This is a genomic window from Dyadobacter chenhuakuii (genome assembly GCF_023821985.2).
Lineage (GTDB): Bacteria > Bacteroidota > Bacteroidia > Cytophagales > Spirosomataceae > Dyadobacter > Dyadobacter chenhuakuii.
The window spans coordinates 2,595,213-2,710,555 of the sequence record NZ_CP098805.1 but is presented as its reverse complement, the minus strand read 5'-3'; the positions used below and the strand labels follow the sequence as shown (position 1 = coordinate 2,710,555).

The 115,343-nt window shown below is 46.0% G+C and carries 85 protein-coding genes, 1 tRNA gene and 1 pseudogene (2 of these 87 cut by a window edge); 40 read left to right on the top strand and 47 right to left on the bottom strand.

The genetic code is table 11. The features are described from left to right. Together NFI80_RS11195 and NFI80_RS11190 are read right to left on the bottom strand one after the other, a co-directional pair. Positions 1-556 carry the 5' portion of a phage tail-like protein gene (locus tag NFI80_RS11195; RefSeq protein ID WP_235163011.1) on the bottom strand. It extends 500 nt beyond the left edge of the window, so only the first 556 of its 1,056 coding nucleotides appear in the window; the start codon lies at positions 554-556; its stop codon lies beyond the left edge, outside the window. 28 nt (positions 557-584) lie between these two features. After that, the gene (locus tag NFI80_RS11190; RefSeq protein WP_235163012.1) at positions 585-1,679 is read right to left on the bottom strand and encodes a phage tail-like protein; all 1,095 of its coding nucleotides are present in this window, start codon (positions 1,677-1,679) and stop codon (positions 585-587) included. A 311-nt stretch (positions 1,680-1,990) separates the two neighbouring features. Here NFI80_RS11190 and NFI80_RS11185 point away from each other — a divergent pair, with 311 nt between their 5' ends. From NFI80_RS11185 to NFI80_RS11175, 3 genes are all read left to right on the top strand, one after another. Continuing rightward, positions 1,991-4,726 (top strand): DUF6797 domain-containing protein, encoded by a 2,736-nt coding sequence (locus tag NFI80_RS11185; protein WP_252172115.1) that lies wholly within the window; start codon positions 1,991-1,993, stop codon positions 4,724-4,726. Positions 4,727-4,894: 168 nt separating this feature from the next. Continuing rightward, positions 4,895-5,809 carry an NmrA family NAD(P)-binding protein gene (locus NFI80_RS11180; protein ID WP_235163014.1) on the top strand — a complete coding sequence of 305 codons (915 nt, stop codon included), beginning with the start codon at positions 4,895-4,897 and terminating at the stop codon, positions 5,807-5,809. A 94-nt stretch (positions 5,810-5,903) separates the two neighbouring features. Then, positions 5,904-8,084, top strand: coding sequence for a xanthine dehydrogenase family protein molybdopterin-binding subunit (locus NFI80_RS11175; RefSeq protein WP_235163015.1), 2,181 nt, complete (start codon positions 5,904-5,906; stop codon positions 8,082-8,084). 42 nt (positions 8,085-8,126) lie between these two features. Here the strand turns inward: NFI80_RS11175 and NFI80_RS11170 are convergent, their stop codons facing one another. Further along, positions 8,127-11,180: a sensor histidine kinase gene (locus NFI80_RS11170; protein ID WP_235163016.1), complete on the bottom strand. Its 3,054-nt coding sequence runs from the start codon at positions 11,178-11,180 to the stop codon at positions 8,127-8,129. Positions 11,181-11,229: 49 nt separating this feature from the next. Further along, on the bottom strand, positions 11,230-11,859 hold the full coding sequence (locus NFI80_RS11165; RefSeq protein WP_233795891.1) for a response regulator transcription factor: 630 nt from the start codon (positions 11,857-11,859) through the stop codon (positions 11,230-11,232). A gap of 173 nt (positions 11,860-12,032) precedes the next feature. Here NFI80_RS11165 and NFI80_RS11160 point away from each other — a divergent pair, with 173 nt between their 5' ends. From NFI80_RS11160 to bla, 3 genes are all read left to right on the top strand, one after another. Next, a complete protein-coding gene (locus tag NFI80_RS11160; protein ID WP_235163017.1) occupies positions 12,033-12,449 on the top strand; it encodes a response regulator in 417 nt (138 codons plus the stop codon). A gap of 2 nt (positions 12,450-12,451) precedes the next feature. Then, on the top strand, positions 12,452-12,832 hold the full coding sequence (locus NFI80_RS11155) for a hypothetical protein (protein WP_254414174.1): 381 nt from the start codon (positions 12,452-12,454) through the stop codon (positions 12,830-12,832). Between the two features lie 95 nt (positions 12,833-12,927). After that, complete coding sequence (bla, locus tag NFI80_RS11150) at positions 12,928-13,662, top strand: subclass B1 metallo-beta-lactamase (RefSeq protein WP_233795894.1); 735 nt, start codon at positions 12,928-12,930, stop codon at positions 13,660-13,662. Here bla and NFI80_RS11145 read toward each other — a convergent pair whose 3' ends face one another. Then, entirely contained in the window at positions 13,663-16,083 is a 2,421-nt protein-coding gene (locus NFI80_RS11145; RefSeq protein WP_235163019.1) for an ABC transporter permease, read from the bottom strand. It abuts the gene before it with no gap. Between the two features lie 242 nt (positions 16,084-16,325). On the opposite strand from NFI80_RS11145, the gene NFI80_RS11140 reads away from it, so the two are divergent. The 7 genes from NFI80_RS11140 to NFI80_RS11110 all read left to right on the top strand — a co-directional run bounded on the left by NFI80_RS11140 (position 16,326) and on the right by NFI80_RS11110 (position 31,149). Then, positions 16,326-17,279 carry a hypothetical protein gene (locus tag NFI80_RS11140; protein ID WP_235163020.1) on the top strand — a complete coding sequence of 318 codons (954 nt, stop codon included), beginning with the start codon at positions 16,326-16,328 and terminating at the stop codon, positions 17,277-17,279. Between the two features lie 103 nt (positions 17,280-17,382). After that, complete coding sequence (locus NFI80_RS11135; protein WP_235163021.1) at positions 17,383-21,519, top strand: hybrid sensor histidine kinase/response regulator transcription factor; 4,137 nt, start codon at positions 17,383-17,385, stop codon at positions 21,517-21,519. 302 nt (positions 21,520-21,821) lie between these two features. Further along, entirely contained in the window at positions 21,822-25,040 is a 3,219-nt protein-coding gene (locus NFI80_RS11130) for a SusC/RagA family TonB-linked outer membrane protein (protein ID WP_235163022.1), read from the top strand. Positions 25,041-25,076: 36 nt separating this feature from the next. Next, a complete protein-coding gene (locus tag NFI80_RS11125; protein ID WP_235158475.1) occupies positions 25,077-26,702 on the top strand; it encodes a RagB/SusD family nutrient uptake outer membrane protein in 1,626 nt (541 codons plus the stop codon). Between the two features lie 19 nt (positions 26,703-26,721). Further along, on the top strand, positions 26,722-27,888 hold the full coding sequence (locus tag NFI80_RS11120; protein ID WP_235158476.1) for a glycan-binding surface protein: 1,167 nt from the start codon (positions 26,722-26,724) through the stop codon (positions 27,886-27,888). A 215-nt stretch (positions 27,889-28,103) separates the two neighbouring features. Then, positions 28,104-30,464, top strand: a complete 2,361-nt coding sequence (locus NFI80_RS11115; RefSeq protein WP_235163023.1) for a glycoside hydrolase family 31 protein — start codon at positions 28,104-28,106, stop codon at positions 30,462-30,464. Between the two features lie 52 nt (positions 30,465-30,516). After that, positions 30,517-31,149 (top strand): metallophosphoesterase, encoded by a 633-nt coding sequence (locus NFI80_RS11110; RefSeq protein WP_235163024.1) that lies wholly within the window; start codon positions 30,517-30,519, stop codon positions 31,147-31,149. Positions 31,150-31,160: 11 nt separating this feature from the next. Here the strand turns inward: NFI80_RS11110 and NFI80_RS11105 are convergent, their stop codons facing one another. The 3 genes from NFI80_RS11105 to NFI80_RS11095 form a co-directional block, all read right to left on the bottom strand. After that, positions 31,161-32,045 (bottom strand): c-type cytochrome, encoded by an 885-nt coding sequence (locus NFI80_RS11105; RefSeq protein WP_235163025.1) that lies wholly within the window; start codon positions 32,043-32,045, stop codon positions 31,161-31,163. Between the two features lie 527 nt (positions 32,046-32,572). Beyond that, positions 32,573-32,986 (bottom strand): hypothetical protein, encoded by a 414-nt coding sequence (locus NFI80_RS11100; RefSeq protein WP_235163026.1) that lies wholly within the window; start codon positions 32,984-32,986, stop codon positions 32,573-32,575. Positions 32,987-33,736: 750 nt separating this feature from the next. Next, a complete protein-coding gene (locus NFI80_RS11095; RefSeq protein ID WP_235163027.1) occupies positions 33,737-34,723 on the bottom strand; it encodes a ScyD/ScyE family protein in 987 nt (328 codons plus the stop codon). A gap of 332 nt (positions 34,724-35,055) precedes the next feature. Here NFI80_RS11095 and NFI80_RS11090 point away from each other — a divergent pair, with 332 nt between their 5' ends. Together NFI80_RS11090 and NFI80_RS11085 are read left to right on the top strand one after the other, a co-directional pair. Further along, positions 35,056-38,172, top strand: coding sequence for a sensor histidine kinase (locus NFI80_RS11090; protein WP_235163028.1), 3,117 nt, complete (start codon positions 35,056-35,058; stop codon positions 38,170-38,172). Positions 38,173-38,277: 105 nt separating this feature from the next. After that, positions 38,278-38,910: a response regulator gene (locus NFI80_RS11085; RefSeq protein WP_233795914.1), complete on the top strand. Its 633-nt coding sequence runs from the start codon at positions 38,278-38,280 to the stop codon at positions 38,908-38,910. Positions 38,911-38,922: 12 nt separating this feature from the next. Here the strand turns inward: NFI80_RS11085 and NFI80_RS11080 are convergent, their stop codons facing one another. Continuing rightward, positions 38,923-39,675 (bottom strand): GIN domain-containing protein, encoded by a 753-nt coding sequence (locus NFI80_RS11080; protein WP_235163029.1) that lies wholly within the window; start codon positions 39,673-39,675, stop codon positions 38,923-38,925. A gap of 127 nt (positions 39,676-39,802) precedes the next feature. Here NFI80_RS11080 and NFI80_RS11075 point away from each other — a divergent pair, with 127 nt between their 5' ends. Then, positions 39,803-39,919, top strand: coding sequence for a hypothetical protein (locus tag NFI80_RS11075; protein WP_255703437.1), 117 nt, complete (start codon positions 39,803-39,805; stop codon positions 39,917-39,919). A gap of 52 nt (positions 39,920-39,971) precedes the next feature. Continuing rightward, a complete protein-coding gene (locus NFI80_RS11070; RefSeq protein ID WP_235163030.1) occupies positions 39,972-40,355 on the top strand; it encodes a DoxX family protein in 384 nt (127 codons plus the stop codon). A 56-nt stretch (positions 40,356-40,411) separates the two neighbouring features. Here the strand turns inward: NFI80_RS11070 and NFI80_RS11065 are convergent, their stop codons facing one another. The 6 genes from NFI80_RS11065 to NFI80_RS11040 all read right to left on the bottom strand — a co-directional run bounded on the left by NFI80_RS11065 (position 40,412) and on the right by NFI80_RS11040 (position 51,998). Then, positions 40,412-41,914 (bottom strand): glycoside hydrolase family 32 protein, encoded by a 1,503-nt coding sequence (locus NFI80_RS11065; RefSeq protein ID WP_235163031.1) that lies wholly within the window; start codon positions 41,912-41,914, stop codon positions 40,412-40,414. A 41-nt stretch (positions 41,915-41,955) separates the two neighbouring features. Continuing rightward, the gene (locus tag NFI80_RS11060) at positions 41,956-43,674 is read right to left on the bottom strand and encodes a RagB/SusD family nutrient uptake outer membrane protein (RefSeq protein ID WP_235163032.1); all 1,719 of its coding nucleotides are present in this window, start codon (positions 43,672-43,674) and stop codon (positions 41,956-41,958) included. 12 nt (positions 43,675-43,686) lie between these two features. Then, entirely contained in the window at positions 43,687-46,764 is a 3,078-nt protein-coding gene (locus tag NFI80_RS11055; RefSeq protein ID WP_235163033.1) for a SusC/RagA family TonB-linked outer membrane protein, read from the bottom strand. Further along, positions 46,757-47,656, bottom strand: a complete 900-nt coding sequence (locus NFI80_RS11050; RefSeq protein WP_235163034.1) for a carbohydrate kinase family protein — start codon at positions 47,654-47,656, stop codon at positions 46,757-46,759. The genes NFI80_RS11055 and NFI80_RS11050 overlap by 8 nt, the downstream gene beginning before the upstream one ends. Positions 47,657-47,669: 13 nt before the next feature. After that, the gene (locus NFI80_RS11045) at positions 47,670-48,992 is read right to left on the bottom strand and encodes a sugar porter family MFS transporter (RefSeq protein WP_235163035.1); all 1,323 of its coding nucleotides are present in this window, start codon (positions 48,990-48,992) and stop codon (positions 47,670-47,672) included. 267 nt (positions 48,993-49,259) lie between these two features. Beyond that, positions 49,260-51,998, bottom strand: coding sequence for a substrate-binding domain-containing protein (locus tag NFI80_RS11040; protein WP_235163036.1), 2,739 nt, complete (start codon positions 51,996-51,998; stop codon positions 49,260-49,262). Positions 51,999-52,191: 193 nt separating this feature from the next. On the opposite strand from NFI80_RS11040, the gene NFI80_RS11035 reads away from it, so the two are divergent. Together NFI80_RS11035 and NFI80_RS11030 are read left to right on the top strand one after the other, a co-directional pair. Next, positions 52,192-53,121, top strand: coding sequence for an alpha/beta hydrolase family protein (locus NFI80_RS11035; RefSeq protein ID WP_235163037.1), 930 nt, complete (start codon positions 52,192-52,194; stop codon positions 53,119-53,121). Between the two features lie 25 nt (positions 53,122-53,146). Then, on the top strand, positions 53,147-54,049 hold the full coding sequence (locus tag NFI80_RS11030; protein WP_235163038.1) for a helix-turn-helix domain-containing protein: 903 nt from the start codon (positions 53,147-53,149) through the stop codon (positions 54,047-54,049). 50 nt (positions 54,050-54,099) lie between these two features. On the opposite strand, the gene NFI80_RS11025 is transcribed toward NFI80_RS11030, so the two are convergent. Further along, complete coding sequence (locus tag NFI80_RS11025; protein ID WP_235163039.1) at positions 54,100-55,497, bottom strand: hypothetical protein; 1,398 nt, start codon at positions 55,495-55,497, stop codon at positions 54,100-54,102. Beyond that, positions 55,487-56,095 (bottom strand): RNA polymerase sigma factor, encoded by a 609-nt coding sequence (locus NFI80_RS11020; protein ID WP_374759638.1) that lies wholly within the window; start codon positions 56,093-56,095, stop codon positions 55,487-55,489. The genes NFI80_RS11025 and NFI80_RS11020 overlap by 11 nt, the downstream gene beginning before the upstream one ends. A gap of 291 nt (positions 56,096-56,386) precedes the next feature. Between NFI80_RS11020 and NFI80_RS11015 the strand changes: the two genes are divergently transcribed. Together NFI80_RS11015 and NFI80_RS11010 are read left to right on the top strand one after the other, a co-directional pair. After that, entirely contained in the window at positions 56,387-58,795 is a 2,409-nt protein-coding gene (locus NFI80_RS11015) for a TonB-dependent receptor (RefSeq protein ID WP_235163040.1), read from the top strand. Positions 58,796-58,981: 186 nt separating this feature from the next. Next, positions 58,982-59,635, top strand: coding sequence for a DUF4249 family protein (locus NFI80_RS11010; RefSeq protein WP_235163868.1), 654 nt, complete (start codon positions 58,982-58,984; stop codon positions 59,633-59,635). Positions 59,636-59,734: 99 nt separating this feature from the next. On the opposite strand, the gene NFI80_RS11005 is transcribed toward NFI80_RS11010, so the two are convergent. Both NFI80_RS11005 and NFI80_RS25745 read right to left on the bottom strand, forming a co-directional pair. Next, entirely contained in the window at positions 59,735-60,115 is a 381-nt protein-coding gene (locus NFI80_RS11005; RefSeq protein ID WP_235163041.1) for a VOC family protein, read from the bottom strand. A gap of 210 nt (positions 60,116-60,325) precedes the next feature. Continuing rightward, a pseudogene (locus NFI80_RS25745) lies at positions 60,326-60,852 on the bottom strand (outer membrane beta-barrel protein). A gap of 99 nt (positions 60,853-60,951) precedes the next feature. Here NFI80_RS25745 and NFI80_RS10995 point away from each other — a divergent pair. After that, positions 60,952-62,253: an MFS transporter gene (locus NFI80_RS10995; protein WP_235163042.1), complete on the top strand. Its 1,302-nt coding sequence runs from the start codon at positions 60,952-60,954 to the stop codon at positions 62,251-62,253. A gap of 4 nt (positions 62,254-62,257) precedes the next feature. Here the strand turns inward: NFI80_RS10995 and NFI80_RS10990 are convergent, their stop codons facing one another. Next, positions 62,258-63,802: a sulfatase family protein gene (locus tag NFI80_RS10990; protein ID WP_235158497.1), complete on the bottom strand. Its 1,545-nt coding sequence runs from the start codon at positions 63,800-63,802 to the stop codon at positions 62,258-62,260. A gap of 364 nt (positions 63,803-64,166) precedes the next feature. Here NFI80_RS10990 and NFI80_RS10985 point away from each other — a divergent pair, with 364 nt between their 5' ends. Next, positions 64,167-65,030 carry an SDR family oxidoreductase gene (locus NFI80_RS10985; protein ID WP_235158498.1) on the top strand — a complete coding sequence of 288 codons (864 nt, stop codon included), beginning with the start codon at positions 64,167-64,169 and terminating at the stop codon, positions 65,028-65,030. Between the two features lie 14 nt (positions 65,031-65,044). Further along, a complete protein-coding gene (locus NFI80_RS10980; RefSeq protein ID WP_235163043.1) occupies positions 65,045-65,968 on the top strand; it encodes a helix-turn-helix domain-containing protein in 924 nt (307 codons plus the stop codon). A 337-nt stretch (positions 65,969-66,305) separates the two neighbouring features. On the opposite strand, the gene NFI80_RS10975 is transcribed toward NFI80_RS10980, so the two are convergent. The 4 genes from NFI80_RS10975 to NFI80_RS10960 all read right to left on the bottom strand — a co-directional run bounded on the left by NFI80_RS10975 (position 66,306) and on the right by NFI80_RS10960 (position 69,410). Then, complete coding sequence (locus NFI80_RS10975) at positions 66,306-66,701, bottom strand: response regulator (RefSeq protein WP_235163044.1); 396 nt, start codon at positions 66,699-66,701, stop codon at positions 66,306-66,308. A gap of 4 nt (positions 66,702-66,705) precedes the next feature. Beyond that, positions 66,706-68,412 carry a PAS domain S-box protein gene (locus NFI80_RS10970; RefSeq protein ID WP_235161463.1) on the bottom strand — a complete coding sequence of 569 codons (1,707 nt, stop codon included), beginning with the start codon at positions 68,410-68,412 and terminating at the stop codon, positions 66,706-66,708. Between the two features lie 92 nt (positions 68,413-68,504). Further along, positions 68,505-69,017, bottom strand: coding sequence for a VOC family protein (locus NFI80_RS10965; RefSeq protein WP_235163045.1), 513 nt, complete (start codon positions 69,015-69,017; stop codon positions 68,505-68,507). Positions 69,018-69,116: 99 nt separating this feature from the next. After that, positions 69,117-69,410, bottom strand: a complete 294-nt coding sequence (locus tag NFI80_RS10960; protein WP_235163046.1) for a putative quinol monooxygenase — start codon at positions 69,408-69,410, stop codon at positions 69,117-69,119. Between the two features lie 279 nt (positions 69,411-69,689). Between NFI80_RS10960 and uvrA the strand changes: the two genes are divergently transcribed. Further along, positions 69,690-72,236, top strand: coding sequence for an excinuclease ABC subunit UvrA (gene uvrA / locus NFI80_RS10955; protein ID WP_235163047.1), 2,547 nt, complete (start codon positions 69,690-69,692; stop codon positions 72,234-72,236). Positions 72,237-72,537: 301 nt separating this feature from the next. Here the strand turns inward: uvrA and NFI80_RS10950 are convergent. Together NFI80_RS10950 and NFI80_RS10945 are read right to left on the bottom strand one after the other, a co-directional pair. Next, a tRNA-Leu gene (locus tag NFI80_RS10950) sits at positions 72,538-72,621 on the bottom strand. A 116-nt stretch (positions 72,622-72,737) separates the two neighbouring features. Further along, positions 72,738-73,982, bottom strand: coding sequence for an ABC transporter permease (locus NFI80_RS10945; protein ID WP_235163048.1), 1,245 nt, complete (start codon positions 73,980-73,982; stop codon positions 72,738-72,740). A gap of 82 nt (positions 73,983-74,064) precedes the next feature. Between NFI80_RS10945 and NFI80_RS10940 the strand changes: the two genes are divergently transcribed. The 8 genes from NFI80_RS10940 (at position 74,065) to NFI80_RS10905 (ending at position 84,134) form a co-directional block, all read left to right on the top strand. Beyond that, the gene (locus tag NFI80_RS10940; protein ID WP_235163049.1) at positions 74,065-75,351 is read left to right on the top strand and encodes an asparagine synthetase B; all 1,287 of its coding nucleotides are present in this window, start codon (positions 74,065-74,067) and stop codon (positions 75,349-75,351) included. Positions 75,352-75,527: 176 nt separating this feature from the next. After that, positions 75,528-76,772: an efflux RND transporter periplasmic adaptor subunit gene (locus NFI80_RS10935; RefSeq protein ID WP_235163050.1), complete on the top strand. Its 1,245-nt coding sequence runs from the start codon at positions 75,528-75,530 to the stop codon at positions 76,770-76,772. 5 nt (positions 76,773-76,777) lie between these two features. Next, entirely contained in the window at positions 76,778-78,223 is a 1,446-nt protein-coding gene (locus tag NFI80_RS10930) for a TolC family protein (RefSeq protein WP_235163051.1), read from the top strand. 3 nt (positions 78,224-78,226) lie between these two features. Continuing rightward, positions 78,227-78,889, top strand: a complete 663-nt coding sequence (locus NFI80_RS10925; protein WP_026630449.1) for an ABC transporter ATP-binding protein — start codon at positions 78,227-78,229, stop codon at positions 78,887-78,889. A gap of 86 nt (positions 78,890-78,975) precedes the next feature. Further along, on the top strand, positions 78,976-80,220 hold the full coding sequence (locus tag NFI80_RS10920; RefSeq protein ID WP_235163052.1) for an ABC transporter permease: 1,245 nt from the start codon (positions 78,976-78,978) through the stop codon (positions 80,218-80,220). Between the two features lie 17 nt (positions 80,221-80,237). Next, complete coding sequence (locus NFI80_RS10915; RefSeq protein ID WP_235163053.1) at positions 80,238-81,404, top strand: ABC transporter permease; 1,167 nt, start codon at positions 80,238-80,240, stop codon at positions 81,402-81,404. A gap of 64 nt (positions 81,405-81,468) precedes the next feature. Beyond that, on the top strand, positions 81,469-82,842 hold the full coding sequence (locus NFI80_RS10910; RefSeq protein WP_235163054.1) for a sigma-54-dependent transcriptional regulator: 1,374 nt from the start codon (positions 81,469-81,471) through the stop codon (positions 82,840-82,842). Then, positions 82,839-84,134, top strand: a complete 1,296-nt coding sequence (locus NFI80_RS10905; RefSeq protein WP_235163055.1) for a sensor histidine kinase — start codon at positions 82,839-82,841, stop codon at positions 84,132-84,134. Before NFI80_RS10910 ends, NFI80_RS10905 begins: the two co-directional genes overlap by 4 nt. 22 nt (positions 84,135-84,156) lie before the next feature. Here the strand turns inward: NFI80_RS10905 and NFI80_RS10900 are convergent, their stop codons facing one another. The 5 genes from NFI80_RS10900 to NFI80_RS10880 all read right to left on the bottom strand — a co-directional run bounded on the left by NFI80_RS10900 (position 84,157) and on the right by NFI80_RS10880 (position 89,830). After that, positions 84,157-85,194: a phosphotriesterase family protein gene (locus tag NFI80_RS10900; protein WP_235163056.1), complete on the bottom strand. Its 1,038-nt coding sequence runs from the start codon at positions 85,192-85,194 to the stop codon at positions 84,157-84,159. Between the two features lie 387 nt (positions 85,195-85,581). Further along, a complete protein-coding gene (locus NFI80_RS10895) occupies positions 85,582-86,784 on the bottom strand; it encodes a site-2 protease family protein (protein WP_235163057.1) in 1,203 nt (400 codons plus the stop codon). Then, positions 86,774-87,409, bottom strand: coding sequence for an HAD family hydrolase (locus NFI80_RS10890; RefSeq protein ID WP_235163058.1), 636 nt, complete (start codon positions 87,407-87,409; stop codon positions 86,774-86,776). The genes NFI80_RS10895 and NFI80_RS10890 overlap by 11 nt, the downstream gene beginning before the upstream one ends. A gap of 8 nt (positions 87,410-87,417) precedes the next feature. Then, entirely contained in the window at positions 87,418-88,371 is a 954-nt protein-coding gene (locus NFI80_RS10885; RefSeq protein WP_233795971.1) for an acetyl-CoA carboxylase carboxyltransferase subunit alpha, read from the bottom strand. Between the two features lie 34 nt (positions 88,372-88,405). Then, complete coding sequence (locus NFI80_RS10880) at positions 88,406-89,830, bottom strand: MBL fold metallo-hydrolase RNA specificity domain-containing protein (protein ID WP_235161452.1); 1,425 nt, start codon at positions 89,828-89,830, stop codon at positions 88,406-88,408. A 120-nt stretch (positions 89,831-89,950) separates the two neighbouring features. Here NFI80_RS10880 and dacB point away from each other — a divergent pair, with 120 nt between their 5' ends. Then, complete coding sequence (gene dacB / locus NFI80_RS10875; RefSeq protein ID WP_235163059.1) at positions 89,951-91,423, top strand: D-alanyl-D-alanine carboxypeptidase/D-alanyl-D-alanine endopeptidase; 1,473 nt, start codon at positions 89,951-89,953, stop codon at positions 91,421-91,423. A gap of 1 nt (position 91,424) precedes the next feature. On the opposite strand, the gene hslV is transcribed toward dacB, so the two are convergent. From hslV to NFI80_RS10810, 13 genes are all read right to left on the bottom strand, one after another. Next, positions 91,425-91,964, bottom strand: coding sequence for an ATP-dependent protease subunit HslV (gene hslV / locus NFI80_RS10870; RefSeq protein WP_026630438.1), 540 nt, complete (start codon positions 91,962-91,964; stop codon positions 91,425-91,427). A gap of 101 nt (positions 91,965-92,065) precedes the next feature. Continuing rightward, positions 92,066-92,539, bottom strand: coding sequence for a hypothetical protein (locus tag NFI80_RS10865; RefSeq protein WP_235161450.1), 474 nt, complete (start codon positions 92,537-92,539; stop codon positions 92,066-92,068). A 33-nt stretch (positions 92,540-92,572) separates the two neighbouring features. Further along, a complete protein-coding gene (locus NFI80_RS10860; RefSeq protein WP_235163060.1) occupies positions 92,573-94,282 on the bottom strand; it encodes a pyruvate dehydrogenase complex dihydrolipoamide acetyltransferase in 1,710 nt (569 codons plus the stop codon). Positions 94,283-94,419: 137 nt separating this feature from the next. Further along, the gene (gene lepA / locus NFI80_RS10855; RefSeq protein WP_233795976.1) at positions 94,420-96,207 is read right to left on the bottom strand and encodes a translation elongation factor 4; all 1,788 of its coding nucleotides are present in this window, start codon (positions 96,205-96,207) and stop codon (positions 94,420-94,422) included. Between the two features lie 194 nt (positions 96,208-96,401). After that, positions 96,402-97,418 (bottom strand): zinc-binding alcohol dehydrogenase family protein, encoded by a 1,017-nt coding sequence (locus NFI80_RS10850; protein WP_235163061.1) that lies wholly within the window; start codon positions 97,416-97,418, stop codon positions 96,402-96,404. 38 nt (positions 97,419-97,456) lie between these two features. Further along, a complete protein-coding gene (locus tag NFI80_RS10845; RefSeq protein ID WP_235163062.1) occupies positions 97,457-98,245 on the bottom strand; it encodes an L-fucose dehydrogenase in 789 nt (262 codons plus the stop codon). A 33-nt stretch (positions 98,246-98,278) separates the two neighbouring features. Continuing rightward, positions 98,279-99,532 carry an L-fucose:H+ symporter permease gene (gene fucP / locus NFI80_RS10840; RefSeq protein WP_235163063.1) on the bottom strand — a complete coding sequence of 418 codons (1,254 nt, stop codon included), beginning with the start codon at positions 99,530-99,532 and terminating at the stop codon, positions 98,279-98,281. Between the two features lie 100 nt (positions 99,533-99,632). Beyond that, the gene (locus tag NFI80_RS10835) at positions 99,633-100,382 is read right to left on the bottom strand and encodes a LytR/AlgR family response regulator transcription factor (protein ID WP_235163064.1); all 750 of its coding nucleotides are present in this window, start codon (positions 100,380-100,382) and stop codon (positions 99,633-99,635) included. A gap of 123 nt (positions 100,383-100,505) precedes the next feature. Continuing rightward, the gene (locus NFI80_RS10830) at positions 100,506-101,528 is read right to left on the bottom strand and encodes a cytochrome d ubiquinol oxidase subunit II (protein WP_233795981.1); all 1,023 of its coding nucleotides are present in this window, start codon (positions 101,526-101,528) and stop codon (positions 100,506-100,508) included. Between the two features lie 104 nt (positions 101,529-101,632). After that, positions 101,633-102,946, bottom strand: coding sequence for a cytochrome ubiquinol oxidase subunit I (locus NFI80_RS10825; RefSeq protein WP_235163065.1), 1,314 nt, complete (start codon positions 102,944-102,946; stop codon positions 101,633-101,635). A 130-nt stretch (positions 102,947-103,076) separates the two neighbouring features. After that, positions 103,077-104,060, bottom strand: a complete 984-nt coding sequence (locus tag NFI80_RS10820; protein ID WP_235163066.1) for a 3-hydroxyacyl-CoA dehydrogenase family protein — start codon at positions 104,058-104,060, stop codon at positions 103,077-103,079. A 130-nt stretch (positions 104,061-104,190) separates the two neighbouring features. Beyond that, positions 104,191-104,388 (bottom strand): CsbD family protein, encoded by a 198-nt coding sequence (locus NFI80_RS10815; RefSeq protein WP_026630426.1) that lies wholly within the window; start codon positions 104,386-104,388, stop codon positions 104,191-104,193. 141 nt (positions 104,389-104,529) lie between these two features. Next, complete coding sequence (locus NFI80_RS10810; RefSeq protein ID WP_235163067.1) at positions 104,530-105,804, bottom strand: beta-1,2-mannosidase; 1,275 nt, start codon at positions 105,802-105,804, stop codon at positions 104,530-104,532. Positions 105,805-105,976: 172 nt separating this feature from the next. On the opposite strand from NFI80_RS10810, the gene NFI80_RS10805 reads away from it, so the two are divergent. Together NFI80_RS10805 and NFI80_RS10800 are read left to right on the top strand one after the other, a co-directional pair. Beyond that, positions 105,977-107,686, top strand: a complete 1,710-nt coding sequence (locus tag NFI80_RS10805) for a DNA polymerase/3'-5' exonuclease PolX (protein ID WP_235163068.1) — start codon at positions 105,977-105,979, stop codon at positions 107,684-107,686. A 132-nt stretch (positions 107,687-107,818) separates the two neighbouring features. After that, a complete protein-coding gene (locus NFI80_RS10800) occupies positions 107,819-109,000 on the top strand; it encodes an ATP-binding protein (RefSeq protein WP_235163069.1) in 1,182 nt (393 codons plus the stop codon). A 158-nt stretch (positions 109,001-109,158) separates the two neighbouring features. Here NFI80_RS10800 and NFI80_RS10795 read toward each other — a convergent pair whose 3' ends face one another. Both NFI80_RS10795 and NFI80_RS10790 read right to left on the bottom strand, forming a co-directional pair. Beyond that, complete coding sequence (locus tag NFI80_RS10795; RefSeq protein ID WP_235161439.1) at positions 109,159-110,091, bottom strand: hydrogen peroxide-inducible genes activator; 933 nt, start codon at positions 110,089-110,091, stop codon at positions 109,159-109,161. A gap of 123 nt (positions 110,092-110,214) precedes the next feature. After that, complete coding sequence (locus tag NFI80_RS10790) at positions 110,215-111,045, bottom strand: KilA-N domain-containing protein (RefSeq protein WP_235163070.1); 831 nt, start codon at positions 111,043-111,045, stop codon at positions 110,215-110,217. A gap of 172 nt (positions 111,046-111,217) precedes the next feature. On the opposite strand from NFI80_RS10790, the gene NFI80_RS10785 reads away from it, so the two are divergent. The 4 genes from NFI80_RS10785 to NFI80_RS10770 all read left to right on the top strand — a co-directional run bounded on the left by NFI80_RS10785 (position 111,218) and on the right by NFI80_RS10770 (position 115,066). Beyond that, a complete protein-coding gene (locus tag NFI80_RS10785; protein ID WP_235161437.1) occupies positions 111,218-111,538 on the top strand; it encodes a hypothetical protein in 321 nt (106 codons plus the stop codon). 117 nt (positions 111,539-111,655) lie between these two features. Continuing rightward, a complete protein-coding gene (locus NFI80_RS10780; protein WP_026630419.1) occupies positions 111,656-112,225 on the top strand; it encodes an RNA polymerase sigma-70 factor in 570 nt (189 codons plus the stop codon). A 12-nt stretch (positions 112,226-112,237) separates the two neighbouring features. Continuing rightward, entirely contained in the window at positions 112,238-113,230 is a 993-nt protein-coding gene (locus NFI80_RS10775) for a FecR family protein (protein WP_235163071.1), read from the top strand. 15 nt (positions 113,231-113,245) lie between these two features. Beyond that, complete coding sequence (locus NFI80_RS10770) at positions 113,246-115,066, top strand: STN and carboxypeptidase regulatory-like domain-containing protein (RefSeq protein ID WP_235163072.1); 1,821 nt, start codon at positions 113,246-113,248, stop codon at positions 115,064-115,066. 3 nt (positions 115,067-115,069) lie between these two features. On the opposite strand, the gene NFI80_RS10765 is transcribed toward NFI80_RS10770, so the two are convergent. Continuing rightward, positions 115,070-115,343 carry the 3' portion of an ATPase gene (locus tag NFI80_RS10765; RefSeq protein ID WP_235163073.1) on the bottom strand. The gene runs 359 nt beyond the window's last position, so only the last 274 of its 633 coding nucleotides appear in the window; its start codon lies beyond the right edge, outside the window; the stop codon is at positions 115,070-115,072.

Sequence of the window (115,343 nt, the reverse complement as noted above, 5' to 3'; positions counted from 1 at the left end):
CCTGGCCCGGTGATTGCCCATTTCCAGCTATTTTTACCTTTCCATTAACATTCAATGCCAACCCATTTGCGCTGGAAGCGTGAACGCCAATTCCGTTATCGCTCACCCCTGCAACACCAGTTCCGGTCGCGGATGATCCTCGAACCCCAATTTTTTCAGACAAGCCTGAAATGGCTATCGAGCCTGCCTCATTACTTGAATTTTCGACAAAAAATAAAGCTCCGCCGCTGGTTCCGGTCTGGCTATACGGCAGATTAAGTCTTGTTCCTACCATTCGCCACAGTGGATTGTCACTGTCACCCATATTGTAATAAAAACCTTCTGGCCCTATTGGAGTGTTTACATTAAAAAGGAGGAGAGCGTTTGCAGGATTTGGAATTGTAAATTTATCGGTAATAGATTGCAAGGAGACTTTTGGTAATAATATGCCCTTGTTTGTGCTATTAATGTCAAGTACAGAGCTGGCATTCGGACTGTTCGTATTGATCCCGACGCTTTGCGAATTAGCGCTTTGCCAGAGCAAGCTCATAAAAAGAAGTGTAGCTAAGAGTTTCATAGTGCTATTTTGTAAGGTAAATGTTTTGTTAAAGTTCAATGGCAAGGTGCCCGGTAAAATTCGCATCCCGATCAGACATAGCTAAGGAGACTTGCGGTCCATAGGCTCTCGCAATTACATTGACGATGTCTCCTGTTTGTAGCTCACAATCCAAGGCAATATGTGATGTGTGTGAAGCGTCGGGTGAAAGCACCCGATTTTCTGATAAGTCAGTAGTGACACCATTTCTAATCCGGACGATCTTGACGGTAGGAGTGAAGGTGTCGTCTGTCTCAGCTCTTTCCCATCTGATCATTGCGTCAAAATGATAAATTCCGTGTTTGGGAGCAATGAACGAACTATGGGGAGCCATATTCACCTCATTGTAGTTCGTGCCTATATCATATTTTTGATTTTCAAAAGCAATTTTAACGAAAGTGCTTTCTGACATATTCTGATTGCCACCACCCAAAACGCCACTGGCATGAAAACCATTAAAGATATTATCAAACTCGTTTATTGGCATTTGCCAAGAGGCGTTTCCTGAGGCGTCTGAAGTTAACACTTTTCCCAGACCAGGCTGGAAATTTCCGCCTGTGATCTTCATTTTTCCATTAACTTCCAAAGCGGTAGCATTAATAGATGATGCAAATACTCCGGTTCCTGAACCATCACTATTTGCATGAACAGCACTCCCATTTGAAGAGATACCTGCAATAGCCTGACCTGTACCTGAGTATGCGCCGACAGCTGCGGCCGTTGCAATCTGAGATGTATTTTCGACGTGAAAAAGTGACCCTGCATTTGCTTGAACTTGACTAAATGGCAACTTTAAATTTTCTTCTAAATTTTTCCAGGTAGGAATCGCAGACGTTCCTACATTGAAATAAAAGCCCTCCTTATCTGAAAGACCCGGATTTGTATTGAATAGGAGCAGTCCTCGCTCCGGATTCGTGATAGTTGCGGCATCGGTGTTTGACTGCAAAAAAACACGAGGCAGCAACACCCCCTTGTTCGTAGCCTGAACATCCAGCGCCGCGCTGGGATCGGGGTAATAAGTGTTGATTCCGACATTCTCGATGGTTTGTGCGAAGAGCTTTTGCTGGAACCAGAGTAGGGAAAATAGTAAAACAATTTTCTTCATAACATAGTAAGGTTTACAAAGTTGAAATGACGCGTTTCCTTAATGCGTTTGATAAAAATTGCGGAGATTCTGAATTCTTGGGTAATCCATTGTGCCAGTAGACGGTTTCAGTTATTTTAAGGTAAAATCATTCAGGCTAAGACCTCCATTTACGCGTCCTCTTCAAGTGGGTGTACAGGTGCGCTTTCACTTTTTCAGATAGTTTTACAAGTAACTTTTCAACTGCAACAGACTTTTGACTCTGTTCTTTTACCATATTCATTACCATGCTTATTTTGAGATATTGCCGTAAACACCTCGGGACAGTCTGGATGTGTATTTTGACGTTGGGTTCTGTTTTTCTGACGGGTTATACGGATAATAAAACGGTTGTTGCCAATTACAAGGATTCCCTGGAACTCGGTTCCTTCATAGAGGAGGGCTTTCCATATATATCCACATCCGTTGATGCGCGTAAGCTTGGACCGGCTTACCCGCAGGACAATATGGCGGCGCGGACATTGGCTTTGCAGCTCGGTAACGACACTTACGTTTGCTTCGACACCGACCTTTTGCGCTGGTCGGTGGCGTGGACAGGGAAGTATTTGCCGATGGTTTTGATGGCGCAAGTCTCGTATAAGGACTTTTTTAACAAGAATAATAAAATCGCTTCACTCACCGGAGAAGCGAAAATAGCCACGGGGCTCTATCCAGGCTGGACGCTGGAAAAGCCGTTTTCGGGAGATTTATCCAACATTAATGAAACAAAGCAGCCAACCTGGGCGCCGATGCCTGCGGAGCAAGGTCGGTGGAAGGGCGTTTATGTCTATGGTAATCAGGCTGTTTTGACCTATACGGTGGGGAGTGCCGACGTTGCCGAATTGCCGGGAAGCACGAAGTTTGATGATCAAACGGCTTTTACGAGAGCATTTCAATTTGAAAACACTACAAAGGAAATTTTCCTGACGGCGGCAGAAGTCCGGCAGGCAACCGGTTCGGAGGTGAAGGGCAAAATTGCATATCTATACCACGGGACGAACAAGGATACAGTTACGGCGGTCGGCATTCTGGGCAAAGGAGGTTCATTGCAGCCTGAAATTACGGGTAATCAGTTCTTGACGGTAAGGGTTCCTGTATCTCAAAAGGCTATCAACGAGACGGTTGTAATCTGGAAAGGTCCTGCCAGGCTTAAAAAATCATTTGAAAATTATTGCAAAAAGGGCAAGGTGACTATTCCCGACTACAAAAAAGGCGGGCCGGCTCTATGGAAAGAAACGGTTGTTACCAAAGGGAAAATCTCGCCGGACACAGCCGCTTTTGTGACGGATCAGTTAACGCTTCCTTTGCCGAATCCGTGGAAGCGCAATGTGCGTGTGGCAGATGTTGGGTTTTTCAAAGATGGGCGTGCCAGCGTAGTGACTTTTGAGGGAGATGTGTGGATGATCGAAGGAATTGATAAAGACCTTCAAAATCTGAAATGGACGCGGTTTGCGTCTGGTTTTCATGAGCCTATGAGCATTGAAATCGTAAATGATCAGGTTTGTGTATTTGGGCGGGAAGGCATTGTGAAATTGCACGATCTTAATAAAGATGGCGTGGCTGATTTCTACGAAAATTTCTCCAATGTGATGGAGCAATCGGCCGAATCGAGAGAATGGGCTGCGGATATGGTGGCGGCGCCGGACGGTAGTTTTTACATTGCGAAAGGCGGAAGCCTGGACAACGGGCCGGGAATGACTGCCAAAACCGGCAAAGGTTTCAGATCCGGATCGACGCAGAATGGGGCGATCCTTAAAATAAGCCGGAATGGTCTGAAATCGGAGGTGATAGCAACGGGGCTAAGGGGTCCTTACCTTGGAATTCATCCTGAAAAGGGCATTCTTACTGCTTCGGATCAGCAGGGAAATTTTGTTCCGTCAACACCTATCTATTTGATTAAAAAAGGGGATTACTATGGCGTTCAACCCACTGCCCACCGCTCAGATAATCCTGAAGTGGCGCCTCCGCTGACCTGGATTCCGCATAGAGTGGACCGTTCCAGCATTAGCCAGGCGTGGATTACCGGCAATAAGATGGGCCCGCTGAATGGCAGCCTGATCCATTTCTCATTTGGCCGGCCGGGTCTGTTCAGAGTTTTGATTGATAGTTCTTCGAATGTAACGCAGGGAGGGGTTTCGGTCATTCATGCTGATTATCCTGCGCCGACCTCCAAAGGCATTGTTAACCCGGTCGACGGGCAGCTATATGTTGCCGGTTTCAACTTGTGGGGCTCTACTTCGACGGGCATCAGTGCATTGCTGCGCCTGCGCAATACAGGTAAGCCGAGCTATTTGCCCAACCAGTTTAAGGCTGGCAAACAAGGGGTTATCCTTGGTTTTGATGCAGAGCTTGATCCTAAAATGGCAGCGGATGCAGCCAATTTTGCAGTGAAAAGATGGAATTATCAGCGCACGGAAGAATATGGTTCCGGTCACTTCAAAATGGATGGCACTTCCGGCGAGGAAACCTTGACTGCTGCCGCTTCCTATTTGTCAGCAGACCGTAAAAAGATTCTGATCCTGGTTCCCGGAATGGCCGAAGTGATGCAAATGGAAGTTTCGTATAAGCTGGCTGCGGCTGACGGCAAGAAGATGAACGACAGCTTCTGGTTTACGGTGAACAAGGCGGAAAATATGGATTTGACATCGTATGGGTTTGGCAATGTTGATCTTGCGCTGCTGGACGTCAAAAAGCCTGTAACCACAGAAACGTCTGATAAAAAGGTCGTGGTTTCAGCGGAACACGGCCGGGAAATATTCCAAAAAATGGCCTGCGCCGGCTGCCATTCGGAAGGCTTGAAAACAGACGGCATGTATGGCCCGCCGTTTCAGAATCTGTACGGTTCCAAACGCGTTTTTGAGGATGGAACAAGCGCAGTTGCAGACGAAAAATACATTAAGGAATCTATTTTGAAACCGGGCGTCAAAATCGTGAAGGGTTATAATGAAGAGATGCCCTCGTTCGTCGGCATCCTGACCGAGCCGGACATTGAGTCTGTTACATTGTTTATTAAGTCTTTGAAAAAGTGACAGATCAAGTCTTGAAAGATGAAAACATGGAGCTCCTTTTTCGTCGGTGCTTTGATTAGAAAGACGGTTCCTGAATGAAAGTCCGTTCAGCCATACATTGCAATGCTGTAAAGTAAATGTGTCCGGGTACAATTGTTGTATTTTCTGTTGCAACATTAAACGGATATCATGACGGACATTACAAAATTACCCGAACCGGCGACTATAATTCTGGCGGGGGCCACGGGCGAGCTGGGTTTTCTGATTGCGGGCTTTATATTGAAGCGCGGTGGGGTCGTGAAGGCACTCGTCAGGCAAGGCAGCAGTAACCCCCGCGTTTCAGAACTCCGGCGTATAGGGGCCGAAATCATTGAGGTGGATTTTGCTGATGTCGACGAGCTGACACGCGCTTGCGCCGGCGGGACTTGCGTCGTTTCCGCGCTATCAGGGCTCCGGGATGTGATTGTTGACATGCAGATGCGTTTGTTAAATGCTGCTGTTGCTGCCGGTATTCCGCGATTTATTCCTTCCGATTTCAGCATTGATTTCACCAAGCTGCCTGATGGCAGCAACCGCAACCTTGATCTCCGGCGCGAATTTGGCAGGATGCTTAATGATGCGCCTATTGCCGCCACATCTATCCTTAACGGAATGTTTACCGACCTGTTAACCGGTCAGGCGCCCGTGGTTTTGTTCAAAATCAAACGCGTGCTTTATTGGGGAAACGCGGATCAGCCCATGGACTTTACAACCATGCGGGATACTGCTGATTATACCGCAGCTGCGGCACTGGATCCTACTACGCCGCGTTATCTGCGGATTGCGGGAGAGGTGGCGACGATCCGGGACATTCAGCGGGCAGCCTCGGAAGCGACGGGTGAAAAGTTTGGTACATTGCGTCCAGGTGGCTTGGGTTTTCTTGGCACGATGATCAAAATCACCCGCACCTTATCTCCGCAAAACGACGAAGTCTTTCCGCCCTGGCAGGGCATGCAATATCTTCATAACATGTTGAGCGGCAAGCCGAAAATGAGTCCGCTTGATAACGATCGCTACCCGGATATCCGCTGGACGCGCATACGCGAAGTGCTGGCAGCGCGCTGATACAACGGGTAGACTTGCGGGCAGATAGCGCTTTTTGAACTATGTATAAGAAAATAAATATCGTTATGCAGGTCCAAAATGACAATCAAGAGCAATGAAGCCATTTTTTGAATCTTCGGAGCCGGACCTGTCACTCGATCGTGTGGATGGGCGGGTAAAAGTTACGGGGGCCGCGACTTATTCAGCAGATTACCAATTCCCTAATATGGCCTACGCTGTGCTGATTACCAGTACAATAGCAAAAGGAATCATTGTAAGCATTGATTCCAAAAAAGCTGCGGCTGTACGCGGTGTCCTCGCTGTGATCAGCCATTTGAATTCCCCCGGCGTTCCGGGATATGGGGATGTTAAACAACCGGCCGAAAGAGCGGCTGTCGGAACAGCATTTCGCGTTTTCTATGATAACCTCGTCTATTTCAGCGGCCAGCCGGTTGCTATGGTGGTCGCGCAGACATTGGAGCAGGCAAATCAAGCTGCATCACTCGTCAAAGTAAAATACCAAAAGGAGGCTCATCAAACTGACTTTGAGGAAAATATAAAAAATGCTGCCCTAGCAGAAGGCGTACAGAGAAATAAAAATTCACCTTTTCAGGATTATGTAAGGGGAAATCCGGATGCCATTCGTGAAGCGAAAGTAAAGATTGAGGCCACCTACACGATCCCTACGCAGCATCACCAGCCCATCGAGCCGCACGCGATCATTGCGGTTTGGGAAGGCGCGGATAAATTGACCATTTATGATAAAAATCAGGGAGTTAAGTCTGCCCAAGGGAATCTGGCGCAAGCGTTCAAACTGCCCCGGGAGAATGTAAAAGTGAACGCGCAGTTCATTGGCGGTGCATTTGGATCGGGCATCCGTGTATGGCCGCACACGGTGGCAGCGGTGTTGGCAGCCAAAAAAATGGATCGGCCGGTGAAGCTCGTTCTGGCCCGTGAGCAAATGTTCACATCCGTCGGTTATCGTCCCTATACGGTTCAAAAAGTGGCTATGGGGGCAGATGAGCAGGGTACGCTTTCCGCCATTGTGCATGAAGGGGTAGGGCAGACTTCCACTTACGAAGAACATTTGGAGCGGACCATCCTCGCGTCCCGCGCCATGTACGCCTGCCCGAATGTGTCTACGCAATACAGGCTTTTGAAACTGGACGTTAACACGCCGACCTGGATGCGCGGGCCCGGCGACGCAACGGGAATGTTTGCACTGGAATCGGCATTGGACGAGCTGGCCTATGCATTGAAAGTCGATCCGCTGGAAATGCGGTTGCGCAATTATGCCGAAAGTGACCCGGAAAGGAATCTGCCGTGGTCGGCCAAAGGACTTCGGGAATGTTACAAACTGGGAGCTGAAAAATTCGGTTGGAAGGATCGGACAACGGCACCTCGCTCCATGCAAAAAGACCATCTGCTTGTTGGTTATGGAATGGCTTCGAGCCTTTACGGTTTTCACCGGCACCCGAGCAAAGCCAGAGCGATTATGCTCGCCAACGGGTCCGTTATTGTGCAAAGCGCAACGATGGATATTGGGCCCGGAACAGGAACGGCCATGACCAGCATTGCATCGAAAGTCCTGGGAATAAGCCCGGAAAAAATCCGGTTTGACCTGGGCGATTCCAGCCTGCCGGACGCGCCGGGGCAGAATGGCTCATCCACCATTCCAAGCGTTGGCTCGGCAGTTCACGTCGCTTGCGAAGCCCTGAAAAAGAGATTGTCCGAACTGGCTGAGGCGATGCCCGACTCCGGTTCCAAGTCCGTTTCGCATTCCGACATTTTGAAATATCACAATTTACCACAAGTCGAAGTCACGGAAGAATCTAAATCCGGGCCGGAGCGTGACCAGTATTCCATGTATTCTTTTGGGTGTCATTTTGTGGAAGTGCAGGTGAATCCGGTTACGGCGGAAGTGCGGGTAACGCGTGTCGTCACCTGCGCGGACGTTGGTAAAATAATCAATTACAAAACTGCCCGGAGCCAATCCATTGGCGGCATAGTAGGCGGCATAGGCATGGCGCTGATGGAAGAAGCCGTTATGGACCACCGTTATGGCCGTTACGTGACGAATGATCTGTCAAGCTATCATCTCCCGGTCCACATGGACACCCCGGAAATTGAGGTGATTTACATAGACAAACCTGATATGGTCGTCAATCCCATCGGCTCCAAGGGCCTCGGAGAAATCGCCATCGTAGGCGTAGCCGCCGCCATCGCCAACGCAGTCTTCCACGCCACCGCAAAGCGCATAAGAGAGCTGCCGATCACGGTTGATAAGTTGGTTTGAGGGTGGGGTTTATAAGCTACGCCATGCTGGTAAGTCCCTTATCTACTCAAAAACCAATCTCACAATCGTGTGATTTTTGGTGTTGATGGTGGCGGTGATGTTGATGGCGAGCAGGACGCTTAGGTCTTTTACTATTACCAGCCCGATGCCTCTTTGTTCGGGGTATAGGGAGATTTTCAGCCATTCTTCGTAGGAGCGATAGGATTTATTGAGCCATTTCATAAGGTCTTCCGGCATGCCGGTTCCGCTGTCTTCGATGATGATCTGCTTCTTGCCATCCTCAATGCCGGACGATATTGTTATTTCGGATGCGCTGATTTTTAATGCATTATCCAATAAATTATGCACAATAATCGATAGCAGACTGGGATCGCTCCACACATGAAAACCGGGCTCAACATTATTTTTTAATACAACTCCCCTGGAAACGGCAATGCCGGAGAAAAGCGAATAAATGCCATCGATCATGGCCCGCGCCTCTACCTGGCTCATTTGTGTGCGCGAAGAGCCGTTTTTGTTTTGAATTTTGATGTAATCCAGCAAATTTTTGGTCAGCGTTCCAATGTGCACCGTAGTGTTAAGCGTTTCTTCGCTCATCCTGTTTATCAGCGGATTACCATTTTCCAGTTTTTGAAGATAATCGTTGATATACCGCAGCGAATAGCCGATGTAATGCAATGGCGTCTGAATGTCGTGATTTACGGCTGCAACAATCTGGCTGATAACCCGGTAATGCCGGACCAGATTGTCTTTTCGCTCTTTTTTTACCAGATAACCCGCCCGCCATTTTACAGCCATGAAATACAATCCCAGCAAGGCAAGTGCGATAAGTAGCCGGAACCACCACGTTTCGTACCACGCCGGCCGAATGTCCAGGACGATCGTTTTGTAGGTGTAATCGTTGGTCTTAAAGCCGTTTTTCTTTCTGATCGTCAGGTTGTATTTACCGTACGACATCTTCGGGATGGAGATCATGAAGTCGGTATTAACGCGCAACCATTTCTCCTCTCTTCCTCCGCCTGACAAGGAATAATGCATCTGAATGTTATTCACATGACCGGGATATGGTGTCGTCACCTGCAAGCGAAGCTGTTCCGAGTTATATGGAACAAGCAGCGTGTCTTTGATCGGGATGTCTTTCCCATCCATAGTGACAGAACTTACAAAAACGCCCCTATCCGGCAATTCGGGCTTGATTTTGTTCGGAGAAAACCACACAAGGCCATCCATTGAAGGAAGTGATAAAGTGCCGTCGGCCAGCTTTACAGAACACGGATAACAACCACCATTAAACTCATTTGTAGCAAAACCCTGGCTCCGGTCGTAATATAAATAGTAAACCATGTTATGACTATTCTGGACATAGTCCAGTAAATGCCGCTTCGCTACCTGAAATAAGCCCCTGTTTGTGGTGATCCAAAAAAAGCCATTCGCATCTTCGCTGATGCAATGTGCAAAGGCCAGAAACCGGTCCTTATCTAAGGGAAACGAGATCAAGCGGTCTTTTTTTAACAGAAAAAAACCGTTTCCATAAGTTGTGATCCATGTTCCCTCCGCGGTTGTGTAAAAGCTCCGGATACTCATATCCTTGAAATTAGTCAGCTTTTGGAACAGCTTGGTGCGGACATTATATCTGAAAAACCCCTTTGTAGTTCCCAGCAGAAGGACGTCAGCTGACTCCTGGCCTATGATGGAAACACCTCCGAAATCTGCTTTTAAAATTAATTTGGGTTGGTAGCCGTTGCCGGACTTTACCAGTTCATGCAGCGTGTTGTTTTCCCCGCCCAGCCATACCCTATGTTGCTTATCGATACGAAGCGACATGAATTTTTGCTGCAATTTTAACTGATATAGTACATTTTGTGCTGTTTTATCCAATTTAAAAAGGTCGTCACCGATCCCAAACCAGAAAGAACTGTCAGGATTCATAGCCAGAGAGAATTTGTAACCAAACTCTTTCATAAACGGTGAAACCAAGCCTTCAAAAAACGGAGCACCTGCTGCGTTCCGTCCTATGCGGTATCCCTGGCTGGTTATTACAGCATTGTTTCCAGCTGGTTTTTGTGCGTAGTATGCATTATCAGCGTCCTTACCGGTTATTTTAAGCGTTACAAAGTTTTTATTCTTAATTAAAAACAAACCTTTGGTCGTGCTTCCCAGCAGCAGAGCGCCGGTGTTTTTGCTATAATGCGCGGCTACGATATCCTGATCCTCAAAATCAAAACCCTGCAGAAGCAATTTTGTGGTCAATCGTCCCCCAGGCGTTAATTCGAGCGCGTAGAAGGTTTCATTCAGATATAGAAAGGCACTTTTTGCAACATTGTTCCAATACAATTTGAGATTGTCTTTGCCCTTGATAAACGAAGCATTACGAACGATGTCTCCATCGGGCGAAACGATTTCATTGCTTTTCCCAATCCTTATTCTGATAATCCTGCCCAATGCGTCGATGGCGAACGGTTGGGACCCGACTAGGAAAAAATCCCGGAACAAGCCGCGGGATGTCGAGATCAGCTTTTGATTTTTATAGCAGGAAATGGTGTTTTGCCTCCATATGTAGAATGTTGCGCTGTCCGCAGCCACGAAGTAATGCTCCTCCATCGGCCTGTTCGGGTATTGCGCGGGCGAGCTTCCCAGCATGCTGTTGTGCCTGATCTGCCTGCCTGTGAATGGGTCGGTCTGCGTGTATTTCTCATAAAAAGCGGTGTCAGATTTTACCAGCCCGTTGTTGCGGATGCCGATGTACTGGTTGTCCTCCGTGAGTCCGTAAAATTCGTAATCGGGGTCGGCCTGCGGGCTTGGCAAGGCGGGAACAAAGCCGCGTATCCGGTTGCTTGAAATGGCTACATTAGACTTATCGAAAGTGATAAACTTTTGCCCGTCAAAACGCACGACGCCCACCTCTGTCGCAAGCCAAAAAAAGCCGTTTCGGTCTTCCATAATGGCCTTTACGCTATTCTGCGGAAGCCCGTTTTCGTCAGTGAAATGTTGCAGGCGGTACGATGAAAGCTCGTCTTGCGGCTGCGCTTTAATGTAAAAGGCAACGAGCATCAGGCAAAGAAAGCACCGTAAAACGATGACCGGACAGATTCTCATTCGGGCGTCAATAACACGTTTCCAATTAAGAGAATGCCGGTACATGAAGTTACCCGTTCAATTCAAAATATCTCGTAAGTTCAATGACATTGGTTACGCCGAGTTTTTCAAAGATCTTCGCCTTGTAACTGCTCACGGATGAGGGTGACAAGTGAATGTGCTCGCTTATGGCCTTGGTAGACAGTCCTTTGGATAGTAATTTGGCAACTTCCAGCTCTTTGTCCGTCAGCTTATCTGTAATCAGATCCTGGCTGCCTTTATTAAAAAGCTGACCAAAAACCTGCTCCATAACCGAAGGGCTTGCGTAAATTTTTCCACTGATCACACTGTCAATCGCCTGCTTAAATTCCTCGTTAAGTGCCGTTTTCGAAATATAGCCATTGGCCCCGGCTTTCAAAAAAGGGAGCGCGTAAAGCTGTTCGTCATAGCTGGAACATACCAGGATCGGGATCTTGGGCTGTTTCATCCGCACAGAGGTGATCATTCCCACTTTGTCGCCGCCAGGCAGGTTAATATCCATGATCAGTAAGTTGTATGGCTGTTTTTCAAGCAAGGCCAGCGCTTTGTTGAAATCGCCGGTTGCCGTGACAACAGCGCCTGGCATGTGTTCCATCAACAAATGCTGGATCCCCATCAAAATCAATGGATGGTCCTCGGCCACAATAATTTGAATGCTCATGAGGAACGTTAGTAATAATGAAACCTGGCATATTGACACAACAAGTTAGAAAAAATAGTTATAGAATTAATTTGTCAGGGTATTTAATTTTTTTAGTCCTCAAATAACATTTTTCAATTATCAATTCAATTATCTCGCGTGTCGCTGACAGCTATACGTTGTAGTTTTGCGCCATGAAAATCGCCGTAATAGACCAGCATCCGGTCCTTCGCTCAGGGATGCGTATCTTTCTCAGGGATCACTTCCAGAACCTCACAATGATCCAAACCTCTTGTATGCAAACGTTCGGGAAATGTGACAATCAGCATACTTTTGATATCATCATAATTGGTATGACAGAGGAAGCGGATGGTATCGATAATGTAGCATTGAAGCGCATTATGAACGATTATCCGCAATCATCATTCGTCGTTTACGCTGGAAAATTACAGCACGATCTGGCAAATTCGCTTCTGGATGAGGGTGTGAGCGGATATTTACTAAAAACCAATCATCCCGACGAACTGGTAACGTGCATTAAGACAGTGATCAATGGTGACAAATATCTCTGTAAAGAAGTGCAAAGCACCGCGAACGTATACTCTGCATAGTTATGACAAAAAATTGGCAGTTTTTTAGCCTGATCATTACTTTATTTGTTTTGATTGGCTGCATGATCATAATAAATCAGAATAGACAATCCGAGGTGCTTGCAACACGGACGAAGCTGGCAAACCCTTCCAGCATTTATATTAAAAGGGAAATAAAAACCGATCTGTATACACCGACAGACAGTCCCGCGCCACTGACAGGGTGGGAAATGAGCGGAACGGGTGCGGGTGGCAATGAGGGAATGATGCAAACCAAAACCGTAACGACCCTACCACAGCGTCCAAATCAAAAGACATACGCTGACAGTTCACAGGTGGGCCAGAGAAGGCAATATCGCGACAGTTCAGCAGCTGCGGACCGCGATTCGATTACTTCCAGGTGATTTTTGACATTGATTCGGGTATTTGTTGGTTGAGATTTGTTTAAGCAGGCGAATTCGTTTTGTTTTACTAAAACAAAAATCAACAATACGCAACGATGAGACAACTCCTGTTCCTAAGCCTTGTATTTCTCCTGACATGCTGCAAATCCGCAAAAGTTTCTGACAAAAGTTTCAGCAAGGCAGACATTATTGTTGAGCGCGTTAAGCCGAATGTTTACCGGCACATTACTTACTTCCAAAGTGAGACATTTGGAAAAGTGCCTTGCAACGGGATGGTTGTATTTGATAAAGGTGAAGCTATTATTTTTGATACACCGGTCGATGATTCCACTTCTTCGCAACTCATCAGCTGGGTTCAGGATAGCCTCGATTGTAAGGTTGTGGCCATCATTGCGACGCATTTTCACGAAGATTGTGTAGGCGGGCTCAAAGAGTTTCAACGCCGTGGGATTCCTTCTTATGCCGAAAACCGCACCATTGCTTCCACCAAACTAAAAAATTTCCCGACGCCTGAAAAAGGTTTTGATAACAAGCTTGCATTGAAAGTAGGCAACAGGGATGTGATCACGGAATTTTTTGGTGAAGGACATACCAAAGATAACGTCGTCGGTTATTTTCCGAGCGAAAAAGTAATGTTTGGCGGATGCCTTATTAAGGAAGTCGGGGCGGGAAAAGGTAATTTGGAAGATGCCAACGAAGCCGCCTGGCCCGCAACGGTGACCAGGCTGAAACAGCGATATCCCGACGTCGAGGTCATAATCCCTGGCCACGGCAAATCAGGCGATACTGCGCTGCTGGATTATACGATCAAATTGTTTGAAAAAAAGTGATCAGTCCGATTTAAGCGATTTGACAGGATTTAGTGAGGCAGCTTTAACAGCCTGATAGCTTACTGTAAGCACGGTTAAAGCCAATGCCAGCAACCCCGAAATTGTGAATATCCACCAGGATAATGTGGTATGATACTGATATTTAGCAAGCCAGTTGGATAAAGAATAATAGGTTAGGGGAGTTGCTATGAGCAGTGCAATTACGATGAGGTAAACAAATTCTTTCGAAATCATCAGCCAGATGTTCGTGATGGTTGCGCCAAGCACTTTCCGGATGCCGATTTCCTTGGTTCGCCGCTCGGCGGTGAATGCTGCCAATGCGAAAAGTCCCAGGCAGGAAATAAGAATTGCGAGCACAGCGAAGAAGGTAACCAGCTTGGCAACACGCTGTTCCACTGCAAACTTCAAGCCATATTCCTGATCTGCAAACTTGAAATCGATCACTACATCCGGCAGATGCTTTTTGAAAATGGACTGGACCTTTTCCATGGCCGTCGCAGTTTCGGTTCCGGGTTTTAGTTTAAGGTAAAGAAAATTCGGTGCGTAGGTCATGAAATAGATAGTCTGCTTCACCTGCTGGAAAGGCGATTGCATGACCATATCGTCGATCACACCCACAATGTGATACACATCATCATTAAATGTCGCATCTTTCCAGCGGATCGTTTTCCCTATCGGATCTTTCAAACCCATGTATTCAACGGCAGATTTGTTTAAAATAACTGCCATCGAGTCGGACGGAAATGCTTTTGAAAAATCACGTCCTTCCTTCACGTGCCAGCCCACCGTGTTGCCGTAACTGTGTGAAGCTGCAATGACGGCGAAGTTTTCCTGCAAGTCAGGCGCTTTTCCAGCCCATGAAAAACCGCTCGCATTGGACATCACGTCCGTCGCCGGGCCGGATGACTGTGCAACATCGGCCACATAACCCGATTGCAGCAGATCGTTATTCAGCGCATCCAATGGACCGCCCCCGCGTGGCATTTGAACATTAATGAGTCCGTTTCGTTCGTAACCAACTGCCCGGTTTTGTCCGAACTGGATCTGCCGGAAAACGACAATGGTCCCGATAATCAAAGAAACAGAAACCGTGAATTGTAAAACCACCAGTATTTTTCTTGGTAAGGAAGTAATGCTGCCAAAGTGAACATTTCCTGATTTTAAGATTTTAGCAGGCTTGAAGGACGACAGATAGAAAGCAGGATAACTTCCCGAAATAACGGAAACGACACCACAAAACGCAAGGATCAGGATCCAGAAAGCCGGGCTGCTGATGAATTCAGTGCCTCGTACCAATTGCAGATTTTTATCGGCAACCGCGTTGAAATAAGGCAAAGCAACTTCAACCAGAACAAATGAAATAAGCAATGCAATAGTAACGGTAATAAGGGATTCAAACAAAAATTGGAAAACAAGCTGGTAACGCATCGATCCAACCGCCTTCCGGACGCCCACTTCACGGGCCCTTTTCTCAGACCGCGCCGTGCTCAGATTCATGAAATTGATGCAAGCCAGCAGTAAAATGGAGATGCCGGCAACGCTGAAAATATATACATATGTAATCTGACCGCCCGCATTCCGGCCATTTTCCCAATCGGCGAACAAATGCCAGCGGTCCATAGGATGCAATAGTAAGCTTGGTTTTAAACTCGCTTCCATCTTATTGTCCTTTACGCGGCTCATCATTAGCCCGCTGATCCGCTCGGACACCGACTCAATGTTTGTTTTGGGTGTAACTTTTATGAGTATTTCAAATGTCTTAATGCCCCAGTTATCCTTAGCCTCGCCTATCCATTGCCTTCTTTTGGCACTGACGAACAGTTTCCATGGTGCGATGAAATCGAGATTCTTGTATTCAGAATTCTCAGGGAAATCTTGATAAATGCCGGCAACTTCGGAACGTAGCTCGTGATCGATCAGGATGATTTTGCCCAATGCTTCACCTTTTCCAAAAAATGCGCTCGCAGCGGATTCGGAAATGAGCACCGCGGAAGGGTTTTGAAGAGCCTCCCGGCTGCCTTTCATCATTATGGGCGACAGAATGTGCGCGCCTTGCGGCTCCATAAAACGCCCTTTATGCCGAAACTTGTTCTCATCCGACAAGATATCATAATCGTCACTGCTCCATGATACTGCTACCTGTTCCAGGTCTTGTCCGTGACTGTTGCGCAGCTCGGCAGCGAGTGGGAACGGCATATTGGCAGAGGTGATCACCTTGCCATTTTGCGTCGAATTCCACATAACCCGCGCAATGCGGTCGCTGTTTTCAATCTTTTTATTGAAATTCCATTCGTCCCACACCCACATGGAGACAAGCAGTGCAACGGCCATCCCGATGGCCAGGCCGGCAATGTTGATGAAGGAATAAGCTTTATTTCTGGCAAGTCCCCGGAAAGCGATCTTCGCGTAGTTCTGTGTCATGGCAGCAGTCGTTCGATTTCCGGTAAAAGCGATTTAAATGACAATCCTCCTCCCCATCCCCCGCAATATTTGTTGGTCCCTATGCCGCGGAAATTTTGAAGCATTTTATACCGGGAAAAAAAATGAATAGGACGCTTTTGCACAAAGGATTGACGAGTAGTTTCCAACCATTTTCGATTTGTTTAGTTCTTAGTAACTGGAAGGATATTAAACCGAACTATCAACCTAACCGTCAACGTCCTATGCGCACCGTTTCCTTATTTATCTGCCTGTGTATTATCGCATTTTTTGCCGGGTGTAATCACCAAAAGTTCGACGTCGTCAACCCGATCAGCGGTAACATTAGTTTTGTTGAGAAGTTTGGATTTGAGCCTGACGAGGACACGGATAACGAGCTCCGGATCAAAACACACCTCCTGTATGTGGAGCGGCTTTTGCGTCAAGCGGATGTTTCGCACCTTACCAGCGAATTTAAATCCAGTAGAACCCATTTGCTCAACCTGCTCCGGAGCTATGCACAAGCTGGAAAGTATCCTAAAAACTACGATTACGAAGGGCAGCGCAAACCGTGTTTCATCGACAAAGACCAGAATATTTGCGCGGTAGGTTATCTCGTTGAACAAACTGCCGGGAGGCGTACAGCAGAGCTTATCAACGCAAATTATCAGTATGCCGACATTTTAGATATGAACAGCGAATCGGTTGACAACTGGATCGCGTCGAGTGGGTTAACGAAGGAAGAATGTGCGATGATTCAGCCAGCCTACGGCTCATATCCATATCCCGATCAGCCTTCAAACCGCATTAAGCCCATGTATGCCATCAGTTCAGCCGTTGTGATGGGCGCAAATGCGACTTTTAATGTTATTAATATTGCAGATATTACCAGGGGCGCCGATTCCAAAACGGCCCCGGTCCTTGGATTTTTGGCCGGAACAAGCCAGGTTGCTATGGGTGCTTTCGGCTTTGCGCGCGAAAGACGTTTGACCAAGGGTGACAATTCGCCTCAATTTACCAGTCAGGGCAGGCTTTCTTTGTTCAATATAGGCATCGGCACCAGCACCATTCTATTGAGCAGCTGGAATCTTTTGCGCCAGAAGAAAATGGAGCAGAAACGCACCTCCTGGAATATTTACAGCTTTCCAGATGGAAATAATCAGGCAGGTGTAGGACTAAGTTTCAGCAGGAAGCTCTGATAAGCAATGTTGCCGGGCAGCAACATTGCCTGCTCGCCCGGTTGTATCCACATTCACATATAACAATGTAAGAATTCAGACAAAAGATTCGTTTTTTTGTGTGATGCGAAGTTGCTTTTGGGGTTTTTGCTGGGTGGTAATGATCGTGCTGGGTTGCGTGGGGAAGAGCCTGGCTCAATCCAATGAATATCAGTTTGCACGCTATAACACCGAACGCGGACTATCTCACAATGAAGTCAACTGTTTTCTGAAAGACAGCCAGGGTTTTGTCTGGATCGGCACGGCTAATGGCCTTAACCGGTTCGATGGCTACTCGTTTCGCGTTTTCAAGCACATTCAAGGCGATTCCACCACCATTTCGGATCATCGGATCAATGCGATATTTGAAGATCCGCAGGGTTATATCTGGATCAGTACACCGGTTGGATTTGATATTTACGATCCCATCGCTGAACGCATTGACCACAATGCCGACTTGGCGGCAAAAAGGCTCGGACTGCCCGATGCCAATTTCAGCCGCATTATAAAAACACGCTCTGGCGACTACTGGATCAATCACAACCGGCTGGGGTTACTGAAATTTATAACCCGTTCCAAAAAGCTGGTCAAGGTTAAATTTAGCCCTTCCGAAGACTCATCCGAGCCCGCCAAGCGTCTGATCTCCGATTTCGGTGAGGATGCGCAGGGTAACTTGTGGGTGGTGTGTGACGATGGGTTTCTGGCCCGTTTGCATGCAAAAACCTACCAGGTGGATGTGCAAAGTGCGATGTTACAAAACCGAAACCTGGGTAATTTGTCCAACCACAAGGTTTTTGTGGATGACGATGGCGAGCCCTGGGTTTATGTGGTGAAAGCCGCATTGGGTGCGTTTTATTTTGATTTCAACAACAACACATTACGCATTGCCAACACCGCCGGAGCAGATTTCCGCCTTAGTAACAACACCGTAAGTTCCATGGTCACCGGCCCGGATGGGCGCATCTGGATGGGCACGGATCATGGGGGCATTAATGTCGTGGATAAAAAACGCGGGACCGTTTCCACCATGCTGTTCAATCCCGGCGACCCCAGAACGATCAGCCAAAACAGCATTCAGGCTTTGTACAAGGACCCGACGGGCATGATCTGGGCCGGGACATTCAAGAAAGGATTTTGCAGTTACCATAAGAATATTTTCAAATTCTCGCTGATACAGCATGCACCCGGCGATCCGCGCAGCCTTCCTTTTGACGATGTGAATATGTTTGTGGAGGATCAGAAAGGCAATCTCTGGCTGGGTATGAATGGCGGGGGTTTGATTTATTTTGACCGTAAAAACAACACATTCCGGCAATACAAGAACATTCCCGGTGACCCCGCAAGTTTGAGTAACAACGTGATTGTCAGTCTTTGTCTCGATAAAAGCAATGTGCTCTGGATAGGAACTTATTTTGGCGGGCTCAACAGTTTTGACGGCAAAACCTTCACGCGCTATCTGCACGATCCGGCTGATTCCACGAGCCTCATCGATGACCGCGTCTGGGAGATTTTTGAAGATTCGCAAAAGCGATTGTGGGTAGGCACCCTCGCCGATGGCCTCGATTTATTTGACCGGAACAAAAAGACATTCCGGCATTACCGGCGGCTAGCCCCCAACTCCGTCAGCTCTGATTACATTTCGGCCATGCTCGAAGACAGGCATGGCAACATCTGGATCGGAACTGCAAATGGGATTGACGTTTTAATGCGGCAAACGGGCCGGTTTGTGCATTATGCCTACAAAGCCGGCGATCCCAAAAGTTTGAGCAGCGATGCAGTTACTTCACTCGCACAGGACCATTTCGGCAACATCTGGATCGGGACTTCGGAAGGGTTGAACAGATACGACGCGCGCACCAATACATTCGTGGCCTATAATACGCGACACGGCTTGCCGGATAACTCCATTCTGACAGTGGCCGTCGACAAGATGCAAAATTTGTGGCTTGGTACACCAAAAGGATTGGTTCATGTGGATATTTCCAAGCGTTCGGGTGGGGTGCCCGTCACATTTCAGGTGCGGACCTTCAATGAGGTCGATGGTTTACAGGGTAGGGGGTTCAATGAAAATGCTGCGCTCCGGCTGCAATCGGGCGAAATGGTTTTTGGCGGGGCCAACGGTTTCTCGATTTTTGATCCAAAACAAATTACAAACGAGCGTACCGCTACACAGGTAATGCTTACCGATTTTCAGATTTTCAATCAAAGCGTTCAGCCTGGGGAGCTTTTCGATGGCGAGGCTGTGCTGGCCAAGTCGGTTTCACTGACAGATCGCATTGTGTTGAAATACAGCCAGAATGTATTTACGATCGAATTTGCTGCGCTGAATTTCCTGCATCCTGAGAAAAACCATTACCTGTATACATTGGAAGGCTTCAACGAACAGTGGTTTGAAGCCGACAATACGCGCAAGGTGACTTACACCAACCTTGATCCGGGGACTTATATTTTCAAGGTGAAAATGAAAGAGGGCGGCGCGTCCACGGAGCGCAGCCTGCGTGTGGTGATCCTGCCGCCATTCTGGCGGACGCCACTGGCTTATCTGCTTTACTTCCTGTTTGCAGCCGGTGCGTTGATGGTTGCGCGATGGATCCTGATTGAGCGCGAACGGATGAACTTCAAACTCGAACAGGAGCGACATTATGCCCAGCAGCTGCATGAGCTGGACATGATGAAGATCCGGTTTTTTACCAATGTAAGCCACGAGTTCCGCACGCCGCTTACGCTGATGTTGACTCCCCTCGAAAACTTATTGAAAAATATCCGTTCCGATCACACTGTACACCGGCAATTGTCGCTGGTGCACCGGAATGCGCAGCGGCTGTTTAACCTGGTAACCCAGATGCTCGATTTCAAAAAGCTGGAAGTGGAAGAAACGCAGTTCCGGCCGGAACGGGGAGATATTGTCCGGTTTTTGAGGCAGATCGCACAGACTTTTTCGGACTTGTCCGAGCACAAGCACATTCGTTACCGGTTTGAAAGTGAATTAACCTCCCGCTATGCTGATTTTGATCAGGATAAGTTGTCGAAGATCATGTATAACCTGCTTTCTAATGCATTCAAATTCACGCCGGAAAACGGGCGCGTAACTGTGACTTTGCACATTGTGAACCAGGATAGTAGCGAGGCGTTGGAAATAAGCGTGGCCGATTCCGGGATCGGGATTCCGCCCGACGCGCAAGCCAAGGTGTTCGAACGGTTTTACCAGCATCCGATGCCCGACAATATGATGAACCAGGGCAGCGGGATCGGGCTTGCGATTGTCTCGGAGTTTGTAAAAATGCATGGCGGCATAATCGATCTCGAAAGCGCAGTGGGCCAGGGAAGCACATTCACCGTGACATTGCCTTTGCAGGAAAATCCGTCCCGAGTGTATGCACTGCCCGCGACAGAGGCATTGGCGCCCAGTATGACCGACGTGGAAATAGATCTGCCCGTGGAAAAAGCGGCGAAAAACAAGCCGCTCGTGCTGCTCGTGGAGGACAATGACGAGTTCAGGGTGTATTTAAAAGAAGTATTTCAAAAAGAATACGACATCCTGGAAGCCGGTAACGGGAAAACCGGACTGGAAATCACATTGGAACAAATCCCTGACCTGATCGTAAGCGATGTAATGATGCCCGAAATGGACGGGATCGAGCTTTGCCGCATTATTAAAACGGACCGGCGTATTTCGCATATTCCGGTGGTGCTGCTCACAGCCCGTGCGGAAGAAGAACAGCAATTGCAAGGTTACCAGACCGGCGCCGATGCGTATGTGACCAAACCTTTCCGGCTGGATATTTTACAAGTCAGGATCGCCAACCTGATCCGTCAGCGTGAGCAGTTGCAGCAGCAGTTTCAGCAGCACGTGGAGATCCGTCCGAGCGAGGTTGCCATTCGTTCGCTGGACGAGGAATTTGTAAACAGCGCAGTGAAAGTGGTGGAAGCAAACATGTCCAATGCCGAGTTTACCGTCGAAGAACTGAGCGATGCCATGTCCATGAGCCGCATGTATTTGTACAAAAAAATCCTTTCACTGACCGGCAAAACGCCCATTGAATTCATTCGCATCATCCGTATACGCAGGGGCGCGAGCCTGCTGGAAAAAAGCCAGCTATCCATTTCTGAAATCGCATATCAGATCGGTTTTAACAACCCGAAATACTTCGCAAAACTCTTCAAAGAAGAGTATAATATGCTTCCCACAGCCTACCGGAAAGAGCACCTCGGCCAGGAATAGTACAAAAGATCATTTCGATACTAACATATAATCGGTATCCACTTGCTCATTACCTGCTCAATCGCATTTTTTAAATAACCACCCCATAATGCATTCAAAGGCGAAAAAATAGGGCAATTTTCCGTCTGAGTTTACAAATGAACCCCTATTTGTAAACATTTGGATCCCCTGCTGATTGTTTTTTAAAGGCACATTTGTCCAACTATTCATTCGATTTATACCAAATCCGGCACTTCACCCAGTAGTCCCGGAAAAATCTAAATCGGAGGTGAGCAAATAGTCACTTTATAAAACCAAACAACATGCAACAAAATTTGTACGAAACAAGGCGGGTAAGTCGCAGCTTGCAGTTCCTCGCCGGGTTGCTACGACCTCTTCTTTTAACATTGGGGATCATGGGCGCTGGGCTGGGTGCCTTTGCGCAGGGCGATGCGAAAAAAACGATTACCGGTACAGTGGTTTCGGTGGATGGCGACGATGGAATTCCAGGCGCAAGCGTGGTGGTGAAGGGAACCTCTAATGGTACAACTACAAATACGGAGGGTGAATTCTCAATTGAGGCGAGTGCGGGAAATACATTGGTGATCTCTTTTATCGGGTATGTGACGCAGGAAATTCCGGTAGGGAACAAGACAAAAATCGACATCAGATTACAGGAAAGCATTGCTGCCCTGGACGAAGTGGTGGTGGTTGGATACGGGGAAATGAAGAAAACGGACGTTTCGAGCTCACAAGTGACTGTTTCTGGCAAAGACCTGAGCAAAACGATCAATACTTCACTTGAACAGGGTTTACAGGGACGGGCGGCGAACGTAATGGTGCAGCAAAATTCGGGTCAGCCCGGAGCGGCGCCTTCGGTTTTAATACGCGGACTAAGCTCTTTGACGGGCACAACGCAGCCATTATATGTGATTGATGGTGTGCAGATCAAGCCTGATAACATGAAGGATGATCCGAATAACCGGCCAACCGGTTTTTCAAACATTCTTTCCAGCATTAACCCGGACGATATCGAAACGATCAACGTTTTGCAAGGTCCTTCTGCCACAGCGATTTATGGTGCAGTAGGGGCGAATGGTGTTGTCATGATCACTACCAAACGCGGTAAGGCGGGCGAAGCGAAAATTACTTTCAACTCGCTGCTGACATTGCAATCGGAGCCAAAGCACATTGATGTAATGAACCTGCGTGAATATGCACAGTTCCGGAATGAAGCGGCGGCTGTGGGTAGCACGGCTACCGAACCGCAATTTGCGGACCCTTCGGTATTAGGAGATGGTACAAACTGGCAGAGCGCACTTTTCCGTCCGACTACATTGCAGAAGTATTCTGTGGGCCTGAGCGGCGGTACGGAAAAATCGACTTATTACCTTTCCGGTGAGTATTTTAATCAGAAAGGGATTGTGGAAGGTTCGGGCTTCAAGCGTTATAATGGTCGTTTGAACCTTGAAAACCAAACGCGTAACTGGCTGAAAATCGGCGCGAATATGAGCGTAGGTATCACTGAGGAAAAAGTGAACACGAACAATGGCGGCATTATTCAGCTTGCACTGGACCAAAACCCAAGTGTGCCGGTAACCAATCCGGATGGAAGCTGGGGCGGGCCTGTTTCTACACAGTTCCAATTCACGAACCCGGTGATGATTTCCAAGATCTACAACGACTATAACCGCCGTACATCGATCCTGGGAAGCCTTTTTGCAGATGTGAAGCTGATGAAAAACCTGACGTGGCACACGGAAGTGAACGGAAGCTGTGAGTTTTTGAAATACTACTCATTCCACCCTTCTTATACAATCGGCGGTTACGTGGTTTCACAAGACGCAGCGACCTCGACGCGCTCGGTCAACACCAACAACTGGTGGAGCTTGCACAGCCGTATGACATATGATTTGAAACTGGGACGTCACGGTGTGAATATTATGGCTGGTCATGAAGCACAGGCATTTACCTATGAATCATTGAGCGGTACGCGTAAAAAGTTCATTACCAATACGATAGAGGAGCTTTCCGGTGGTGATGCATCTGTTATTTCCAATGTCAGCAACAACAGTGGTAAAGGTTCAGGATCCCGTGAATCGTATTTTGCTCGTGTGAATTATAGCTTCAATGAGCGTTACTTCTTGCAGGGAACTTACCGGATGGACGGTTCTTCGGCATTCCGTGAAGGACGTCGCTGGGGCAACTTCCCGGCCGTTTCGGTGGCATGGCGCGTTTCGGAAGAGCCTTTCCTGAAAAGTGTTAATGCAATCAATGACCTGAAACTGAGATTTGAGATCGGTCGCTCGGGTAACCAGGGAAGTGGCGGTAATGCTATTTATTCAACGCTTCAAACGGTTCCAACGGGCTGGGGAACAGGCTTCCTGGCTTCGAACTTTGCCAATGAATTCCTGACCTGGGAAAAAGACGACGTGATCAATGCCGGATTGGACCTGCATATGTTCAGCAACCGCGTGGAACTGATCGTGGATGCTTATATCAAAAACATTACGAGCCTGATCACGGTTAATTCATATCCGTTTACTTATGGTGGTGACATTGCTTACTCGCCAGGTTACCTGAGCTGGCCGGCCGTTAATGCTGGTTCCATGAAAAACCGAGGTGTCGGCTTTACATTGAACACCGTGAACATCGACAAAGCGGGTTTCTATTGGAGAACAGGCATTAACCTTTCGTTCGACCGCAATAAGGTAACGTCACTGCTGAACCCGATTACACCAACCTGGAACGCAACTTCGGTTGGTTTCAAAACAGAGGTGGGACAACCAGCCAGTATGCTAACCGGCTACATAGCCGAGGGACTTTATCAGGACGCTGCCGACATTAAAGGCCATGCGATCCAGACATCCAACGGCGAGCTGACGATGAATCCGCTCACAGGCAGCTGGGTAGGGGATAGCAAATTCAAGGATCTGAACGGCGACGGCATCATTGATGCAGAAGACCGCACCGTGATCGGTAACCCATGGCCGAAGTTCACATTGGGTTTCAATAACAATATGACCTACAAAAACTTCGAGCTGAACGCGTTCATGACGGGAAGTTTCAAGAATGATATTCTTAACTATCCGCGTTACCGTGCGGAAGTACCGGGTAATGGTGGTGTATTTGGAAACCAGTGGAAATCGGTGGCCAACTATGCACGCCCAAGCAGCTATGCAGTAGGTGATGCGGAAACGGTAACACTTACCAATCCTGGTCACGTAATCCCGCGTATCGCGCCGGGTGACCCGAATGGTAACAACCGGATGAGCACCAATTTCATTGAAGACGGAAGCTATGTACGTTTGAAAAATATCACATTGAGCTACAACTTCCCTAAGTCATTGCTGAAAGACACTTTCATCCGTGGATTGAAAGCTTCGGTAGGCGCGCAAAACCTGTTTACCATTACGAAATACAAAGGTTATGATCCGGAGATCGGAATGGTAAGCTATGGCGGAACGGTCATGGCCGGCATCGACACAGGACGCTATCCGTCTGTTCGTATGTATTCTTTCGGTCTGATGGCTGATTTTTAATCGATCTGATCCAATAATTTTTTAAAAGAAACTTATATGCAATTCAAAATAAAACTCCTGGCAGCCATCGGCACACTGATGCTTATGCAGGGATGCAGCGAAGAATTCCTGGACCGCCCGCCACTGGACGCGCTCACTTCGGGTAATTTTTACAAAACTGACGCCGAAATCCTGGCCGGAACGGCGCCACTTTACAACATTGTGTGGTTCGATTTCAATGATAAGGCCAACATGTCATTTCAGGAAGCCCGCGCTGGTAACCTTAACTCCAATGACAGGACGGCATATGTTAAGCACGCCATTCCATCGACGGATGTAAATACGCTTTTGCCGGGTTACAAATCGTTTTACAAAATCATTGCGCAAAGCAACAATGCTTACAAGGCGATCAAGGAAGCGACAGGAAGCACGGCTTCGGCCACTGTGAAAGCGCAGGGATTGGGCGAATGCCGTTTTATGCGTGCAACAGCCTATTATTACCTGGTAACCAACTGGGGCGCGGTGCCGATTGTGTATGATAACGTGGCGCAGCTTAACTTGCCACCTGTCCGCAACCGCATTGAAGATGTGTGGAAGCTGTTGATTCAGGATTACCGTTTCGCAGCAGAAAACCTTCCTGCAACTGCCGATCAGGGCCGTTTGACAAAATATTCAGCCGAAGGAATGCTGGCGAGAATGTACCTGATGCGCGCCGGATTGAACCAGAAAGGAACGCGTAACCAGTCGGATCTGGACAGTGCGAAATATTATGCGGAAGATGTGATCACGAAAAGCGGCCGGACGCTCGCGCCAACCTATGCGGAGCTGTTTGAAAGTGCTAATAACAACTCTTCCAAAAATAACCCGGAAAGCTTGTTTTCGCTGCAATGGATGCCGGTAAGCAGTCCCTGGGGAGTTAACAATTCGTTCCAGGCATACTTTGCCTACGACGCCAACATTACCACAACGGGCGATGGCTGGGGTGCAGCGCAAGGTTTGTCGGCGGATCTGGTGAAATATTTTGTTGAAAACCCTGCGGATTCACTTCGCAGAAAATCAATCGCGATGTTCGACAGCGATGTGTACCCGAACATTCAGAAAGCGACCGGTGGTTTGAAATACAACAGGCCTGCGCAATTATCGGCGATCAAAAAATACATTGTTGGCTCACCGGCAGATAATGGTGGTTTGGGCGGATTCATGGCTGCCAATATCAATTCCTATATGCTGCGTCTGGCAGAAGTTTACCTGATTTATGCAGATGCAGTTTTAGGCAATGCGGCTACAACCAATGATGCCAAAGCATTGCAATACTATAATGCGGTGCGCAAAAGAGCGGGTCTGGCGGCTAAAACTTCACTGACTTTCGAGGATATTTTCAAAGAAAGAAGAATTGAAACCGTGTTTGAAGGTAACTCCTGGAATGAGATTGTCCGCTGGTACTATTTCAATCCGGCCAAAGCAATCGCCTACACAGCTGCACAACGCAGGGAGAACTATACAATGACTTACGTGCCAGGTTCTACCAATCCGAAGAAATACACCGTGACTTATTCACCGGCTGAGTATTATCCGTTGTCGGAAAACACGCTTTACCTGCCCTTTCCGGAGGGAGAGCTCGTGAATGCACCTTCATTGAAAGGTGAACCGGTTCCTTTTGATTTCAGCACATTAGTTGACTAACCCTAATTTTTGTAAAGCGATGAACTTTAAAAATATATATAAAACAGCACTGGGGCTGTGCCTGGCAGCGGGAATGCTGCTTTCGTTCCAGAGCTGTAATGACGACGATGTGGACGGCGCGCCTGCAATCACCAACGTCCGCCTGCTCGACCCTACCAAAGCCGACAGTTCGCTGAATGCAGCAGAACCGGGTAGTCTGATCGTGATCCAGGGACAGAACCTGGGGAGTGTGATGAAGGTGTATTTCAATGATTTCGAAGCTACATTCAATGCTGCATTGGGCAGCAACTCAAATCTGGTTGTGACCATACCAGCCAATGCACCTACCAAGGCAGTGGACGCGAATGTGTCCAATAAAATTAAAGTGCAGACCCGCGGCGGGGAGGCTACTTACGACTTCGTATTATCCGCGCCGACGCCTGTGCTCACAGGTTTGTATTCCGAATTTGTAAAGCCCGGAGGCACGCTGGTTATCAACGGAGATTATTTTTATAACATTAAATCCGTAAAAGTAGGCGCGACCAACTTGCAGATCCTGAGCACTACGGTGAAGCAGATCACCGCCAAAATGCCCGCTACTGCCGTTTCGGACATTGTTACGGTGGAGGGCGAATTTGGCAGTGTCAAAACCGCTTTCAAAGTGAACAGTATGGAAGGGCATATGGTCAATTTTGACGTGCCTGCAACAACATGGGGGGCAGAAGTATGCTGGGGCGGAGCGCCGATTGTGCCGGCAACGGATGCGAATGCGATCTCAGGAAAATATTCACGGATCAAACAAACCAAGTTACCCGCAACCGGCTACGCCGACGCGTGGGTTTTCTCCACTTGCAGTTTCGATTTCAAGCTGGCAGCAGGTCCGGCCGCTGAAAGACAATTCAAATTCGAGCACAACATTGCAGAGCCTTGGAAAGCTGGTAAATACGAAATCACGATCACCGCAGGCGGCACTGAATTCGTATACGCATTCCAGCCCTGGAATTCCACAGAATTCACCGCAACCGGTTATCAAACCAATGGATGGAGAACGGCCGTCATAGAGCTTTCCGAATTCAAAAGCGCCTCCGGCGGCACCATCGCAGACGCATCCAAAGTAAGCGACCTGAAAGTATCATTCGGCTCAGCCGACGTAGCCATTGCTTCGTTTAATGGAAGTGTTGATAATTTCAGGATTGTGAAGAAGTAATAGTAGGGCCGGCGGCCCCTGTCACCCTCAGGGGCGCACCGCCTGACGGCCGAAGGGCTGTCACCCTGAGCGGAGTCGAAGGGCGCTACTGGCTAAGCTTGACGCCTTAAGCATCGTGCTCTCCCCTTCGGCTCCGCTCAGGGTGACAGGGGACCGGGCGGCCGGACGCCAAGGCCCATAACATCGCCCATCAACCAAAGGGCAACATAAATTGCATGATGTATCATTTTAAACATTTACCCAAACTAGCGTCGTTGCTTGTGCTGTTTTCGCTTGTTTTTGATTGCGATTCTGTTTCAGCCCAGCAAAGCAAGCTCGTGAATGATCCGGTTGATATCAGCGGTGATTTCCGGGATTTTTCCAACACATTGTTTTTTGCCGATAGTCTGGCCTCATTTGATCCTGCAACCGGTGTGGGAAAGATCAAATGGAAACGGCATGAGGCTTTCGCTGCGCATAATTTTGATAATTCCATGCTGAGCTATAAGCGCTCTTACAGCAATGAATTTCCTTCTATTGAATACGCACAGGATCCTGTTTTGCCTTTTTCTGTTGAGTTTACATCGCCGCGCACTGTCCGTATTCGTGCGAATACGGGTGCTCAGGGACCTTCATCCGAAATGTCGCTGATGCTTGTGAAAGAGCCGGTTAAGGATGGTTCCTGGAAATATAAAAAGATTAATGGTGGCCACGAATACACGAATGCACACGGATCTGTTACTATTTATGAAAATCCCTGGAAGATCCTGATTAAGGATTCAAATGGGAAAGTGCTTACGCAGACGCGGGGGCAGGCAGACGGGAAATCTTCTTATACGCCGACATTGCCGTTTTCATTTGTCCGCCGGGCTGCCGACTATTCGCGGAGCGTTGCGGCGGTTTTTTCTATTTCGCCTGACGAGAAGATTTTTGGTTGCGGTGAGTCTTTTACGCGGCTCGACAAAAACGGGCAAAAGGTTGTTTTATGGACGCACGACCCGAATGGCGTTCAAACGCAGACGATGTATAAGCCGATTCCATTTTACATGAGCTCTCGCGGCTATGGAATTTTTATGCACACAACCTCGCCCATAACCTGTGACTTTGGCGCTACTTACGGGGAATCCAATGCTATGCAGATCGGCGATGAGAACCTAGACCTGTTCGTGTTTTTGGGGCAGCCCAAAGACATTCTGGATGAATACACAAACCTGACCGGCAAGGCATCCATGCCTCCGTTGTGGTCATTTGGGCTGTGGATGAGCCGCATAACGTACTTCTCAGAGCAGGACGGGCGCAATGTTGCCGCCAAATTGCGCGAGAACCGCATCCCTTCCGACGTGATCCATTTCGATACAGGCTGGTTTGAGACGGACTGGCGTTGCGACTACAACTTCGCCCCAAGTCGCTTCAAAAATCCCGAGGGCATGATCGCGGACCTCAAAAAACAGGGTTTCCGTACATCGCTGTGGCAGCTGCCTTATTTTGTTCCGAAAAACACATTGTATCCCGAAATCGTGGACAAAGGCCTGGCTGTGAAGAACGCAAACGGGACCATTCCCTATGAAGATGCTGTGCTTGATTTTTCCAATCCCAACACCATTAAATGGTATGAAGATAAAATTTCAGGATTGCTGAAACTTGGCGTTGGCGCTATTAAGGTTGATTTTGGTGAAGCTGCACCATTATCGGGCGTGTATGCATCCGGTCGCACGGGCTTTTATGAGCATAACCTGTATCCATTGCGTTATAATAAGATCGTGTCGGAACTGACAAAAAAGATAACCGGCGACAACATTATCTGGGCCAGAAGCACCTGGGCTGGCAGCCAGCGTTACCCCATCCATTGGGGCGGGGATGCGGAAACCACGGACAAGGGAATGGAAGCACAGCTGCGCGGCGGATTGTCGCTGGGACTTTCGGGTTTTACGTTTTGGAGCCATGATATCGGCGGTTTTACCATGAAAACGCCCGAAGATCTTTACCGCCGCTGGTTAATGATGGGCTTGCTGAGCTCCCATACCCGCACGCATGGACAAGCGCCCAAAGAACCCTGGGAATATGGGAAAGATTTTCAGGATTATTTCAGAAAAGCGGTGGAGCTGAAATATAAGCTTATGCCATACATTTATACCCAATCCAAAATAGCTTCCGAGAAGGGCTTGCCGATGGTGCGCGCGTTGCTGGTCGAATTTCCGGACGATCCGGGTGCCTGGATGGTGGACAATGAATATATGCTGGGATCGGATATGCTGATTGCGCCGTTTTTTGAAAAAGCCAAAAGCCGGCAGGTGTATTTACCAAAAGGAAAATGGGTGGATTACCAAAGCCGCAAGGTGTACGAAGGCGGCTGGCACGATATTGAGGCTGGTGAATTGGAAGTGGTCATGCTGGTCCGCGAAGGTGCCGTGTTACCCCATGCAAAAGTGGCCCAGTCAACAGATCAGATCGATTGGAAAAATATAGAACTGGTGGGTTTTAATGTGGAAAGTCCGCGGACGACTATGAAGTTGTTCATGCCGGGTGAAAGTGTGGTGAAAGATGTTTTGGTTATTAAAAAAGGCGGAAAGCTTGTGTTGCAATATGCAAACAGATAACTTTTAGGCGAGCTTATTCGTTTGACAAGAATTCAAAGTAAGCAGTTCCAAAATGATACCATTCCGTAATTTGCCCTTCAAAATTGATGAGGTTTACCTGACCTCTGACACGCATTATGGGCATAAAAATATTTGTTCAGGAACAACAACGTGGCCCGAGGATCATGCCGGGGGATGTCGGAAATTCCCGCTCATTGATGAAATGAATGATGCCATCGTTGCCGGCATTAATGCAACTGTGGGTAAAAATGACCTGCTGATCCATTGCGGCGACTGGTCGTTTGGGGGTAAGGATAACATCCAGATATTCAGGAAGAAAATTGCCTGTAAAAATGTGATCTTACTGCAAGGAAATCACGATCACCATATCTCGCGGGCACATGTGGGGCCACAAAATTTATTCACTGAATTTACCCAGATAGGCTTCTATCAGGTGGAATCTCTCAAATTCGTGTGTGCCCATTATCCTATGGCGATCTGGCACCAGTCGCATCACAATGTTCCTCTTTTCTATGGACATGTTCACGGCTCGTACGAGAATGTGGGCAAATCACTGGATGTGGGAATAGATAATATTTTCAAAATAAAGCAACATTACGCGCCAATTGGGTTACGAGAGGCATACGACATTTGCCAGCGTAAGCCCGCATTTCTCGAATCGCATCACGACGAGTTCACCAATTGAATTGTTGCTTGTTATCTTTTCCTTTTTATGGGTGGGACAGTTTGTAAGTAGGCGAATATGGCAGAACTTTCATCTTCCGTCAATTCCGGGAATAGCGGCATAGGGTAACTGATAACCGAATTGTCTTTTGAAATGCCCTCGGTAATAGCACGTCTGAACTCGGCATCCGTCCAATTCAGGATGCCGGTTATGTGCGGCGTAAGATTCGGTGATTTGATCTTTTTTCCGCTTGCGTCCCGCAATTTATTCCCGCCACCCAAATAGCCCTTCGATCTGGACGGGTCGAGCGGGTCCAGCGAAGCAAAACTTTTGGAATGACAATGGTAACAGGCCAGATTATCAACCAGGTATTTCCCGAGCATAACCTTATCCTCTTTGGGCTTTTGAATGCTGTGGTTGCGATATTCCCCGGGTTTCATCATGCTCAAACCAAGCCTGCCCGCTGGCGTGTACTTTGTTTTACCCGCGCTCCTTACCGATGGCTTTACGGCAGCATCATCGGATTTCAAGTAAGCAATGATGTCGTCCAGGTCCTGGTCGGCCATATTGGGGCGGTGCATGTAAGGCATTAGTCGTCCCGTCCTGCTTACGCCCGTGCGGATCAGGTAAGCCAGTTCGCCGGGCGTGTATTTGCCTGCACCGCGCTCGGGATCCTGCGTGATGTTAGCGGAGTAGATCTTACCGATGAATTTTGGCGAGTCTTCCAGTCTTTTGCCACTGAAATCCTTTGTCTCAAAATTATAATGGCAAGATCCGCAGACCAGCATGGTAAGTCGTTTTCCTTCTGCAACGTCCTGAGACTCGACTTTGTATTCAATCTTTTCTGTCGGGTACTGAATTTTACACCCGGAGGCAATAAAGATCGCCCCCGGAAGCATCCAACTTTTCCAATTCATGGCTTTAAAATGTACTTTCTGAAATACAAAAAATAGCTGTCACAAGCAGCCAACGGCTCCATTTAATGACCGTCAATGCGCACTTCATCCGTCAGATCGCCCGGATGTCATGAGGCGGATGCTAGTTTAGCAATGTTGTATAAAAAAGGGAAGTACACTTTGCGGCAATTGGCCTTAATGGACAACGAAATGGCCATTTTATGGCATCAATTGGGTGAGTGTGGGTTTTAAAAAATAGCATTAAAATTCCTCCGGGAAGTTTCCGGATATCTTACGCTCTTCGCAATGAATGTTACCGGGAGGAACTGTTCGCGTAGTCGGACAAGTAAGCCATTACAGCTTGTTCCGCGCGGTGGTTTACATGAACCACCTGCTGCCAGGGCGAGGAATTCATTATTAGATGATAGAATCTCGGAAAAAGAAGTAACAAATTCTTGAAAATAGATAGGCTTCATGAAGAGAATTGGTTGGAAAATTATTGCGGAACACATTGCAATAATGGTATAGTTCCCAATTTCTTCAAAATCTCAATAGCGGCGACCGTGGACTTTATATTTCCGGTTCTCCGCGCCATGCTGCACTTCCAGGATCCCGCGATAGTCGGAAATGCCGATCTCGCTTTTTATTTCGTCCCGGATAATCAACCTGACGTTGTAGTTTTCACCCGAAAAATAATCCGTAAAACCCTTCCGGTCTTTGTCGGTCATGGTGTAGCTAACATTGATAGTCCGGCCATCGATCATCAAATTGCCTTTTTTTAAAGGTGTGGCTACGAAAATGTATTGATTTTCGGACAATGGTGTCGTTGCGAGACAAAAGTAATATCCGGGCTCCACTGCGCGCAACTCGTTGGAAACGGCCGGTAAGTGATTCGAAGAAGCTGCACCCAAATCCCATGCAGTCCAGTTAAAACAGGCGATAATGAAGGATAGAAAAAGCATATAGGTCAAGGATTAAGTTGGACAGAATGTATACTTCGATTGGGGCTGTGCCTTTCAAGAGAGGTATCCCAGGCTTTTAAATATCACGTGAACATTAGGCCAAAGCCGGATCAGCAGGCTGAAAGAGTGTCAGCAAAAATTTCAACCATAAAGAAAATAAAGCCGGGAAGATGTTTCGACCCGGCTAAAATTTAATACGTTGAGTATAGTCTAGGTTGATATTTTTATGTACAAGTGTGTTTTTAAGCCTTTAAGCCTAATGTCGGCGTAACAAGCCCGCATCCGGGACAGTACTTATCATTTGACTGTGAAGCTCAGACTTCAACTTACTGCTTTCCTCAGCCCTTGCGCGTGCCTCTTTGAGGTAGATGCAAAGTATAAGAAAAAGACTCGCTATTAGTAAAGTGCATTTATTGCTCATGAGTATGCGGATAGTGTTGCCCCCTAGCAGACCATGTATGCAGCAAAATTTTCATGCCAGAAAATGGAGAGATTAAATACAAAAAAGCGGAATAAATAACCAATCGGTTACTTCATTCCGCTTTTTTGTATTTAATCCTAAATTGATAGCACTGGAATAATTAGTGCAAGGAAGAACCGCACCATTATTTGCGAAACTTAGAATAATTATAAATAAATTATCTGGTTTCGTGTCGTATGAAACGGTTTTCTGAGACGTAACTTCCCCATTGAGATCATGGAAGCGCTACTATATCGGGCGACTATCCACACTTTTCCGGGAAAATGAACTCATTTATACGACAGCTTGCTGATCGTCCCGTCCTGATAGCTTAGCAAATAGTAGAGTTTGCCGAAGCCACGAATAATGTCAGTCGGCCGCGAAAGACTGTCGAGCAGGATCTTGCCGTCTTCATTGAGCACTTTGCCAGACTTCGCCGCAAATCCCATCGCTCCGAAAACGCCATGCTGGATGACGATGGGCTTCTGGTTGGCTGAAAGTGTAATGCCGGTCAGGGTTGTGAAGTTAGACTTGTAGACCTCAACCGCTCCTGAGGTCTTTACCTCAAAGATTTTGGCATCACCCGGTGTGAAAGGGAAGCCGGTTAATGTGCTTACCAGAAATTTGCTTCCGTCGTAAACGATGCCGGTTGGCACAGCCTCCACGCCCGCTGCAACATTGGGTATTTTAGCAAACAGGCTTAGCGCGCCGCTTGTCTTGTGTCTTTTAATAATAGCATTGCTTCCGGCGTCAACGATGTACATATGATCGTCCGGCCCGAATGTAAAATGGTATGTATTTGAATTAATGGGATTGGTCAAAGCCAGGCTTTCGACATAGCTTCCAATGTCTGCTGAGTCGATAAGGGCCAGTGCAACAGGGCTGTCGCCAGATTTGAAGGACGACACATCGGCTGTGTAAAGTATGCCGTTGGAGCCATGCAGAAAATATAATTTCCCTGCGCGGTAAGCCAGATGCGCTATTCCTTCTATGGATCCTTCCCGCATCAGGGACTGGAGACCGGTAACAAATGTCGTTTTCACGCCGGAAGGGGTAATCATGGATACGCTGCCGTCATCGCCTTTGCCGGATCCTGCTTCGGTTACCCACAGGTTGTTCTTGTCATCCGCTGCCATCCCGATCGGATATTTCAAGCCGCTTACAAATAGTTCGGAAGACAAAGTTTCCGGTTCAGGTTCAAAAATGTCGTGATCTGTGCAAGCCAGGACGAAGATAAAAGCCAGTAATGTTGAAAGTGAGTAAACTAATTTTTTCATTGTTTTGAAATTGAGGTTGTTAAGGATGATGATTGTGGAGCTTTTGGCTGTGCAGACCAGGGAAATCCTGTGAAGAACGCTGTTGCAGCATTTTCACAGAACCTGGCATTGGACATAGTGATTAAGAAAAAAACGTTGAGTAAAATCTTAGCGCAAAAGAAGATAGGAAAGCGCCATAACGCAATAGCAAATTATTGCTATACGGGCCGGTTTTACTTCCTTAATCATTGTTGTGACAGGCGGTTAGAAAAAAGGTTATTTGTTCTTTAATCGAAAAGTCAACTTTAAGAGTATACAAGTTACATCCGTCTTATATTCACTCCCACCTCTTCATGCTTCGCAGAGTTTTACAATTCAAGATGAATTTGTCTTGCATAAAAATCCACTTGTATGGTCTGCTGCCTTTCCTGGTTTTGCTTTTTACGGATATCTGTGTGGCGCAGGCTCCGCAAACCCGTGTAAACATTCAGTTGCTTGGTCCGGAGCAAGGCTTGCCAAGCCGCAATACGCGCGCGCTCGCCCAGGATGGCCGCGGCTTCATGTGGGTGGCAACCGGCCAGGAGCTATGGCGTTATGATGGTTACAGTTTCCAGAATTTTACGGACATGCTAACCCGATCCATCGGCGGCGGAACCCTGATCAACCAAATCAAGACCGGGCCGGGTGGCGACATATGGGTGACGCATAACATCGGCGTCAGCATTGTCGATGTACTTAACCTCACGTGCAAGACCATTAAACCTTCAACTGCTCTCAAAAGTGTTGATTCCAAACAGCATCTGGATGTTTTTTTTGACAGTGATCAAAATGGCTGGGTTTCGATACCGCGTGGAAAGCTCATTAAGATCAGTAAAGATCTTGTCCCTGAGGCACTATATATGCCACCGACCCATGCGGGGCAGGCTTCCGGTGTCGCGAGCCAGGTTACCAACCTGTTTCTGGACGGGAAAGGCAAGCAGTATGCGTTTAGTGACGGGACTTTTTTGGATGAAATTGATGATAAAGCCAAACTGGTTAAACGAACTGATCTGATAGGAAATGACATTAACCTCCGTCCATTTCGCATCTTCAGTGTGGTGCAGGTGAGTGCGGATACATTATTAATATATTTTGAGCAAAAAACAGGGAAGCACTTCCGGATGCGGCATTATGCTTTCAAAACCGGACATTTTGGCCCTATCACTGATACCGACGCCCCGATAGCGCCCGGGATCATTTATACCGATAAAGGAAATTATAAGTGGTATAAATCTTCAAAGGAAATTGGTTTATTAAATCAAAAAACCGGTCAATTCACCGATCTGACCACCCGCCTGCTGCAAAAATCAGGTGCAGACATTTACTTTTTTGCCGCCTGTTTGAGCACCGACGGCAGTTTTTGGGTGGCAGGCGTGAACGGTCTGATAAAAGTTACGCTAACCGAAGAGATTTTTAGAAGATACATGAGCGTGCCTTTGGAAAAGACCGGCGATATCGGCAGCAGCGTCAGAGGCATTACTGAGGATAATTCCGGAAAGATCTGGGCGTGTTCCTATGGCTATAACCGTGACGGTTTGCAATATCTGCTTCACCAGATCGATCCCGTGACACATAGGAGCAGGCATATGCAGCTGCACAGCCAGAACAGGACTATGAAGAATACGGTGATTCCATATAAAGTGCTTTTTACCAAAAACGAGGTTTACGCAGTAACAGATGGCATCGAGTTCCTTAAAATTGATCCTGAGACAGAGGCTTACGCGGAAGTGGATTTCCCGTTTGTGAGCGGACGCGGCTTTACTTCTTTCTATAAACTCAATGACTCAACTTTCTGGACAGGCACCTGGGGTGGAATGGGCATTATCGGCACGCGGGATATGCAACCTGTTCTTTTGAATGATAAAGCGGGACGCTATATCAAAAATGTGCGCGTCAACAACTTCATGCCCTGGCAGAAAAACCGTGTTTTGGTAAGTACAACCAATGGCCTGTATGTGCTGAATGCGGATGCCAGTATTTATGAACATTACGGACAAGCAGCCGGAGATAAGATCAAGCTTCCCGCTTTGCAGATTTTCCATACAACATGGTTTGAAAATGCACTTTGGGCGGCAACCGGGCAAGGTTTGATCCGCATTGACATGGATAGCAAACAGACGCGGCTTTTTACCACGCATGACGGCCTGCCTGACAATAACATTTATGCGGCCCTGCCCGATAAACGGGGGAATCTCTGGATGAGTACGAATAAAGGTTTGTCGCGCTTTAATACGAAAACGGGAAAATTCCATAACTACGGCATTTCAGACGGCTTACCTCATTTGGAATTCAATCATGGATCCTATCTGAAATCAAGAGACGGCACACTTTACTTCGGCGGCCTGAACGGCGTGGTGGCATTCAACCCGGAAGAGCTTGATTCAAGCCCGAAAAAAGAAAGTGCATTGCAGCTTATTTCCTATTCGAAATTCGATGCGAGCCGGAACAAAACCGACACTATCATTACCCACCAGACTGGTCAGCAGATCGTTTTCAATCCAGGTGACCGCCTGTTTGCCTTTGCATTCATGAGCCCGGATTACCAGAATACGTCATTGAACCGGTTTCGCTACAAGCTGGAAGGGTGGGGGGACGATAGGTGGCAAATGTTTGAATTTGGGAACAAACTACTCTTTAACAGTCTGCCACCGGGTGATTACATGCTTAAAGTACAGGTTTCCGTTGGCGGCGCCGATTGGAGCAGCCAGGAATGGCAGTCACCGATCCGGGTGCTTACGCCCTGGTATCAATCGGTTTGGTTTTTCATTCTCAGTCTGCTGGGTGTGGGGTTGCTGATTTACTTTTTTTATCAATACAGGCTCCGGCAGATCATGGATATCCAAAAAATCCGCAACGGGATCAGCGCTGATATGCATGATGAGATCGGGAGCACGCTTAGCAGCATTACTTTTTACAGCCAGGCATTGCTCATGCAAATCGAGAAAACGGAACATCAGCAGGTGGTCCGGAAGATAAAGGAAAATGCCCAACAGGTTCAGGAAGGGCTTAGCGATATTGTATGGAGTGTCAAAGCCGGGAATGACCAGATCGAGGACGTGTTTGCCCGGATGTTTGAGTTTGGCAGCACATTGGCCGAGTCCAAAGGATTTACTTTTCGTTTTGAAACAGATATCCAAATCCAAAACCTGAAACTGGATATGCAGACGAGGAAAAACCTGTATCTGATTTTCAAAGAAGCAATGAACAATGCTGCCAAATATTCCAATGCCAGCACCATAGATGTATTTACAATGCGGGAAAGCGGCCATACAAAGCTTACTATCCATGACAACGGCCGGGGCTTTGATCCGGATTTCATCAGGAAGGGCAATGGATTGGCCAATATGCACCACCGTGCGGCACAGATGAACGGCCTGCTTACGATACACTCCGTCATCGACGAGGGGACGACCATTACGCTGGTATTCTGATGCAATGAGGATGACTAGTATTTGCTATATTGTAGAAGAAATTCGAGTGCTAATTTTGCAGGATATTTTATTTCAACATCATATTAATTGCTATTGACTCACCGTATGGCGTCAAGGATCATTATTTTCGACGATAATCAGGAAAGATTGAACAGCGTGTCCATGCTCCTCAATCTCTCCGACGGTTTCGTGTGCACCGGAACTTTCCCAAATGCCAACAACCTTCTGGTCAACATTACCGAATCGAAACCGGACCTTGTGCTCATGGATATAGACATGCCCGGAATTAACGGCATAGATGCAACTATCCTGATCAGAAGGCATTTTGGCGCATTGCCCGTGCTCATCCAAACGAACTTTGAAGAAGATGAGCGGATTTTTGGCAGTCTGCAAGCCGGTGCCAATGGATATTTATTAAAAAAGACAAGTCCGGAGCGGTTTATCGAGAGTTTGCGGGAGGCGCTTGAAGGCGGCGCGCCTATGACCGGCAGCATTGCCACCAAAGTCCTGCGCTACTTTTCTGCTGAAACCATAGCTAAAAAAGACTACCACCTGACCGAGCGTGAGAAGCACATATTGGGTTTTCTGGTCAAAGGTTACAGCTATAAACTAATCGCCGCAGAATGTGGCATTGCCTACAACACAGTAAATAACCACATCCGCAATATCTACGACAAACTTTACGTAAACAGCGCCACAGAAGCAGTAAGCCTGGCGATCAGGGAAAGGCTGGTTTGAGGGACTCAGCTGTCAATTAAACTTAAACATATCAACATTCCGGCTGAATGATTTCATAGAAGTCATCTGGTCCATAGACGGATAAGTGATATCTGGCTTTGCATTACCCACATTATTGAGTGTGCTTTCAACAAATAATTTGGCTGTAAGTTGTTCTGAAACATTCAATTCGGACTTGCAGTGCGTTTCTTCAACAATGTCTAGGTTCTTTATTGCCAAATCCCTTGCATTCAAGTTGCTTTTTGTGAATAATTCGGCATGCATGTCATTCGCTGATCCGCTTAATGCAGCATTACATGACGTTTCCATCCTTAGGTTTAAGGAATTCAATTTAACCATTCCGGTAATGGATGATTTGGTTTGAAGTTTTACAACCAGATCATCATTTTCAAGTGGAGAAAGTAATTTGATGTTAGAAACGCTACCCAATATGCTGTTTATACCGTTACTGTAAGTCAGCATTATTTTAGGGCTTGTGACATTTCTTAATGGCTGATTTCTCTCGTAATGAATAACAAGCGTGTCGCCATCGACCTTACTTGCGATGTGCTCAATGATATTTGATTCTGCTGTCAAAGAAATAGAATTGGTTTGTCCTTTTTGTAAATCCACATCCAGTCCGATAATTCTTAAATGACTGAAATTTGGAATCTCCCGACTCGAATTTGTCATTTGCTTATTGCCTACAATTTCAGTCTTCATGCCCTGACCTACCACTGTGCTGCACATTAAAGCAAATACGGAAACATAGAATAGATTTATCATGGTTTATAAATTTTGTATACACCAATAATACAAAAATTTATAAGATTAGTCAAACGGAAGATACTTCTATCAGCCGTTCTCCATGATCCTGTAATTTCAGCGTTCTATTGCCTGAGTAGAATACAGCCTGACCGAATTTGGTAAGACACTAATCCCTGTCATCGCCGCATTAGGGCAATGGAGCGATGAACATGAAGGTCGTTTGCGGGATGTGATTCTGAGACAACTAGTGCATGCTGAATGATATGCGTGCAGGTATGGTTCTTGTCTTGATTTTCTAAAACCTACGTATCAAGATGAAACAACAAGATTTAAAAACCGCAGGCAGGATATTGCTGGGAGCAAGTCTGGTTTATGCAGGCATCAGTCATTTAACATTCGCCAGAAAAGAGTTCCGCGCACAGGTCCCTGACTTTATTCCACTTAAAAAGGACGACACTGTAGTCTATTCCGGGATCGCAGAAATCGCCCTCGGAGCTGCTTTGATCGCCACACCTCAGGAACACCGCCCCAAAATCGGAAAGTTCGCTGCTGCATTCTTCACCGCCGTTTTTCCCGGCAACATCACTCAATACACCCACCAGCGAGACGCATTCGGACTCGATACGGATAAGAAGCGTTTAGTAAGGTTGTTTTTTCAGCCGGTGTTAGTATGGTGGGCGCTGGCGAGCACGCGTTGAGGTTGGTTTCCTGTCCATGCGGCAAATGCAAAAATTTGCCGCATGGAAATAGATGATTATTCTACCGAAGGTTTCAAAACTGTATATTTCAGATTATCAACCGTAATCCCTGAAACGGATTTAATGTGCAGTTTGGACATCGGGGTTTCCGGAAAGAAAATATCGGTCATCACCGTTAGCCCATTGTCAGCGAAGAGCTCGACGGAGGCAACGTCGGCGATTAATGTCAGCGGAATATCACTTCCTGTTGCAAATCTGGGCGCAATGTGTTTTTCTCCAAAACCTTTTTCAAAGTCAATGGCACCGGATTTCGAACGGTCAATGTAATATTGATTTCTTGCTTTGTTATAACCGACGATCAGTTCATTACCAGCCTCATTCGCCAGCACTATTGAGAAATCCGCTGTGTTTTTGGTCGTAAAATCCAGGCGGAAAAGTCCGGTTTTGTTCTTTGCTTTTTCCGTCAGATCCAGCTGATCTTTCACCTTTACATTCTTCATTGAAAATGTGGTGGTGTTCAAAACATCCAGTTCTTTAACGGGAACCGAAGTCAGGTAAGTTTCTTTACCGACTGTTTTTAAACCCAACTCACGGGCAATCGTATTCGCACTTCTCCAAGGATCTGTCGGAACCTGATTAGCATATTGCCAGTTGCTCATCCAGCCCATCAGAATGTTGCGATTGCCTGTGTTGGCGAATGTTACAGCTGCGTAATTATCTGTTCCAAAATCCAGCCATTTGGTTTCCTTTGAATTGGAAGTGAATGTTTTACCGTCAAAGTCTCCGAGGAAATATTGGCCCGCAGAACCTTTGTTCGGTCCGCCTGGATTAATGTTCACGATCAGCACCCAAATGTCTTTTCCTTCGTGTTTGATCGGAAAAAGATCCGGACATTCCCACACGCCGCCGTGGCCGCCTTCGTTTGCTCCGAATTCACTTTCACGCGTCCAGGATTTAAGATCAGGGGAAGAATAAAACGTAATGCGATCTTTCGTTGCCAACGTCATCACCCATTTTTTCTGCGGCTCAAACCATCTTACTTTCGGGTCCCGGAAATCGGTTACGCCCGGATTCTGGATCACCGGATTGCCTTTGTATTTCGTCCAAGTTTTACCGTCGTCCAGACTGTATGCAATGCTTTGCGTTTCGTGTTTGCCGGTTTGCTTTTTTTCCTCGACAGGGTCATGATGTGTAAAAATGGCAACCAATGCTTCTTTACCGAATCCTGCCGTATTGTTCTTGTCCACAACCGCACTTCCTGAAAAGATATAACCCAGACTATCCGGATACAAAGCAATCGGCTGCTCTTTCCAGGCGATCATATCCTTGCTCGTAGCATGTCCCCAGTGCATCGGTCCCCAAACCTTGCCGTCCGGATAGTATTGATAAAACAAATGATAAATCCCGTTGTGATACACCATCCCATTCGGATCATTCATCCAGTTGGCTTTGGGCGTAAAGTGAAATTGCGGACGGTATTTCTCCTTAAAAGCCTGAGCGATAGCATTAGAGCCGGTTATGGCACAGATAAGGAGTAGTGCAATGATTATTTTTTTCATATCTTAATTTAATTGTGTTTGGGCCAGAACAGTTCTGACATTTACCATCCTGCATTCTGTTTGTACAAGCCGCTGCTGAAATTGATCTGATTCAATGGTATAGGCAGATATTCATCCCGGCCTGCTGTAAATTTCGCATCTCCCAAATGCGTTGCCCTTGTTTTCTCAATCTTGAAATAGGCATTAATGTTTTCAGCCGCAACGCCCCAGCGAACCAGGTCGAAGAAATGATAACCTTCACCAGCAAATTCAAGTCGTCTTTCCCAACGCATCGCCATTCTTGCATAGTTCTGTGTCCAATCCGAACTCTTAACATACGGTTTTACCCTGAAATTGGCCGTTGGTTTTCCATCTGCTGCTACGAGCAAACCTGTACTTGTGCCTGCGCGGGCGCGGATCCTGTTGATCAAAGGAAGTGCTTCGTCTTGTCTACCCAGTTCTATCAATGCTTCTGCTTTCCAAAGCAGTACATCGGCGAACCGGATAATCTGCCAGTTTTTGGCGCTGGACATAAATGGCGGCACTTTTTGGAAAGACGGATCGGTTGGCAAAACCACTTCCTTAATGCTTGCAAATGCGCCGTAAACCGCCGGAGCGCGGGCCCAGGATTTTTGGAATACATAGCTTTTTCCATATTTGAACGGCGCATTTGGCCTTGCCACAGTGTGGTCCAGCCGCGGATCGAATGAGCTGGTCTGGAAATCAAGGGATGCCGCTACGTCATTAGCAGCATAGGTTTGAAACAGCGGCAGACCGTCGGCACTTGTTTTGAATGAATTGATCAGGTCGTGGCTGGGAACGTGGAAACCGCAGCAGCCGTATTCCTGGTTCATGGTGTAATTCAGCGCATGTCCGTAATCCAGCCTGCCGAGTGGCGTTCCGTCGTTTTTTGAATATTGAATTGCAAATACGGATTCGGGGCCGTTCTCGGTTGCTGTTAGAAAATTGTCAGCATAATCGGCGCTCAGGTTATACTTTCCGGAGTTGATCACCTCATCACAAAGCGAATTTACTTCTGTCAGCAAGGCTTTATTTATCGATACAACGGCATTGGTTTCGTTTTGTTCGTAAGCCTTGTACAAGAGTGTTTTTGCCAGATAGGCTTTTGCCGAAATCTTGTTAGCCCGGCCTTTGTCACTTTGATTTTCAGGAAGCTTGTCAACTGCGCTCCGGAAATCGGCTTCTATTTTTGACCATAGTTCGTCATTGGAAAGCTTGTCATTTGAAATGGTCGGATAGTCTGTTTTGGCAATGGTTTCATCGATATACGGGACATATTTGAACAAGATTTTCAGCAGGAAATAGAAATGTCCTCTCAGGAAATTGAGTTCACCCATACGCGCTGCTTTTTCGGGATATTCTGCTTCGGAAAATGCACTCACTCTGCGCATTGCATCATTGGTCCGGCTGATGCCCACGTACAATCTGAACCAAACCTGGTCGATCAATGCATTGTCAACCCGGTTGAGTGAAAATGTTTCGAACAAATGAAATTCTGACAAATCGCCCGGGCCGTCGCCGCCTTTGTACATATCGCCGCCGCGAATGCTTCCGTAAGCCCACATGCTGGAAAAAGGGGAGGTGTAATGATCGTTTCCAAGTGCGGAGTAGGCTGCTACCACCATTTTGTCCACATTCTCAGGTGTATTCAAATCGTCGCCCGAAATGACACCTTGGGCAGGTTCTACCAGCGCATCGTCGCAGCCTGTGAAAAGCACCATGAGCAATGTCAGGGCGTATATAAATTTTTTAGTGATCATGATTTCAGAATTTTAGAAAGTGACATTCAGGCCAATGGTTCCTATGACGGGTATCGGGAAAGCGAAGTTTGGAATCTCCGGGTCGGGACCTGTGAAAGCTTTGCTTTTGATGGTAAACAGGTTGCTCCCTTGCAGATACAATCGTGCGCTCTGGATTTTCAGGGCATTCAGACTTTTGAAATTGTACCCGATCTGCGCGTTTCTCAATTTCAGGTAGGAACCGTTTTCAATGAAGTAAGTCGAGAAGCGGCCTTCGTTATTTCTGTCTACCAATGTTAAAGCAGGAATGTCAGAACCTGTGTTTTCGGGCGTCCATGCGTCCAGCGTTCTGTCACCCCAGTTCGTGCCGGTCCAAAGTGATGAGAAATCGGTGTAGGTTTTGAATTCGTTCTGAACCTTTACATTGATCCCTTGAAAGAAGAAGCTCAGATCGAAATTTTTCCAGCTTACGGAAGTGTTGAAGCCATACATATACTTAGGCGTGCTGTTTCCGATAAAATCCCTGTCCTGCGCGTCAATGGTGCCATCGCTGTTCAGATCGGCATATCTGATTCGTCCCACGCCTTTTCCCGGTTGGGTTGCAGCATTGTCCACTTCGCCCTGATTCTGGAATATTCCGTCGGCTACATATCCAAAGAATGAATTGGCCGGACGGCCCAGAATGGTCTTGTCCGTTCCATTTCCCGGATAGGATGCAATCACCTCTTTTGGTAAATACGTGATCTTGTTGCGGTACAGCGAGAAGTTACCGGTCAGGTTGATCCTTAGATCATTACCAATTTTAGTGTCATAGGAAAGCAATGCTTCGAAACCGCTGTTTTTCATCGAAGCGCCGTTGGTAAATCGGTTTCCACCATCACCAATCACGGCCAGATATGCCGGGCTGATCAGGATGTCGGATGTTTTTCTCTGGAAATAATCGACAGAACCTGTCAATGTGTTGTTCATGAACCCAAAATCCACACCAAAATTCGATTCTGCCAGCGATTCCCATCTCAGGGCATCATTGCCTTGCTGGATCAATGTAAATCCGGATGGGAGCTGGCCTGTGCCATTGCCGCCAATGTCATAAGCACTGCCATTATCAAAATCCCAGGTTGGATCGCTGCCGTAAATGGCTGAGTATAAAGACTGCGTAGCATTGTTCGGAATTTCCTGATTACCCGAGCGCCCCCAGCCATATCTTAGCTTTAAATCAGAAATGAAGGGCATATCTTTAATGAATGCTTCTTCGCTCAAACGGTAACCCAATGAAAATGCAGGAAATGTTCCGAAGCGGTTTTCTTTTCCAAAGCGCGACGAACCATCACGACGTACAGTTGCCGATGCCAGGAACTTATCAGCGTAAGTGTAATTAACCTTTGCGAAATAGGAGAAAAGTGAATTCGAGCTGCCGCTGCCGCCATTATTAATGTTGTTGCTTCCGGCATTCAGATAGGAATAATTGATATTCTCCAATGCCAGGCCTCTTCTGCTTGCTGAAAATTCCTGGGCGATATATCGGATGCTTTCCTGTCCAACAAGGACTCCAATTTGGTGCTTACCAGTCTGAATGTCATAATTCAATGTGTTTTGCCAGATCGAATTTCCCGAGTAATCCTGGAAGTTGGAAACCTGATTCGTTGGATCAGACAAGAAACCTGAGGTGTACGATTTGCGAAGCAGCCTTTTGTAACCACCGCTATAATCAATTCCATAGCTGGTTTTAAGATGCAGTTTTGGAATTATTTCCAGGTCGGCAAAGACATTTCCGAATAGCCGGTAGAAGTTGCCTTTATTCTGCCTGTTGTCCTCGATGAGCCTGACCGGATTTTGGCGGTCGGTCATTCCGGACGCAGGGCCGCCCCATCCGCCATCCACGGTGTAAACCGGCACAACAGGCTGTGAAACAAGTGATGCAAATAAGATATCGGCAGTAGGAGACTGCACATCCTGGATGTAAGTAGCAGACAGGTTTTCGCCGATTTTCAATTTGGACTTAAAGAGCGAGAAATCCGTGTTCAACCTTGCGTTATACTTTTTATTATGCGTAGATTTTACAACTCCTTTGTTATCGTAATAGCCCAGCGAAAACATCGTATTTCCTTTTTCAGAACCATTGGAAATAGACATATCATAGGATTGGATAATCGACTTTTGTGCAATCTCATCATACCAATAAGTGTTCGCAGGCTTCATCGTTTTTGCCGCATCAATGAATTCGGGATACTTCACCTGATTCAATGAAGGACTATTGAAGTCGTTATTCCAGTCGTATTGATAAATCTGGTTCGCATTCGGATCTGCTTTGTCATTCACTGCCGCCTGCCAGTAAGCCCGGCCTCTGCCGTCTGCATTCAATGTTTTTAGCTTTGAAGCATAATCCTGAATTGAAGTAGAAATGTTCACATTCAACCTTGACTGGCCATTTTTTGCTTTTTTGGTCGTAACAATCACCACGCCATTTGCAGCTCTTGAACCATAAATCGTCGCCGAAGAAGCGTCTTTCAAAACCTGGATAGATTCGACGTCGGCCGGATTGATTTCATTTAATCCTCTTTTGGTAGGAATGCCATCGATGATGTAAAGCGGATCATTATTGCCCAATGTGCTGCCGCCTCTGATCCTTACCGTAGCACCTCCGCCAGGCGCTCCATCCGTGGTGATCAACACGCCCGGCACTCTTCCCTGCAATGCTTTTGCCGGGTTACCCACCTGACTGTCCTTAATGTCTTTAATGCTCACCACACTTACCGCACCTGTGATATCCTTCTTTCGCTCAGACTGATAACCGGTAACAACGACTTCATTCAGGCTTTTTGAATCATATTCGAGCGTCACATCCATGACACTATTCGTGCCCGGAACCACCTCACTTGGGACCATGCCCACGTAAGAAAATACCAGCGTTGCGCCACTGTTAATGCTGATGCTGTACTTTCCGTCAGCGTCCGATAATGTGCCGTTGGTTGTACCCTTTTCCAGGATACTTACGCCCGGGAGCGTCACGCCGGCGCCGTCTTTCACAGTTCCGGTAATGTTGGATTGAGCAGCCGCAAGTTGCACCCAACAGAGTATGGCAAAAGCCAGAAGCGGTAGTCGTTTAAACATGATTGATTTGATTATTGATTAAAAAACCAGCAATTTCTTTTTCAGCAATAACAGGTGTAGCACCAGAATAGGAGGCAACCAATGCACCAACGGCACAGGCTTTTTCAAGGGCTGAGGGGATGGACGAGCCGGAAATATATTCTTTGAGAAACATCGCCAGAAAGGAATCGCCGCTGCCAATCGTGTCCTGCACTTCCACGACATATCCGCCCTGAGAATGAAATCCGTCCCCGGAAAGAACGACCGCGCCATCGGCACCGAGCGTAACACAAACCAGTTTCAGGTTGAAGCGTTCGTAAAGGAATTTCATCTGCGTTTCCACGTCTGGCTGTATGCCAAACCACGTGCAAACCGTGTTAAGCTCGTGCTCGTTAACTTTTACAATGTCGGCCTGTTCCAGCAGATATTCGGTGGTGGCTCTGTCCAGATGCGGCGGGCGAATGTTGACGTCAAACACTTTCAGATTTGCATCTTTCAATAATTCAAAAAGTGTGTTGCGCGACTGCTGGCTGCGAACGGAAAGCGTGCCGTAAACAAACACATCTGAATCTTTAACCAATTGCTTGTTTTCAGGCGTGGTCATAATGTAGTCCCAGGCAACGGGCTGCACGATTTTGTAGGTTACTTCGGTTTTGTCCGTCAGGTTAACTTTTACTATACCGGTGAGATGTGTAATTCCGGTTTGGATAAAATCTGTGTTAAAGTGCTGGTTGTTAAGATAATCCATGAGTTCAACGCCCAGATCATCGTCGCCGACGCGGCTGATGAAGGCTGGATTCAATCCGAAGTTTTTCAGGTGAATGGCCACATTCATGGGTGCTCCGCCGGGTTGCTTGCCAGATGGCAGCATATCCCATAGCATTTCTCCGAAAACGGTTATTGTTGGTGTCATATAAGTGGAGATATTAATGTAGAATCATTGTTTTGTCAGTCCTTTCCAGCGAGGTTCCTTTTGTTTCCGGCATGATCCGCCACACGAAAATGAGTTGCAAAATCATCATGATCGCGAAGAAGGAAAATGTGATTCCGCCGCCCAGATATTCGGAAATGATCGGGAAGGAAAAGGCGATGACGGCCGCCATAAACCAATGGGTGAAACTTCCCAGCGCCTGACCATTTGCACGCACTTCGTTTGGAAAAATTTCAGATATAAAAACCCAGATAACAGCGCCCTGTGAGAAGGCAAAAAAGGCAATGTAAACGAACAGGAACACCGGAACGCCCGTAAAATCCTTAATAAAAAATGCCCTGGCAACCAATCCAAGTGTGATAATGACACCCACGGAGCCAATCGCCATCAATGTGCGCCTGCCGAAACGATCTATAAAGTTGATGGCTAAAAGTGTGAAAGCGAAGTTGACGAAACCAATTCCCGCAGAAGACAAAAACGCGGCTTTTGCACCCAATCCCGTCATTTCAAAAATACGTGGACTGTAATAAATGATGGCGTTGATTCCTGAAACCTGGTTGAAAACCGCAAACAGAATGGCAAGCATTACGGGTGTTTTGTATTTGGCAGAAAACAGCCGGGCAGAAGGTTTGTCCTTTGTTTCCTCGTTTGCATTCATAATCGCAAACAATGTTTCTTCGCTCGTTTGAGGATCGATAATGTTCAGGATTTCTCTGGCTTGCTGCACGTCGCCTTTTTTCATGATGAGCCAACGCGGACTTTCAGGAACGTAAATAATGGCCAGAAGGAAAATCAATGAAGGCAAAGCCTGTACGCCCAGCATCCAGCGCCACGCATCGTCGCCCATATCCTGCATGAAGTAATTGGAGAAGTAGGCAATGAGAATTCCAAAAACGACATTGAACTGGAACAATCCAACCATTTTCCCGCGTGACTTGGCAGGAGATATTTCGGAAATGTACATCGGAGCAGCAACTGAGGAAGCACCAACGCCCAGTCCGCCAAGGAAGCGAAAGAATATGAAAACGTACCAATCTGTTGCAAGCGCTGAGCCGAGGGAGGAAACTAGGTATAAAACAGCGATCCAGAATAAGGTGGTTTTTCTTCCAAGCTTATCGGCCGGAATGCCTCCCAACATTGCGCCGAGCACTGTTCCTATCAATGCAATGGAAACGGTGAATCCATGCTCGACCGCAGACAAATCCCATAAATGCTGAATGGCTTTTTCGGCCCCCGAGATCACAGCCGTATCAAATCCGAAAAGAAACCCGCCAAGCGCAACGACGATCGACCAAACTAATACCTTACTGTTTTTCATTGGTAGTTCTGATTTTTTGTCAAAACTACCGCCACTTGCTGCCTGGAATAACTAAATAATATCTCAATAAAGTTAAACTTTGATACAGTGGTATTTTAGAAGGTTATTATAATGATAATCAGTGAATTAGCCTATTATTTAAAATTTGATACATAAGTCATCTTTCAATTTTGATACATCATGTTTAAAATTTGTATCATTTCTTATGAATTGACGGAAAGCAGAATTGAATAATTGCTTGAAAATCTTGAATAAAAATCCGGCTGTTTATGATTTCTTATATTCCATCGGGGTTTGATTATATTTCCCTTTGAAGGCCGTGGAGAAGTAGGTAGGAGAGGAAAATCCGACCTTATAGGCAATGTCAGCAATGGTCAGATCGTCGCGGCGCAGCAGGAATTTGGCTTTGTTGAGCCTTACCTGCTGAATGTATTCATTCACACTCATGCCCAGCAACGCCTTCACTTTTCGGTAAAGCTGCACCCGCGACATGCCGAGGTCTCTGCCAATGTCTTCCACGCTGAGCTCGGAATTATCGTAACGCTCCTCAATATATGCAGTGAATTGGGTGATAAATTTCTTGTCCAGCTTGTTAGGATTCATGCCCGACGAGGTTTCAATGGGCAACTCACTGGTGTAATGTTCCCGAAGCACCGACCGGTTTTTCAACAAAGTTTTAATGCTTTCCTGAACATATTGCAGGTTAAATGGTTTGGTAATGTAAGCATCGACGCCCGTTTGAATGCCTTCGATCTGCTGTTCGATGGTGGTTCTGGCGGTAAGCAAAATCACCGGAATGTGCGACGTCCTGAAATCGGATTTAAGGATCGAGCTCACGCCCAATCCATCCTTTTTGGGCAATGTCACATCACACACGATCAGATCGGGAATGTGCTCAAATGCCAGCCTTAAACCTTCTTCACCATCATTGGCAACCAGTATCTGATAATTGACATTCAGTTTTTGTTCCAAAAGCCGCACCAGATCATTGTTGTCTTCAATAAGCAAGACAGATTGTTCGTGAACTGAAACTTCCTTAGCAGAAGCATTATTTGAAGCAGGATCCTCTTCCTGAATTTCGAAGTTTTGGACCATGGAAAAATCTTCCGCGTGCCCGGTTTGTAACTCATCTTCCTGGAAATGCTTGTTACCCAGCGGCAGTTCAATGGTAAATGCGGTTTCCTTATTAGGCTGGCTGCGAACGGAAATTGTTCCTTTATGAAGCGAAATTAATTCCTTGGAAAGCGCCAGGCCGAGCCCGGTTCCCAATGCTTTATAACCACTTTCGGCTTGGTAAAAAACTTCAAAAACGTGCGCAACTTCCGATTCCGTCATGCCTATTCCGTTGTCTTCCACCGTAATCTGCGCCTGGTTATTGGAAATGGTTTTGATATACAAATAAACCCTTCCCTTATCCGGCGTGAACTTGAATGCATTGGAAAGCAAATTGAAAATCACCTTATCCAGCATTGTCGCGTCAAACCAGACCATCAATTCGGGATCGGAAGCGATTAATTGAAAATCAATCCTTCGCTTGGAAGCAATGCGTTCAAAGGCAACCATAATGTCTTTTACAAACGCCACCAGATTGTGCTCGCCAGCGCGCACCTGCATGCGGTGACTTCCGAGTTTACGGAAATCCATCAGCTGGCTTACGAGCCGGAGCAACCTCAATGTGTTTTTACGGATTAGTGAAAGTTCCTGTTTGATCAAGGGATCGCGGATCTTTTCGCTGGCTAAAACATCCTCAATAGGTGCTAAAATCAATGTAAGTGGCGTGCGGAATTCGTGTGAAATGTTGGTAAAGAATTTGAGTTTGGCCTCATTTTCAATTTCAGCGCTTTGGGCAAGTTGTTCAATTTGATTTTTCTGATCTGATATCTCATGATTCTGCACTTCCAGTCGCTTGTTGATCTTCCGGTTCTCGCGTAAAGAATAAAAAGAAATGGCCCCGAAAATGAGTGCTAATGCTAGGGTGATGGAAACGGTGTAAATGACAATGCTCTGGTTTTCAGAGATCGCGCGCTGTTCCTCAATTTTTTCCTGCCGACGTTCAATGTCTTGCTGCTGGGCCACCAATTTCTCGCTCTGCAATTTCATGATCCTGACATTGGTCGAATCGATCATGGTGATTTGCAGCCGGTTTTCCCTTTTGAAAGGCTTCTTTTGAAGAATTGAAATCGCGGTTCGGATGGCTTCTTCACCACCAGTCGGATATAGAATAGTAGCATTTAAAACATTCCTATCAACAAGATCAATGCCGCCATTTGGCCCGGTTAGGCCGTCTACACCAATGAGGCGGATCTTTTTTTCAAGACCTAAATTTTTACAAACCTTAAAAGCGGTGAGTGCGCGGCGATCATTCTGGCAGAATATAACATCAATGTCGGTATGGGTTTGCAGCAGTTTGGTCAGCGGAGCTTCAAAGGAATATTTGTCCCAATCCCCATCCAATTTTGCTGTCAATCTAATGCCCGGAAAGCGGGTGATCGTTTCCATAAAACCCTTATGGCGATCAATGTCCGCGGACGAGCCTGGCTTTTCACTGATCTCGATCACCTTTCCGGTTCCTTTCAGAAGTGTATTGGTATAAGCGCCGGCAATCTGCCCGACTTCCACATTATCAGCGCCTACGTAGGCTGTGTACTGATCAGAATTGGTGCGGCGGTCCAGAATGATGACCGGAATACCGCTCTGATAGGCTTTTTCTACAATGGGTGTAATCGGCTCTGCTTCATTGGGAGAGACAATCAGCAGGTCAATGTTTTGTTTGAGCAGTTCTTCAATTTGTGTGATTTGTGTTTTACTCTGTCCGCCCGCATCCTTCATCACAAAGTTGATCTCGGGATTGAAAGAAAGCTCGCGATACATGCTCTCCTGCATGGTTTTACGCCAGTTATCACTACCCGTGCATTGCGAAAAGCCAATCGTAAACTGCTTCGATTCCTTTTTGGAACAAGCAGTTACCATTAAACAAACCAGAACAATAAGGTTAAAGTATTTCAATGTTTTCTTGTATTCAAATCCGTTGGTTGAGGTCTATAAATGTATCACAAATGGAGTTTGAAACAAATTGAAAAGAATTGATGCGTACCTGAATTTGTCCGGGGTTTGGCTACGCAATGCCCCGATTTCACTACGCCGGGGAGTTGAAGGCTGATGAACTTTGCATATCTCAAAATTCAAAATCAATAACAACATGAAACAGTCACAAACACCCATCATGAGCTTCAGTCCGGTTGTATTACCAGTTTCCGGCCGTCACGTAGACCTCGAAATGAAAGTTTCTGCTCCTGCTAGCGGAAACAACCTGCCTGTCATTCTTCTTTCGCATGGGCATGGTCCCTCTAATTTCCTCTCTTCGTACAGAGGATATGGGCCCATGGTTGATTTTTTTGCAGCAGAAGGGTTTGTTGTCATTCAACCCACTCATCAAAATTCCCGAGCACTTGGTCTTCCGTCGTCCCTTCCGGAAGCACCGTTGTTTTGGAGTTCGCGGGTAACGGACATGCAATTTATCCTGGATCATTTAGACGAAATTATTTCCACAGTGCCGGGGTTAGCTGGAAGAGTCGATCAAGCAAAAGTTGCTGCCATCGGCCATTCCATGGGCGGCCAGACCGTGGCCATGCTGGCAGGCATGGAGGTAACCGACCCTGCAACAGGAAAAATAGTGAATGCCGCAGAGCCAAGATTGAAGGCCCGGGTGCTGATTGGCGCCTCTGGTGGACCAGAAGGATTTAACGGAGCCAATAGACAGCATTATCCTGTGTTGGCGGCAGGTAATTTCAGCACCATGACTTTGCCGGCGCTCATTGTGAATGGGGACAAAGACATTAACCTTATGTTCTCTGATGTGGACAACTGGCGTGCGGACGCTTATTATCAAAGTCCCGGCCCGAAGGACCTGCTGACCGTGTTTGGTGCTGAACACATCTTCGGTGGCATATCAGGGTATGATGCCCGCGAAACAAGTGATGAAAATCCTGAGCGTGTTGCCTTTGTATGTGAAAGCATTCTTGCCTATGTTCGGAGTACATTTGATCCGAACGATCCAAGTTGGGAAGAAGCCAGGAAAGCCCTGAACGGCGTACCAGGTGCATTAGGCAGCATCGAAAGTAAATTATAAAACAGGCATTAATATGAAGGATGAAATGTCTAACCATAGATTCATTTCGTTATCAAGGCTGCATAAGGCGCTGGACATTCCGGCACCTATGCACCCGTTGGTAAGTTTAATCAACAATGCTGATGGGACCGTTCCGCTGGAAAGACTTCCCAGTCCCCATATCCTAAATTTTTATAAGATATCCTATAAGACAAACTTTCGGGGGAAGTTTAAATATGGGCAGCATTACTACGATTTTGACGAAGGGGGAATGTTTTTTGTTTCGCCAAATCAAATCACGGGAGGCCACGCACCACTCAGTGATCAGTCCGGTTATACTTTACTTTTCCATCCCGATTTTTTACTGGGTTACGAACTCGCCAGGAAGATCAAAGCGTACGGATTTTTTTCCTATTCTATCCATGAAGCGCTGCACTTATCGGAAAAGGAAAAAACGACAATCATTTCTGTTTTCGAAAATATTGAAGAAGAATTAAAAGACAGAATTGATAATTTCAGCCAGGACGTTGTCATTTCTCAGATCGAATTGCTGCTGAATTATGCCAACCGGTTCTACAGCAGGCAATTCATCACCCGTAAGGCGGTAAGTAGCGATCTGCTTCAAAAGGTAGAAGACATTTTGCATACCTACTTTCAGTCACCACCAGACAAAAAGCAGGGGCTTCCAACTGTCCAGTTCCTGTCTGAGCAGTTAAACGTCAGTCCGAGTTATTTAAGTGACATGCTGCGATCAATAACCGGGCAAAATGCACAACAACACATTCACAACCATCTGATTGAAAAGGCTAAGGAACAACTATCTACGAGCGATGCTTCGATAAGCGAAATAGCGTATGAACTAGGGTTCGAACATCCCCAGTCTTTTAGCAAACTTTTCAAGCTCAAAACCAGTGTATCGCCCTTGGATTTCAGGCGTTCTTTTAATTAAAGCATATTGGAGGGATTGTTTTGTGAAACAACTGCCGACGTCATTAAAAGTCATCTATTTAATTTATACAAAGCCTGCACCCTGCCGCCCCACAAAAGACCTTTGTTGGAAAATTCTGTTTTACGTAATTGAGGACTAACGTAAGGACTTACCCTAAACAGGAACTTGTTCGAGCGACGCTCCAGACCCAGGTTTATTGTAATATCGTTAATAGGCTTTATTGATAATTTCGCATTGTATTCTCCTTTATCAAAGGACTGACTGTCTTTCTTATAATTGAAATGAATGTCTTTTAGGGCGTAGATGGATAGATCAGTTCCTATTCCGAAACGCAGGGCCCAATTCGGACTTAATTCGTAATGATATGCAATTGTTAAAGGGATTTGAACGAGCTGATGATTTTGTTCAATATTTAACAAATCGACATTTTGAGCTACGTAGGGCGCATACAGAGCCCTAAAATCCTGACCAGTCTTTTGACCAAACTGCTCGGCGGTGTCGTAACTGTGGCCGGTGATTTCTGCCCACCGGGCACCGGTTTGAAAACTCCATTTTGGTGTGAGCCGCAGCTCTCCGAGAAGTGCGCCTGCCACCTGCCTGTTACCCGCGTCAAGGCTTCCACCCACATAATAATCCATCTTTTTAAGAACCGACTTCATTGATTCTGAGTAATATTTAGGCTTGTCTTTGCTAAACAAAGGTAATTTCTCCGGCGTCTTTAAAACCGGTAGTTTCAAATGCGTAAATGAAAGATGAATGTTGCCAATACGGCTATTCAATATTGTCTTACCAGCTTTGAGGAAATTTTCATTATTTGTATACGGTGCTTTGTTAGCCGGATTATTGTCATTGCCCTTTATTTCGGAAGATTCTTTCTCAACAACGGCATCATCTGATCTGTAGGTATTTAATCCTGTGCCGGAAGCATTATTCCGAGCAATGGATTTTCCAACCGTACCATCGGTTTTATCTATTACCATGCCAGAGGAATCTGCTGGTTGGAAGTTTAAATTCTGTACTGATTCATCCGTAAGAGGATTATTAATTGGCTGCTGAATTTCATTATGAGGGCCCTGCCTGGTGTAAAGCAACTCCTGATGATTTTGGGCTGCAATGGTTTTTTCAATATACCGGTCAATGTATATGGTATCGACGCGTAGACTTGTTTTTTGAGCAGAATTTAGTTCAATAGAAGTGATTCTGCTTTTTAAAGAATCCAGGGAGGATAAGAGTTTTTTATTAGTTAGATTTTGAACGTAATTGAAGGATAGAGAGCCGACCAATAACGAAGCAGCCAACCCGTAAATCAGGATTTTGATCCATGAAAAACGGGGCGTCATATTACCATTCGAAGAGACATAATTATATATCCGATCGACTTCTTCATCACTTGGATCCAGACCCAATAACTTTTTCCGGAATTCGTCGTCAAATTGCTCAGTTTTCATTAAATCCCTTATTAGGCCAGTTATAAAGTTGATACAAATGCGGAAAGTTTAGTTTTATCATGGTTTGCAATTTTCGTCTGGCATCCCTCAGGTTAGATTTTGATGTTCCTTCCTGGATACCAAGCATGTTAGCTATTTCTTTATGTGAGTATCCATCAATTACAAACAGTGTGAAAACCATTCTATAAGCCGGTGGGAGGCGTTGAACCATTATTAATATTTCCTGGGCAGATATTTCACTTAAAATGTCATCACTCCAGTCCGCAACTTCCAGATTATCCAGACTTAGCTGTTCCTGCCATTTGAGATTCTTCCGGTAATGGTCAATGGCCGTATTAATAGCAATTGTTCGAAACCAGGCTTTGAAAGGTTGCGCTTTATCATAGCTATGTAAATTATTAAACACTTTTAAAAAGCAGTCGTTGACGATCTCCTCCGCTTCCTCAAAGGTAGCCGCATATCGAAGCGAAATGCTTTTGGCATATCCTGCAAATTGCCGGATCAGACATCGTTGTGCCTGAGCATTGCCACCCTTACAGGCTTCCAAAATGCTTGACAGATCCTTTTCATCAAAGAGAGCTTTCCTTCTAAATAACAATGGTAATTAGATTTAACATCATCTTCTTCCCCTTACGGAAGGTAACATGCAAAGGTGGGGTGTGATTCTATATTTTTTTTGAGACGAAAAATTTTTCAGCATTCACCCCACTATTTTTTCCGACAACCCGTAATGGCTTTTGAAAACAATGTATCCCTGTTTCGTCTCTACGTTGCGTATAGTTTCTTCCGTTGGTTACAGTGTGCCTACCTATTCGCATCACAAAGGTTCCGTCGCATAACCATTAATGGAAGATTTTGAAGGGCACATAAATAAATTTTTTAAAATATTATGAAAAAAACAAGTCAGTTCAAGCCCTTCGGGTCAAGGAAAAGGTACGCCTTATTCGTGATCATAATGTTGTGTCCAGTATTCCTTTTTGCACAAAAAAAATACACAATTAGCGGTATAGTCAAGGATGTTGGCAACGGTGAAACACTTCTGGGGGCGACTGTCCTTTTGAAAGGTACTTCCATTGGAAGCGTAACCAATGAATATGGTTTTTATTCTATCACAGCACCCGAAGGTAATTATACCTTAACCATTTCTTATTTAGGATTTACAACGTTTGAAAGGCCAATAGACCTTAAATCAAATCAAAAGCTCAACATTGAGCTCAAATGGGATAACGCCCAATTAGATGAAGTAGTCATCACAGCTGAGGAATCAATGCAAGTAGACATTGGGACACCGCAAATGAGTGTGACAAGACTCTCAAGTAAGGATATCAAACAGATACCTGTCGTTTTGGGTGAGGTAGACTTGATCAAGTCCATTCAATTGCTGCCAGGTGTAACCAACGCCGGCGAAGGCGCATCGGGCTTCAATGTACGCGGTGGTGCAGAAGACCAGAATCTGATTCTTTTGGATGAAGCAATTATTTACAACGCCTCTCATTTATTTGGTTTCTTCTCCATATTTAATGCTGATGCAATTAAGGATGTTAAACTTTATAAGGGAGGAATTCCTGCCCGTTTTGGAGGTCGTGCTTCTTCGGTACTGGATATACGGCAAAAAGATGGAAATAGTAAAGAATTTGAACTCACTGGCGGTATTGGTGCTATTTCCAGTCGTTTGGCGGCGGAAGGGCCCATGTTTAAGGACAAAGGTTCGTTTCTGATTGCTGGTCGAGCCTCTTATGTGAATATATTCTTGGCCTTGGCCAAGGAGAGCAGCAGAGCCGGATTTTACGATTTGAACCTGAAAACAAATTATGAAATCGATGAGAAGAACAAACTATATCTATCTGGTTATTTAGGCAATGATGACTTTAACCTCGCAGGACTGTTCACTAATTCGTACGGAAATCTCTCAGGAAACTTGCGATGGAATCATATTTTCAATAACAAGTTATTCTCCAATGTATCCTTAATATACAGTCGATATAACTATAACCTGGAAATTCCTATTGAGGGAATTGATTGGACCTCAGATATAAGCAATTATAACATGCGCTATGACTTGGGGTATTATGCAAGCGATAAATTAAAATTTGATTTTGGAGTAAATGGCATTTATTACAACTTTAATCCAGGCAGACTCAACCCCCTAAATGCAGATTCGGGTGTTAATCCGGAGAAATTAGACGATAAATTTGCTTTCGAAGCTGGAATTTATGCAAGTTTAGAACACAAGATTTCTGAAAGACTTACCGCTGAATATGGCTTGCGTCTTAGTTACTTTAATCGAATAGGAAAGCAAACATTAAACAATTACGCTAATAACTTACCAGTAATTTATAACAAGGAATTAGGCATTTATGAGCGTGCCGAACCCATTTCTAGTAGCAATTACGGCAAGGGGAAAAGCATAGCTACATTCAGTAATTTGGAGCCTCGGTTTGCACTTTCATATCAGCTTAACGAGAACTCTTCTTTTAAAGCAAGTTATAACCGAATTGCTCAATATCTGCATCTGATTTCTAATACCACATCAGCTACGCCATTAGATGTCTGGACGCCTAGCGGAAAGTTTATTGAACCGCAAATTGCAGACCAATATGCCATTGGCTATTTCAGAAATTTAAACGAGAATATGTTTTCGATCGAAGCCGAAGCCTATTACAAAACCATCGACAACAGGATAGATTATATTAACGGTGCCGAACTTATAGCTCAAAACACCATTGAAACCGAAATTTTGACTGGTGAAGCCCGGGCTTATGGCTTAGAGTTTCTATTGCGGAAGAACCAAGGCACTTTTACAGGCTGGGTGGCGTACACATTGTCAAAATCGCAACAGCGCACACCCGGAGGAGCAGCTGGCGGAGCAGGCATTAACAACGGGAAATGGTATAACTCTAACTGGGACAGAACCCACGACTTTGAATTTACCGGAAGTTATAAACTTAACGAAAAATGGCGATTTGGGGCCAATATGGTATTCCAGACCGGGCGACCCGTTACCTATCCTAACGGACAATTTGTATACAACGGATTATCCGTCGCGACTTATTCCGAAAGGAATGCAGACCGATTGCCTGCCTATCACAGACTAGACCTTTCTGCAACCTTAACACCGCAAAAAAATAAAGATAGAAAATGGCAAGGCGAATGGGTATTTGGCATATACAACGCATATAACCGAAGCAACGCAGCCTCAATTTCTTTTGGTCAAAATCATAAGACAGGCGTAACAGAAGCCACTCGTACTTCCATATTTGGTATCGTCCCTTCAGTAACATACAATTTTAATTTTTGAAATAATGAAAAACATGAATATATACGGCAAATTAGGGACACTCTTTTTCCTTTTAGGGTTATTAAGTTCGTGTACCGATGTCATAGATGTTAAAGTCCCAAACGGCGGCGCACGATTGGTGGTTGATGCGTCTATTAAGTGGCAAAAAGGTACAACGGGAAAAACACAAACCATTAATCTAAGAAAATCAACTGCTTTTTTGATAAGAATCCGGATGTCCCTGTTACGGGTGCCTCAGTAACAGTAACCAAAGAAAACGACGGGTCTGTAGTTGTGTTTGCCGACCAGAATAATGGTAGTTACACTGCAACCGACTTTATTCCGGAAATAAACGCATCGTACACGCTGAAAATCCTTTCCGATGGCAACTCTTACACAGCAACAGAAACCTTGATTGCAGCACCTGTTATTAATCGGGTTGAGCAAGCCATTGAAGGTTCTGATGGTGACACAGAAATTGTCCTTCAGGTATTTTTTAACGACCGCGTTGCTGTTTCAAATTATTATTTAGGCGAATTTACTCCGTCTAATTTACCACTGCCATCTCTTTCAGTTATCAGCGATAAATTTTCAGATGGCAACGAAAATTATATTGAGAATGATAACGAAAACAATGTTGCCGGAGTAACCGTAGGAATTAATGTTTATGGTATTTCACGAAGATATTACGACTATTTAAACATATTGATTCAGCAATCCGGAAGTGATGAAGGCGGGCCTTTTCCAACTATCCCTGTACAGTTAAAAGGAAACTGTTCTAATGTCAATGATACTAATGAAGAAGTATTGGGGTATTTCAGGCTGGGTGAGTTTGATACTACATCATATACGATTAAGTAGCCAGCATCCCCAACTGAACAAATTAGGTACACGGTTTTCCCCGTTTATATCTTCAAATCAATATCTGCGTACTAACATTCAATGAGCGCTTCCATTTGCTTACCGGTTGACTGGCGTAAAAAAGTTTACGAGGTTTCCGTCTGGATCGCGAAACAACATAGAGCGGTTTTCCCAAGGCATTGTTGTTGGTGTTTGAACAATGTCATCGCCAAGGAGGTCTGCCAGCCTGTGATATTCTGCGTCTACATCGTCCACAAGAAACTCCAAAATGATCGATTGATTGGATGCCGGGACGGCCAGATGGCTTCCTCCAAAAAGATCCAGAGTCCGGGTGCTGCCGATCGCCAGTACGATTGATGAGGTGTGTAATTCCGCAAAATCCGCTGTATGCTGAATAAAGGATAAACCCGTAATTTGTTCATAGAATGCAATTAGAGGTTGGATGTCTGCGGTTATAATTCGGATGGATGCAAATTTCATAGGATGGAATGTTTTCTCAAAATTAAAATGCGGAAATGACAACAGTATGTCAGCAGCTATGGTGGTAATGTCGTATCAATTTGGAGAAGCAGCCTGAAAAGATTGAAAACAGATTCAGCAAATGCTGGCGGGCGTCTCCATCTATTTACAAGCACATACGCCGGGTATAGGTATGAATACTCTAGCTGGTTATGCCGCTTTTGTCGCGTTTTACTTCCTGCTGGCGGCATTTCGTTTAAGTAAAATGATCAAGAGAATGCCGGGCCCGTTGTAAGTCCCGCTGATCTCAGCCTTTACTGCTGCCTTCGTATGAATGGTGAAGTACTGCGTCAAGTTCGCATCGTAGGAAAACAGGTGATAGTCGAATGCGCTGGACAGATAAGCTGATTTTTCCCGCAGCCTGTAAGCGCCGCCCATCACATTGATATCCCACCAGCTGCCCGGCTGAAATGCTGCTGATAAACGGACACCTGAATTCGCGCTTAAACCCAGGTTTGCATGCGTTCCATAATAAAGCTTCGTCTGATTGTCCTGCACATTGATGTTGGTGAAACATCCTGGATTGAGGTGTAATAAGCTGTGATACTGTATTGTTGCTTATAAGTATAGCTCAGCTCTGCATTTTGTACAAATGCAGGTTGCAGGGCAGGATTACCAACATAGAAATTGAATGGCGAGGAAAGCCGGAGGCGCACGCTATGGCCTGAAAGCAGGCGGAACCTATGTGGCGTTTGCATTGCCGTAGCCAATAATAAATTTATCAAAATGGAAAAATACTTACTTTGGCAGAGCCTCAAAGCACATTTCCTGCAATTCAAAAAGCAACTCGCCTTATTATGCTGAATGCTACAACTAAAAATTACCGATGGCTCATTGTTGTCCTGCTTTTCACGGCCACGACAATCAATTACCTTGACAGGCAGATCATTTGTTTACTCAAACCGATTTTAGAAAAAGAATTCGCTTGGACTGAAACCGATTTTGCACGGATTGTCATGGCTTTTACGGCCGCCTATGCCCTGGGTCTGCTGCTTTTCGGCTGGCTGATCGATAAGATCGGCACGAAAATGGGTTATTCGATCACCATTGTTTTTTGGAGCATTGCGGGTATGTTGCATGCTGTCGCAAGGAGCGCATTTGGTTTTGGTCTGGCGCGTGTGGGACTCGGTTTGGGTGAAGCCGGAAATTATCCTGCGGCAGTCAAGACGGTTGCCGAATGGTTTCCGAAAAAAGAGCGTGCGCTGGCAACGGGACTTTTTAACGCCGGCACAAGCGTCGGCGTGGTGGTTGCATTGCTGCTGGTGCCCTGGATATTAAACCATTATGGCTGGCAGGAAGTATTTTGGATTACCGGAGCACTCGGCTTTGTCTGGCTTATTTTCTGGCTGATTTACTACGATATTCCTGCTCAGCAAAAGCGCCTGAGTGCCCAGGAACTGCATTACATTGTCAGCGGACAGGATCAGGATGAAAACGATGCCGAGAAGCAGCGTGTGAAATGGATCAAGCTTTTTACATTCCCACAAACGTGGGCCTACATTACGGGAAAGGGCCTTATTGATCCTATTTACTGGTTTTTTCTATTCTGGTTACCCTCGTATTTCGCATCCACATTTGCTTTGGACCTTAAAAAGCCAAGCCTCGAATTGATGCTGATTTATACCGCAACCACCATCGGCAGCATTGGCGGCGGCTATCTTTCTTCGTGGCTTATCAAAAAAGGGTGGCCTACATTAAAAGCCAGAAAAACGGTTCTCTTGGCATTCGCAGTATTGGAGTTATCGGTAATCCTGATCCAGTTCGCAGGTGACGTCTGGGTCGCAGTCGGCCTGATCAGCTTTGCCGTGGCATTGCACCAAGCCTGGGCAACCAATGTATTCACATTACCGTCCGATCTTTTTCCCAAACAAGCCGTGAGTTCTGTTGTCGGAATCGGCGGGATGGCAGGTGCAGTTGGCGGAATTTTGTTTCCCATGTTAATCGGCAGCCTGCTGGACAGCTACAAAGCAGCCGGGAACCTGCAAGGAGGATACAACATCATTTTCACAATCTGCGGTTGCACATATTTGATCGCCTGGCTCATCATTCATATGCTGACCAAAACGGCGAAAGTTGTGGAGCTGGACGAGTTGCGTTAATGGCCTAGGGTTCTGATCTAAGGATCACTTTCGCCTCCTTGTCGTCATACTCCGCAATCAATTTCGTGAGCTGCTGTTTCAGTGCAAGCGTGGTCTTTTCATATCCTTTTTTGCCGTATACATTGCTTTCCTCTGAGGGATCTTTGTTCAGATCAAAAAGCTCCCATGAATTGACCCGCTTGTAAAAACGAATGAGTTTGTAATCCTTCGTGCTCACCCCAAAATGCGGTGAAACCGAGTGCTCACCGTTTTCATAATAATGATAATACAATGCCTCCCGGCCTTTGACAGCTTTATTTGCTAAGAAGGGCAGCATGGATTTTCCCTGCATATCCGATGGGATCGCAAGCCCGGCCGCATCCAGAAGCGTAGGCGCTATATCCAGGTTCATGACCATTTGACTGCTGTTTGTCCCTGGTTTAATCACGCCCGGAAATTGCATCAGCAGCGGAGTACGGAATGATTCTTCGTACATAAACCTTTTGTCAAACCAGCCGTGTTCGCCCAGGTAAAATCCCTGATCCGACATGTAGATCACAATCGTATTTTGATCCAATTCGTGTTTTTCAAGATAATCCAGCATGCGCCCGATATTGCGGTCGAGCGACTCGGCCGTGCTGTAATAATCCTTCATGTAGCGCTGGAATTTCCACTCTGCCAGTGCTTTGCCGGTCAGGTTTTTTGATTTCAAGTCAGCTTCAATCGCTCCATAATAAGCGTCAAACTTCGCTCGCTGCGCCGGATTCATCCTGTTTACGGTGGGTTCGCCTTTTGAGCTGTAACTGAGCATTTTCAGGTCGTATGCCATTTGCATTGTTTTGTCAATGCTCATATCCTGCACTGCGGCAGCACTTCTGGTTTTGTATTGATCATAAAAATTTACTGGAACTGGGAATGTCAGCGAATCATATCGGCCAAAATCCACCGTATCCGGCAGCCAGGTTCTGTGCGTCGCCTTGTGGCCGACCACCAGGCAAAATGGCTTGTTGGAATCACGTAAGTCCAGCCATTCTTCGGAAATATCCTCGATCAGATTGGTAACATAACCTTCTTTTCTAATGCTCTTTCCGTCCATTCCGATAAATTCCGGATTATAGTAAGAACCCTGGTCGGGCAACAGATTGAAAAAGTTAAATCCTTCCGGTTTGCCTGCGAGGTGGATCTTTCCGATCCAGGCTGTCTGATATCCGCCGGTCTGCAAATGTTTGGCAAAATTGTCCTGGCTATGGTCGAATTGGGAGGTTTCGTTGTCCTTAAAACCATTCTTGTGGCTGTATTTGCCAGTGAGTATTACCGCCCTGCTGGGTCCGCAAATGGAATTAGTAACATAAGCTTTGTCCAGGCGGACACCTTTCTGTGCAATGCGGTCAATGTTGGGCGTTTTAACAAGCTTGTTGCCATACGCGCTGATCGCCTGAAAAGCATGATCGTCCGAAATAATGATGACAATATTCGGCTTCGGGCGTTTGGCAGGTAGGTTTTGCGCCTGAATGTTCTGGGAAAAGATAACAAGGATAAAGCCTGCGATTCGGCAGGCGTTTTGCAGCATTGACAAAGGCCTCATTTTAGAAAAATCTGATGGGTTTAGGATAGTCGGTTATTCGAAAAGACACAAAGCCTGCATTCGCCGGCGATGCGGTTACTCTCCACCTTGTCTTCGAGCGAGCTTGCATGTTGTGTATTATGTCTGACAAAAGTGGTGGTTTTCTTCCAATCCGCAAAACTGATTTAAATGGATGTACCAAAAAAGCCTAGCCTGTTAAGCTTGTCTCCACACATGCAGTTTTTTCGAGCTATCTTATCCCAATAAGTGTTTTCTTGTGGAAGTCAGATTGGGCTACAATAAAGCCGGATTTGGCTATCTATGCATTCAGGTTTCTGCCGAGCTTTGCTTTGTACTTAAAACAATAATCATGCGGATATTAGTAACAGGCGCGACGGGTGCGTTGGGAAGTGCAGTGATCGAAACGATGCTGAAAAAGATCCCGGCCAGCAGCATTGCCATTCTTACCCGAAAAGAGGAAAGGCGATTGTCGTTTCAGGAAAAAGCATTCCGGGCGTACTTAGGCGACTTCGAAGATATGCCTTCGCTTGACCATGCCATGAAAGATGTAGATAAGGTCTTACTAATTTCAGCTAGCGACGAAGGCGATCGGGTGCAGCAGCACCGCAATGTTGTGGATGCAGCGAAAAGGGCAGGAGTAGCGGGCATCGCCTACACGAGCCGTTCGTTGCGGGATAGGAATAACCTTTCTAACCCTTTGATGATGGACCATTTTACCACCGAAGACTATATACGGGAAAGTGGCTTACAATACACCATATTTCGGAATGCTTTGTATATGGACGTGATTCCGCTGTTTGCTGGCAAACAGGTATTCGACACCGGCATTGTCCAGTCCGCCGGAATGGGAAAGGTTGCATTTGCGCTTCGACAGGAAATGGGCGAGGCGATCGCGCATGTAATGCTGGACGAACCATGCGAAAACAAGACATACCTGCTTACAGGCGGGGAGGCCTATTCGTTCGATGACGTTGCCCGGGCATTGACTGAGCTGTCGGGAAAAGAGGTGCGCTACACCTCGGTTGAAAGTCAAGCGTTCGAAGATATACTGGTTCAGAAAGGCATTCCGCAGGCAATGGCAAGAAAAATTACCGATTTTAATGCTGATATTCGAAACGGGCAGGAATCCGTAGTGACCGCCGATCTGGCCCAAAAACTTGGGCGTCCACCCGCTGCACTTAAGGAAGGGCTAAAATTACTGTTTGGGTTATAAACGATCCCTTTGTTATGAAGTCAATTGAAGCACCAAGGCACATTCGCACCATCACCGAATATCATCGATTGATGCAATTGCCCAGACCTGAGCACCCGCTCATCAGCGTGGTGCGATTTGAGGATATCAAAGCGCAGCCTGCCGTGGCTCCGAAAAGTATCAGCCATCACTTTTACACAATCGCGCTCAAGAAAAACGTCAACTCCAAAATCAGATATGGCCAGCAGGACTTCGATTTTGACGAGGGCGTTATGGTGTTTATGTCGCCCAGGCAAATTCTGTCGGTGGAGTCTTCCGGCGAAGAGGAATTCAAACATACCGGATGGCTTTTACTCATCCATCCTGATTTTTTATGGAATACCACCTTGTCGGGCAAAATAAAGCAGTATGAATTTTTCTGCTATCATCTCCGGGAGGCACTACACCTTTCTGAAAAAGAGGAAGCGCTGGTTGTGGGCCTGATGCAGCAGATCGAGCAGGAGTACCACGCCAATATGGATGCATCGAGCCACCACGTCATGATTGCGCAGCTTGAATTAATGCTCACGTACGCAGAGCGATTTTATCAACGGCAATTCCTAACTCGCAGGATTTCGAACCATACTATCCTGGAACGGATGGAGAAGTTGCTAACCCATCGTTTCAAAGACGATATCCTGGCAGCCGAAGGTATCCCGACAGTCGAGTCTGTGGCCGAGGCATTGAATCTGTCCCCGGATTATCTAAGCCGTCTGCTGACAACACTGACCAAACAAAGCACCAGGCATTTCATACAAGACAAGCTCATTAACCTGGCAAAAGAAAAACTTTCCACCACCGACCTGTCAGTGAACGAGATCGCCTTTCAGCTGGGATTTGAGCATCCTCAGTCGTTTAGTAAATTGTTCAAGAATAAGACGCGCTATTCACCGGTCGAGTTTAGGCAGTCTTTTAATTAGTTAAGGCAAGCTTTTTCACCTAACACACTTTCACCAGCGAAATCCTGGCACAGCCTGATAGCAAAAAGCCCCTCAACTTGCGTTGAAGGGCTTTTGTAGCCGCAACGGAACAAATGTCGAACCAGATGCTAATAGATTTAAAAAAGTTGGCAGATATAAGTATCTATAAATGAGTAGATTAGGTTATTTGATAATGTTGCGAATGTATCTTGACTGAGACTAAACTCTTGGTACATGAGGTTGTTACACAGCGGGTGTTTGCGAAGCTGCCAGAGGTTGCTACGGGATGAGGAAGTCATGGCACCGTATTTTCTCGCGAGGTTAACGATGTTAAAAATTAAGGCATTTCATCAGAACTAAGAATTTCCTTTAAATCTTGTTTTGAAAGCGGTTTGGGATAGAGCTTTTTAATCACCGGATAAGATCGAGCTTTAATCTTGTCACTTGCATCTGTAGAGGAGGTGATCATGTATAATTTGAATTTATCACTGGCAACAATATTTAGTTGTTGCAGTCTGTCTAAAAATTCCCATCCATTTAAAACGGGCATATTAATATCCAAAAGTACAACAATGTAATCGGTTATATTTTGTAGTTTTTCTATTCTCAATAAACCAACCTCTCCATTTTCGCATTGATGGCAAGTAATTGAACTATCAATGTTGTGCACCATTCTTTGGATGACTAATCTAACAATTGGATCGTCATCTACAATGACAATAGCTTTATTCATTTTTTCAAGTTAAATGTTGCGCCTTTTCAACTACGTCCTTTATAATTTCATCCAACTCGTTAGCGGAATCTCTTAAATGTTTTAACCACATTAAAGTGTCATCCAGATCTTTGTTGTTATCATCAATAGCATTCATAATTGCGAGCATTCTCGCAAGGGGTGCCCGAACAATATGTGACTGAGTCCACGCAATATTTTTTAGTTTTTCATTCTGTGTTTCAATTTGTCCGACATATTCTAGTCTGCTTATCTCAAATTTTTTTCGCTCTGAGATATCATTCATAGCACCTACCATACGGGTAGGATTTCCATTTTCATCTCTAATTACAATACCCCTATCAATCACATTGGCAAAGGTGTCGTCATTTTTTTTGTAACGGTATTCGGAGATCCAGTTGGTTTGGCGAGGATTCTCAAGCGTTCCATAAATACTTTGTAATACCTGTTTCCGATCCTCAGGATGGATATGATTTGTCCAGGACTTTAATGTTGGAGTAATCTTTTCAACCTGGTATCCAAACAGACTACCGAAACCGGGCCCCCAATAGAGTGTATCTTCTAGGATATTCCAATCCCATATCGCATCATGGGTCGCCTCGGCGACTTTTTCAAAGCGTTCATTGGAGTGAAGCAAGCGTAGATCCGACTCTTTTCTTAATGTAATGTCCTTAAAATAGACGGAAAGTCCGGTGCTTGATGGATACACCGTCACTTCGAGCCATACTTTCAATGCCGGATAAAACTCTTCAAAAGTCAAATTTTCCTGAGTTTTTGCTGCTTTGTGATATTGGCGATAAAAGTCAGTCTCTATTGCGTCAGGATATTCGTCCCAAAGGTTTTTACCAATAAGGGTGTCCCTTTTCCTGTGTAAAACCTTTTCGGTTTCTTTGTTCAAATAGGTTAGTACCCAATCTTTGTTTACTGTGAAAAAAGCGTCTCCGATACTTTCCAGGATATTAATTTTTTCCTGATAGGCTTTATCGAGTTTTTCTGCGGCCTGCTTACGTTCATCTATATTCTTAAAGTATGCTGATATGCCACCATGTGATGGATATGCATTTATTTCATACCATTTCCCATTCCCCGGATAATGGTATTCAAAGGATTCTTTCTTTTTTGAACGGGCAACTCTTTGATAAATTTTCCGAATGACAGTATCTGCACTTGCTGGGAATACTTCCCAAATGTTTTTGCCTAAAACATCTTCTGTCTTCTTTAACAGCAGGTTCTCGGCTTCTTTATTAAAATAAGTAAATTTCCAATTTTTATCCACTGCATAAAAAGCGTCAGATATACTTTCCAAAATCTCACGCATCTGAAGCGCCAGCAACTTGGAACTATGGATATCCTGAAAACTTCCGATTATTCTCTGGCATTTTCCATGAATCATTTCAACATTTCCAATAGCCCGAATCCATCTTTCTTTCTTTTTTTTAGTAACTATCACAGCTTCAAAGTCAAATGCTGCACCCGTCTCGATACTTTTTAATATAATCTCATTTACAATTGATCGATAATCATTTCGGTAAAAACCAAGGGCTGTTACTAAATTAGGGATGAACGTTTCCGGATTTGTTTCGTGCAGTTCGTGAACCATCGTCGACCAGTAAATTTTGTCATTTACTACATCAAGTTCCCAACTTCCAATTTTAGCCAATCCTGAAGCCTGTTGGAAAAACACGTTATTGAAGTCATGTTTGTTGTTTTCCATATCTCAACTGTTTTTTCCATGCTCTTCATACCTGAACATAACGGTCTCCGGCCTAATCAATGCACGATTTCAGGGCGAAAAAAACTTCACGATTACATCGGCCCGATCAGCTCCACAAATGTCCCGTCCGGATCCTGGACCAGTACGAAGTGTGAATCTTTCGTCAGAGGCGTAGGTGTGTTGCCCAGGAAAGTCACGTTTTGCTCCTTCAGCCTGTCAATGATGGGTTTTAAGGATTTGACCTGAATGGTGATATACTGCGGACCTGTATCGTCCTGAATGAATTTTGACTTTGGATGACCTGCCTTTTTGCCAAAACTCATCAGTTTCCAATCGGTGCCTTCGGGGCTGTTTTCAAGTTTAAGAACGTTTACGTCAACCGCTTCACCACCTGTTAAACCGCCTCGTTTACCGAATTCTGCATTGATTGTAAAATTGCCGGTTTTGACCATGCCGATCCCTTTTATATAGAAATCCAATGAGCGTTGCAAGTCTGCTACCACGACGCCGACTCCGATGGATTTACTTGTAAAATTGGATTGTGCGTGAACGAGACCGCCAAAGAGGAGTGTAGCAAGGAGTAACAGATTCTTGAAAGTGGACATGCTGATAAATTATTTATTTTGAAAATAGGATCACTGCCGCATCTAGATTTTCTATGAAGAGCCTAAACACAATTATTATGAAGGGTAATACTCAATGTTTTACTTGACTGCTAGTAAGTCGACCATTTCAAGGACCGGATCAGCTACAAGCAGGTCTGGCGCATTTGCCATCAATGCTTTGGCGATCTCGCCTCCCAAATGTGCCTCCCTGCCTTCCTGAGTTTCGAATGTATCGAAAATTCCGAATGTGGAAGGACCTATTTGCAGGGCAAACCAGCTGATGGTACCTGCTTCCTCCATCGCCAAAGGCAAGGCGCCTTTGAGAAAGTCCGCGACGTCTTGTTCTTTACCTGGCTTAGCTTCGAGCCTTGCCAGAATTGCCAATTTTACCATAACTGTTTGATTAATTTAAATGAAATGAAATTAATGCATCCTTGTGATGGGATGGTATTAAAGGCAAGCGTTAATCTTTGGGATTATACTGCTGGTATTGGTTCAGAAGTAAAAATATACGGTGCAGTACTTCTGCCGATGTCTCACCAACCTTAACTACTTTAACATTCGATTACGCAACCATCAAATAAAGTTGCGAGCTTTGCTTAACACGGGCTTCCAGAAAAACTACTACGAAAGCGCTGGGGCTATTTCAAAGTGCATTTTATCCCAGATCCAATGTCAAAAGAACTAATATCACATCCGGTCTCCAATTTTGTCAAAGTGCAGGGAGCCAAAGAGAATAACCTGAAAAACGTTGATCTGGAAATACCCAGAGATGCATTGGTTGTATTTACGGGTGTCTCGGGTTCTGGTAAATCATCGCTCGCTTTCGGGACCTTGTATGCTGAAGCGCAGCGTCGTTATCTGGAGTCCGTCTCTCCGTATGCTAGGCGACTTTTTAATCAGATGTCCATTCCTCAGGTCGACAGTATAGATGGCCTTCCTCCTGCTATCGCTTTGCAGCAGCAGCGGGGAGGGACCAGCACACGTTCCTCAGTGGGCAGCGTTACGACGATTTCAAACCTGATCCGGATGCTGTATTCGAGGGCGGGAGAGTATCCTGCCGGTCAGTCCATCGTATATGCAGAATCGTTTTCACCTAACACTCCGGAAGGCGCCTGCCCGGAATGCCACGGCCTGGGTGTTGTCTATGAAGTGACGGAACATTCGATGGTGCCTGATGATTCACTCTCGATCAGAGAAAAAGCCATCGCGGCCTGGCCCACCGCGTGGCAGGGGCAGAACCTAAGGGAAATATTAATGACACTTGGTTACAATGTGGACATTCCCTGGCGTGACCTGCCCAAGAAAGATAGGGATTGGATCTTGTTTACGGAGGAGCAGCCGGTCGTTCCGGTTTATTCCGGACTTAATATGGCACAAGTTCAACAAGCCTTGGCGCGGAAAATGGAACCCAGCTATATGGGTACATTTACCGGGGTCAAACGGTATGTGATGCAAACATTTGCGAATTCACCGAGCCAGGCAATGAAAAAGCGCGTGGCAAAATTTATGCTGAGCGCGCAATGTCCCGTCTGCCATGGAAAGCGCCTGCGGCCTGAGCCATTATCTGTGAAATTTGCCGGAATGGATATTGCGGAATTTTATCAGCTCAATATCAAGAGCTTACGTGATATTGTATCATCATCCCTAAAATCCAAAAGCAATGACCCAGATCAGGAACATCCCGAAAAGACTTTGGTTCTTCAACGGATAGGTCATGATCTTTTGTCCCGCCTGGATGTGCTCATCGATCTGGGGCTTGGGTATCTGACGCTTGAAAGAAGCACCCCCACACTTTCGCCGGGAGAATTGCAACGCCTGCGTCTGGGGACTCAGATACACTCCAATCTTTTCGGCGTCGTCTATGTACTCGACGAACCATCCGCAGGTCTTCATCCTGCCGACACACAGTCATTGCTCCGGGCATTAGACAGGTTAAAAGCAGCTGGAAATTCACTTTTTGTAGTCGAACATGAGATCGAAATCATCCGCCATGCGGATTGGGTTGTCGATGTAGGGCCGGGCGCGGGTGAAAAGGGAGGTGAAATACTTTACAGTGGTCCGTTACAGGGATTGGAAAAGATTCACAAGTCCGTTACAAGGCGATATTTGTTTAATGTAGACCAAAGTCAAAAGCTTGCGAGAGAGGCAAAAGGATGGCTGCAGCTAAGGGACGTAAGCCGAAATAATTTAAAGCATGTCGATGCCGATTTTCCATTAGGCGTATTAACCAGTGTCACCGGCGTATCGGGCTCGGGCAAAAGTAGTCTTATAAGTCAGGCACTTGTAGAGCTTGTTTTGGAGAAATTGGGACAGCAAATATCAGGAACAGATGATCAGGAAGATAATCTTCTCCAGACGGAAAGCCCTAAAACAACGACCGGGTATATTTCAGAAGGGATAAGTCATATTCGCAGGTTAATACCAGTAGATCAGAAGCCCATCGGACGTACGCCACGGTCAAACCTGGCAACTTACACGGGTCTTTTTGATCATGTCCGGAAATTGTTCGCAAATACAAAAATGGCAAAGAGTCGCAAATACGATGCGGGTCGTTTTTCTTTTAACGTCGCAAAAGGACGCTGTCCGAATTGCGAAGGCGAAGGCTTTGTAATGGTCGAGCTCTTATTTCTTCCCAGTGTGTATACGCCTTGTCCGGCTTGCCATGGAAGTCGTTACAATGAGAAGACGCTGGAAATTACATACCATGACAAAAACATTGCCCAGGTGCTTGGCATGACTGTGGATGAGGCATTTGACTTTTTTGACTCTGAACCTCAGATCAACCGGGCGCTGGATGTCGTTCGTCAGGTTGGTCTGGGTTATCTGCGTCTTGGGCAACCGGCTACCGAGCTTTCAGGAGGTGAGGCGCAGCGCATAAAGCTGGCTACCGAATTGCAACGGGCGCAGCATGGCAACACATTATATATTCTGGATGAGCCTACAACAGGATTGCACCCTTCCGATGTGGACAATTTACTTATCCAGCTCAATAAGTTGGTTGATCAGGGTAATACGGTTATTGTCATCGAACACGATATGCACGTTGTCGCAAACAGCGACTGGGTGATCGACGTTGGGCCGGGTGCCGGAGACGAAGGTGGTGAAATCGTCGTTTGCGGTTCGGCAGCAACTGTTGCCGCTGAACCGGTAAGTCAAACCGGAAAATATTTAGCTAGCCATTTTAATGAGAAGACGCCATTAAAAGATTCAGGATGACCTCTTATGCCGATTGGCTAATAAATCGACGCCTAAATTTTTAGCTTGTGCTAATGGGTTAGAATATAGTCTGTCGAACCGGAAAAGTATTTTGGATTGTAAGTCGTATTAGACTGATAATCAAATTAATGATCGTTAAAATATTATTTTCGTTTAAGATTTGCATAAAAAGTTCCGTTTGGTCGCGGCGATCGGAGTCGAATTCAAATGGCAGGAAAATATTACAAGAGCTGGGTTTAATGGTAATTTTTCGCGCTTCAAAAAGAAAAAAAGCCCCTCAACTTGCGTTGAAGGGCTTTTGTACCCAGAGCCGGAGTCGAACCGGCACGAGTGTAACCTCATTGGTGTTTGAGACCAACGCGTCTACCAATTCCGCCATCTGGGCATTGATCTTCTCTTGTTGGGAGTGCAAAAGTAGGGAGAAAAATATATTAAGCAAGCGTATCGCCGAAAAAATCATTGGAAAAAATAATGGCAATACATTCACGAAACCTAACTTCCTTATTCATAACGCAGTGCTTCTATCGGATCGAGGCGTGAGGCTTTGATGGCCGGGTAAATCCCCGAAAGAACGCCCACAACTACGCAAACGAGAATTCCCATCGCCATCCAGGTCCAAGGAACCACAAATGTACTGTCGGAGCTGATGAGGCCGGAAATGACGTTGCCGATGACAATGCCCAGAATAAGGCCGGCTATTCCACCCAGTATGCAGACAACGATGGCTTCGATCAGAAATTGGAAACGGATTACACCTGGCGTTGCGCCGAGCGATTTCCGGATCCCGATTTCGCGGGTTCGTTCGGTGACGGAGACGAGCATAATGTTCATCAATGCGATGGAAGCGCCTAATAATGTGATAATGCCAATGCCGAATCCGCCGATGCGAAGATAGCCGGTCACCTCTTCAAAGTCCTTGGCGACTGCATCCGCGCGGTCGATGGTGAATGAATCTTCTTTGCCCAGAGCATCGTTCCGAATCCTGCGCATGATCCCGCGGGCTTCTTCCACGATAAAATCTCCGTCGGAAATGTTCGGGGCAGAGGCGGTAATGTTGTATGTTAATGCGCGGTTTGCGGCAAGTCCGCGGCCATTTTCGAGGGGAATGAGGATGATGCGGTCTGCGTCATTTTGTCCGCCAAGCGAACCTTTCTTTTGCAGCACACCCACGACTTTGTAACGGCTGCCCATGAAAGTAATGTCCTTATTGAGCGGGTCAACGCGTTGAAAGAGTTTTTTGGCAATTTCCTGGCCTATCACTGCAACATTCAGCGCGTTTTCCATATCATTCTTGTCGAGATTACGGCCCAAGTCTATTTTGTAGCCGTTAATGCCCAGATATTGCTCGTCGGAACCGACGACGCTGGTGTTTGGATTGGTTTTTTGGGAGAGATAATTTACCTGAACAGCTCCGCCTATGTCTGCTGAAAGTGAGGCGGTTGCAGTGTAAGATGATTTAAATTGATTGGCAAATGTAAGCGCTTGCCGATAGGTTACTGCGGGATATTGCTTGCTCCGGCGGCCGCCGTTGCGAAATTCATCGTCATCTTTGTTTTTGACGGTGAAAGTGTTGGCTCCCAGGTCTGCAAAGCTGCTGTTGACCGAATTCTGAATACCTTCAATGGCGGTCAGGATGCCGACGAGGGACGTGATTCCGATGGCAATGATCAGCGCAGTGAGGACGGTTCTGAGCAGATTGCTTTGAATGGAGCGGAGGCCTTCGTCAATATTTTCCCTGATGTTCATGGTTTTAAAGCTTGTGCACCATAATGTGAATTCTATCGTTTTCTTTTTATATTTAATAAAATCCGACTTTGTAAAGCTGCGCATGAAACGTGAAAGAATCAAACCAGTGATACGCTTGTTTATCCCGCTTATCATTTTTTTAACATTATCATTTAACAGCATGTCCAACCGGCTGCTTATCCCTATGGATGAGGGCCAAAAGAACCATTTGAAGGCTTACGGGATTTCTTACTGGATCCTGAAAAATTTTGAAATGGAAATGGATTGGCTGCTAAATTACCGTGGCGGCAGTTTTATGATCGCTTATAATCAGCAGTTTGCGTCGGAAATGACGGTTCGCGGTGTGAGTTTTGAAGTGATCTCGGAAGGGCAGGCGGGTCAGATCCTGAGCCAGATCAGTGCGCCGGATGTGAATATGGATGCGGTAAAATTGCAGAAAGCGCCTAAGATCGCCGTTTATTCTCCCAAATCGAAGCTTCCCTGGGATGACGCGGTGACGCTGGTGCTAACTTATGCGGAGATTCCTTATGATGTGATTTATGACGATGAAGTGCTGAACAATAAGCTTCCGGAATACGATTGGCTGCATTTGCACCATGAAGATTTTACGGGACAGTTTGGTAAATTTTATCAATACAAAGATTTTCCCTGGTATCGCGAGCAAAAGCGCGAGGCGGAAGAAACTGCCAATAAATACCAGTTTGGCAATGTGCCACAGATGAAACTGGCAGTGGCAAAGCGGATTTCGGAGTTCGTTACTGGTGGTGGTTACATGTTCGCCATGTGCAATGCAACCGATACATTTGACATTACACTTGCTGCGGAAGGGCTGGATATTGTGGAGGCTATGTACGATGGCACGCCCGTAGATCCGACTGCTAATAGTAAACTAAATTATGATAACACATTTGCTTTCAAGGATTTCAAAACCATTTCCTATCCTTATGAAGTTGAGTTTTCAGACATTGATAACCAGCCTGATGAGCGTAATCTGACGGAGGCTAACGACTTCTTCTCGCTGTTCCAGTTTTCTGCCAAATGGGACCCGGTGCCCAGCATGCTCACGCAAAATCACCAGACTATTATCAAAGGCTTTTTAGGCCAGACAACGGCTTTTAAAAATCGCCTGATCAAGCCTGAGGTCATCATTCTGGCTGAAAATAAGACTGCTAAGGAAGCGCGTTACATTCATAGCACGCATGGAAAAGGATTTTTTACTTTTTACGGCGGTCATGATCCGGAGGATTACCAGCACCGTGTAGGCGAAGAACCTACGGACCTGAACTTACATCCAAATTCGGCCGGTTATAGGCTGATCCTCAATAATATCCTGTTTCCGGCAGCTAAAAAGAAGAAGCTGAAAACCTAGTTTCGAAGGCATAAATTTCCAGTTCCAAATCACACAAACCGTGCGCTATCGCACGGTTTTTTGTTTTTATTTTCTGTGTAAAATATTGACTGTGAGTGTTTTATGTATTGGCACAAAAATGGATTAACTATAAGCACATTAGCCATGAAACACATTTAACCTCCAAACAAAAAACAATGGATCGGGAAGTTGCGCCGGACTACATTAAAACCACCAGAAACCGACGATGGCTTTTCATCGCGCTGGGAATAATCTTAACGGTAACATTGCTTTATTTTTTTCGTAAATCCCTCGGCAGCACTTTGGAAAGCAGCAGGATCCGTACGGGAACGGTTGAAAAAGGGAATGTTGAAAACACATTGACTGCATCGGGAGAAGTCATCCCGGCTTATGAGCAAATTTTTACAAGCCCTATTCGCGCCAGCATCAAGCGCATTTTGCTAACGCCGGGAACGCAGGTAAACCCAGGCCAGGCCATTGTTGAGCTGGATAAGTCGCTTACCGTAATCGAGTCCGAACGTTATGAGGACCAGCTGAAATTGAAGCAAAACAGCATTGAGCAGCTGCGGATGAAGCTGAACAAAGACTTGTACGACGCTGAAATCAATGATCGCATTAAATCCTTGAACATTAACAAACTCCGGGCTGATTTTGAAGATGCAAAAAGGCTTCAAAAAGTAGGAGGCGGCACGGCGGAAGACATTACGCGGGCAGAGAACGCGTTAAAAATTGCGGAGCTGGAAAAGAAGCAGTTGGAAAATGACCTGAAATACAACCGGGAATCGATGGGCGCGAGCTTGAAAGAGACCGAATTGGGCGCGCAGATTGAGAGTAAAAATTTGAAAGAATTACAGCACAAGCTGAGAATGGCGGACATCGTCGCGGACCGGAAAGGGGTTTTGACCTGGGTGAATGAGAACATTGGCTCGTCGGTGAATGAAGGCGAAATGCTTGCAAAAGTGGCTGACCTGGGCAGTTTCAGGGTGGAGGGGAGTTGCTCGGACATTTATGCAGATCAGGTGAAAGCAGGACTTAGCGTGATTATCAGGCTGAATGAGGTGACATTACGAGGTGTGATAACGCAGGTGAAACCAGCTGTGAAAGACGGCGTAATCGGGTTTGTGATCCAATTGGATAATGCAAAAAGCGAATCGCTCAGGCCGAATATGAAGGTGGAAGTTTATGTGGTGACCAGCAGCAGCTCCAATACGGTGCGCGTTGCTAATGGACCGGCATTTACAGGTAAGAAAAAGCAGTTTGTTTATGTTTTAAAGGACAACAAAGCGCTGCGCCGGGAAGTTGAAACCGGACTTTCAAATTTCGATTTTGTTGAAATAAAAAGCGGTTTAGAGGTGGGCGAGAAAGTGATCCTGACGGATTTGAATGATTATGAGCATTTGGAGGAAATTTCAATTCAATAAATGCTATGAAAAACATTCTTACATTCATTTTCGCTTGTTTTGTGACTTTTCCGGTCTTAGCACAGCCCAGAATACTTTCGCTGCAAGATGTTGTGCTCATGTCCAAAGAGCAATCTGTTGCTTCTAAACAGGCGGTTACGGCCAGGAAAACCAACTATTGGCAATATCGCTCGTTCCAGGCGGACTACCGGCCGCAACTTAGCCTGAATGGAACAATTCCGGGTTTTACGAGATCTTACATTGAGGTCAGGCAACCGGACGGGACTATTTCTTTTGAGCAGGTTTCAAACAACAACTCTTTGCTGAATTTGTCTCTGAGTCAGAGCATTGCGTTTACGGGTGGAACGGTTTACGTGCAGCAGCAGACGCAGCGTTTTGATGATTTTGCCAGAAATAACACCAGATACAACGGCATTCCATTTGAAATTGGCATCACCCAGCCGCTTTTCCGGTTTAATACATTAAAATGGGACCGGAAAATTCAGCCTTTGAAATACCAGGAGGGCAATCAGCAATTTATCCAGTCACTCGAACAGGTTTCGCTGGATGCGACGGGTTATTATTTCGAGCTGCTGGTTGCGCAGGTAAATTTGCAGATCGCCGAGAAGAACCGGAGCAATAATGATACGCTTTACAAGATCGCGCAGCAAAAGTTGGCATTGGGAAAAATATCTCAGAATGACCTTCTGCAACTTCAAATGGGACTGCTAACAGCGCAGAAAGACCTTGCTTCGGCTCAGCAGGCAGCCGCAGTGGCTTCCTTGAAACTGAAAATGTACATGGGTTCACGGGATGAAAGGGAGCTGGAACTGGAAATCCCACTGGAAGCAGCGGAATTTGCAATCAATACACAACTTGCGTTGGATGAGGCGTTTGCAAACAGGTCCGCAGCGGTCGGTTTTAAGCGAAAGTTGCTGGAAGCCGAACGGGAAGTGCAGTTCGCCAGGAAGGAAAACGGTTTGAATGCTTCGCTGAATGCGACTTTCGGATTATCAAATCAAGGTGCACAGCCCTCCGACGTATACAGGAATCCGCAGGACCGTGAGTTTGTGGAGCTGCAATTTACATTACCAATCTTGACCTGGGGCCGTAATAAGGCCCGCACGGAGGTGGCGAAGGCGAATCAGGAGTTTGCGCAGCAATCGGTGGAGCAGGAGAAGCTTACATTTGAGCAGGAGATTTTTACGCAGGTTACCCTTTTGCAAATGTTACAAAAGCAGGTTAAACTCACCAAACTGGCCGATAATATTGCCGCGGACCGCTATCAGATCGCCAAAGAAAGATTTATCCTGAGTGACCTGAGTGTTACCGATCTGGGCATCGCAACGCAGGAAAAGGACATTGCCCGGAGAGACTACATCTTAGCGTTGCGGGATTACTGGCAAGCCTATTACAGCCTGAGGATCTTGACATTATACGATTTTGAACAAAATAAAAAAATAACATACTGAGCCATGATCAAACTGCAAAACGTTGAAAAAGTTTACCGCACAAGCTCCATCGAAACACTCGCGCTGAACAACATCAATATCGATGTAAAAAAGGGAGAATTTGTTTCCATAATGGGCCCTTCCGGCTGCGGAAAAAGCACATTACTGAACATTATGGGCCTTCTGGACGAACCTAGCAAGGGACATATTGAGATTGATGGAAGTAAAGTTGAAAAATATACGGACAAATCGCTGGCAAGTCTGCGTAACCAGAAACTGGGCTTCATTTTCCAGAGCTTCCACCTCATTAACGACCTTTCGGTGATCGATAACGTGGAAATCCCGCTTTTATACCGGACCAGTTCCTCCAAAGAACGCCGCGAGCTGGCGCAGGAAGCACTCGAAAAAGTGGGGTTGAGCAACCGGATGAAACATTTCCCAAAGCAACTTTCAGGAGGGCAAAAACAGCGCGTAGCCATCGCCAGGGCCATTGTAGGCAAACCGGAGATCATCTTAGCTGATGAGCCGACCGGAAACCTCGACAGCGCAATGGGAAATGAAATCTTGAGCATTCTGCAAAACCTGAATGAAGGAGGCGCCACCATTGTGATGGTAACCCACGACGACGCCATGGCCAAACGCACGCACAGGTTGATACGGTTGTTTGACGGCACGCAGGTTCTTTAATTTTGAATGAGTGAATGAGTGAATGTTTTATTCATGGTTCGATCATTCACTCATTCACTCACTCACCCATTCACTCATTGAACATTATGCTTCTAAACTATATCAAAATCGCCTGGAAAGTGCTGCTGCGGCATCCTTTCTATACATTTATTACGCTTTTCGGCATCAGCCTCACACTTACGGTGTTAATGGTGCTGACTTCGTTCCTGGACCATTTGTTCGGGACACATTACCCGGAAGTCAACCGCGATCGCTCATTATATGTTGCCACCATTATCCAGACCGATTCGGCGCGCACTTCCATGTCGTCCGGACCTGCAACTTTCGATTTTTTGACCAAGCATGTGAAGTCGCTGAAATCGGCTGATAAGGTTGCTATTATGTCCAATTTCAACTTTTCAAATACATACGTGAATGGGAAAAGGATCAAATTGAATACCAAGTATACCGATGCTGAGTTCTGGGAGGTGATGGGTTTTCGGTTTCTGGAGGGGAAGCCTTATAATGATAATAACATCAAAAATTCAGATCACGTGGCGGTCATTACGGATGCTTTGCGCGACCAGTATTTTGATACCGGCGGGAAGTCTGTCGTAGGACAGAACATTGAAATCGAGAATATCAATTATCGTGTGATCGGTGTGGTTAAAGGCAGCCCGCCAACGCGTATTTACAGTTATTCGGACATTTATTTCCCTTATACGGCCCCCAAGAGCAATTATCAAAACAAGGGACTGAGAGGCAGTTTCATTGCCATCGCTACTGCGAAGGATGCTTCGGATATGCCGGTAATCCAGTCGGAATTTGACAGCAATATTTCCCGTATCCCGTATTCGGAGATCCATACCGACAAAAACCTGACGGTTTTGCAAGTAAAAGCGGACAAATATTTCGATCATTTTGTCAACACTTTTGCCCGGAGCAGCACGCAGCGGTTCATGTTTTACACGGTGGTGAGTTTTGTGGTTTTAATGTTTATGGGCTTGCCAGCCATTAATCTGGTCAATGTCAATGTCAGCCGGATTTTGGAAAGGGCTTCTGAAATTGGTGTAAGAAAAGCATTTGGTGCTCCTTCGGCGGCATTGCTCTGGCAGTTTATCATTGAAAATATTTTCATCACATTCATTGGCGGTGCATTTGCGCTGGCGCTCTCTTACCTGATCATTTACTTCATTAATTCAAGCGGCTGGATCGCCTACGCAGACCTGACGATCAATGTGCCTGTATTTGTGATCAGCCTGGCTGTCTGCCTGTTTTTCGGACTCCTTTCGGGCGTTTTACCCGCATTCAGGATGTCAAGATTAAAAATCGTAGACGCGCTGAAAGTTTAACATTAAAATCGACTATTATGCTTCAACATCTTTTCAAGCTCATATGGAATAAAAAGGGCACGCATTCCCTGCTTATTATCGAAATTCTGGCGTCTTTTCTGGTGCTTTTCGGAGTGCTTTCGCTGATTGTTTTTAATGTCAGAAATTATTTGCAACCCATTGGTTTTAACTATGAACAGGTCTGGAATGTGGACTTGGCCAAAAATCAGGATACAGTGGAAGTCGCCCGCAAACTTACCAGCGTTATGCAGCGGATCAGGTCTTATAAAGAGGTGGAAACGGCTACAAGAATGAGCAGTAATACGCCGTTTTCAGCCAATCAGGTTAGTGGTGCCATGACTTATAATAAAGTAACGGTCGGCGCGGATTTTTACTATACAGACCCTGACTTCAATAAAACGCTCGATTTGCCACTGTTGAAAGGACGTTGGTATCGGGAAGGTGATCGTGTAGCGAAATTTATTCCGATTGTGATTAATAAAAAGCTGGAAGACAAGCTCTTTCTAAATGAAACATCGTTGAATAAGGTGATCAAAATCGACGATAAGAGCTCCTATAAAGTGGTCGGCGTTATCGATAAATTCAAAGCCAAAGGCGAATTTATGTCTGACAATCCGGGCGTTTTTGAAATGCTTGCCAAAGATGATGTATGGAATTCCAATGTATTGATTAAAACCAAACGCGGCACGGACGCAAACTTTGAAGCCAAGCTTGTGAAGGACATTGCGATGATGCTGCCTGGTTGGGGAATTGAAGTGAGTTATTTAAAAGAATCACGTCTAAACCGTCATAACCTTACGCTTGTTCCAGTGCTTATTTTTCTGATTATCAGCGCATTCTTGCTTACTAATGTAGCGCTGGGACTTTTTGGGATACTTAATCTTAACATTTCACGCAGGAAAAATGAGATCGGACTTCGCAGGGCGATGGGTGCCACGGAGGGGAAAGTGGCCATTCAGTTTTTGGGAGAAATATGGGTGATCGCGACTTTCAGTCTTATTATCGGGTTACTTTTCGCTGTGCAGTTCCCGCTGATGAATGTGTTTGATCTGGACAGTGAAATTTATATCACTTCAATTTTCGTCTCCATTGCCGTAATTTACATCATCGTTACCCTCTGCGCCTGGCTCCCCAGCAAGCAAGCCTCCCGGATCCACCCTGCGATAGCGTTGCATGAGGAGTGAGGGTTTAGATGGGAATGATTGAATGTTTGAATGTTGAAAAGTGATTGCGAAGTAAAATTGTGATATGCTCCTAATTGTCGATGATGATCTTGCGATACGGACTTCTTTGATCCTGCTGCTTAAAAAGGAGGGGTTTGAGGTTAGAGGTGTGGGGTCGCCGGATGAGACTTTCGATATTTTGAAGACGGTTACGCCGGAGCTGATCCTGCTGGACCTGAACTTTTCGATTGAAACTTCGGGGAAGGAGGGCATGCAGCTTTTGCAGCAAATTAAGAAGCGCTACCCTGCCATTCCTGTGATTTTGATTACGGGATGGGGGACTATTGATCTGGCTGTGAGGGGAATGAAGGAAGGTGCGATTGATTTCATTACCAAGCCCTGGCAGAATGATCATGTGCTGCAATCGGTGCGGACCATTCTGAATTTGTCACAAACATTGCCACTTTCAGGCAGTAGAAAGAAACTGGAACAACAGTATCATTTCGAGAACATTGTAGGCCAGGATCCCACACTGCTTGATATTCTTGAAACCGTTGGCCGCGTTGCTTCCACAGATGCGGCGGTGCTTATCACGGGCGAAAGCGGCACGGGAAAGGAACTGATTGCCGAGGCAATTCACATGAATAGCAAGCGAAAATCACGTCCCTTTGTGAAGGTGAATCTGGGCGGGATTTCTTCAACATTGTTTGAAAGCGAGCTTTTCGGTCACGTTCGTGGCGCTTTTACGGATGCCAAAACGGATCGCCTGGGCCGGTTTGAACTGGCGCATAAGGGATCGATCTTTTTGGATGAGATCGGGGAACTGGATTTGTCAAGTCAGGTAAAATTGCTGCGTGTGTTGCAGGAAAGAACTTTTGAGCCGCTGGGAAGCAGTAAAAGCAGGACGGTGGACGTGCGTGTGATCTGTGCTACAAACCGGAATTTGGAGGAAATGGTCGCGCAAGGAACATTCCGGGAAGACCTTTATTACCGCATTAACCTGATCACCGTTAAGCTGCCAGCGCTTAGGGAAAGGCCGGACGACATTCCGTTGCTGTCTGAATTCTTTGTTAACAACCTGAAAACCATTTATCAACGCCCCAACCTGCGCCTAAGCCCGGCAGCAATGAAATGGCTCCGCACATTGCAGTTGCAGGGAAATATCCGTCAGTTGAAAAACCTGGTCGAACGCACGGTGTTGCTTTCCGGCTCGGATACATTGGATATAGCAGATTTACAGCGTAATCTGAGTGGCGGCACACAGCCGTCTGCCCAGAAAAACCTTCCAGAAGTAGGCGCGATCACGTTGGAAGAAATGGAATATCAAATGATCACCAAGGCCATGCAATTTCACCAGAATAAAGTGAGCAAAGTGGCCAGATCGCTCGGAATCACACGGTTTGCGCTCTATCGCAGATTGGAAAAATATGGTATTTCCTACGAATCCGAGGACGTATGAGATTATCAACGAAGGCCAAATACATTCTTTACATATTGGTATTGCACACTGTCCTGGTTTTCCTGGTTTACAAAATTCTCTATCAGGACAAATTGCTTTTCATTGGTTTTGAGGTGTTTCTGTTGCTTTCTGCCATCGTTTCCATTCAGATTTATCAGAATTTTATGCAACCTATCCAATTTGTGAAATCGGGAATTGAGGCCATTAAGGACAAAGATTTTTCCATCAAATTCGTCCCGACCGGCAAAGGAGAAGTGGATACATTGATCGAAGTTTATAACCTTATGATCGACCAGCTCCGTGAGGAGCGGACGCGCTTGCATGAGCAACATTTTTTCCTCGAAAAACTGATCGCCGCATCGCCTATTTCCATCATTATCCTCGATTTTGATGAAAAAATCGATTCGTTCAATGTCAAAGCAAATGAATATTTCAAAAACGAAGCGGAAGGTTTGAAAGGGCTGTTATTGGAGGAAACCAATCACCCGTTGCTGGTTGAACTGGCTCATATTCAGGACGGGGAATCGAAAATTGTGAAAACTAATGGTGTGGTAACATTCAAAGTTCAGCGCTCGCATTTCATGGATCAAGGCTTCCGTCGCTCGTTTCTGATGATCGAAGAGCTTACTAATGAGATACTTGAATCGGAAAAGAATGCATATGGCAAAGTGATCCGCATGATGGCGCACGAGGTGAACAACACATTAGGCGCCACGGATTCCATTTTGCAGACAACCACAAATATTCTTTCAGATGATTCTTACATTGAACTGCGAGAAGCGCTAACCATTGCTTCTGAACGCAACCGGAGGCTAACGAAATTCATGCGAAACTTTGCAGACGTCGTTCGGCTGCCAGCACCCGCGCCGGTTCCTACGGATTTGAATAAATTTGTCAAAGACGTAGCTATTTTCATGGAGCCGGCAGCCGCACACCGGGGTGTCTCAATTCACACATCACTGCCGGCAAATGTTATCTTTAAAAAAATCGACGTGGGCCAGATGGAGCACGTGCTTGTCAATGTTCTGAAAAATGCGATTGAGGCGTGCAAACCTGGCAATGAGATCCGAATCGAGGTTTCCGAAAATAATCTGACCATTAAAAACAACGGCAGCCCCATCGAAGCAGAAGTAGGAGCCCAGCTTTTCAACCCATTTTTCAGCACCAAGCACGACGGCCAGGGCATAGGGCTCACATTAGCCAGAGAAATCCTCATCAACCACGGATTCACATTCTCATTACATACCAATGCAGACGGCTGGACGGCTTTTCGAATCGAATTTGAAGGCTGAGAAATCCGTTGAAATATGCTGCTTATGCATTTGACTTCCGGATACGGATCGTAAATGCATTGGCTGGATTAGTGAGCATAACCTGCTTTGTATCGAACTCGCTGAATCCTTTCTGTTTCAACAGAGGTAAAAGCTTGTCTGAAATGGTGGTATAACCTCTGAATGTTCCACCATTTGGCTCGCCCGGTTTATACCAGCCCGCGTCGTGTGACAGGAGGATTTGTTTTATAAAGCCCTTTGCTTTCAGAAATAAAATCAGCGTAGCTATCTTCTCAACATTATCTTCATTCACGCCATCCAGACTAACCCAGCAACCACTTTTCGCAATTTTTTCAAAATCCTCATTGCTTCCGCTGGCGTGAACCCAGACGAAAGCTGACGGACTAACCCCATTTTTTTGCAATATTTCAATTTCCTGAGCAGCTGGGAGAGCTGGCCCCGTATGAGAACAGATCGTTAATCCCGTTTGTAGATGAGTAAGTGCGGCTGCACGGATCAGTTTCTGGTGAAGTTCAGAAAGCTGGCCGGCATTAACGCTGGTTTTAATAAATCCCGGCTTAATGTTCGTACCGTCAATGCCGTTCCGGAATTCGTTAATCCAGCGCTTTGAAAGTTGTTCCGCGGTTTCTGTGAAAGCAAATCGGGGTAAGTATTTATTGTCCGAAGCACCATAGTAACCCGTGTTCGTCAAGACATTCAATCCAGATTTTTTAGATAATTTTTGCAGCAATAATACGTCCCGTCCAAGGTAAGCAGGCGTACATTCAACCAGACTCTTGATGCCCCTTTCCTTAATTTCAAGCAGATAGGGAAGGACTTTGTTGATGACCTCGTCATGATCCCATCGATCCGGTGTAACCTTGTCCGCCCCGATAAAATCGACCAGAACATGCTCATGAATAAGCGTGTGGCCAAGATCAGCAACATTGATTTTTCCGGCAACGCTATATGTAAATGGTTCATCAAAAGTAAATTTCCCCAAAAACGGCACGCCGGCGCAAGCAGCAACGAATTGCCTTCGGGAGAATATAGGGGTTGGGTTAATGTTTACTGATTTCATATGTGTGAAGTTGCAATTTTGATCCTTCATTTGAAAGCGCATTGTCCCTCGTTTTGCTACCGATACTTCATCCCTCCGGGATTGCACAACCGCCCAAAATCGCGGAGCGATGCAATGTTGGTAGCAATATATTATTCGTGAGTATTTACAAATCCCGGAGGGATGTGACGGACTGCACAATGTTTCATCCCTCGTGGGATTTCCTCCGGTTCGCAATCGTTGTTGCTACCGATATTTCATCCCTCCGGGATTGCGCAACCGCCCAAATCGCGGAGCGATGCAATGTTGGTAGCTATATGTTATTCGTGGGCATTTCACAAATCCCCGAGGGATGTGACGAACTGCACAATGTTTCATTCGTTGGGATTCCCCTGATCCAACGCTTTATTACTCAATCAAAATAAACGGAGTCGGGCTGAATGAGATGATGAAGATGATTAATGCGCAGATGCCCAGGATGATACGTGGGGCGTCGAGGGGTTCGTTTTCGTCGGTGTCGGGGTGGCGGATGCCGAGGAAACGGCCCAGGATGAAAATGAATGGCAAGAAACCGGTAGAACCTTGCCAGTCGGGCCGAATGTAGGATACGGCGAATTGCCCTACTACCACAATCAAACTTAGCATTAAGCCCGTCATGGGACTATCGCTGGCCCTTTTGAAACAGATATATAGGAAATAAATGTAGATGGCCAGATAGAAGAAACGCTCGTAGAAAACAGCATTGCTTCCTGTTGCAAACGACTCTGCCGTAAAAAGACCCAAACCAGCATAAAAAGCGAACAATCCGAAAAGGATCGGCGCAACGATATCAAATTTTTTCTTGCCGATTAAGCCGTAAAGAATGTGCCCGCCATCCAGCTGACCAATTGGAATAAGATTGAGGGATGTAAAGAAAAGAGCAAGATATCCTGCGAAAATGTACGGATAATGGATCATTTCGTAGGCATGCGGCAAGCGCGCCGGATCTGCAATGTAGGTTTTAAACATCCAGAATAGAATGTTATCGCCCAATGCAATGTTACCTGAGGCATTTTCATAAGCAAATTGCGGGTAACTCAAACCAAACCGCGCGTATTCAGGATGTATGGAAAAAATGTATTCCGGCGGTGGCAAATGGGTAAAGCCATACCAGAGAACCACCAAAGCAGCAATGAAACCGGCCAGCGGACCAGCTATGCCGATATCGAAGAACTTTAAGCGCGAACGGACAACGGATTTAATGCGAATAAATGCGCCCATGGTTCCGATACTGTTTGAAATACCAAACCAAAGCGGAATGTAATAGGGGAGCGTAACCTTTACGCGATGCATTTTGGCAACAAAATAATGGCCGAACTCATGAATGGTCAGGATCGCCAGAAAAGGGATTGAAAATTGGAAGCCCTGCTTAAATTCAGCCCACCCGAGAAATTTAACGGTTTCATCGGTGACCGGCTTTTCAGCCCCGCTGCCCATCAGGAAGTAGGCAAAGTCGTATACGAAAGCAAAAATGTTGCCGTAAATCCATTCAGCGCCAGCCATTGTGGTGGTAATGATCGTCAGAATGAAAAGAACGGCCTGAATGATGTAAGTGCGTGTGTTAGACTGCATAGTCTTTAAGATATTCCAAAATGGTTACTGGTTTCTGGACGTGAATGGTGTCAATTCCTAATAACGAAGCGGCCTCAATGTTGTCGCGGTTATCGTCCAGGAAAAGGGTCTCCTCTGCTTTAAGACCTGCCTGTTCCAACACTTTTTGATAAATCCGCGGGTCTGGCTTCATTAACCCCATTTCATAGGATAGGAAAACAGTTTCGAAAAGATCATCCAGCTTTTTAACGCCGGTTGATGCTTCCAGAATTTTGTTAACCTGTGTAATGTGGATCGAGCTTGTGTTGCTCAGCAGGAAAAGCCGGTAATTTTTTGATAGGTTTTGAAGCAGTTCCACGCGCTCCGGAGGAAGATCCAGCAGGAGACTGTTCCAGGCTGTATCAATGGCTTCGTCGGAGAGATCGGAGAATTCCAGGATTTTCCGCACATAATTGCGAAAACCCGCTTCGTCCAGTTCGCCCGTTTCAAACTGCCGGAAAAGCGCATTTTTGCTGAATAGTTCAAGGATTTCAGCTTGTTCCCTGCCGCTTAGTTCTGCAAATGATTTTGACGCAACGGGCACGTCAATGTTCAGAATTACGTCGCCCAGGTCAAAAATGATATTCTTTATCTTGCTATTCTTCATTGTTCCGGTTATTCAACAACTACACCCATTGCACAGAATTTCTCAATGCGTTGGTCAATCCTGTCCTGGTGCTCAATCGCAGCGAGTTCGTTAATGTTTTCCAGGATAACCATTTTCAATTTCTCGGCCATCCAGTGGTGATCTAAATGTGCTCCGCCCAATGGTTCGGGAATAATGCCGTCGATCAACCCGTTCTTTTTCATATCCTTAGCCGTGATTTTCATCGCTTCGGCAGCCTGTTCTTTGAAATCCCAGCTTCTCCAAAGGATTGCTGAACAGTTTTCAGGGGAAATCACTGAGTACCAAGTATTTTCCAACATTAAAACACGGTCGCCTATGGCAATTCCCAGCGCACCGCCCGAAGCGCCTTCACCAATCACGATGCATATTACCGGCACTTTCAGCATGAACATTTCTTTCAGGTTGCGCGCAATGGCCTCGCCCTGACCGCGTTCCTCAGCCTCCATACCTGGAAATGCGCCCGGAGTGTCGATAAGGGTAATAATAGGTTTGTTGAATTTTTCAGCCAGTTTCATCAGGCGTAATGCCTTGCGATAGCCTTCGGGATTAGGCATACCAAAGTTCCGGTGCTGCCTTTGTTTTGTATTCCGGCCTTTTTGTTGTCCTATGAGCATGAAAGACTGTCCGCCTACATTGGCAAGCCCGCCAATAATAGCCGGATCATCCCGAACCTGGCGGTCACCATGCAATTCGATGAACTCGTCGCAGATCAGCTCAATGTAATCGAGCGTATATGGACGGTCCGGATGGCGCGAGAGCTGCACACGCTGCCAGCGTGTAAGGTTCTCAAAAATTTCCTTTCGAAGATCTGTTATATTGTTTTCCAATAAGGAAATGGCGCCGGAAAAATCCACATTATTGTTCTGCGCCAGTGTTTTCATTTCTTCGAGCTTGCGTTCGAGCTCGGCCATAGGTTTTTCGAAATCCAGGTATGTTCTCATATTCAGGTTCTTGTTTGTCTGGCAGCGGGGCAGCTTAAAGTTCGTAAGTGCGTCCCCTCAATGGTATTTCTACCGATTTATAGCCGTTTTCTTGAATTTTACTTTGGAAATCAGCCATGCTTTGCTGTTCTCCGTGTACCAGAAAAATGCCTTTCAGCTTTTCCGGATCTTGTAATTTGATGAATTTCAATAAATCATTCTGATCTCCGTGGCCGCTAAATACGTCAATTTTTTCAATATTAGCCAAGACGGGCAGCTGCTTTCCGCGAATTGAAATTGTGTCCTGTCCATTCAGAAGCCGCCATCCCAATGTTCCCTCAGAAGCATATCCGATCATCAGGATCGTGGCATAAGGGTTGCCAATATTAGCCTCCACGTGCTGCTCCACACGACCGCCCTGGACCATACCCGAAGACGAGATGATAATGCAGGGTTCGTTGTAGTTGGAAACAGCCTTGCTGGCATCCGAGCTTTCGAGATAGATAAGGTTGTCAAAATCAAAGAGCATGTCATTATCGTCCTGAAAAGTGCGTGCTTCCTTATTCAGCAGACGCACGTGGCGCTGGTACACTTTCGTGCTGCTATGCGCCAGCGGACTGTCTGAGAACACCTTTAAGTTTGGAAATGAATGATCCATGTAGATCTTATTCAATGTGTAAAGGAGCGCCTGCGTGCGGCCCACACTGAACGAAGGAATAATTAACCTGCCCGGAATATCAATGCAAGTTCGTTTGATCACATCTGCTAACGCTTCCGCGGGCGAGCCCTGGTCCTCATGCAGACGGTTTCCGTAAGTGGATTCGCAGATCAAATAATCAACCTGCGGGATTTCCTGGGGATCAATTAGCAGCGGATAATTGCTCCGGCCGATGTCCCCGGAAAAGCAGATTCGCTTTTTTTCGCCATCTTCATAAACTTCGAGCACAATATGCGCGGCGCCCAGCAAATGCCCGGCCGCGTAGAAAACGATGGTTACATTATCTGCAATGCGATAGCGCTGGCCGAAAGCGACCGGCACGAAGTTGTCCAATGCCTCATTTACGTTCTTTTCAACGAAATAATCCATCGGAACCTCCTTCTTTTTCTTGCCTCTTTTCTTGGAAGAACCGTTCATACGGGCATTCAGGCGTTTCTGATGCAGGTTAGCGGCATCTCTTAAAAGCAGTGAAGTGAGCGCCAGGGTAGGCTCAGTACAAACAACCCTTCCTTCAAATCCATATTTATACAGATTCGGAATGTTGCCCGAATGGTCAATGTGAGCGTGTGTTAAAAGTACTGTATTGATTAAACTCGCATCAAATGGGAATACACTTTTTTGCTCCTCATACCTGGTTTTTCTACCGATCTCGTCTAAGTCAAAGTCAGAGCCGCAGTCAATTAAAATTCGGTAATCGTCTGTCTCTAAAAGAAACATGCTACCTGTCACCTGCTGCGCAGCTCCCCAAAATGTCAATTTCATACGTTGGAAATGGGGTGTATCTTACAAAAGTACCAAAAACCGGCTGAGATTTGGAGATTACTTACTAGTTTAGATTTGGTATCTTCTCTTTCTGTGCGAAAGTCACCCTGCTAAACTAATATGAAATCCGGCCTGTTTTTGTTTTTTCTTTTTTTCTGTTTAAATGCCAATGCTCAAAATATAGACAGTATCGCGCTCAATAACCTCCGCGATGCCGTGCTGGAACTCGAAAACAGTGAATTGATGCGAAGCGGTTCCCTTTCCCTGAGTGTAAAAAAAGTAAAGGATGCCTCAAATGTTTTCGCATTGAATACCGAACGCTCATTGCCATCCGCTTCCACATTAAAATTAGTCTCAACAGCCACAGCGCTGGCGGTTTTTGGTGGTGATTTCAAATTTCAAACATTTCTGGAACACGACGGGATCATCAGAAACGACACATTAATCGGTAATGTATACATTCACGGAACCGGCGATCCGTCGCTGGGAAGTGAACGTTTCAAGGGGTATCCCACAGCAAACGAGGTCATTACCCGTTGGGTTGCAGCGGTTAAGAAAACGGGCGTCCGGTATATCAAAGGCAGTATCATTCCCGACGCCTCCTTTTTCGATGCCGAAACCGTTGCCAGCACCTGGATCTGGGGGGATTTGGGGAATTATTACGGAGCAGGTGTTTCAGGATTGAATTTCAACGAAAATTTGTACAAAATTAAATTCAAGCCCGGCGCGGACTTTGGCGATCCCACCACATTTGTTGGTATCGAGCCAGCCATTCCTTACCTGACATTTGTCAATAAGGTAACAACGGGTGAGAAAGGCTCTGGGGATAAGACCATTGTTTACAGCAGTCCGCTGGGCAATGAGGTCGTCCTTACCGGCACAATCCCTGCCGGCCCGGCAGTGTTTACAGTAAAAGGTTCGATTCCCAATGCAGCTGAATATGTGGCTTTTGCATTGAAAAATAGTTTGTTAAACGCCGCCATCGGAATAGGAGAGAACAAAGTGCCGCAGCCCGGAATGCCTGCCGCGTTTGCCAATCCGAAGGTTGTGCTGGACAAATACGAGTCACCGCCGTTGCGAGATCTTTGCCAGCAAACTAATTTTTGGAGCGTTAACTTGTACGCCGACGCACTTTTTAAGCAAGCCGGCAAACGACTTGCCGGAAATGCAGCATTTGATGATGCAGCCAAGGCCATAACAGCTTACTGGTCGGGTAAAGGAGCGGATTTGAGGGGATTTTATATCAAAGACGGGAGTGGCCTGTCACCGTCCGGCTCCATCACAACCCACAGCCTGACAGACATTCTGAACGTCGCCAACAAGGATGCCAGTTTCAATGATTTTTACAAGAGCATTGCCGTCCTCGGCTTGAATGGCACCGTCCGGAACCTTGGTAAGGGCACGAAAGCCGCTGGGAATATGCATGTTAAGAGCGGGTCTATTGAAGGAACCCGCGCTTATGCCGGTTATGTCACGTCCAAATCAGGTTCGTTGCTCAGCTTTTCAATCATTGCCCACAAATACATGCCGGGCAGCAACCGCATGATTTCCGATTCACTGGTGAAAATCATGACATTAATGGCTGAATTATAACTTACTGCACTTTTTCGATTACCAGGTTGTGATTTGTATAAATGCAAAGGTCTGCTGCAACCGTTAATCCTTCGCGCACCATCTCTTCCGCAGTAAGGTGTCCTGCATGTTTTTTCAATGCTTGTGCAGCTGACAACGCATAATTCCCGCCCGATCCGATGGCTGCAATGCCGTTTTCTGGTTCAAGCACATCGCCAGTTCCTGAGATCACGAGGATTTCTTCCTTGTTGGCTGTGATCATCATGGCTTCCAACTTGCGCAGGTAACGGTCTGTCCGCCAATCTTTTGCTAATTCTATTGCAGCGCGTTTCATATTGCCGCCGTATGCATTCAACTTTTCTTCGAATTTTTCAAGAAGCGTAAAAGCATCTGCTGTGGACCCCGCAAAGCCCACAAGAATTTTGCCGCCCATGAGCGTCCGGATCTTTTTCACATTGCTTTTAGCAACTGTATTACCCATTGTAGCCTGGCCATCCGCGCCCAAGGAAACCGTTCCGTTATGAAGCACCCCCAAGACGGTGGTAGCATGTATTTTTTCCATAAATTGATTTTATACTAATTCGTAAAACCCCTCACAAAACAAAAGTGCCAGGTCGGAAAACCTGACACTTTGTACATTTATTAAATCATTACAATTGAAATCTACTCCTTTTTAATGAAGTCAAGGATCAAATCCTGCTTAGCAAGTATAGTTTCCTGCATTCTCGATAGGAAATCCTGTTTAGCGGATATCATCTGTTGCTCGGTCAACATTGACTCTTGCATTCTAGACAAAAAATCCTGCTTAGCCGACATTGATTCCTGTGTAATAAACATTGCTTCCTGTTTTTCGGAGATTAAACTTTGAGCCGCTTTTAACGAGTCCTGGTTTGAGAGCACGTCTTTAAACTGCGAGTCCATTCCATCCAGTCTAATTTCAATATTACCAATCCTTCCGGACATTTGAAGCTGATTTTTAAGCAAAAATGTAATGTTCTCATTTTGCGTAATAACCAACTCAGTTATGTTTGACACCATAAAAGTAAGGTTGTCAACTTTCTTATCTGTTCTATCCTGCTTTATTAATAGTTCAGAAATAACCGGCTCCAACTGATCTAATCTTCTGTCTGCATTCATAGTGTGTTTTTGTTTGAATAATAAATAACTCTTTTATACCAACATACTCATCGGCTCTTCAAGCAGCTTTTTCACTGTTAGCAGGAACTGAGCGCCTAATGCTCCGTCTACAACGCGGTGGTCAGCAGAAAGGGTTACTTTCATGATGTTTTGCGGATAGACCGTTCCATCTTCTTTGAAAGCTGCGACTTTCTTGATCGCGCCGATGGCCAGGATGCAGGAATCCGGCGGGTTAATGATCGCAGTAAATTCATCTACACCGAACATGCCCAGGTTTGAGATCGAGAATGTATTTCCTTCCCAGTCCTTAGGCTGCAACTTTTTGTCTTTCGCTTTGCCGGCAAGATCTTTCACTTCCCCGGAAATTGTCGACAATGTTTTCTTGTCGGCATCACGGATCACCGGAACGAGGAGACCTTCGTCAACCGCTACGGCCACACCGATATTTACGTAATTGTATCTTCTGATTTTGTCTCCCAACCAAGCTGAGTTAACGGCAGGATGTTGTTTCAACGCCACTGCGCAAGCTTTGATCACCATATCATTGAAAGAGATCTTAGCAGGGCTCACCTCGTTCAGTTGCGGACGCAATGCCATGGCCTTATCCATGTTGATTTCCATTGTCACATAGAAATGCGGCGCGGTGAACAAGCTGTCGCTCAGTCTGCGGGCGATGGTTTTACGCATTTGCGAGATAGGCGAATCTGTGAAGTCACCATTTGCTGGGGCGCTTGCAGCAGACTGTTCAGATTTCGCAGCAGGAGCTGACGCAGATGCCGCCTGAGCAGGCGCTTCTGTTTTTGCAGCAGGGGCTGCCGCAGCAGGTTTGAACTCATCCACATCGCGTTTCACGATGCGACCGTTGTCGCCACTGCCGCCAACCTGGCTCAGATCAATTCCTTTTTCGTCTGCCAGACGTTTAGCCAATGGTGATGCCTTGATCCTGTCACCGGAATCAGCGACAGAAACCGTTTTGTCAACGCCATTTGAACCGGACTCAGCAGCAGGAGCCGCTTTGCCTTCGTCGGTTGCATCAATGTTTTCAACTTCCGCACCACCTTCACCGTTTTCACGGGCCAGCAATGCTTCTACATTAGCGCCCTCTTCACCGATAACCGCGATAATGCCGTCAACAGGAACAGATTCGCCGTCTTTAATTCCGATATATAGCAGCGTTCCGTCTTCGTACGCTTCCAGCTCCATCGTCGCCTTGTCAGTTTCAACTTCGGCCAGGATGTCACCTGATTTTACTTTATCTCCAACCTTTTTCTGCCATCCTACCAATGTTCCCTCTTCCATCGTGTCGCTCATCTTCGGCATTCTGACAACGACTGCGTTGATTTTCTCAGCTGGGGCCGCAGGAGCTGCTTTCTTTGCAGGTTCCGGCGTCGCCGTTTCAATGGCAGCGGCTGGTTTTGCTTCTTCTTTGGCCGGTTCTGCACTTGCCTCTGCTTTCGCTGCACCATTTGTGCTTCCACCTTCGAGCAACGACTTATAGTCTTCGCCTTCGGAACCAACAACCGCCATAATGCCGTCTATCGGAACCGCATCGCCCTTGTTAACACCAATGTATAGAAGAGTGCCGTCATAATAGGACTCAAGATCCATAGTTGCTTTGTCAGTTTCCACCTCAGCAATAATTTCACCTGATTTTATTTTATCGCCAACTTTTTTGTGCCATTCTGCGATAACACCTTCTTCCATGGTGTCGCTCATCTTGGGCATACGAATTACTTCTGCCATATCGCTTGTTAAGGTATTTTAGTTTCTTGGTCTAAAAATTTGAATTCAGTCAAAATTACAACAAAACGCGGATAGGTCTTGCCTTTCACGCCATAAAATTGACCAGGACAGCGCTCGGCTGAATATTTATGATTTAATCAATTGATTTTCAATACGGCCATAAACGCCTCCTGCGGGATTTCCACATTACCAACCTGGCGCATGCGTTTTTTACCCTTTTTCTGCTTCTCCAAAAGCTTCCTTTTACGGGAAATATCACCGCCGTAGCATTTCGCCAAAACGTCTTTCCGCATCGCTTTCACCGTTTCACGCGCAATGATCTTTTGACCGATTGCCGCCTGGATAGCGATTTCAAACATCTGGCGCGGGATCAGTTCTCTCAGTTTTTCACAAAGCTTTTTACCCCATTCATAAGATTTTGATCGGTGAACGATGGCAGAAAGCGCATCAACAGGCTCGCCATTCAGCATAACGTCCAGCTTCACCATGTCCGATTCCTGGTAACCCGCCAGTTCATAGTCCAAAGACGCATAACCTCGGGAAATTGTTTTTAGTTTATCAAAGAAATCAAAAACGACCTCCGCAAGCGGAATAAGGAATTGAAGCTCAACGCGTTCCGAAGTCAGGTAAACCTGGTTTTTCAGAATGCCGCGTTTGTCCATACACAAGTTCAGAATCGCGCCGATGTAATCGGATTTCGTGATGATCTGTGCGTTGATATAAGGCTCCTCAATCGAATTAATATGATTTGGATCAGGCATTTCCGAAGGCGCGCTGATGTTCAACAACTGGTTCTTTGTATTCGTCACACGGAACTGCACCGAAGGCACCGTGGTGATAACCGTCATATCAAACTCACGTTCCAGACGTTCCTGCACGATCTCCATATGCAGCATTCCGAGGAATCCGCAACGGAACCCGAAGCCTAATGCCGCAGATGTTTCCGGTTCCCAAACAAGCGCGGCATCATTCAGTTGCAGTTTTTCCATGGCCTCACGCAACTCTTCAAACTCGCTGGTGTCAACCGGATAGATCCCGGCGAAAACCATTGGCTTAACCTCTGAAAAACCTACAATTCCTTCACTTGCAGGCCTGTCAATGTGCGTGAATGTATCGCCTACTTTAACTTCCTTAGCCACTTTAATCCCTGAGATCAGGTAACCTACGTCACCGCATTCCACCACTTGCTTCGGGATTTGTGCCAAACCTAATGTTCCGATCTCGTCGGCAATGTATTCCTTGCCCGTCGCCATAAATTTAACGCGATCGCCTTTTCTGATTGTCCCGTTTTTAACCCGGAAAATAACTTCGATCCCACGATACGAATTGAAAACCGAGTCGAAGATCAATGCTTGCAAAGGTGCTTTCGGATCGCCTACCGGAGCCGGAATTCTTTCTACAATCGCGTTCAGAATGGCCTCAATGCCGATTCCTTCTTTTCCGCTGGCAGGAATGATGTCATCCCGATCGCAACCGAGCAGATCGACCATTTCATCCTTGATTTCCTCCGGCATAGCGCCCGGTAAATCTATTTTATTTAAAACCGGAATGATCACCAGGTCGTGGTTGATCGCCAGATATAAGTTCGAGATCGTCTGGGCTTCCGTTCCCTGCGATGCATCCACGAGCAGCAATGCGCCTTCGCAGGCAGCAATGGAGCGCGAAACTTCATAAGAAAAGTCGACGTGGCCCGGCGTATCGATAAGGTTGAATGTATATTCTTCTCCTTTGTAAGGATAAGTCATTTGGATAGCGTGGCTCTTGATCGTGATGCCGCGCTCGCGTTCCAGGTCCATGTTATCAAGTAACTGGGCCTGCATTTCGCGTTTGCTTACAGTATTTGTAAATTCCAGCAATCGGTCTGCCAGTGTGCTTTTCCCGTGGTCAATATGGGCAATGATGCAAAAATTACGGATTTTCTTCATGAAAGTAGTTACTGTTCCAATGTTTGGCTCGTAAAAGTCTGAGGCAAAACACCTGCAAAATTACGAGGGTAATTAATATTTCAACAGCTTTTCTCATTGAAGTTCAAACTTAACGCAAATACGCACCCTAAATGAAAGCAAAATGCCTGATCTGAAACAGTCAGGCATTTTTTAATTACAATAAAACAAACGGTTCAATCCACAGAAACCATCGCCTTGATCACACCATTCGCAGGATCCAGCCAGCCTTCAAACTCGTCCTTCACCTGACCAAAAGCCACCCGGTGCGTAATGTAAGTGGTAGGATCTATAAAGCTGTTTTTCATACTGCTGATCACATGCTCAAAATCAGCGCGGGTAGCATTCCGGCTGCTCATTAATGTGGCTTCCCGCTTGTGGAATTCGGGATGACTGAAACTGATATCCCCTTTTTGGAGGCCCACAAGCACATATCTGCCGCCATGTGCCAAGTAACTGAATGCGGTGTTAATCGCTCTCAGATTGCCCGTTGCATCCACGATAACCGTTGGCATGTCGCCATTTGTGATTTCGGCCAATTTTTCCAAAACATTGTCATTCAATGCATTGATCGTATGTGCTACGCCCAGTTTTTCACGGCAGAAGGCTAATCTTCCATCATTGATGTCCAGCGCAATCACATTCGCTCCGGCAATGCGCGCGAATTCCATCGTTCCTAGCCCGATCGGCCCGGCACCCACGACCAGCACCGTTTCATTTGGCTCCACATTTGCCCGCCTGATCCCGTGTGCGCCGATTGAAAGCATTTCAACAAGCGCCAATTCGTCAAAGCTCAAACCGTTTCCATGCACGAGCGAATAGGAGGGAACCGATAAATATTCAGACATCCCGCCATCAATATGCACCCCAGAAACCCGGATGCTCGTGCAGCAATTAGGCTTATTGTTCCGGCAGGCAATGCATTTGCCACAATTGAAATAAGGAATAAAAGTAACTGCTTCACCAACCGAAAACCCCGGCGCTCCGTCCGTTTCGACAATTTCCCCGGCCAGTTCATGACCGAGAATGCGCGGATAATTGAAAAAAGGCTGCGTTCCCTCAAAAGCATGCAGATCTGTCCCGCAAATGCCGATCCTTTTAATCTTTATAATGGTATTCCCCGGGGTTAACGCTGGTTTTTCTGCCTGCTGATAAGCAAATTCCCCGGGTGTTGTACAAACCAAAACCTCCATAGCTGAATGGAATTAACTTCTATTTTATGTTGAGAATATTAAGAGTTAGCCAACGCACGATCCAGATGAACATAACCACCGTCCACATAAATCAGCTGGCCCGTTGTATGACTCGAACGTTGCGACAGCAGAAAAACAGTCATATTAGCGATTTCTTCGGCCGTTGTCATCCGGTTTTCCAAGGGAATGTGCGCCGTAATGGAAGCCAGTTTTTCTTGTGGATTGGGCAGCGTTTCGATCCATCTTTCATAGAGCGGCGTCCAGCATTCAGCCACAATAACCGAATTGACACGGATACCATATTTCAGGAGCTCCACCGCCCACTCACGGGTAAGTGCATTGCGTCCGCCGTTGGATGCAGCGTAAGCCGATGTGCCTCCCTGACCTGTATCAGCCGTTTTTGAACTGATATTGACAATGGAACCTTTGGAAGCTTTCAGCGCTGGCAATGCATAATGTGCCATGAGATAGTAATGCACAACATTTTTATGCAACGAAGCCATAAATGCTTCATAATTACCACTTTCGAGGCCCACGCCATCATTTACACCTGCATTGTTCACCAGCCCGTCGATGCGGCCGAATTTTTCTATAACAGCTGCAACGGCCTGCTCGCAAGCTTCGGGCCTGGTAAGCTCGGCAACCACCTGGAATGAGGACGTTCCTTTGGCGGAAAGCTCGTCAACCAATTTTTGATTATCAGCAGCATTGCGGCCAACTATAACGGGAATAGCGCCCTCGTTGGCCAGCACATGCACAATGCCTTCACCAATCCCTTTTGCGCCACCCGTTACGATGACGACTTTATCTTTTAATTGTAAATCCATAATAGAGAATGTTAGCAAGAATACGGACGACTTTTAATGGGAAGCACCCAGCGTCACATGTTTAATTGAATTGTTTTTGATCGCAAAATAAAGAACAACCAGGAAGCAGACCGCCGGAACGATATAGGCCGTTTGTATAGACGAAATATCAGAAACCTGACCCATAATAACCGGGAAAATCGCTCCGCCAACGATAGACATAATAACCAGTGAAGACCCGATTTTGGTCTTTTCTCCCAGTCCGCGGATACTGAGCGCAAAAATTGTCGGGAACATAATGGACATGAAAAACTGAACGCCTACCAATGCATACACCGCAACCATGCCTTCGGTAAGGACGGCCAGGATAAGCAACGCAACATTAATAATACTGTAAAGTGCGAGTAAGCGCGGCGGAGCAACAAATCGCATTAAATATGTGCCGATAAACCGGCCGATCATAAAGCTTAAAAATGCTCCTGACAGCACATATGCAGCCGTTTTTTCATCAATGCCTGCGACTTTGTCCGAAAAACGAATAAAAAAACTGCTGATACAAACTTGCGCACCAACGTAGAAAAACTGTGCTATAACGCCTAAAATCAGGTTTTTTTCTGACCATATGGAGCCGCTGATCTTGCCGCTGTCGTCCGTTTCCTCCTTGATTTCAGGCAATTGCGTGCGCCAGATCATTACCGCAACCAACAAAACCACAACTCCTATAACCAGAAAGGGTATTTGAACCGAAGAGGCTTCTGCATTGAGGTAACTGTTCAGCTGGTCCGCAGACATCGATTGCTCTTCCTGCTCAGATAGTGTTTTACCCGAGAGGATAAAAGTCCCGCCCATTAACGGCGCTAAAAAAGCAGCCAAACCATTGAATGACTGTGCAAAATTAAGTCGCTGCGTAGCCGACTCACTGTCTCCAAGAACGGTTATATAAGGGTTGGCAGCCGTTTCCAGCAATGTTAAACCGCTGGCAATCACGAACAAGGCAAACAGGAAGAAGCCAAAATGCCTCATTTCGGCAGCGGGATAAAACAGGAATGTGCCAAATGCAAACAAAAGCAGCCCCAGGGTGATCCCGGCCTTGTAACCGAACCTTTTCATAAAAAGCCCGGCAGGCAATGCAATCAGAAAGTACGCGATATAGGAAGCCGAATCAATAAGTGCTGATTGAAAGTCGCTTAGCTGACATGCTTTCTTTAAATGCGGAATGAGGATGGGGTTGAGATTAAGGGCAAAGCCCCAAAGAAAAAATAACGAAGTAATGAGAATGATAGCCAGCCGTGTTTTACGATCGGTCATAGAGGTCCGTAGTTAGTAATTAATAACAAGATATAGTAACGTCGCTTCGCCGCGTATCTACTTGACCAGGGCCGAATTCTTTTGGCAATTTATCACCCAATTAAACATTCAGCAACCTTATAAGGACTTCTCTTTTTCTCCGCGAAACCTCTATTCTTGTCCCATCCGAAAGCACAACAAAATCATTGCTGTTGGAGATGCGGATAACATGCTCAGCATTAACCAGGTGGGATTTGTGTGTTCGGATGAATTTGAATTGTTCGAGAATGTACTCGAAATATTTGAGCGTTTTGGTAGCAACAAAAGGTTTTACCTGATCCGTGAAATGGATAACCGAGTAGTTGCGGTCGGACTCGATGCGAATGATCTCTGCAAGCGGGAAGAAGAAAACGCCCTTACTAGAGCTAACCGTCAGCCGGAACTCTTTGGAGTTTTTTTTCTCCGCGCCGCCTATGAAATGCTCATATGTCTTTGGCCTTCTGGGCTTCAAATTGCGCTTCACGAGATAGCGCTGGATCGCACCGACGAGTTCTTTCGGATCAATGGGTTTCATCAGATAATCCAGCGCACTGAACCGGAGAGCCTGAATAGCATGTTTACTCTGGCAGGTTGTGAAAATGACCTCAAACTGCGGGTTTTTCAAACTTATCAGCAATTGAAACCCGTTTTGATAAGCCATTTCGATATTCAGAAATGCAATATCAGGCTCATAGTCATTCAATAGCTCCCGTGCTTTGGTTGCTGACGCAGCGAAGCGGATTTCAGATACTTCCGGGACAAACTCGATGATCAGCCGATGCAGGAAACTCCTTGCCTTTTGTTCATCATCAACAATTAGAATTTTGATCATACCAGGCGGGCGAGGCACTTTTAATGCAAAGCCTATTGCACTTTTCTCGCATTCCAAAGTATTGGTAATTGAGAAAAGGCCGCCTTTCGGATGTGCGAACGGCCGTTATGGTTGATTCATTGGCTAATGTTCGGCTCCGTACTCCAAAGGTTTCTTCTGAAAGCTGTAAATCAGGTAGAACAATGCAGGCAAAATAAAAACGCTGCCGATCAGCAATGCGAGTGCCAGAGCCTCCATCGTTTTCTCCTGTCCGCTGTGTTCGAGCAGCGATAAATAACCGCCTCCTTTTAAGATCACAATGTTAGGAAAATGCTTGTAAGTGGTTGTCAGCAAGATCATTGTTACCTGAAACCCTGCAAGCGGCCGCAACAGAACAAGCTTGCCCTGGTAAAGCAGCGACCACATCCAGACCAGCGAAAGCGTAGCTGAAACAATGGCGATCCGCCCGACCCAGTTTCCAAAGACCCAGTCGATCAGCGGAATGTGTTCGATATAAGCGGCAATAAAAACGAGGATTCCGCATATGACAGCAGCAATATTGAAAAACTGCGCTTTGTGTGCAAACCGCAACCGGTCCTGATCATTATCCGTTTCACCGATCAGATACACAGAAGCCAAAAAGCCGCAAATAGCCACAGTGAACAGTCCGACCGAAACCCCGAACCAATGCAGCCAGCTGAAAATATAAGCTGAAAGAAATGTATCAGCCTGTGGATCAATGTGGCCGGAGACGGCGCTTCCTGCAATGATGCCTAGAAATAGGGGCGTTATGAAGCTTGATATGGCAAATATCGTGTTGTACAAATACTGCATATCATCTACAACCGCATCATAATGTCGGAAAGTAAAGGCTGTCCCACGTGCTATAATGCCCAGAAGCATGATGGTAAGCGGGATATGCAGGTGCACAGACATGGTTGAATAAATTACCGGAAAACCTACAAACAGGATCACAATGGCAATGATCAGCCACATGTGGTTCGCTTCCCAGATCGGCCCGATAGCGCCGTATAATGTCTTGCGGGTCACCGCTTTATTTTTACGTGAGGTAAAAAGTTCGATGATCCCGGCGCCATAATCCGCCCCGCCCAGCAACAGGTAGAGGAGGATGGAAGTCCAGAGAAAGGTGATGACTATGTAGAGCATTTTGATTTAAATGTGTGACCGGGTTGCCGGCGGTGATTGAATGTTTGACCGGGTCGCCGGGCGATGAGTGACGGGGGCGCCGGGCGATGTGCTCCGTTGGATTCTTATCTCGGCTTGTCGTATAGCGTTCCTACCATTTTGATTTGACGGTAGAGCATGAAAATTACGACTAATGCTAATGAGACATACACGGCGCTGAAAAGGTAGAATGAGTAGGCTATGCCAGGCATGGGGGTTACGGCGTCGGCGGTCCGCATGACGTTGTGGATGATCCAGGGTTGTCTGCCCACTTCTGTTACGGTCCAGCCAGCTTCCACGGCGATGAAGCCCAGCGGCGTTGCTGCAACGAACAATTTCAACAGCCACGGACTGGCGAGCCAGTTTTTCTTTTTCCAAAGCGCAATAAAATAAAGGACAGCAACCAGCATCATTGCCATGCCCATGCCGACCATAATCTGAAACGCATAATGCGTGATGGCTACCGGAGGCTGATTTTCTTCGGGAATTTTATCCAGTCCTGTCACTTCTGATTCAAAATCACCGTGTGCCAGAAAGCTCAGGAAGCCAGGCAATTTTATGGCGTAATCCACCTTTTTATTCTCTTCGTCAGGGATGCCGCCGACGATCAGGGGCGCCGATTTTTCGGTATGGAAATGCGCTTCCATCGCCGCAAGCTTGGCAGGCTGGCGAATGGCCACGTCCTTGGCCGAAATATCACCGCTTAATGGTTGCAAAATCGCAGCTACGCACCCGAATATCGCGGCTATTTTAAAGGATTTGGTATGAAAAAGCACATTCTGACCTTTCAGGATCATGAATGCGTGTACGCCCGCAACCGCAAAACCCGTGGCCACAAACGCAGCAATGGTCATATGAAGTGCCTGCGAAAACCACGCGTCATTGAACATGGCTTCGATAGGGTCAATGTTAATATATTGGCCGTTGACAAAATCAAAACCAGCCGGACTGTTCATCCACGCATTGGCAGCCACTACCAGGATTCCCGATGCAAGTCCGCTTACGCCGACAATGACGCCGGTGAACCAGTGGAACCATTTGTTAAACCTGTCCCAACCATAAAGGAAAAAACCCAGGGCAATGGCCTCAATAAAAAATGCCGTTCCTTCCAGCGAGAACGGCATTCCGAATATGGGGCCTGCGTGTTTCATAAATTCCGGCCATAAGAGCCCGAGTTCAAACGAAAGGACCGTCCCGGAGACGGCGCCTGTCGCGAAGAAGATCGCAACGCCTTTGCTCCATGCTTTGGTGACGTTTTTATAAACAATGTTGTCAGTCCTGAGCCAATAGTAGTGCGCTACGGCCATAAAAAACGGCATCACCATGCCAATACAGGAAAATATAATGTGAAAACCCAGCGAAAGGGCCATCTGAGATCGGGCAGCTATAAAATCATCCATTGTGGAATTATTTTACTAAAAAATTGGAGGTCTCCAAAAACTTCCGGCACCAAAACCGGCACCATCCAAAACTAGTGAAGTCTTATATCAAGAACCAGTTTTTTGGTAAAAAGGATCAGGAGAAATGACGTTACCCGTTCCGCTTTTCAGCCAGCCTTTTCTTCACAACATCTGCCGGGTATTTTAATGCGAGTTGCCTTATTTCGTAGGTGAATTCTTTGAATGTTTCTTCCCAGACTTCGGCTTCGCCGGGTTCGTAGTTGTAGAATCCGTGGGAGTTGGCGATACCTCGGCCGCCTTCGCGGACTACTTTATCGATCAGTTCGGGGACTTCGGTGCTGTTGTTTAATGTAGGGAGCAGGTTTTTCATGACGGTGTGATATGCAGGCACGCCAGTCAGGTCCATCCAGCGGAAAACACCGACCAATGTCATGAAATAGCCTGCGTTGTTGCGGCACGAGCGGTCGACATCTTCAATGGTCGCGTAACCATTTTCTACCAGACTGATCGCCTCGCGATACATGGCATACATGAGCCGGTTGGTGATAAATCCGGCAATGTCTTTTCTCACCAGGATTGGCTCTTTTCCCCATTTATAAGAAAGTTCGTACAGAAATTCTGCGTTTTTAATGTCCGTATCATCCCCGCAGATCACTTCCAGAAACCGCGTAGTATGCGCCGGTTCAGTCCAATGCAATCCCAGAAAGCGCTCAGGATGAAGCGTTAGCTTTTGCAGCTGACTAATTGGAATAGCAGAAGTGTTGCTCGACAACAATGCATCCGGCGCAATAACCGTTTCAACTTTTTTATATACTGAATTCTTAATATCAATGTCTTCAATCGTGCATTCGTTAACAATTTTGCACGGTTTCAGCTCGGCGTAATCCTCGGTAATGATGAGGTTTTTAAAATAGAAATCCGGACCATTTTCAATGAGTCCCTTTTCTTTTGCATTTTCCAGATGTTCCCGAATCCTTCTTTCCGCATGAAGCAGATCCGCGCTCACAGGCGCAACGGCAATTACGGGATGGCCGACAATCAGCAGGCAGGTCACAATACTGCAACCCATTAATCCCAAACCCACTATGCCGACCGGTATTTCATTTGGATTCATTTCAAGAACATTTATATAAAAGATGAAACAAAAAGGACTTATGAGGAGCTTCCTACTACAAAAAAAGGAGCCCTGGAATCGCAATTCCAGGGCTCTTAACCTATTATTTACTCTGTATTTCAAACCGGGTCTATCGTGACCATCTATCTACTTCACTTTCCACTTCTTCACGGGTCTTTCCTAGTTTCTTTTGAAGCTTTCCAAGAAGTTCGTCTTCTTTTCCATCTTCATATAACAGGTCGTCGTCGGTCAAATCTGCATATTGTTGTTTGAATTTGCCTTTCAGCTCGTTCCAATTGCCTTTTACTTGTTGTGTGAAAGCACTCATGACTTTTTCTATTTAAATTTAAAAAGTAGCCTCGTTAGAAGCATTGAACTACACACAACAGTTCAAACATCATACCAAACCGTGTTTTGCGTCCTGGTTAAGTCATTTCAAGGATCAGTGCAACCTTTTGTATGGAAAATCTTACGCAGATTGTGCAATCAGCTTATCAAGGCGTACAATTCCCTGCACCATAGAACGCACGGAATGGTAATTCACCTTCCATGAGTGGCTCATATGTTTCCAGATCGGCTCTCCCTGGCGTGTCAGCAAAGGCAGCCATTCGCCTACTTCATGGTGGATCATTTTATCAAACACAAAACGGTGCGTTGCGTCGTAAGCTTTCAAATATTTTTCATCGCCGTAAACGCGGTAGGCGTCCAGCATGCCAATGATCACCTCGGCTTGTTGCCAAAACTCCTTTTCACGATCATAAACTTCACCCGCATGCGAGCCCTCCACATACACGCCGCCGAACTCCCAGTCGATGCCGTGTTCCACAGCGTGATCATACGAAGCCAGGAGTTGGTCCTGATAAGCGTCATAAGGCACGCCTGCAATGTCCAGCGCGTGCATAAGCAGCCACGCAAACTCTACATTATGGCCATAGCTGGTGTTGTCTTCGGCACTGCTTTTCATGCCGTCTTCCGAAAACCGGTCCCAGCCCCAGATAATGTCGAATTTGATCTGCGGTGCAACCGTCCAGTCTGCCCAGAATTGCGGGATGCCTGTTTTATAGGTTGGGTGCATGATTTTATGCAAAAGCAGCTCGATTATTTCCATCAGCTTCCGCTTATGCACCTGTTTCTGGCTCGCTTCATATAATGTAGTGAAGGCCTCCATTAAATGCATGTGCGCATCCAGGGTTTTGCGGTCGCCGCCAGCCGGGCCGTTGCCTTTCAGCTCCCAATTGCGGTGGAACATTTCAAAATAGCCGCCATAGTAAGTGTCTGCGCCGTGGATTTGTAGCAGATCAAAAACCTTTTCCGCATATTCCAAACCTCTCGGATCGCCCGTTGCCAATGTGTATTCGGCCAGGCTGTAAATAGCGAAGCTGTGTCCGTAAACGATCTTTTCATCGATCTTAACATTCCCTTTACGGTCCATGAGCCAGTAAAAACCGCCATTTTCCTCATCCCACATTTTATTGATCAGAAAATCGACGCCGTGGCTTGCGATGGCAGCATAGCGACCGTCGCCATAGCCAGCCCTATGCGCAGAGGAAAATGTAAAAACGGTCCGGGTTTGCGCTATAAGCGACTTCTCATCCTCACCGGAGTCATTTCCGGCATTGTCGAAATGCGTGATAAAGCCGCCATTTACCTTGTCAACACATCTGGTTTCCCAAAAAGGAAGCAGTTCAGTTGTCAAATGGTTGTGAATCTCGTCGCGGTAACTTTTTAATTGATCAATGCTCATTTTGGAAATCCTATTTTATGTCCCGAAAAGGGCTGTTTTGTTTAAAGTTTTTTCTATTTAAGACCAGCTGATACTATAACTACTTAAAGGGAAAAATGGACTACTTACCCGATATTTGCAAATGCTGAGACATACTTCGTAATTCGCAAAGAATTCTTTAACCTGAAATGATATGAGCAATCCTGAAATTGTAGAGATCCTGGAATTAACCGCCAAATTGATGGAACTGCACGGTGTGGATCCTTTTAAGATCAAAGGATATTCCATTGCGGCCTTTTACCTGGATAAATATAAGGAAGGAGAGCTCCAAAATATGACGGAACAGGAGCTTACCAAGTTGCAGGGCATTGGTAAAAGCACTGCCGGGAAAATTGTTCAGATCGCAAAAACAGGAACATTCCCCGAGCTCGAAGAGCTGCTGCGCAACACGCCGCTGGGGGTGATGGAAATGTTCAATATCAAAGGAATAGGTCCTAAAAAAATAGCCGTTCTGTGGCAGGAGCTGGGCATTGACAACCTGCACGAGCTCGAACTCGCTTGTTTGAATGGTTCAGTCGCCAAGCTCAAAGGTTTTGGCGGGAGCATTCAGCAAAAGATCATTGATTCATTGGCATTTTTGAAAGATCAGGCGGGCAAATTGCGGATGGACAAGGCAGAAGTAATTGCTGAGATGATCGTCAGGGAGCTGAAAAAAAACTTTGATCAGGTGGAAGTGGCAGGAGACATCCGGCGCCGCGCCGAAATTGTCGACAACATTAAGATCCTGGTCGGAACGGATTCGCCTGCTTTGTTGCAGACATTTATTGGTGACATTGAAATTTTGGTTCAGGATGAAAAGCGGTCGTCACCTTTTGTATGGCGGGGAAATGTGCAGGACGTGGCCGTTGGCATTGAAATTATCGCTTCCAAGCCGGAACGTGTTGTCAATGACTTATTTATAGAAACTTCTGACGCATTGCATTTAGGCTATCCCACATCATCCGGCAGCACAATCTGGCGGCAAGCTCATTATGAAGCGGTTGAGAATGAAGAAGCCATTTACCAAAAAGCGGGATTGCCTTACATTGTTCCTGAAATGCGGGAAGGCGCCGGTGAATTTACCTGGGCTGAGACACATTCCGCAGACCAGCTCATTACCTGGGACGATCTGAAAGGGATTTTGCACAACCACAGCACTTATTCCGATGGCCAGCATACATTGGAACAAATGGCTTTGTATTGCCGGGAGCTTGGTTTTGAATATCTGGGAATTGCCGATCATTCGCAAACCGCAACATATGCTCAGGGTCTCAAAATAGAGGACGTCATCCGCCAGCACGAAGAAATTGCGAAACTGAATGCACGTTTTGCATCCGAGAATCCGGAAAAGCCCTTCAAAATTCTAAAAGGGATAGAATCCGATATCCTGGGTGACGGTTCGCTGGATTATCCAACAGAAATCCTGGCCTCATTCGATTACATTGTAGCATCTGTGCACAGCAACCTTACCATGTCATTGGAAAAGGCTACAACGCGCTTGCTGAAAGCCATTGAAAATCCATATACAACCATTTTGGGTCACCCAACCGGCCGCTTACTGCTCTCCCGCGAAGGCTATCCCATCGATCACAAAGCCATCATCGACGCCTGTGCAGCGCATAATGTCGTCATAGAAATCAACGCCTCTCCCTGGCGCCTCGACCTCGACTGGCGCTGGATTTCCTACTGCATGGAAAAAGGCGTCCTACTCAGCATCAACCCCGACGCCCACTCCAAAGAAGGCTATTTCGACATGCATTACGGTGTAGCAGTAGCAAGAAAAGGCGGTTTGACGAAGGATATGACGTTCAATGCGTTTGGATTAGAGCGGATGGAGGAGTATTTAACCAGCCTTGTTAAGTGATAATCTATGTTATTTAGATTATAAGAAAATATTAAAAGCTTACTATTTTTAGATAAGTATAGTAAAATAGTATGACTATTTTTGTGTTGATATGGTTGACTAGGTATACTGCATCAACTAACACAAATTTCAATGTTTTTAGAAAGAGACATATATCCTTCATTAGTTCAACATTTGCCAAAAAGACAGATAACTGTCTTAACGGGGATGAGAAGAACTGGCAAAACTTCCTTGGTTAAGCAGCTTCTTGCACAGTCGAACATCCAACAAAAGCATTATTTCGATCTTGAAAGGATAGACATTAGAGCCATCTTTTCAGAACCTAATTATGAAACCATAATCCACGCGCTAACACAGCAAGGGACAGATTTTTCAAAGAAAGTGTTGATCGCCATTGACGAGATTCAGCTGGTGCCTAACCTCCCAAGCGTCCTGAAATACTTATACGACACTTATGACATTAAATTCATTGTGACGGGATCAAGTGCTTACTATATGAAAAATCAATTTTCGGAGTCGCTTGCAGGTAGGAAAAAGATTTTTGAGATTTTTCCGCTCCATTTTGGCGAGCTCCTTAAATTTAATGGTGTCAGCGCGATTCCCTTGAATTTTAGCCAGTCGGCGAATTATATCTCCTCGGAATATGAGCGTCTTAAAATGTATTATGACGATTATATCAATTTTGGGGGTTTTCCAGAGGTAGTTCTGGCTGATTCTGCGGCTGACAAGCGAGACCTGATCAGCGACATTTTAAGCTCCTATATTAATTTCGACCTTAATTTATTATCCGACATTCGCGATCCAACCAACTTGTATAAACTTATTAAATTGCTCTCTGTTCGCATCGGGACGAAATTGGATGTCTCGAAAATTACAAGTGTTATCGGCATACCGCGGGCAACGGTTGAAAACTATCTTGAACTTTTGGAAAAAAGCTACCTAATCAAAACAATTCCAGTTCTTTCCACAAGTCCTGATCGCGAAATTGTAAAAGCAAAGAAAGTTTATTTTTTAGATAATGGTGTTGCCTCATTATCAGGCGAATTAGGAAGTGGTTCTAAATTCGAAAATGCAGTTTTTAATCAACTAATGCATAAAGGAGAAGTAGCTTATTATCAGCTTAAAACGGGTCGGGAAATCGATTTTGTCGTCGATAAAAACTATTGCTTTGCGGTGAAAGAAACGGCAACTGAGACAGATTTGAAAAATGTTCAATCCTTGGCTAAAAATTTGGAGATCGCAACATGCTACGTGATAGGAAGGCATCCGGTTAAAAAATTCGAAGGGTTCATTTGGGGAGGTTTTATCAGGTAAAGGTCCCCAAATGATGAATGTCTTAATCCTTCCCAAACACCAAAGCCAAAATCCTTGGAATCTTCGTCCGGTCGTTGTCGTCGAATAATTCGTGCACTTCTTCAACTTAGGCCGGGTTTTGCAGCCGTTTCAGTCAAGTCGGAGAACAATGCGCATTGTTACAAAATCCTTATTTCCTTATTTGTTTCAAAAATTTCCTGCGGCAAATAGGCAGTAATTCCTGTTTTCAACGCATCTATAAGCCTTGTTTTCATTTGTTCGCGGTTCACCAGCAGGCAAACTTCACGCGCTGGCTCGGGAAACTGAAAGCTCCGGATATGTTTTTTTCGGACGTCAGAAAGCTCCATAACCGCCATTTCGGGCAAAATAGTAATGCCTCCGTTCTTTTCAACCATCCGGATCAACGTTTCAATACTGCCCGACCGGTAACTGAAACTACTGCCAAACTGACTATTCCGGCTCAACTCACAAAGTCGCTGGATCTGCGTGCGGAAACAATGTCCTTCTTCCAGCAGCCAGAGTTCATTGGGTTCGATATCTGCTGGCAGGATATATTTTTTGGCATATAAATCAGTGTTTTCCGAAACATAGGCGTAAAAGCGTTCCTTATACAGTGGGATTTCCTGCAAGCTGCTTTCTTCGGATAGCGATGCAATGATCCCCACATCCAGATTGCCCAGTTTTAACTCACTAATGATCCTTTCCGTAATCATTTCAGACACATGCAGCTTGATGTCCGGATAATGACTGATAAATGGATTTACAAAATGCGGCAGCAGATAAGGAGCAATGGTTGGAATGATCCCAATCCGCAATTCGCCCGATAAATCACCATTGAAATGTTTGGCGATCTCATTCATCCGCGATGCTTCGCGCAAAATCGTTTTGGCTTGATCAATTATTTCACGGCCAATTCCGGTTGGGACAATCGGCTGCTTTGTCCGGTCAAAAATTTTAACAGCTAATTCTTCTTCCAACTTACGGATCATCATTGAAAGCGTAGGCTGGGTCACATTGCAATGTTCAGCCGCCTGAACAAAATGCCGGTAATTATCAACGGCTACAATGTATTCCAGTTGTTGAATATTCATTTAATAGAGCAGAGTCAGTAGTGTTAATAGATTTTATTTATGCAAAATTACAATTTAAATGCTTTGGTCTATGATGCAATTGAGCTGTATTCTGAAATAATCGACATAGCCATTGCATAGCTGCTATTCCAGCTTCTTCACATGCGTAATGTTTAAAAGTGACCGCATTTGTGTAATCGCGATTTGATTAAGTTGAACCAGTCTATCCGAAGCACTTAACTTTTGTTGGATGAGCATTGCATTAATGCTTTCTAAATTGGAGAGGATAACTAGTTGCTCAATGGACGCATTATCCCGCACATTGCCCGTAATCCCTTTATTTTGATGACGCCAGTCTTTGGCAGTCATTCCAAAGAGCGCCATATTGAGAAGATCCGCTTCGCTTGCATAAATCGCACTGCATTGTTCCCTGTTCAGCGATTTTGGAATAAGATGAGCTTTGATCGCATCGGTATGAATCGTGTAGTTTACCTTGACAAGTGTTCTTTGCAGATTCCAGCTTTGTTTCAGACGATCGCTCTCCTCTGATTTCAGGCGCTGGAATTCTTTAATCAAGTACAATTTAAATGATGGAGAGATCCAGGATGCGAATTCAAAGGCAATATCCTTGTGGGCAAATGTGCCACTGGCATACCGTCCACTTTTGGAAATCAGGCCGATAGCGTTCGTTTTTTCAATCCATTGCTTGGGTGACAACACAAATGAATTGCTGCCAGCATCATTTTTAAAGTCATCGAATTCGATGACTTTAAAATTCGAATTATGCATCTGTTCCCACAGTCCCATAAATTCAATTGTGAATCTTGTCCTGAGCCAATTTAAGACGAGCTGTCCGGCTAACTCCGGATTTTTGTGCTTGGCAATGTCTGTGAGAGAAATGAAATCGTTGTCATTAATGTTCATAAGGGCGATTTCCTGCCCTGAAACTTGAATGGTTGTGTTTTTTGTCGGCATAGCATTGTTGGTTAAATGCTATTGAGACGTTGTTGATTGGAAAAAGTAACGGCTAATCGATAAACCTTTGGATTAAATGATGATTAAATTCACCTTATCGAACAGCTCTGGCTGGATTTTTTTATAATTACTTTAATATGATCCACGTTTGTCACACTTTAATCCAATGAAAATGAAAAACTTGAACGCATTAGTCTTGCTGGCGTTTATGGCATTTGCCGCGCCGTCATTTGCGCAAACTGCAACACCAGCCAAACCGGCTACCAACAAAACGACCGTTGCCACCAGGCAGACAGGAAATGACAAGACAACCATTAAGGTAAAAGCCAACGGAACGCCCGATAAGCGTTATGCTGAGAACAAGAAACTCAAAGCGGATGGGACGCCGGACAAGCGTTACAGCGAAAACAAAAACCTCAAAAAAGACGGCACGCCGGACAAACGTTACAAAAGCAATAAAGCCGACTCACTGAAAGCGTCTAAAAAGCAATAGATCGAATAAATGCCGGAATTATTTTCCGGAAAATTTAGGGTAAGCGCCCGACTGGTTGTCATTCCAATGAACAGCCTAAGTCGGGCGCTTATTTTTTATCAGTAATCAATCATTGCAATGAACGTAGCCATCGCGGATCACGTGACATATTTAAGCAGGGATCGGGAAGCGGAGTTTGAACGGGTTTTTAAAGCACACTTCAAGGGACTTCACGCCTATGCCTGCACCATTCTGCGGGACGATATTATGGCCGAGGAAATGGTGCAGAATGTGTTTTGCCGGCTTTGGGAAAAAACGGATCACATTGAGATCAAGGAATCGGTCAGCGGCTATCTCTACCGCTCGGTTTATCATGAAAGTCTTAATTATATCAAACATTTGAAAGTGAGGGACGCCTACCAAACGTATGCAATTAACCAAATGGAACACAGCAATAACACCTCCCATCCGCTGGAACTGAAAGAGCTTGAACAGCGCCTGGACAAAGCCCTCAAAGAATTGCCCGAAAAGTGCAGAACGATTTTCCAGATGAGCCGTTTTGAAGAACTGAAATACCAGGAAATCGCCGACCGCCTGCAATTGCCATTAAAAACAGTTGAAAATCAAATGGGTAAGGCACTGCGTCTGCTGCGCCTGAAACTGGTTGATTTCCTGCCCGCATCCATACTTTTATTTCTCCTCAGCTAATCCGTGCCGGTCATGAATAAAGAACTGAATTACAACATAGACGACCTGCTTGTCAAGGCTTTACTGGATGAGACGAGCGTCGCAGAACAGATCGAGATCAACCAATGGTTGTCCGACAGCGATGATAACCAGCGTTATTTCGAACATTTTGAACTGATATGGAACCAGAGCAAGCAACTCGCGGCGCAAAGCGCCGTAGATGAAAACGCGGCTTGGGAGCGGTTCCGCAAACGGACGCAGAAGAGTAGGGAAGAAGCGCCGGTAATCCCGCTTTTTAAACCCCAAAAGTCGTTCGCGTTCCTCAGGGTCGCTGCGATGATCACCGCAACTTTGTGCACAGGCTGGCTTGCATATGTATTTTTTGGTCAAAATGCAGAGCCGCAAATGCTGACCGTTCGATCGGGGGCAGAAACGGTGATCGATACGTTGCCCGATGGGTCCATTGTGACTTTGAATAAAAAATCAAGCATTGCGTATCCGGCCGAATTCTCTGGGAGCAAAAGGGAGGTGTCATTAACAGGCGAGGCGTTTTTTGAGGTCACCAAAGACAAGACCAAACCGTTTGTGATCGCTGTGAATGATATGACCGTTAAGGTTTTGGGGACCAGTTTTAATGTGAAGGACAATGCAAAGAAGACAGAAGTGATCGTGGAAACCGGTTTGGTTGAAGTGGCTAAAAACAACGAGTTTGTCCGCATTAGTCCAAAGCAAAAAGCAACGGTGCTTAAATCGCATCCCGCACTAGTTAAGGATGAAACGGCAGATGATTTTTACAAATATTACAGGACAAACAAGCTGGTTTGCAACGATACGCCTTTGTGGAGATTAGTGGAAATACTGAATGAAACTTACGACGCCAACATTGTGATTGGAAATGAACGTCTGAACAACATGCCTATCAACACCACATTTGATACAAAGTCGCTGGACAGCACATTGAGCCTGGTTAGTGAAACATTAACAATAAAAGTTGAGCATAGAGGAGAGCAGATCATTTTGAAATAGCACTTATCTTTCGGAATGAATCAGACTTTTACGAAACTGAACACGATAAAATACATTATTATCATACTAATTATGCCCTGTGCAACCTACGCGCAGGGCATTCTGAATAAAACCGTGAGCGTATCCGCGCAAAAACAACCCGTTTCAGAAGTATTAAAAAACATCAGCGACCAGGGAAAATTTTACTTTTCCTATAACAGCAACATTATTTCCGGCGATAGCCTGGTAACATTAAATGTAGCCCGGCAACCCGTCAGGCAGGTTTTGGACCAGTTGTTCAGCAACAAATATCAATACAGGGAAAAAGGTGATTACCTGATCATTCTTCCCGCGGCGAAGGAAAAAGTGTTTTATATAAGCGGTCATATTTTCGATCAGGAAACCAATGTGCCCATTGACTACGCCAGCGTTTATTCAAGGCAGTTACTGGTTTCAACATTGTCTGACGACGCCGGGCATTTCAGGATACGCATCAAAGACCGGAGCTTGCCTTTAAACCTGACAATCAGCAAAGTGGGTTATGGGGATACGACGATCGTGATCAATGAGGAAAGTGCAGATCTTCGGATAAATATTCTACAAAAAGCGGTTGACCTCGATCCACTCATCGTCCGCTATTCCGAAGGCGAATCGACGTGGCTTGGCCGTTTTTTCCTTTCCGCAAAGCTTCGCGCGCAAAGCCGCAACATTGGCCGTTTCTTTGTCGCATTGCCCTACCAGGCGTCATTGACACCAGGTTTGGGAACACATGGGCGGATGAGCTCGCAGGTTGTGAACAAATTTTCGCTTAATCTTCTGGGCGGTTATACGGCTGGCGTAAATGGCGCAGAAATAGCCGGGGGCTTCAATATTTCAAAGCAGGATGTGCGCTATGCCCAGATCGCGGGCCTCTTTAATGTGGTTTCGGGTGATGTAAAAGGCGCCCAGGTGGCTGGTTTTCTGAATCACATTCTTGACTCGCTGAGCGGCGTCCAGGTTTCCGGATTTGCTGGGAGTGTCAAAAAAAATGTACGTGGTGCGCAAGTCAGTGGATTTTTGAGCCGTTCCGCAGGGCCGTTGCGCGGTGTGCAGGTGTCAGGTGCATTGAGCATTCTTGGTGATAGATCGAGCGGTGCGCAGATTTCGGGGGCTTATAACCACGCTTCGGAAGATTTCAACGGTGTACAGGTTGGCGGTGGGGTTAATGTAGTCAAAGGAAACCTTTCGGGGGGACAAATTAGCGGGGGGATCAACATAGGCAAGCGTGAGGTGCGCGGGTTTCAGCTCGCGACCATAAATGTGGCAAGGCGGCTTCACGGAACGCAGCTGGGCATTGTTAACATTGCGGACAGTTCGTCGGGTTTGAGTTTAGGGTTGATCAATATTATCAAAAAAAGCACTTCCAATATTTCTGTTTATGCCAATGACGTTACGCCTTTGAATGTGGCCTGGAAGATGGGGACGCACAAATTTTACAGCATACTCATGGTCGGATCCACCACAGGCGGACAAAACAAGGTCCTTACTTTCGGTGCTGGAATAGGGCGGGAATTTTTTCCATTCAAAAAGGTTGGCTTCTTCACCGAAATCCTAAATCAGAACATTTACACCACCAGCTGGGATAAGCTGCCCTTCATTTACCGCTTCCAAACTGCCCTTACTTACAAGCTGAATAAACGCCTGATGCTCTTCGCCGGCCCGTCATTCAATATTTACGACAGCGACGGCTTCCAAACCGAAAAAGGCTACAAATCCTTCCCCCCAAAAGGTTACCCCGACTTCAAGATTGGCAACAAAAACATGACTTCCTGGATCGGCTGGCAAGGTGGTTTAAGCTGGCGTTATGGTAGGTTGTAGTTCTTAATTCGAGTCAAAATTCCGGATAATCTTCATCAGTTCGGGCATATTATGCTGCATCCATTTCGGTAATCTCGTCTTCCTGATAAAACTGATTTCCCAATTCTCCAATGTGAGAATGTGTACGGCATTCATGGAACTGTTGTCGATAAACGTGAGCTTGGTTATCAAGGATAAGTTTTGATCCAGTAATTTGATGTTACCGTAAAAGTTTTCGTAAATGTGAGCAGGCGCAACATGATGTCCTCCCTGTGAAACGCGCACAGCAACCCTCTGT

What these genes read in the sequence shown, in the direction of transcription:
- NFI80_RS11190 (WP_235163012.1), bottom strand. Translation starts at nt 1,679, where the DNA reads ATGAAGAAAATTGTTTTACTATTTTCCCTACTCTGGTTCCAGCAAAAG.
- NFI80_RS11185 (WP_252172115.1), top strand. Translation starts at nt 1,991, where the DNA reads ATGTGTATTTTGACGTTGGGTTCTGTTTTTCTGACGGGTTATACGGAT.
- NFI80_RS11180 (WP_235163014.1), top strand. Translation starts at nt 4,895, where the DNA reads ATGACGGACATTACAAAATTACCCGAACCGGCGACTATAATTCTGGCG.
- NFI80_RS11175 (WP_235163015.1), top strand. Translation starts at nt 5,904, where the DNA reads ATGAAGCCATTTTTTGAATCTTCGGAGCCGGACCTGTCACTCGATCGT.
- NFI80_RS11170 (WP_235163016.1), bottom strand. Translation starts at nt 11,180, where the DNA reads ATGAGAATCTGTCCGGTCATCGTTTTACGGTGCTTTCTTTGCCTGATG.
- NFI80_RS11165 (WP_233795891.1), bottom strand. Translation starts at nt 11,859, where the DNA reads ATGAGCATTCAAATTATTGTGGCCGAGGACCATCCATTGATTTTGATG.
- NFI80_RS11160 (WP_235163017.1), top strand. Translation starts at nt 12,033, where the DNA reads ATGAAAATCGCCGTAATAGACCAGCATCCGGTCCTTCGCTCAGGGATG.
- NFI80_RS11155 (WP_254414174.1), top strand. Translation starts at nt 12,452, where the DNA reads ATGACAAAAAATTGGCAGTTTTTTAGCCTGATCATTACTTTATTTGTT.
- bla (WP_233795894.1), top strand. Translation starts at nt 12,928, where the DNA reads ATGAGACAACTCCTGTTCCTAAGCCTTGTATTTCTCCTGACATGCTGC.
- NFI80_RS11145 (WP_235163019.1), bottom strand. Translation starts at nt 16,083, where the DNA reads ATGACACAGAACTACGCGAAGATCGCTTTCCGGGGACTTGCCAGAAAT.
- NFI80_RS11140 (WP_235163020.1), top strand. Translation starts at nt 16,326, where the DNA reads ATGCGCACCGTTTCCTTATTTATCTGCCTGTGTATTATCGCATTTTTT.
- NFI80_RS11135 (WP_235163021.1), top strand. Translation starts at nt 17,383, where the DNA reads ATGCGAAGTTGCTTTTGGGGTTTTTGCTGGGTGGTAATGATCGTGCTG.
- NFI80_RS11130 (WP_235163022.1), top strand. Translation starts at nt 21,822, where the DNA reads ATGCAACAAAATTTGTACGAAACAAGGCGGGTAAGTCGCAGCTTGCAG.
- NFI80_RS11125 (WP_235158475.1), top strand. Translation starts at nt 25,077, where the DNA reads ATGCAATTCAAAATAAAACTCCTGGCAGCCATCGGCACACTGATGCTT.
- NFI80_RS11120 (WP_235158476.1), top strand. Translation starts at nt 26,722, where the DNA reads ATGAACTTTAAAAATATATATAAAACAGCACTGGGGCTGTGCCTGGCA.
- NFI80_RS11115 (WP_235163023.1), top strand. Translation starts at nt 28,104, where the DNA reads ATGATGTATCATTTTAAACATTTACCCAAACTAGCGTCGTTGCTTGTG.
- NFI80_RS11110 (WP_235163024.1), top strand. Translation starts at nt 30,517, where the DNA reads ATGATACCATTCCGTAATTTGCCCTTCAAAATTGATGAGGTTTACCTG.
- NFI80_RS11105 (WP_235163025.1), bottom strand. Translation starts at nt 32,045, where the DNA reads ATGAATTGGAAAAGTTGGATGCTTCCGGGGGCGATCTTTATTGCCTCC.
- NFI80_RS11100 (WP_235163026.1), bottom strand. Translation starts at nt 32,986, where the DNA reads ATGCTTTTTCTATCCTTCATTATCGCCTGTTTTAACTGGACTGCATGG.
- NFI80_RS11095 (WP_235163027.1), bottom strand. Translation starts at nt 34,723, where the DNA reads ATGAAAAAATTAGTTTACTCACTTTCAACATTACTGGCTTTTATCTTC.
- NFI80_RS11090 (WP_235163028.1), top strand. Translation starts at nt 35,056, where the DNA reads ATGCTTCGCAGAGTTTTACAATTCAAGATGAATTTGTCTTGCATAAAA.
- NFI80_RS11085 (WP_233795914.1), top strand. Translation starts at nt 38,278, where the DNA reads ATGGCGTCAAGGATCATTATTTTCGACGATAATCAGGAAAGATTGAAC.
- NFI80_RS11080 (WP_235163029.1), bottom strand. Translation starts at nt 39,675, where the DNA reads ATGATAAATCTATTCTATGTTTCCGTATTTGCTTTAATGTGCAGCACA.
- NFI80_RS11070 (WP_235163030.1), top strand. Translation starts at nt 39,972, where the DNA reads ATGAAACAACAAGATTTAAAAACCGCAGGCAGGATATTGCTGGGAGCA.
- NFI80_RS11065 (WP_235163031.1), bottom strand. Translation starts at nt 41,914, where the DNA reads ATGAAAAAAATAATCATTGCACTACTCCTTATCTGTGCCATAACCGGC.
- NFI80_RS11060 (WP_235163032.1), bottom strand. Translation starts at nt 43,674, where the DNA reads ATGATCACTAAAAAATTTATATACGCCCTGACATTGCTCATGGTGCTT.
- NFI80_RS11055 (WP_235163033.1), bottom strand. Translation starts at nt 46,764, where the DNA reads ATGTTTAAACGACTACCGCTTCTGGCTTTTGCCATACTCTGTTGGGTG.
- NFI80_RS11050 (WP_235163034.1), bottom strand. Translation starts at nt 47,656, where the DNA reads ATGACACCAACAATAACCGTTTTCGGAGAAATGCTATGGGATATGCTG.
- NFI80_RS11045 (WP_235163035.1), bottom strand. Translation starts at nt 48,992, where the DNA reads ATGAAAAACAGTAAGGTATTAGTTTGGTCGATCGTCGTTGCGCTTGGC.
- NFI80_RS11035 (WP_235163037.1), top strand. Translation starts at nt 52,192, where the DNA reads ATGAAACAGTCACAAACACCCATCATGAGCTTCAGTCCGGTTGTATTA.
- NFI80_RS11030 (WP_235163038.1), top strand. Translation starts at nt 53,147, where the DNA reads ATGTCTAACCATAGATTCATTTCGTTATCAAGGCTGCATAAGGCGCTG.
- NFI80_RS11025 (WP_235163039.1), bottom strand. Translation starts at nt 55,497, where the DNA reads ATGAAAACTGAGCAATTTGACGACGAATTCCGGAAAAAGTTATTGGGT.
- NFI80_RS11015 (WP_235163040.1), top strand. Translation starts at nt 56,387, where the DNA reads ATGAAAAAAACAAGTCAGTTCAAGCCCTTCGGGTCAAGGAAAAGGTAC.
- NFI80_RS11005 (WP_235163041.1), bottom strand. Translation starts at nt 60,115, where the DNA reads ATGAAATTTGCATCCATCCGAATTATAACCGCAGACATCCAACCTCTA.
- NFI80_RS10995 (WP_235163042.1), top strand. Translation starts at nt 60,952, where the DNA reads ATGCTGAATGCTACAACTAAAAATTACCGATGGCTCATTGTTGTCCTG.
- NFI80_RS10990 (WP_235158497.1), bottom strand. Translation starts at nt 63,802, where the DNA reads ATGCTGCAAAACGCCTGCCGAATCGCAGGCTTTATCCTTGTTATCTTT.
- NFI80_RS10985 (WP_235158498.1), top strand. Translation starts at nt 64,167, where the DNA reads ATGCGGATATTAGTAACAGGCGCGACGGGTGCGTTGGGAAGTGCAGTG.
- NFI80_RS10980 (WP_235163043.1), top strand. Translation starts at nt 65,045, where the DNA reads ATGAAGTCAATTGAAGCACCAAGGCACATTCGCACCATCACCGAATAT.
- NFI80_RS10975 (WP_235163044.1), bottom strand. Translation starts at nt 66,701, where the DNA reads ATGAATAAAGCTATTGTCATTGTAGATGACGATCCAATTGTTAGATTA.
- NFI80_RS10970 (WP_235161463.1), bottom strand. Translation starts at nt 68,412, where the DNA reads ATGGAAAACAACAAACATGACTTCAATAACGTGTTTTTCCAACAGGCT.
- NFI80_RS10965 (WP_235163045.1), bottom strand. Translation starts at nt 69,017, where the DNA reads ATGTCCACTTTCAAGAATCTGTTACTCCTTGCTACACTCCTCTTTGGC.
- NFI80_RS10960 (WP_235163046.1), bottom strand. Translation starts at nt 69,410, where the DNA reads ATGGTAAAATTGGCAATTCTGGCAAGGCTCGAAGCTAAGCCAGGTAAA.
- uvrA (WP_235163047.1), top strand. Translation starts at nt 69,690, where the DNA reads ATGTCAAAAGAACTAATATCACATCCGGTCTCCAATTTTGTCAAAGTG.
- NFI80_RS10945 (WP_235163048.1), bottom strand. Translation starts at nt 73,982, where the DNA reads ATGAACATCAGGGAAAATATTGACGAAGGCCTCCGCTCCATTCAAAGC.
- NFI80_RS10940 (WP_235163049.1), top strand. Translation starts at nt 74,065, where the DNA reads ATGAAACGTGAAAGAATCAAACCAGTGATACGCTTGTTTATCCCGCTT.
- NFI80_RS10935 (WP_235163050.1), top strand. Translation starts at nt 75,528, where the DNA reads ATGGATCGGGAAGTTGCGCCGGACTACATTAAAACCACCAGAAACCGA.
- NFI80_RS10930 (WP_235163051.1), top strand. Translation starts at nt 76,778, where the DNA reads ATGAAAAACATTCTTACATTCATTTTCGCTTGTTTTGTGACTTTTCCG.
- NFI80_RS10925 (WP_026630449.1), top strand. Translation starts at nt 78,227, where the DNA reads ATGATCAAACTGCAAAACGTTGAAAAAGTTTACCGCACAAGCTCCATC.
- NFI80_RS10920 (WP_235163052.1), top strand. Translation starts at nt 78,976, where the DNA reads ATGCTTCTAAACTATATCAAAATCGCCTGGAAAGTGCTGCTGCGGCAT.
- NFI80_RS10915 (WP_235163053.1), top strand. Translation starts at nt 80,238, where the DNA reads ATGCTTCAACATCTTTTCAAGCTCATATGGAATAAAAAGGGCACGCAT.
- NFI80_RS10910 (WP_235163054.1), top strand. Translation starts at nt 81,469, where the DNA reads ATGCTCCTAATTGTCGATGATGATCTTGCGATACGGACTTCTTTGATC.
- NFI80_RS10905 (WP_235163055.1), top strand. Translation starts at nt 82,839, where the DNA reads ATGAGATTATCAACGAAGGCCAAATACATTCTTTACATATTGGTATTG.
- NFI80_RS10900 (WP_235163056.1), bottom strand. Translation starts at nt 85,194, where the DNA reads ATGAAATCAGTAAACATTAACCCAACCCCTATATTCTCCCGAAGGCAA.
- NFI80_RS10895 (WP_235163057.1), bottom strand. Translation starts at nt 86,784, where the DNA reads ATGCAGTCTAACACACGCACTTACATCATTCAGGCCGTTCTTTTCATT.
- NFI80_RS10890 (WP_235163058.1), bottom strand. Translation starts at nt 87,409, where the DNA reads ATGAAGAATAGCAAGATAAAGAATATCATTTTTGACCTGGGCGACGTA.
- NFI80_RS10885 (WP_233795971.1), bottom strand. Translation starts at nt 88,371, where the DNA reads ATGAGAACATACCTGGATTTCGAAAAACCTATGGCCGAGCTCGAACGC.
- NFI80_RS10880 (WP_235161452.1), bottom strand. Translation starts at nt 89,830, where the DNA reads ATGAAATTGACATTTTGGGGAGCTGCGCAGCAGGTGACAGGTAGCATG.
- dacB (WP_235163059.1), top strand. Translation starts at nt 89,951, where the DNA reads ATGAAATCCGGCCTGTTTTTGTTTTTTCTTTTTTTCTGTTTAAATGCC.
- hslV (WP_026630438.1), bottom strand. Translation starts at nt 91,964, where the DNA reads ATGGAAAAAATACATGCTACCACCGTCTTGGGGGTGCTTCATAACGGA.
- NFI80_RS10865 (WP_235161450.1), bottom strand. Translation starts at nt 92,539, where the DNA reads ATGAATGCAGACAGAAGATTAGATCAGTTGGAGCCGGTTATTTCTGAA.
- NFI80_RS10860 (WP_235163060.1), bottom strand. Translation starts at nt 94,282, where the DNA reads ATGGCAGAAGTAATTCGTATGCCCAAGATGAGCGACACCATGGAAGAA.
- lepA (WP_233795976.1), bottom strand. Translation starts at nt 96,207, where the DNA reads ATGAAGAAAATCCGTAATTTTTGCATCATTGCCCATATTGACCACGGG.
- NFI80_RS10850 (WP_235163061.1), bottom strand. Translation starts at nt 97,418, where the DNA reads ATGGAGGTTTTGGTTTGTACAACACCCGGGGAATTTGCTTATCAGCAG.
- NFI80_RS10845 (WP_235163062.1), bottom strand. Translation starts at nt 98,245, where the DNA reads ATGGATTTACAATTAAAAGATAAAGTCGTCATCGTAACGGGTGGCGCA.
- fucP (WP_235163063.1), bottom strand. Translation starts at nt 99,532, where the DNA reads ATGACCGATCGTAAAACACGGCTGGCTATCATTCTCATTACTTCGTTA.
- NFI80_RS10835 (WP_235163064.1), bottom strand. Translation starts at nt 100,382, where the DNA reads ATGATCAAAATTCTAATTGTTGATGATGAACAAAAGGCAAGGAGTTTC.
- NFI80_RS10830 (WP_233795981.1), bottom strand. Translation starts at nt 101,528, where the DNA reads ATGCTCTACATAGTCATCACCTTTCTCTGGACTTCCATCCTCCTCTAC.
- NFI80_RS10825 (WP_235163065.1), bottom strand. Translation starts at nt 102,946, where the DNA reads ATGGATGATTTTATAGCTGCCCGATCTCAGATGGCCCTTTCGCTGGGT.
- NFI80_RS10820 (WP_235163066.1), bottom strand. Translation starts at nt 104,060, where the DNA reads ATGAATCCAAATGAAATACCGGTCGGCATAGTGGGTTTGGGATTAATG.
- NFI80_RS10815 (WP_026630426.1), bottom strand. Translation starts at nt 104,388, where the DNA reads ATGAGTGCTTTCACACAACAAGTAAAAGGCAATTGGAACGAGCTGAAA.
- NFI80_RS10810 (WP_235163067.1), bottom strand. Translation starts at nt 105,804, where the DNA reads ATGAGCATTGATCAATTAAAAAGTTACCGCGACGAGATTCACAACCAT.
- NFI80_RS10805 (WP_235163068.1), top strand. Translation starts at nt 105,977, where the DNA reads ATGAGCAATCCTGAAATTGTAGAGATCCTGGAATTAACCGCCAAATTG.
- NFI80_RS10800 (WP_235163069.1), top strand. Translation starts at nt 107,819, where the DNA reads ATGTTTTTAGAAAGAGACATATATCCTTCATTAGTTCAACATTTGCCA.
- NFI80_RS10795 (WP_235161439.1), bottom strand. Translation starts at nt 110,091, where the DNA reads ATGAATATTCAACAACTGGAATACATTGTAGCCGTTGATAATTACCGG.
- NFI80_RS10790 (WP_235163070.1), bottom strand. Translation starts at nt 111,045, where the DNA reads ATGCCGACAAAAAACACAACCATTCAAGTTTCAGGGCAGGAAATCGCC.
- NFI80_RS10785 (WP_235161437.1), top strand. Translation starts at nt 111,218, where the DNA reads ATGAAAAACTTGAACGCATTAGTCTTGCTGGCGTTTATGGCATTTGCC.
- NFI80_RS10780 (WP_026630419.1), top strand. Translation starts at nt 111,656, where the DNA reads ATGAACGTAGCCATCGCGGATCACGTGACATATTTAAGCAGGGATCGG.
- NFI80_RS10775 (WP_235163071.1), top strand. Translation starts at nt 112,238, where the DNA reads ATGAATAAAGAACTGAATTACAACATAGACGACCTGCTTGTCAAGGCT.
- NFI80_RS10770 (WP_235163072.1), top strand. Translation starts at nt 113,246, where the DNA reads ATGAATCAGACTTTTACGAAACTGAACACGATAAAATACATTATTATC.